The organism is Paenibacillus sp. CCS19, assembly GCF_033239625.1.
In the GTDB taxonomy this organism is placed as follows: Bacteria; Bacillota; Bacilli; order Paenibacillales; family Paenibacillaceae; genus Paenibacillus_T.
Genome location: NZ_BTCK01000001.1, coordinates 1 through 115343, shown reverse-complemented (window position 1 = coordinate 115343; position 115343 = coordinate 1). Strand labels below are relative to the sequence as shown.

The 115343-nt window shown below is 47.7% G+C and carries 124 protein-coding genes, 1 pseudogene and 1 riboswitch (1 of these 126 running past the window's edge); of the genes and pseudogenes, 24 read left to right on the top strand and 101 right to left on the bottom strand.

Annotated features, from left to right (window positions below; genetic code table 11):
• From SBI19_RS00625 to SBI19_RS00605, 5 genes are all read right to left on the bottom strand, one after another.
• On the bottom strand, positions 1–452 hold the 5' portion of the coding sequence (locus SBI19_RS00625) for an SDR family oxidoreductase (RefSeq protein WP_317964262.1). It extends 283 nt beyond the left edge of the window; 452 of the gene's 735 nt are visible here — the first part of the coding sequence; it begins with the start codon at positions 450–452; its stop codon lies beyond the left edge, outside the window.
• Positions 453–655: 203 nt separating this feature from the next.
• Positions 656–1435: an RNA ligase family protein gene (locus tag SBI19_RS00620; RefSeq protein WP_317964261.1), complete on the bottom strand. Its 780-nt coding sequence runs from the start codon at positions 1433–1435 to the stop codon at positions 656–658.
• A 55-nt stretch (positions 1436–1490) separates the two neighbouring features.
• Complete coding sequence (locus SBI19_RS00615) at positions 1491–2459, bottom strand: phosphoribosylaminoimidazolesuccinocarboxamide synthase (RefSeq protein ID WP_317964260.1); 969 nt, start codon at positions 2457–2459, stop codon at positions 1491–1493.
• A gap of 81 nt (positions 2460–2540) precedes the next feature.
• Positions 2541–2620, bottom strand: a riboswitch (ZMP/ZTP riboswitch).
• Between the two features lie 135 nt (positions 2621–2755).
• A complete protein-coding gene (locus tag SBI19_RS00610; RefSeq protein WP_317964259.1) occupies positions 2756–3022 on the bottom strand; it encodes a hypothetical protein in 267 nt (88 codons plus the stop codon).
• Positions 3023–3315: 293 nt separating this feature from the next.
• Entirely contained in the window at positions 3316–3654 is a 339-nt protein-coding gene (locus SBI19_RS00605; RefSeq protein WP_483312213.1) for a winged helix-turn-helix transcriptional regulator, read from the bottom strand.
• A gap of 66 nt (positions 3655–3720) precedes the next feature.
• Between SBI19_RS00605 and SBI19_RS00600 the strand changes: the two genes are divergently transcribed.
• On the top strand, positions 3721–4389 hold the full coding sequence (locus SBI19_RS00600; protein WP_317964580.1) for an SDR family NAD(P)-dependent oxidoreductase: 669 nt from the start codon (positions 3721–3723) through the stop codon (positions 4387–4389).
• A 112-nt stretch (positions 4390–4501) separates the two neighbouring features.
• Here SBI19_RS00600 and SBI19_RS00595 read toward each other — a convergent pair whose 3' ends face one another.
• The 6 genes from SBI19_RS00595 to SBI19_RS00570 all read right to left on the bottom strand — a co-directional run bounded on the left by SBI19_RS00595 (position 4502) and on the right by SBI19_RS00570 (position 9811).
• Positions 4502–5401 (bottom strand): response regulator, encoded by a 900-nt coding sequence (locus SBI19_RS00595; protein ID WP_317964257.1) that lies wholly within the window; start codon positions 5399–5401, stop codon positions 4502–4504.
• Positions 5402–5405: 4 nt separating this feature from the next.
• The gene (locus tag SBI19_RS00590; RefSeq protein ID WP_317964256.1) at positions 5406–6665 is read right to left on the bottom strand and encodes a sensor histidine kinase; all 1260 of its coding nucleotides are present in this window, start codon (positions 6663–6665) and stop codon (positions 5406–5408) included.
• 70 nt (positions 6666–6735) lie between these two features.
• Positions 6736–7386 carry an amino acid ABC transporter permease gene (locus SBI19_RS00585; protein ID WP_317964255.1) on the bottom strand — a complete coding sequence of 217 codons (651 nt, stop codon included), beginning with the start codon at positions 7384–7386 and terminating at the stop codon, positions 6736–6738.
• Between the two features lie 60 nt (positions 7387–7446).
• Positions 7447–8100, bottom strand: coding sequence for an amino acid ABC transporter permease (locus SBI19_RS00580; RefSeq protein ID WP_317964254.1), 654 nt, complete (start codon positions 8098–8100; stop codon positions 7447–7449).
• 74 nt (positions 8101–8174) lie between these two features.
• The gene (locus SBI19_RS00575) at positions 8175–9014 is read right to left on the bottom strand and encodes a glutamate ABC transporter substrate-binding protein (RefSeq protein WP_317964253.1); all 840 of its coding nucleotides are present in this window, start codon (positions 9012–9014) and stop codon (positions 8175–8177) included.
• A gap of 68 nt (positions 9015–9082) precedes the next feature.
• Complete coding sequence (locus SBI19_RS00570) at positions 9083–9811, bottom strand: amino acid ABC transporter ATP-binding protein (protein ID WP_317964252.1); 729 nt, start codon at positions 9809–9811, stop codon at positions 9083–9085.
• A gap of 256 nt (positions 9812–10067) precedes the next feature.
• Between SBI19_RS00570 and SBI19_RS00565 the strand changes: the two genes are divergently transcribed.
• Entirely contained in the window at positions 10068–10646 is a 579-nt protein-coding gene (locus SBI19_RS00565; protein WP_317964251.1) for a GNAT family N-acetyltransferase, read from the top strand.
• Between the two features lie 255 nt (positions 10647–10901).
• Here SBI19_RS00565 and SBI19_RS00560 read toward each other — a convergent pair whose 3' ends face one another.
• From SBI19_RS00560 to SBI19_RS00545, 4 genes are all read right to left on the bottom strand, one after another.
• Complete coding sequence (locus SBI19_RS00560) at positions 10902–11672, bottom strand: GNAT family N-acetyltransferase (protein ID WP_317964250.1); 771 nt, start codon at positions 11670–11672, stop codon at positions 10902–10904.
• Between the two features lie 47 nt (positions 11673–11719).
• Positions 11720–12202, bottom strand: a complete 483-nt coding sequence (locus SBI19_RS00555) for a hypothetical protein (protein WP_317964249.1) — start codon at positions 12200–12202, stop codon at positions 11720–11722.
• Positions 12203–12286: 84 nt separating this feature from the next.
• The gene (locus SBI19_RS00550; protein ID WP_317964248.1) at positions 12287–12733 is read right to left on the bottom strand and encodes a GNAT family N-acetyltransferase; all 447 of its coding nucleotides are present in this window, start codon (positions 12731–12733) and stop codon (positions 12287–12289) included.
• A gap of 291 nt (positions 12734–13024) precedes the next feature.
• Positions 13025–13441, bottom strand: a complete 417-nt coding sequence (locus SBI19_RS00545) for a VOC family protein (protein WP_317964247.1) — start codon at positions 13439–13441, stop codon at positions 13025–13027.
• 137 nt (positions 13442–13578) lie between these two features.
• On the opposite strand from SBI19_RS00545, the gene SBI19_RS00540 reads away from it, so the two are divergent.
• Positions 13579–14817 (top strand): RNA polymerase sigma factor, encoded by a 1239-nt coding sequence (locus SBI19_RS00540; RefSeq protein ID WP_317964246.1) that lies wholly within the window; start codon positions 13579–13581, stop codon positions 14815–14817.
• A 96-nt stretch (positions 14818–14913) separates the two neighbouring features.
• Here the strand turns inward: SBI19_RS00540 and SBI19_RS00535 are convergent, their stop codons facing one another.
• From SBI19_RS00535 to SBI19_RS00525, 3 genes are all read right to left on the bottom strand, one after another.
• On the bottom strand, positions 14914–15765 hold the full coding sequence (locus SBI19_RS00535; RefSeq protein WP_317964245.1) for a stalk domain-containing protein: 852 nt from the start codon (positions 15763–15765) through the stop codon (positions 14914–14916).
• Between the two features lie 292 nt (positions 15766–16057).
• Positions 16058–16522 (bottom strand): DinB family protein, encoded by a 465-nt coding sequence (locus SBI19_RS00530; protein ID WP_317964244.1) that lies wholly within the window; start codon positions 16520–16522, stop codon positions 16058–16060.
• Positions 16523–16929: 407 nt separating this feature from the next.
• Entirely contained in the window at positions 16930–17214 is a 285-nt protein-coding gene (locus tag SBI19_RS00525) for a hypothetical protein (protein ID WP_317964243.1), read from the bottom strand.
• A 242-nt stretch (positions 17215–17456) separates the two neighbouring features.
• On the opposite strand from SBI19_RS00525, the gene SBI19_RS00520 reads away from it, so the two are divergent.
• Positions 17457–18086 carry a polysaccharide deacetylase family protein gene (locus SBI19_RS00520; protein WP_317964242.1) on the top strand — a complete coding sequence of 210 codons (630 nt, stop codon included), beginning with the start codon at positions 17457–17459 and terminating at the stop codon, positions 18084–18086.
• A 951-nt stretch (positions 18087–19037) separates the two neighbouring features.
• Here SBI19_RS00520 and SBI19_RS00515 read toward each other — a convergent pair.
• Entirely contained in the window at positions 19038–19535 is a 498-nt protein-coding gene (locus tag SBI19_RS00515) for a hypothetical protein (RefSeq protein WP_317964241.1), read from the bottom strand.
• A 335-nt stretch (positions 19536–19870) separates the two neighbouring features.
• On the opposite strand from SBI19_RS00515, the gene SBI19_RS00510 reads away from it, so the two are divergent.
• Positions 19871–21565: a M3 family oligoendopeptidase gene (locus SBI19_RS00510; protein ID WP_317964240.1), complete on the top strand. Its 1695-nt coding sequence runs from the start codon at positions 19871–19873 to the stop codon at positions 21563–21565.
• A gap of 180 nt (positions 21566–21745) precedes the next feature.
• Here the strand turns inward: SBI19_RS00510 and SBI19_RS00505 are convergent, their stop codons facing one another.
• Both SBI19_RS00505 and SBI19_RS00500 read right to left on the bottom strand, forming a co-directional pair.
• Complete coding sequence (locus SBI19_RS00505; RefSeq protein ID WP_317964239.1) at positions 21746–22171, bottom strand: hypothetical protein; 426 nt, start codon at positions 22169–22171, stop codon at positions 21746–21748.
• 119 nt (positions 22172–22290) lie between these two features.
• Positions 22291–22653, bottom strand: a complete 363-nt coding sequence (locus SBI19_RS00500) for a hypothetical protein (RefSeq protein WP_317964238.1) — start codon at positions 22651–22653, stop codon at positions 22291–22293.
• Between the two features lie 131 nt (positions 22654–22784).
• On the opposite strand from SBI19_RS00500, the gene SBI19_RS00495 reads away from it, so the two are divergent.
• Entirely contained in the window at positions 22785–23078 is a 294-nt protein-coding gene (locus SBI19_RS00495; RefSeq protein ID WP_317964237.1) for a hypothetical protein, read from the top strand.
• A 157-nt stretch (positions 23079–23235) separates the two neighbouring features.
• Here the strand turns inward: SBI19_RS00495 and SBI19_RS00490 are convergent, their stop codons facing one another.
• The 6 genes from SBI19_RS00490 to SBI19_RS00465 all read right to left on the bottom strand — a co-directional run bounded on the left by SBI19_RS00490 (position 23236) and on the right by SBI19_RS00465 (position 26635).
• Positions 23236–23523: a MazG nucleotide pyrophosphohydrolase domain-containing protein gene (locus SBI19_RS00490; RefSeq protein WP_317964236.1), complete on the bottom strand. Its 288-nt coding sequence runs from the start codon at positions 23521–23523 to the stop codon at positions 23236–23238.
• Positions 23524–23688: 165 nt separating this feature from the next.
• Complete coding sequence (locus tag SBI19_RS00485; protein ID WP_317964235.1) at positions 23689–23949, bottom strand: hypothetical protein; 261 nt, start codon at positions 23947–23949, stop codon at positions 23689–23691.
• 106 nt (positions 23950–24055) lie between these two features.
• Positions 24056–24526 (bottom strand): hypothetical protein, encoded by a 471-nt coding sequence (locus tag SBI19_RS00480; protein ID WP_317964234.1) that lies wholly within the window; start codon positions 24524–24526, stop codon positions 24056–24058.
• Positions 24527–24634: 108 nt separating this feature from the next.
• Positions 24635–24964, bottom strand: a complete 330-nt coding sequence (locus SBI19_RS00475) for a cupin domain-containing protein (protein WP_317964233.1) — start codon at positions 24962–24964, stop codon at positions 24635–24637.
• 430 nt (positions 24965–25394) lie between these two features.
• Positions 25395–25574 carry a hypothetical protein gene (locus SBI19_RS29610; protein ID WP_483312212.1) on the bottom strand — a complete coding sequence of 60 codons (180 nt, stop codon included), beginning with the start codon at positions 25572–25574 and terminating at the stop codon, positions 25395–25397.
• A 203-nt stretch (positions 25575–25777) separates the two neighbouring features.
• A complete protein-coding gene (locus SBI19_RS00465; RefSeq protein ID WP_317964232.1) occupies positions 25778–26635 on the bottom strand; it encodes a LysR family transcriptional regulator in 858 nt (285 codons plus the stop codon).
• A gap of 345 nt (positions 26636–26980) precedes the next feature.
• On the opposite strand from SBI19_RS00465, the gene SBI19_RS00460 reads away from it, so the two are divergent.
• Both SBI19_RS00460 and SBI19_RS00455 read left to right on the top strand, forming a co-directional pair.
• Positions 26981–27829, top strand: coding sequence for a copper amine oxidase N-terminal domain-containing protein (locus tag SBI19_RS00460; RefSeq protein ID WP_317964231.1), 849 nt, complete (start codon positions 26981–26983; stop codon positions 27827–27829).
• 46 nt (positions 27830–27875) lie between these two features.
• The gene (locus SBI19_RS00455) at positions 27876–28532 is read left to right on the top strand and encodes a stalk domain-containing protein (RefSeq protein ID WP_317964230.1); all 657 of its coding nucleotides are present in this window, start codon (positions 27876–27878) and stop codon (positions 28530–28532) included.
• A gap of 210 nt (positions 28533–28742) precedes the next feature.
• Here SBI19_RS00455 and SBI19_RS00450 read toward each other — a convergent pair whose 3' ends face one another.
• Positions 28743–29855: an anti-sigma factor gene (locus tag SBI19_RS00450; RefSeq protein WP_317964229.1), complete on the bottom strand. Its 1113-nt coding sequence runs from the start codon at positions 29853–29855 to the stop codon at positions 28743–28745.
• On the bottom strand, positions 29848–30360 hold the full coding sequence (locus tag SBI19_RS00445) for a sigma-70 family RNA polymerase sigma factor (protein ID WP_317964228.1): 513 nt from the start codon (positions 30358–30360) through the stop codon (positions 29848–29850). Before SBI19_RS00445 ends, SBI19_RS00450 begins: the two co-directional genes overlap by 8 nt.
• A 469-nt stretch (positions 30361–30829) precedes the next feature.
• On the opposite strand from SBI19_RS00445, the gene SBI19_RS00440 reads away from it, so the two are divergent.
• Together SBI19_RS00440 and SBI19_RS00435 are read left to right on the top strand one after the other, a co-directional pair.
• Positions 30830–31759, top strand: coding sequence for an AraC family transcriptional regulator (locus SBI19_RS00440; protein ID WP_317964227.1), 930 nt, complete (start codon positions 30830–30832; stop codon positions 31757–31759).
• 247 nt (positions 31760–32006) lie between these two features.
• Positions 32007–32936: an SDR family oxidoreductase gene (locus SBI19_RS00435; RefSeq protein WP_317964226.1), complete on the top strand. Its 930-nt coding sequence runs from the start codon at positions 32007–32009 to the stop codon at positions 32934–32936.
• Positions 32937–33610: 674 nt separating this feature from the next.
• Here SBI19_RS00435 and SBI19_RS00430 read toward each other — a convergent pair.
• Positions 33611–34261, bottom strand: a complete 651-nt coding sequence (locus SBI19_RS00430; protein ID WP_317964225.1) for a nitroreductase family protein — start codon at positions 34259–34261, stop codon at positions 33611–33613.
• A gap of 159 nt (positions 34262–34420) precedes the next feature.
• Between SBI19_RS00430 and SBI19_RS00425 the strand changes: the two genes are divergently transcribed.
• On the top strand, positions 34421–34789 hold the full coding sequence (locus tag SBI19_RS00425; RefSeq protein ID WP_317964224.1) for a winged helix-turn-helix transcriptional regulator: 369 nt from the start codon (positions 34421–34423) through the stop codon (positions 34787–34789).
• A gap of 265 nt (positions 34790–35054) precedes the next feature.
• On the opposite strand, the gene SBI19_RS00420 is transcribed toward SBI19_RS00425, so the two are convergent.
• From SBI19_RS00420 to SBI19_RS00340, 17 genes are all read right to left on the bottom strand, one after another.
• Positions 35055–35801, bottom strand: coding sequence for an AAC(3) family N-acetyltransferase (locus SBI19_RS00420; RefSeq protein ID WP_317964223.1), 747 nt, complete (start codon positions 35799–35801; stop codon positions 35055–35057).
• Positions 35802–36234: 433 nt separating this feature from the next.
• Positions 36235–36501, bottom strand: a complete 267-nt coding sequence (locus SBI19_RS00415) for a hypothetical protein (protein ID WP_317964222.1) — start codon at positions 36499–36501, stop codon at positions 36235–36237.
• A gap of 176 nt (positions 36502–36677) precedes the next feature.
• Positions 36678–37127: a GNAT family N-acetyltransferase gene (locus SBI19_RS00410; protein WP_317964221.1), complete on the bottom strand. Its 450-nt coding sequence runs from the start codon at positions 37125–37127 to the stop codon at positions 36678–36680.
• A gap of 160 nt (positions 37128–37287) precedes the next feature.
• A complete protein-coding gene (locus SBI19_RS00405) occupies positions 37288–37683 on the bottom strand; it encodes a VOC family protein (RefSeq protein WP_317964220.1) in 396 nt (131 codons plus the stop codon).
• Positions 37684–38015: 332 nt separating this feature from the next.
• Positions 38016–41036, bottom strand: a complete 3021-nt coding sequence (locus SBI19_RS00400) for a glycoside hydrolase family 9 protein (RefSeq protein WP_317964219.1) — start codon at positions 41034–41036, stop codon at positions 38016–38018.
• 558 nt (positions 41037–41594) lie between these two features.
• Entirely contained in the window at positions 41595–42050 is a 456-nt protein-coding gene (locus SBI19_RS00395) for a hypothetical protein (RefSeq protein WP_317964218.1), read from the bottom strand.
• A 148-nt stretch (positions 42051–42198) separates the two neighbouring features.
• Complete coding sequence (locus tag SBI19_RS00390; protein WP_317964217.1) at positions 42199–42693, bottom strand: GNAT family N-acetyltransferase; 495 nt, start codon at positions 42691–42693, stop codon at positions 42199–42201.
• A 216-nt stretch (positions 42694–42909) separates the two neighbouring features.
• A complete protein-coding gene (locus SBI19_RS00385; RefSeq protein WP_317964216.1) occupies positions 42910–43431 on the bottom strand; it encodes a hypothetical protein in 522 nt (173 codons plus the stop codon).
• 1 nt (position 43432) lies between these two features.
• Positions 43433–43720, bottom strand: coding sequence for a hypothetical protein (locus SBI19_RS00380; RefSeq protein WP_317964215.1), 288 nt, complete (start codon positions 43718–43720; stop codon positions 43433–43435).
• 28 nt (positions 43721–43748) lie between these two features.
• Positions 43749–44915 (bottom strand): hypothetical protein, encoded by a 1167-nt coding sequence (locus SBI19_RS00375; protein WP_317964214.1) that lies wholly within the window; start codon positions 44913–44915, stop codon positions 43749–43751.
• A 163-nt stretch (positions 44916–45078) separates the two neighbouring features.
• On the bottom strand, positions 45079–45441 hold the full coding sequence (locus tag SBI19_RS00370) for a VOC family protein (RefSeq protein ID WP_317964213.1): 363 nt from the start codon (positions 45439–45441) through the stop codon (positions 45079–45081).
• 208 nt (positions 45442–45649) lie between these two features.
• Entirely contained in the window at positions 45650–46351 is a 702-nt protein-coding gene (locus tag SBI19_RS00365) for a hypothetical protein (protein ID WP_317964212.1), read from the bottom strand.
• 31 nt (positions 46352–46382) lie between these two features.
• On the bottom strand, positions 46383–46871 hold the full coding sequence (locus SBI19_RS00360) for a peptide ABC transporter substrate-binding protein (protein WP_317964211.1): 489 nt from the start codon (positions 46869–46871) through the stop codon (positions 46383–46385).
• Positions 46872–46955: 84 nt separating this feature from the next.
• Entirely contained in the window at positions 46956–47873 is a 918-nt protein-coding gene (locus tag SBI19_RS00355; protein WP_317964210.1) for a hypothetical protein, read from the bottom strand.
• A gap of 121 nt (positions 47874–47994) precedes the next feature.
• Entirely contained in the window at positions 47995–48792 is a 798-nt protein-coding gene (locus SBI19_RS00350) for an undecaprenyl-diphosphate phosphatase (protein ID WP_317964209.1), read from the bottom strand.
• A gap of 320 nt (positions 48793–49112) precedes the next feature.
• Positions 49113–50228, bottom strand: a complete 1116-nt coding sequence (locus tag SBI19_RS00345) for a nitric oxide synthase oxygenase (protein WP_317964208.1) — start codon at positions 50226–50228, stop codon at positions 49113–49115.
• A gap of 43 nt (positions 50229–50271) precedes the next feature.
• Complete coding sequence (locus SBI19_RS00340) at positions 50272–50889, bottom strand: NUDIX domain-containing protein (RefSeq protein WP_317964207.1); 618 nt, start codon at positions 50887–50889, stop codon at positions 50272–50274.
• Between the two features lie 297 nt (positions 50890–51186).
• On the opposite strand from SBI19_RS00340, the gene SBI19_RS00335 reads away from it, so the two are divergent.
• The 3 genes from SBI19_RS00335 to SBI19_RS00325 all read left to right on the top strand — a co-directional run bounded on the left by SBI19_RS00335 (position 51187) and on the right by SBI19_RS00325 (position 54414).
• Positions 51187–53325 (top strand): multicopper oxidase family protein, encoded by a 2139-nt coding sequence (locus SBI19_RS00335; protein WP_317964206.1) that lies wholly within the window; start codon positions 51187–51189, stop codon positions 53323–53325.
• Between the two features lie 95 nt (positions 53326–53420).
• Positions 53421–53795, top strand: coding sequence for a VOC family protein (locus SBI19_RS00330; protein ID WP_317964205.1), 375 nt, complete (start codon positions 53421–53423; stop codon positions 53793–53795).
• A gap of 133 nt (positions 53796–53928) precedes the next feature.
• A complete protein-coding gene (locus SBI19_RS00325; RefSeq protein WP_317964204.1) occupies positions 53929–54414 on the top strand; it encodes an NUDIX hydrolase in 486 nt (161 codons plus the stop codon).
• Positions 54415–54459: 45 nt separating this feature from the next.
• On the opposite strand, the gene SBI19_RS00320 is transcribed toward SBI19_RS00325, so the two are convergent.
• The 18 genes and pseudogenes from SBI19_RS00320 to SBI19_RS00230 all read right to left on the bottom strand — a co-directional run bounded on the left by SBI19_RS00320 (position 54460) and on the right by SBI19_RS00230 (position 73309).
• A complete protein-coding gene (locus SBI19_RS00320; RefSeq protein WP_317964203.1) occupies positions 54460–55236 on the bottom strand; it encodes a Cof-type HAD-IIB family hydrolase in 777 nt (258 codons plus the stop codon).
• Between the two features lie 76 nt (positions 55237–55312).
• Positions 55313–55796 (bottom strand): annotated as a pseudogene (locus SBI19_RS00315) (methyltransferase domain-containing protein).
• A 332-nt stretch (positions 55797–56128) separates the two neighbouring features.
• On the bottom strand, positions 56129–57523 hold the full coding sequence (locus tag SBI19_RS00310; protein ID WP_317964202.1) for an MATE family efflux transporter: 1395 nt from the start codon (positions 57521–57523) through the stop codon (positions 56129–56131).
• A gap of 190 nt (positions 57524–57713) precedes the next feature.
• The gene (locus SBI19_RS00305; RefSeq protein ID WP_317964201.1) at positions 57714–59006 is read right to left on the bottom strand and encodes a DegT/DnrJ/EryC1/StrS family aminotransferase; all 1293 of its coding nucleotides are present in this window, start codon (positions 59004–59006) and stop codon (positions 57714–57716) included.
• Complete coding sequence (locus SBI19_RS00300; protein WP_317964200.1) at positions 58990–60126, bottom strand: 2-deoxy-scyllo-inosose synthase; 1137 nt, start codon at positions 60124–60126, stop codon at positions 58990–58992. Before SBI19_RS00300 ends, SBI19_RS00305 begins: the two co-directional genes overlap by 17 nt.
• Positions 60127–60130: 4 nt before the next feature.
• The gene (locus SBI19_RS00295) at positions 60131–61087 is read right to left on the bottom strand and encodes a hypothetical protein (RefSeq protein ID WP_317964199.1); all 957 of its coding nucleotides are present in this window, start codon (positions 61085–61087) and stop codon (positions 60131–60133) included.
• On the bottom strand, positions 61078–62103 hold the full coding sequence (locus SBI19_RS00290; RefSeq protein ID WP_317964198.1) for a hypothetical protein: 1026 nt from the start codon (positions 62101–62103) through the stop codon (positions 61078–61080). Before SBI19_RS00290 ends, SBI19_RS00295 begins: the two co-directional genes overlap by 10 nt.
• A 60-nt stretch (positions 62104–62163) precedes the next feature.
• Positions 62164–63744, bottom strand: a complete 1581-nt coding sequence (locus SBI19_RS00285) for a DHA2 family efflux MFS transporter permease subunit (protein ID WP_317964197.1) — start codon at positions 63742–63744, stop codon at positions 62164–62166.
• Positions 63741–65192 (bottom strand): glycogen/starch synthase, encoded by a 1452-nt coding sequence (locus SBI19_RS00280; protein WP_317964196.1) that lies wholly within the window; start codon positions 65190–65192, stop codon positions 63741–63743. The genes SBI19_RS00285 and SBI19_RS00280 overlap by 4 nt, the downstream gene beginning before the upstream one ends.
• Complete coding sequence (gene fabZ / locus SBI19_RS00275) at positions 65189–65650, bottom strand: 3-hydroxyacyl-ACP dehydratase FabZ (protein WP_317964195.1); 462 nt, start codon at positions 65648–65650, stop codon at positions 65189–65191. The genes SBI19_RS00280 and fabZ overlap by 4 nt, the downstream gene beginning before the upstream one ends.
• 5 nt (positions 65651–65655) lie before the next feature.
• On the bottom strand, positions 65656–66501 hold the full coding sequence (locus tag SBI19_RS00270; protein ID WP_317964194.1) for a sugar phosphate isomerase/epimerase family protein: 846 nt from the start codon (positions 66499–66501) through the stop codon (positions 65656–65658).
• Positions 66498–66743: a phosphopantetheine-binding protein gene (locus SBI19_RS00265; protein WP_317964193.1), complete on the bottom strand. Its 246-nt coding sequence runs from the start codon at positions 66741–66743 to the stop codon at positions 66498–66500. Before SBI19_RS00265 ends, SBI19_RS00270 begins: the two co-directional genes overlap by 4 nt.
• The gene (locus SBI19_RS29505; protein WP_348538003.1) at positions 66721–68082 is read right to left on the bottom strand and encodes a class I adenylate-forming enzyme family protein; all 1362 of its coding nucleotides are present in this window, start codon (positions 68080–68082) and stop codon (positions 66721–66723) included. Before SBI19_RS29505 ends, SBI19_RS00265 begins: the two co-directional genes overlap by 23 nt.
• A 47-nt stretch (positions 68083–68129) precedes the next feature.
• Complete coding sequence (locus SBI19_RS00250; protein ID WP_317964192.1) at positions 68130–68855, bottom strand: beta-ketoacyl-[acyl-carrier-protein] synthase family protein; 726 nt, start codon at positions 68853–68855, stop codon at positions 68130–68132.
• The gene (locus SBI19_RS00245) at positions 68833–70080 is read right to left on the bottom strand and encodes a beta-ketoacyl-[acyl-carrier-protein] synthase family protein (protein WP_317964191.1); all 1248 of its coding nucleotides are present in this window, start codon (positions 70078–70080) and stop codon (positions 68833–68835) included. The genes SBI19_RS00250 and SBI19_RS00245 overlap by 23 nt, the downstream gene beginning before the upstream one ends.
• Complete coding sequence (locus SBI19_RS00240; RefSeq protein WP_317964190.1) at positions 70073–70333, bottom strand: acyl carrier protein; 261 nt, start codon at positions 70331–70333, stop codon at positions 70073–70075. Before SBI19_RS00240 ends, SBI19_RS00245 begins: the two co-directional genes overlap by 8 nt.
• A complete protein-coding gene (locus SBI19_RS00235; RefSeq protein ID WP_317964189.1) occupies positions 70326–71855 on the bottom strand; it encodes a glycosyltransferase family 2 protein in 1530 nt (509 codons plus the stop codon). Before SBI19_RS00235 ends, SBI19_RS00240 begins: the two co-directional genes overlap by 8 nt.
• 110 nt (positions 71856–71965) lie before the next feature.
• Entirely contained in the window at positions 71966–73309 is a 1344-nt protein-coding gene (locus tag SBI19_RS00230) for a response regulator transcription factor (protein WP_317964188.1), read from the bottom strand.
• Between the two features lie 418 nt (positions 73310–73727).
• On the opposite strand from SBI19_RS00230, the gene SBI19_RS00225 reads away from it, so the two are divergent.
• Entirely contained in the window at positions 73728–74249 is a 522-nt protein-coding gene (locus SBI19_RS00225; protein ID WP_317964187.1) for a VanZ family protein, read from the top strand.
• Between the two features lie 73 nt (positions 74250–74322).
• Here the strand turns inward: SBI19_RS00225 and SBI19_RS00220 are convergent, their stop codons facing one another.
• The 3 genes from SBI19_RS00220 to SBI19_RS00210 all read right to left on the bottom strand — a co-directional run bounded on the left by SBI19_RS00220 (position 74323) and on the right by SBI19_RS00210 (position 75779).
• Positions 74323–74622: a hypothetical protein gene (locus SBI19_RS00220; RefSeq protein ID WP_317964186.1), complete on the bottom strand. Its 300-nt coding sequence runs from the start codon at positions 74620–74622 to the stop codon at positions 74323–74325.
• A 289-nt stretch (positions 74623–74911) separates the two neighbouring features.
• Entirely contained in the window at positions 74912–75376 is a 465-nt protein-coding gene (locus SBI19_RS00215) for a phage tail protein (protein ID WP_317964578.1), read from the bottom strand.
• Positions 75377–75434: 58 nt separating this feature from the next.
• A complete protein-coding gene (locus tag SBI19_RS00210) occupies positions 75435–75779 on the bottom strand; it encodes a DoxX family protein (protein ID WP_317964185.1) in 345 nt (114 codons plus the stop codon).
• Positions 75780–76002: 223 nt separating this feature from the next.
• On the opposite strand from SBI19_RS00210, the gene SBI19_RS00205 reads away from it, so the two are divergent.
• The 3 genes from SBI19_RS00205 to SBI19_RS00195 are packed head-to-tail and all read left to right on the top strand — an operon-like array spanning position 76003 to position 78732.
• Positions 76003–76749 (top strand): ABC transporter ATP-binding protein, encoded by a 747-nt coding sequence (locus SBI19_RS00205; protein WP_317964184.1) that lies wholly within the window; start codon positions 76003–76005, stop codon positions 76747–76749.
• A complete protein-coding gene (locus SBI19_RS00200; protein ID WP_317964183.1) occupies positions 76746–78002 on the top strand; it encodes an ABC transporter permease in 1257 nt (418 codons plus the stop codon). Before SBI19_RS00205 ends, SBI19_RS00200 begins: the two co-directional genes overlap by 4 nt.
• On the top strand, positions 77989–78732 hold the full coding sequence (locus tag SBI19_RS00195; protein ID WP_317964182.1) for an ABC transporter permease: 744 nt from the start codon (positions 77989–77991) through the stop codon (positions 78730–78732). Before SBI19_RS00200 ends, SBI19_RS00195 begins: the two co-directional genes overlap by 14 nt.
• 54 nt (positions 78733–78786) lie before the next feature.
• Here the strand turns inward: SBI19_RS00195 and SBI19_RS00190 are convergent, their stop codons facing one another.
• The 3 genes from SBI19_RS00190 to SBI19_RS00180 are packed head-to-tail and all read right to left on the bottom strand — an operon-like array spanning position 78787 to position 81375.
• Complete coding sequence (locus tag SBI19_RS00190) at positions 78787–79788, bottom strand: sensor histidine kinase (protein WP_317964181.1); 1002 nt, start codon at positions 79786–79788, stop codon at positions 78787–78789.
• The gene (locus tag SBI19_RS00185; RefSeq protein ID WP_317964180.1) at positions 79785–80456 is read right to left on the bottom strand and encodes a response regulator transcription factor; all 672 of its coding nucleotides are present in this window, start codon (positions 80454–80456) and stop codon (positions 79785–79787) included. Before SBI19_RS00185 ends, SBI19_RS00190 begins: the two co-directional genes overlap by 4 nt.
• 19 nt (positions 80457–80475) lie before the next feature.
• Positions 80476–81375, bottom strand: coding sequence for a LysR family transcriptional regulator (locus SBI19_RS00180; RefSeq protein WP_317964577.1), 900 nt, complete (start codon positions 81373–81375; stop codon positions 80476–80478).
• A 114-nt stretch (positions 81376–81489) separates the two neighbouring features.
• Here SBI19_RS00180 and SBI19_RS00175 point away from each other — a divergent pair, with 114 nt between their 5' ends.
• Positions 81490–82230, top strand: a complete 741-nt coding sequence (locus SBI19_RS00175) for an SDR family NAD(P)-dependent oxidoreductase (protein ID WP_317964179.1) — start codon at positions 81490–81492, stop codon at positions 82228–82230.
• Positions 82231–82300: 70 nt separating this feature from the next.
• Here the strand turns inward: SBI19_RS00175 and SBI19_RS00170 are convergent, their stop codons facing one another.
• Entirely contained in the window at positions 82301–82657 is a 357-nt protein-coding gene (locus SBI19_RS00170; RefSeq protein ID WP_317964178.1) for a VOC family protein, read from the bottom strand.
• Between the two features lie 176 nt (positions 82658–82833).
• On the opposite strand from SBI19_RS00170, the gene spoIIP reads away from it, so the two are divergent.
• On the top strand, positions 82834–84312 hold the full coding sequence (spoIIP, locus tag SBI19_RS00165; protein ID WP_317964177.1) for a stage II sporulation protein P: 1479 nt from the start codon (positions 82834–82836) through the stop codon (positions 84310–84312).
• A 58-nt stretch (positions 84313–84370) separates the two neighbouring features.
• Here spoIIP and SBI19_RS00160 read toward each other — a convergent pair whose 3' ends face one another.
• The 6 genes from SBI19_RS00160 to SBI19_RS29530 all read right to left on the bottom strand — a co-directional run bounded on the left by SBI19_RS00160 (position 84371) and on the right by SBI19_RS29530 (position 88213).
• Positions 84371–85135, bottom strand: a complete 765-nt coding sequence (locus tag SBI19_RS00160) for a hypothetical protein (protein ID WP_317964176.1) — start codon at positions 85133–85135, stop codon at positions 84371–84373.
• Between the two features lie 160 nt (positions 85136–85295).
• Positions 85296–85613 (bottom strand): GNAT family N-acetyltransferase, encoded by a 318-nt coding sequence (locus tag SBI19_RS00155; RefSeq protein WP_317964576.1) that lies wholly within the window; start codon positions 85611–85613, stop codon positions 85296–85298.
• A gap of 201 nt (positions 85614–85814) precedes the next feature.
• The gene (locus SBI19_RS00150; RefSeq protein ID WP_317964175.1) at positions 85815–86453 is read right to left on the bottom strand and encodes a VOC family protein; all 639 of its coding nucleotides are present in this window, start codon (positions 86451–86453) and stop codon (positions 85815–85817) included.
• 11 nt (positions 86454–86464) lie between these two features.
• A complete protein-coding gene (locus tag SBI19_RS00145; protein ID WP_317964174.1) occupies positions 86465–87187 on the bottom strand; it encodes a VanW family protein in 723 nt (240 codons plus the stop codon).
• 240 nt (positions 87188–87427) lie between these two features.
• Positions 87428–87820 (bottom strand): VOC family protein, encoded by a 393-nt coding sequence (locus tag SBI19_RS00140; RefSeq protein ID WP_317964173.1) that lies wholly within the window; start codon positions 87818–87820, stop codon positions 87428–87430.
• Positions 87821–88063: 243 nt separating this feature from the next.
• Entirely contained in the window at positions 88064–88213 is a 150-nt protein-coding gene (locus SBI19_RS29530; protein ID WP_350340443.1) for a hypothetical protein, read from the bottom strand.
• Positions 88214–88278: 65 nt separating this feature from the next.
• Between SBI19_RS29530 and SBI19_RS29500 the strand changes: the two genes are divergently transcribed.
• Positions 88279–88398, top strand: a complete 120-nt coding sequence (locus SBI19_RS29500) for a TetR family transcriptional regulator (RefSeq protein ID WP_348538005.1) — start codon at positions 88279–88281, stop codon at positions 88396–88398.
• A 115-nt stretch (positions 88399–88513) separates the two neighbouring features.
• Here SBI19_RS29500 and SBI19_RS00130 read toward each other — a convergent pair whose 3' ends face one another.
• The 21 genes from SBI19_RS00130 to SBI19_RS00030 all read right to left on the bottom strand — a co-directional run bounded on the left by SBI19_RS00130 (position 88514) and on the right by SBI19_RS00030 (position 110934).
• Positions 88514–89407, bottom strand: a complete 894-nt coding sequence (locus tag SBI19_RS00130) for an RNA polymerase sigma-70 factor (protein WP_317964171.1) — start codon at positions 89405–89407, stop codon at positions 88514–88516.
• Positions 89397–90722, bottom strand: a complete 1326-nt coding sequence (locus SBI19_RS00125; protein ID WP_317964170.1) for a phytoene desaturase family protein — start codon at positions 90720–90722, stop codon at positions 89397–89399. Before SBI19_RS00125 ends, SBI19_RS00130 begins: the two co-directional genes overlap by 11 nt.
• 176 nt (positions 90723–90898) lie before the next feature.
• Positions 90899–91540, bottom strand: coding sequence for a hypothetical protein (locus tag SBI19_RS00120; protein WP_317964169.1), 642 nt, complete (start codon positions 91538–91540; stop codon positions 90899–90901).
• Between the two features lie 437 nt (positions 91541–91977).
• Positions 91978–92304: a YciI family protein gene (locus SBI19_RS00115; protein ID WP_317964168.1), complete on the bottom strand. Its 327-nt coding sequence runs from the start codon at positions 92302–92304 to the stop codon at positions 91978–91980.
• Between the two features lie 112 nt (positions 92305–92416).
• Positions 92417–92839, bottom strand: coding sequence for a DUF1801 domain-containing protein (locus tag SBI19_RS00110; RefSeq protein WP_317964167.1), 423 nt, complete (start codon positions 92837–92839; stop codon positions 92417–92419).
• Positions 92840–92933: 94 nt separating this feature from the next.
• Positions 92934–94604, bottom strand: coding sequence for a glycerol-3-phosphate dehydrogenase/oxidase (locus SBI19_RS00105; protein ID WP_317964166.1), 1671 nt, complete (start codon positions 94602–94604; stop codon positions 92934–92936).
• A gap of 162 nt (positions 94605–94766) precedes the next feature.
• Positions 94767–96245, bottom strand: a complete 1479-nt coding sequence (gene glpK / locus SBI19_RS00100; protein ID WP_317964575.1) for a glycerol kinase GlpK — start codon at positions 96243–96245, stop codon at positions 94767–94769.
• An 18-nt stretch (positions 96246–96263) separates the two neighbouring features.
• Positions 96264–96842, bottom strand: coding sequence for a glycerol-3-phosphate responsive antiterminator (locus SBI19_RS00095; protein WP_317964165.1), 579 nt, complete (start codon positions 96840–96842; stop codon positions 96264–96266).
• 198 nt (positions 96843–97040) lie between these two features.
• On the bottom strand, positions 97041–98873 hold the full coding sequence (locus SBI19_RS00090) for a WG repeat-containing protein (protein WP_317964164.1): 1833 nt from the start codon (positions 98871–98873) through the stop codon (positions 97041–97043).
• Positions 98874–98972: 99 nt separating this feature from the next.
• Positions 98973–99758, bottom strand: coding sequence for a hypothetical protein (locus SBI19_RS00085; protein WP_317964163.1), 786 nt, complete (start codon positions 99756–99758; stop codon positions 98973–98975).
• Positions 99759–99913: 155 nt separating this feature from the next.
• Entirely contained in the window at positions 99914–100300 is a 387-nt protein-coding gene (locus tag SBI19_RS00080; protein ID WP_317964162.1) for a YciI family protein, read from the bottom strand.
• Between the two features lie 192 nt (positions 100301–100492).
• The gene (locus tag SBI19_RS00075; RefSeq protein ID WP_317964161.1) at positions 100493–101722 is read right to left on the bottom strand and encodes an RNA polymerase sigma factor; all 1230 of its coding nucleotides are present in this window, start codon (positions 101720–101722) and stop codon (positions 100493–100495) included.
• Between the two features lie 5 nt (positions 101723–101727).
• Positions 101728–102075, bottom strand: a complete 348-nt coding sequence (locus tag SBI19_RS00070) for a YciI family protein (RefSeq protein WP_317964160.1) — start codon at positions 102073–102075, stop codon at positions 101728–101730.
• An 85-nt stretch (positions 102076–102160) separates the two neighbouring features.
• On the bottom strand, positions 102161–103057 hold the full coding sequence (locus SBI19_RS00065; RefSeq protein ID WP_317964159.1) for a phosphotransferase family protein: 897 nt from the start codon (positions 103055–103057) through the stop codon (positions 102161–102163).
• 288 nt (positions 103058–103345) lie between these two features.
• Positions 103346–103633, bottom strand: coding sequence for a hypothetical protein (locus tag SBI19_RS00060; protein ID WP_317964158.1), 288 nt, complete (start codon positions 103631–103633; stop codon positions 103346–103348).
• A gap of 169 nt (positions 103634–103802) precedes the next feature.
• Positions 103803–104249 carry a hypothetical protein gene (locus SBI19_RS00055; protein ID WP_317964157.1) on the bottom strand — a complete coding sequence of 149 codons (447 nt, stop codon included), beginning with the start codon at positions 104247–104249 and terminating at the stop codon, positions 103803–103805.
• A 173-nt stretch (positions 104250–104422) separates the two neighbouring features.
• Positions 104423–106513 (bottom strand): HelD family protein, encoded by a 2091-nt coding sequence (locus SBI19_RS00050; protein WP_317964156.1) that lies wholly within the window; start codon positions 106511–106513, stop codon positions 104423–104425.
• A gap of 190 nt (positions 106514–106703) precedes the next feature.
• Positions 106704–107657 (bottom strand): glycoside hydrolase family 43 protein, encoded by a 954-nt coding sequence (locus tag SBI19_RS00045; RefSeq protein ID WP_317964155.1) that lies wholly within the window; start codon positions 107655–107657, stop codon positions 106704–106706.
• A 59-nt stretch (positions 107658–107716) separates the two neighbouring features.
• Positions 107717–108520 (bottom strand): carbohydrate ABC transporter permease, encoded by an 804-nt coding sequence (locus tag SBI19_RS00040; RefSeq protein ID WP_483312220.1) that lies wholly within the window; start codon positions 108518–108520, stop codon positions 107717–107719.
• Positions 108521–108566: 46 nt separating this feature from the next.
• The gene (locus tag SBI19_RS00035; RefSeq protein WP_317964153.1) at positions 108567–109463 is read right to left on the bottom strand and encodes a carbohydrate ABC transporter permease; all 897 of its coding nucleotides are present in this window, start codon (positions 109461–109463) and stop codon (positions 108567–108569) included.
• Between the two features lie 136 nt (positions 109464–109599).
• The gene (locus SBI19_RS00030) at positions 109600–110934 is read right to left on the bottom strand and encodes an ABC transporter substrate-binding protein (RefSeq protein WP_317964152.1); all 1335 of its coding nucleotides are present in this window, start codon (positions 110932–110934) and stop codon (positions 109600–109602) included.
• 262 nt (positions 110935–111196) lie between these two features.
• Between SBI19_RS00030 and SBI19_RS00025 the strand changes: the two genes are divergently transcribed.
• Both SBI19_RS00025 and SBI19_RS00020 read left to right on the top strand, forming a co-directional pair.
• Positions 111197–112264 carry a GntR family transcriptional regulator gene (locus tag SBI19_RS00025; RefSeq protein WP_317964151.1) on the top strand — a complete coding sequence of 356 codons (1068 nt, stop codon included), beginning with the start codon at positions 111197–111199 and terminating at the stop codon, positions 112262–112264.
• Positions 112265–112361: 97 nt separating this feature from the next.
• Entirely contained in the window at positions 112362–112928 is a 567-nt protein-coding gene (locus SBI19_RS00020; RefSeq protein ID WP_317964150.1) for a Gmad2 immunoglobulin-like domain-containing protein, read from the top strand.
• 110 nt (positions 112929–113038) lie between these two features.
• On the opposite strand, the gene SBI19_RS00015 is transcribed toward SBI19_RS00020, so the two are convergent.
• A complete protein-coding gene (locus tag SBI19_RS00015; protein WP_317964149.1) occupies positions 113039–113305 on the bottom strand; it encodes a DUF1294 domain-containing protein in 267 nt (88 codons plus the stop codon).
• A 75-nt stretch (positions 113306–113380) separates the two neighbouring features.
• Here SBI19_RS00015 and SBI19_RS00010 point away from each other — a divergent pair, with 75 nt between their 5' ends.
• The gene (locus SBI19_RS00010; protein WP_483312219.1) at positions 113381–114103 is read left to right on the top strand and encodes a LysE family translocator; all 723 of its coding nucleotides are present in this window, start codon (positions 113381–113383) and stop codon (positions 114101–114103) included.
• Positions 114104–114130: 27 nt separating this feature from the next.
• Here the strand turns inward: SBI19_RS00010 and SBI19_RS00005 are convergent.
• A partial coding sequence (locus tag SBI19_RS00005; RefSeq protein WP_317964147.1) for an ATP-dependent helicase C-terminal domain-containing protein occupies positions 114131–115343 on the bottom strand: 1213 nt, incomplete at its 5' end.

Here is a 115343-nt window from a genome sequence, read left to right as displayed (position 1 = left end):
TTATACTCGGTCAAGGAAGCCAAGCCGCTTGAAAGGTTTACAATTCTGCCAGCAGGCGATTTTTTAATCAAAGGGAGCATTGTCTTAGTGACTGAAAAACTGCCGAAAACATTGGTCTCATAAGTGTCCCTCAGAACAGTTAAGTCATGTTGACTCGGAGGAAGACCACTTTCCAAGCACACGCCAGCGTTATTAATCAGAACATCAAGCGCCCCATACTGATCATCAATTTGTTTGACTGCGGATTGTATGGTGTCCAAATCTGTTATGTCCAGGGTAATTGCCTTTGCATTGATGTTCTCCGCCGTCAGGGTAGCCGTCGCTTCCTGTCCTCTTGCTTCATCCCTTGAACCGAGCAATATTGTGAATCCTAGTTTGCCCAGTTGCTTGGCAGTCTCAAGACCAATACCTTTGTTTCCGCCAGTGATCAGAACTACTTTTGATGCGCTCATGATTACGCCCCCAATAAGTGATATTGACTTGACAACGATCACTATACAAATTGGAGTACACTCCAAGTCAAGAGCAACATTCAACATTCGAATGTCTTGTTCTTGGACTATCGGGGGCGATATTGGGTATGAACGTTTAACTGATTAACCCCATTCTCATTTCAAGCTAATATGCCTAATACTAGCTTGTCTGACGCTTCCATTTATTTTCTGAAAGTCCTTTCATAATCCTCAAAACGAATCTTTCTAATTTGCTTCCTATCAGATGATCGAACAATTATACCTTCGGATCGACCATTCGTATCAATGCCAACCTTTGTCTGTTCGAAGTTTTTAAGGTATTTAAAGGTATCCTCAATAGTCATTGGAAAACTCGCTCCATCAATCTCTGCTAATAGCGGGGCGCATCGAAGATCGTTTGCCTGAATAAATTTAGCTTTCTCATGTTCGTTGTAAAAAGGTTGATTGCCATGCTCGCGCCAAGAGGCGATCTTCTCTTCAGGTAAAGCTAGAAGCTTTTCCAGTTCATTCTCCGTCAAAGAGAATACGTCAAACACCCTGTACGATTGAATTTTGCTATCCGTGTAATTCTTTGCAGATTTGGTCTTACCGCCATAAGACTCTTGATAAACGACTGTTAATGCCCAATCTCCCTGGGGGAAATGATCTTCAACATACTTGTCTGCTATTGGTTTAAGGAATTCTGCTATATTGCCATATGGATTACCAACACGATCTCCCTTGGCATAGAGCAATTCTTCTCTGGAGCCAATCAAATAATCAATCTCATTAAGATCATTTCTAAAGAAGATCATCCTTGAATTCTCGCCATCCACTTTCTCATAAATATAGATTGTATCAGCGTCAGTTAACAATCCTCTCTCCTCAACTACATCTTCGATTAGTTTGCCTCGCTCACCCAACTTGTGGTAGGTAAGAATACTAGGATACTTCGTAATCGAGTTGATTTTTTTAAGATCCATTCCTGATCCTCCTCTACATTAAACTACCGTTCTCCGTTAGTCTGATAAAAGCCTCTTAGTTAAGATGAGCATCTAAATTCTTTATAAGTCGATCTTTTATAGAATGCGTACCGTCGACCGAAAATTCCTTGCCGGTGATCATTTCGAAGAGACGGATATAGCGATGCGACAGTTCGATGATAAGGTCATCCGGTGCGGCAGGCAGGATCTCATCTTTATAAGGGTCGCAATGCTCCCTGAACCAAAGCCGCAGGAATTCTTTGTCGATATTCTCCGGTTCCTTGCCTTCGGCTAACCTCGATTCATAGGTCTCTTTGATCCAGTAGCGGGAAGAATCGGGTGTATGTATCTCGTCGATGAGAAGAATTTCGCCTTTGTCATCAATTCCGAATTCATATTTGGTATCTACCAGAATTAATCCGTTCCTTGCTGCAATCTCTGTGCCCCTGGCAAAAAGCGAGAATGCGATTTTCCGCAAATACTCCAAGGTCTCTTTGTCGATTAAGCCTTCGTCAACGATTTGGGCAGCCGAAACCGATTCGTCATGTGCTGCTGATTTCTTTGATGGCGTCAGGATCGGTTCTTCGAACTTTTGATTTCTCTTCATTCCATCGGGTAGAATATTGCCGCATATGTCACGGATACCTTGTGAGTATTGGACCCATGCCGAGGTGTCTGTCGAACCCGTAAGATAGGCGCGCACTACAAATTCAACCGGAAACACCTTGCATTTTTTTCCTATTGTAACATTCGGGTCCGGGATACTAATAACGTGGTTACTTACTATATCGGAGGTATTTTCAAACCAAAAAGCGCTAAGCTTATTTAATACTTGGCCTTTAAACGGAATGTTGGCAAGAATCCTGTCAAATGCGCTTTGGCGGTCTGTGGTGATAAGGATTAGAGAGTCACCTAGATCATAGGTGTCGCGAACTTTATCTCTCCTGAACCCGGGTACATTCAGAAATGAGGTGTCTTCGAGACAGCTCTTAAGGTTCTTTTGAATCGTTTCTTTGGTTATCATGGAAGCCTCCTTGATCAATAATGAATTTGAGTCTTTGAGCTTCGATAACTAAAATAAAAAAAGCATCTGATCTAAGATCAAATACTTTGCCCAGGCGTACGGCTTATGAAATATGTGCTCCCCCGTAGTTACCCTACGTTACGCCAGTCACACATATTTTTAATACAAATCCATAGTACCAGACAATTCCATTAAAACCAATACAGTTTTTGTATATATTTAACATCGTGCTTATGTTACCAGGCGGCTCGCCCGTATATGCTACTTCTGTCGTTAAATTATCGTTTACAGTTAGCTTAAGATTTCGCCTGAACTGTTTTTTCAAATAATTTTCGATAATGAACTAATCCGAAGTCTCTTTCGAGTTCATTTATATTGCTCCAAAAGCTTTCTTCATTAAACCCTACAAAGTCCTCCATCATTGACAACGCAAGATTGTGAAAAGCATGAGCAATTCGAAATACACGATTGCAGTTATACATGTTGAATTCACCACTATTTTTAATATCCAGAAATGCTTGATAATTAAGGGCTAAATAAGCTTTCGTTTTGCTTTCCTTCAAAATCCATCACTCATTTCAATATAGATTTTCCTGTATTTATTCGACCTTCTATTCGCTCTCTGAATATCGTAAGTTCATTAGCGCAATCTGTCCGTTAGTTGAGAAAACGGCAGCCGATCGTTGACAGGCTGCCGTAATGTCTGGATTGAGCTATAGTATCCGTTTAGCGCAATAACCTAACTCTTCTTTATTGACGAGAAAAGAACTGTTTGTGGCTGCATTGGGACAGTAGCCCCGGTCCCTTTGGCTGATAGTCAAGCGGGAGGGGGTTCCCTTTTGGCGGGAATGCGAGGTCAAACTTCCGAGGAATGAGGTCTTCGTTCATTGTAAAGCTCTCCCCATTCTTTCATCAACAATATAATCGGGTTCAAGGTTTTTCCGAATTCGGTAAGCGAGTATTCTACCTTTGGTGGTACCTGATTGTACGTTTTGCGGGCTATGATTCCTTCACGTTCGAGTTCCCGCAGTTGCAAGGTAAGAATATGATGAGTGACCTGAGGGTAAATTTTGCGAAGCTCGCCGAACCGCTTCGTTCCGCTCATTAAATGATAAAGAATCACTCCCTTCCACTTTCCACCAATAACGTCAAACGTCGTTTCGACTGGACACTTTTTTTCAGAAGCATTTACCATCCCGTTACCCCTCCACATAGTATCATTTTTATTACTTAGTATTATTAATTTGCGTACTTTAAGTGTATTACTTACCTGAATGAAAAAGAGCTTCAAGAAGTTTATGACGAAATTATCTCTAAGGGAGGCAAGGCCCTCGCTGTTCAGACTGACGTTGCCGATCCTCGGCAGGTTGAAGCGCTTGTAAACAAGACTTTGGATACATTTGGAAGTCTGAATATGGCTTGGAACAACGCGGGTATTCTTGGTGCTTTCTCACCTGTACACGAGCTATCCTTTGAAGATTTCGATACTCTGATGTCGATCAATCTGCGTGGCGTGTTCGCCTGTCTAAAGTACGAGATTGCAGCAATGCTCGACCTTGGAATCCAGGGCTCGATCGTTAACACTTCTTCGTGGACGGCGCATGGGGCAATGCCGAGTACTTCAGGCTACGCCGCCTCCAAGGGAGCACTCGATGCAATGACGAGAACTGTTGCGTTGGAGGTTGGTCCTAGCAGCATTCGAGTTAACAATGTCAGTCCTGGAATGATTGCAACTCCGATGTCGCAGGAGGTTCTAAGCGACGAGGCTACGGCACGTCCCTTCGTCAAGCAAACGCCGTTACAGCGGGTGGGCCAATCCGAAGACGTGGCCGATGCTGTGGTCTGGCTTCTCTCCGATGACGCTCGTTTTGTTACTGGTCAGAGCATACTCGTAGATGGCGGTTATACTATTGGCGGATTACGTCCGTGACAGAACGAAGCAGTATTAAAGCCAAACGGCAGCCGAATGATTAATTCCCGGCTGCCATTTTGTCGATTTATATAAAGTGTAGCTGTTGTACAAGTAGTCGGCGGCTTTCATTTTATTGATTTTTCATTTTATCCAGCGTTTCCAGGTATAGGACTTGAAGAAATTTCTTGATATTGACTTTGCGCTTTTCCTGCGGGCATTTCTCGTCGATTTCTCGCATCTTGAGACGCACGTCTTCGAAGTCGAAATAGAGCGGCGCGTAATGCTCGAACTTCGGGTGGCTGTAATCCGTGAGCCCGATGCTCGCCAAGTTGGATAAAGCGGCGATGACGGTCCGTCGAACGCGCTGCTCGAGCGCCTTCCCTTCCTTCTCAATATCGCCGCCTTTCGGCTTGCTCGCCCGGGCTCCGATTTCGTATAACGCTTTAAGTGATGGAAAGCCACCGTCCTGTTGCCGTCCAATCAGCCATGACATCATCTCGATAATGTCATGTGCTCCGCTTTCTCCGATGATGCCCATGTCCAATAAGATCATCCGCATGATTTCTTTGGCATCGTGCTTCTTCCGCGTGCCCGCGGACTCCGAGCTCAGGTCGTCTAGTTTCGCGATCGACTGTTTGATTTCCTTCAGATAACGGGCCATTCGCCATTGCTCGCTTACTTTACCAAGCACGGCTTTGACTTCCACCCGGTTAATCGGCTTCTGGATATAAAATTCAATTCCCGCTTGATACGCTTTGCTGATCATTTCTTTGTTCTCGATCTGCGAGATCATGACATACTTGCCCTCGTACCCTTCCTGTTTCAGCCGCGCGATCGTTTCAATTCCGTCCTGGTCCGGCATCAATAGATCAATGAGCACGACATCGGGTTTTTCGTCCAGTACAAGCAGCTTCCCTTCTACGCCGCCCGACGCCATTCCGAGCACCTCGCCGACGCCGCCTTTCTCGATAATCGTCTGCAGCATACGCCTGCTTACCGCATCGTCGTCGACAATACAGAACGATAGCATGCGCCTACACTCCCTTCTTCAACTTAACGGTCGGAAAAGCTGCGGCAAACGTGGTTTCAGATTCCCGCCCTGGTTCAGCCAGGAGGAGTCTGCCGGTGAAAGAGCCCACGATATCGCGAACATGCGAGAGGCCGATGCCGGTCGCAGCGACGCCTTCCTGATTGAATTTGGTCGTAAACCCGGGCTCGAACACCATATCCTTATCCTGTTCGGCGATCCCCGTCCCCGTATCGCTGACGATAAACAAGGTTTCTCCTTCGCGTTCGCATACGCGAATGCGTATCGTTCCATGCCGCTCGATCGCTTCGACCGAGTTGGCCGCCAAATTGTTAAGCACGGTGATAAGCGGTACGTAATGGGCAGTGAGGTAATCGATGCCGACGTCCTTCTCGATCAGTACCTCTTTCTTCAGCATCCGACTGTATTTGCCGTTCGACTTAACCACAAGCTCCACGATCTCCGCTAAGGTCATTTCCAGGGCGCTTTCCAGGTCGACAAGCTTCATCAGTCCAGCCAGAATTCGCTGCGAATCCTTCTTCACCTCGTGAATCTGCTGGGTAATCTCGAGAACGGACCGGCTGTAGTCGTTCAGCCCTTCTTTGCTCAAAAGACCGTACAGATCGTGGCTTTTCGCGGTAATCTGTTCGATTGCATCCATCGATTTGCGCAAATAGAAGACCTCGCCATAGAGCCCGCTGCCGACATTGATCATTTGTTCGATCCGTTTTTGCTGTTCGGCGTGAACGCTTCGCATTTGGTGCACGGCAATGCTGCTGTAGATGCCCGTCGTAAAATAGCTGCGCACCACGGCGATGACCGAAATCAGCATCCACTGATTGGTTTCAAAGTACGGCAGTCCGAAAGCGACGCTGCGCATCAACAGCTCCGCCTCATTGGAGACAACGTCGATCAGCGACACGCACGCGCCGAGGATAAGCGGATTCAATTGATGCAATCTGCGTTGAATGAGGGCCATTCCGGCCCCGAAGACGATGTAATAGAGCATGGCGGAGAAGTGCGTCTTCACGCTGTCGAGAAGATAGAACGTGCCGGCCGAGGCGGCTCCGTCTAAAGATACCCGAAACAGCAGCACCGTCGCGCCTGCGGCGATTCCCGTCCGCCAATAATCCAGATGGCTCATCAACAGAAGCAGGAACAGAAAGGCGCTGCTGCCAAGACCGATGCGAAAAACCTCGCCGATGAACGGGTTGATCTTGAATTCCCCGGCAACCGCTACGACGATGGCGACGACGGATATTTGCATGCTTTCGGTTTTGGACCAATTTAGTATGGCTATAGGAATGACTCCCATCGGGATCTAAAGTCGAGGATGCTTAGCCCCACTTATTTTCCAGGCGCCTAGCCGCAAGCGACAGCGCGTAATTGACCGCAAAATACAAGACGGCCACAAGCGCGAGAATCGGAAGGGTATAATCGAAATTTTGCGCGATGACGATCTTCGAATTGTGCATCAATTCAGGCAGGGATATGACGATGGCTAGCGACGTGTCCTTGAGCAGGGAGATGAACTGGCTCACGATCGGCGGCACCATGCGCCTCAGTCCCTGCGGGAGCACGATATGCCAAACCGTCTGCGTATAAGTGAGACCCGACGAACGGGCGGCTTCCACCTGAGCTCTCGGGATTGAGCTTAGCCCGCTGCGCACGATTTCCGAGATCATCGCGGCTTCGAATACCGCCAGACCGGCGATGGCCGAGCTCATGACCCCCAGCTTGAGACCGACGTCCGGCATCGCGAAATAGGTGAAAAACAAGATCAACAGCAGCGGCAAATTGCGGATAAACTCGACGATCACTCCGAGAATGCGGGATACGACCGGAATTCTCATATAACGCAGCGTTCCGGTGATGCTTCCCAGCACGAAACTGAGCACGATCGCGACGAAAGCAACCCAGAGCGTGATGCCGAAGCCTTTCATGATAAAGATGAGATTATGGTAAGAGAAAGCACCAACGATGTCCATCCGCCGATCCTCCTAATCGTTATTAGCGAATCTTGCGTTTCACGGTGCATAACGGCATTGCTATCCGTTCTTGCCCAACCTTCGTTCGAGCTGCAGCGCCGCAAAGCTTAAAGGAAGTGTCAGAACGAGATACAGCGCCGCGACGAAGATATAGGTGTCAAAGGTCGCGTACGTCTTGCTGGCCACCTGATCGCCATAATACATCAAGTCGAATCCGGCGAAGACGCCGAGAATCGACGAGTTTTTCACGAGGTTTATGAATTGGTTGCTGAGCGGCGGAATGACGATTGTAATCGCCTGCGGAAGCACGACATGCCGCATCGTCTGCATGTACGTCAATCCCGACGCTCTAGCCGCCTCCGTCTGTCCGGACGGAATACTCATAATGCCCGCCCGAATTGCTTCGGCAACGAAGGAGGCGGTATATACCATTAGTCCGGCCGTGCCGCAGAAGAATCCGCTTAACGTCACTCCGAGCGAAGGCAACCCGTAATAAAACACAAAAACGACCAGCAGCAGCGGTATATTCCGAACGAACTCGACGTATGCAGTTCCGATCCACCGCAACGGCTTGACGGACGAAATACGGAATACGGCGATGATCGTCCCAAGAGCGAAGCTGCCGAGTAAAGCAATGACGCTCGCCCAGATCGTGTTGCCAAACCCTTTCATATAGATTCCGAAATGGTCTATAAAAATCGATATGTCCGGCATGCTGACCCCTCCCCCTATTCCCGATATGAAGAAGATGGGTGGCGCTTGGCCACCCATCCATTGTTCGTAGATCACTATTCCCCTTTGTCGATCCATTTCTTGTAAATCTTGTCGTATTCGCCGCTGTCGTGCAGCTTCTTCAATCCTTCGTTGACGCTGTTCAGAAGATCGGTTGCACCTTTCTTAATCGCAATGCCGTACGGCTCGTCGGTGAACGGCTCTCCGACAACCTCGTAGTTCGGGTCCTGGACGGCCATGCCGTACAAAATCGCGTTGTCGGTCGTCAGCGTGTAGCCCTGACCGGCTTTAAGGGCGTTAAACGCGTCCTGGTAGTTGTCGAACTCCAGGATGGTCGCGTCCGGCGCCTTCGCCTTGATGTTGTCGACCGAGGTCGAGCCTTTCACGGCCAATACTTTCGTGCCTTTCTTGATGTCATCAATACTCTTGATCGGACTTCCTTTCTTCACCAGTAGGGATTGGCCCGCCTTGAAGTACACGTCGGAGAAATCGACTTCTTTCTTGCGCTCTTCCGTAATCGTCATCGTGGCGACGATCATATCGATATCGTTGTTGTTCAACATCGGAATGCGCGTTTTGGATGTGACTTCCTTAAGCTCGATCTTGGTGTCGTCGCCGAGAATCTCCTTGGCTAGCGCCTTGGCGATGTCGACGTCGAAGCCTTCGACGTTGCCGCTTGCCGGATCCTTCAGGCCGAACAACTTCGTGTCGTACTTGACGCCGACGACGAGTTTCCCTCGGCTCTTGATGGCGCTCAGCGCCGAAACGGCTTTGGACGGTGAATCTCCGTTCGCGCCGTTGTCTTCCCCTCCTTCTTTGCTGCCGCATCCGGTCAATAATGTCGTGGCAAGAAACCCAAGTACAATGCCAAGCGTCATCCAACTTCTTTTCTTCATAGCTTATAACCCCTCTCCGTTATGGAATTACATAATTTTGGAAACATGTACCAATCGTGTGCAAACCGTTAATGACGCAACACGCGATTAAGAAACAAACGCGCCCTTTCTTCCCGGGGCTGCTCGAAGAATTCTTCCGGCGGAGAGATTTCGACAATTTGCCCTTTGTCCATAAAGACGACGCGGTTCGCCACTTCCCGCGCGAAACCCATCTCGTGCGTTACGACGACCATCGTCATCCCTTCATGCGCCAAGGTCTTCATGACGTCCAGCACTTCACCTACCATTTCCGGATCAAGTGCGGAGGTCGGCTCATCGAAGAGCATGATCTTCGGTTTCATGGCCAGCGCCCTGGCGATTGCCACGCGCTGTTGTTGTCCGCCGGACAGCTGCGAAGGAAACGCGCCAGCCTTGTCCGCGATTCCTACTTTCTCTAAATACATCCTGGCCGTATCCACCGCTTGCGGCTTCTGCACACCGAGCGCCTTCATTGGTGCTAGCGTAATATTGTCGATCACTTTCATATGGGGATAGAGATTGAAGTGCTGGAACACCATGCCGATTTCCCGCCGCAGCTTGTTGATGTCGGCTTTCTTATCGGTGACGTCGACTTCGTTGACGGTCAGACGGCCGCTCGTAATAGCCTCCAATCGGTTGATGCAGCGGAGGAGGGTACTTTTCCCCGAGCCGGAAGGCCCGACCACAACGACGACTTCACCCTGCGCGATTCGAAGATCGATGCCTTTAAGCACATGAAAATCGCCATAATGCTTCTCCACTTGCTGAAATTCAATCAACGCAATCCCCCTTTCCGTTGCCTTAAACCTCTCTGATGGACAAATGTGTTAGGTTAGATCACATACTTTGTAGACAACTATATGGAAAACCTACACAATCCTAATGAATCCGACGTTAATCTAAATTTGAAACATTTTCATAGCGCTTCCACCGCTCGACTATGAGTGAATTTGAAGCGATACGAATCAGGTTATCCAACATATGGTACAATGTTGGATATATCAGAGTATTTATTTTCAAAGGAGGATAATGCTAGTGAGTTTTAATGATTCATTTCTTGATTTTCCAGTTATTGAAACAAAACGTTTCATACTACGGGAACTACGACCGGATGATGCGGAAGATTATTTTAATTATTTCTCTGACCCCGATGTAACAAAATATTGGGGATATGATAGTCCAAAGGATGCAAAGACAGTTAAGAGTGGCTTACTTCGACAAGGTAATGCATTTAAGAGAAAAGAAGTAATTGAATGGGGAATATCTGAAAAAGAATTTGATAAGATTATTGGGATCTGCAGATTTGGTAATTTCGTTAGAGGATCGATGGCGAATATTAGTTATAATTTATCAAAAAATCACTGGAGAAAAGGAATTATGACCGAGGCTTTTGGTGCGATACTTCCTTTTGGCTTTCAAAATTTAGGGTTGCATCGTATTCAAGCAATGGTAATGCCAGAAAATTCGCCCTCAATAGGTTTATTGGAAAAGCATGGTTTCCAAATAGAGGGGCTTTTAAGAGAATATTCATTTGGTAAATTATTTACGAATACATTAGTTTACTCACTCCTAGCAGATGAGTATTTAAAGTTGGATGAAAAGTCTGCATTTTGAGAGCGTCAAGGAACATTCTTGAAAACTGGTAACGACATACAACTTGACTATAAGAGAAGTTCCATTAAAGAAACCACTCCGTTCTCAAGAGTGGTTTTGTCTTTATATACTGATATATATCTTGTGGTCAAACCGTACTACGGTGAACCATATCATAAATAGGCGAAGGTTAGCGTAAAAGATTTTGGTTATGCCAATAGAGTGAGATTAATTGGGATCGAAAATAAAATAACAGTTAACGCAACACGGTTCCTCTCACTTCGGTTCCAGCACAAACGGACGCGTCCGCGTTACGAACTGGAAGCCTTGCTTCCGCAGGATTGGTGCGGAAGTCGGCAGCGCGTCAACGAAAGCATGCGTACGACCGCGGTCACGGGCCTCCAACAGCCTCGAGGCGACAAGTGCGGTAAAATAGCCTTTACGTCGGTGTGCGATCTTGGTGCGGCCCCCGGTCAGTTCGGCGTATGACCCACCGGTTCTGAAGTAGACTCGCCCACAAGCGACGGGCTCGCCGTCCACGTAGGCGATGTGGATACTCATCTCGTTTTGCCTCTCCTTCAATTCCAGAGCCAGCGAGCGCCTCTCTTCCTCCACGTTTCTCCTGCCAATCTCGCGAGACACCTCGGCGTAGTCGGCCAGGTCACGCTCGTCCCGGACGATTCTAATATCGAACCTGTCGAATTCATCGAGAGTGGCCAGCGAGGCCTCGTCCAGCGGTAGAACCAGCACCTCCTCCTCGTCGTCGGCCTCGAACCCAGCGGCGACGAGCCGCTCGGGCAGGTCTATGGGCATGTCGTGTCCGTAGTACTTCCACTCCAAACTATAGCCACCGGCTACAGCAGCATCCCGCTCCCGGCGAATCAGTTCATCGATCTCCTCCACTGGACAACTGGCGAACACGATCCTGCACTCTGATCCCTCCACGGTACGCTCCACGACTACGTCACCGCTGGGAGACGGCATGCCCATCGACCGGCGCTCCGCATCCAGGACCGCCAGGATATCGGATCTCACAGATTGGCTCATGTCACAGCACTCCTTTGCCGAGCCTTACCTCATAAAACTTTCGTTTCTTACAGCTTTTCCACGAAAGCTAATACATGATCTTTCACCTGTATTTTTTCTTCCTGAGTCATATTGGTTAATTTTAAATTGTTCTTTGCATTTTCAGGGGTTATAAGGATTGTGGAGGGTTCATAAATGGTGTCTTTCAGGGTATTTCCTTCATCGGTGAGCAACAGCTTAGATTTGTATGAATAGGAATGGATCATTTCTGTTCGCAAATATTTATCGTTCCTATCATAATAATCCTCAATAGATTTAATATCCGATTTAATATGGTTTTTTCCTTCCTCAATAGCGGTTATTGAATTCACTATTTTGTATCCCGTTCGTTCAAAGAATCCTTCATCATTTTGATGATCATCAAGTGTATCTATTGCAAAAACCTCAATAGTTTCATATTTCTCTATTTGACTACATGCGCTTATAAGGAGAAAAGTGAACATGAATAAACATATCATCACTAAACTCATTAGCTTTTTGTTGACTCTCATTCCTTCACTCCTATCAGGATTAGTTCAGCATAGTTACCCTCTCAACTTCATTTTACGTAACATAAGTGGTTTCGTGTTGTTGAGCTAAGACTGTGTCCATTCATACTTTATATCTTCAAGCTGCTCTTCATTGGCATTTCCTCTACCAACAATCGTAAATCCGTTTCTTTCATAAAATGCCTGTGCTTTCTTGTTGACTTCAAAGGTGTATAAAAAAAGGCAACCCTGCGATTGCTGTTTGGCGAGATCCAGAAGCTTTTTCCCTATTCCTCTCCCTTGATATTGGGTATGAACGTATAACTGATTAACCCAATTTTCATTACATGCTAATATGCCTAATACTTGCTTGCCTGACGGTTCTATTGCCAGGAACACCTTATTATCTCTAACCAGAATTTTATTCAAAAAAAACATATGATCTTCAAAAGAATGTTTCGCTTCTTGACCAATAGCATGCTCCTTGCTCTCTCTCCACATCTTAACGGTTTGTATCGCATAGGAAGGGTCATATTCGATTATTGTAAACTCCAAACGCCTTATCTCCTTTCTTATTTTCTTCTCATTTCGAACTGTATTTTGACATACTGAATAGTGATACGTAAGCAAGACTCAGGCAAGATGATAGCTAGATGCTTTCCCAAGAGTTGGGCATGTTTAACAAGGTAAGTACGCCGAAGAATTGGAACGTGTCAAACAGACAGATCGGTCTGACAAGCCGTTCTTATGGATTTGAAATAATGGAACTCAGACTAAGAAGACGCCAGGGAAGGTGCCCCGCGTCTTCCCTAGTTAATCCACGTATGAGTGCGCTCCCCGTTACCCTTAACCTTGCGCTTCATCCGTGTTCATGTAGTTGATTGCCCACATATGGCCGTCCAAGTCCTCGAAGGCCCAATGATACATAAATCCATAGTCTTCGGGTTCTTCGTACGATTTCCCGCCCAAGGAGACCGCAGTATTCACGATTTCATCCACCTTTTCTCGGCTCTCGAAGGCCAATGCGATCGTCAATTGCGCATACTTTTCCGTATCGACGGTTTCCTTCTGGGTGAGCGACTTCAAAAGTTCTTTGGTGAGCAGCATGACCTGCAGGTTGTCGCCGATCAGAATGGCTGCCGACTTTTCATTATCGGGGAATTGAGGGTTGAGTTCGAATCCGAGTCCGGTGAAGAACGCCTTCGATTGTTCTACGTTGTTCACAGGCAGATTGAAGCTCGTGAATGTGGACTTTAATGCCATATTAAACACCTCATCGTCAATTTGGTTTGTTGTCATCCAACAGTAAATGCCTTCGTGAAAATTAATTTTACAAGAATGTGGCTTTTTACCTCCCATCGGTGTCTAATGAATGGTAAGTACAGGAGGAGGTACTACAGGTGTCGCGAGCTCAAGACAAAACGAAAATCCCTGTTCTTCCGGAAGAGCAGGAGCATATCCAGCATTTCGAAGCCATCTATGTTCAATATCGAGAGAGAATTCGAAACTATATCGCAGTAAAGACAAATTCGGCAGCAGCCGATGACTTAACCCAACAAGCTTTTTTAAAGGCAATGGAAAGCTTCCGCTTATTTAACCATAACTCTAGTATATTTACTTGGTTATTCAAAATCGCGCAGAATATTGTAAAAAACGAGTATCGTACGAGATCGCGAAAAAAAGAAATCGTGCACGAAGTCAGCGACTTCCAATCTCAATCGATTTCCCTTGATATGGCGAGAGATGTCGATATCCGCATTGACATTAGTGCTGCGTTAGCCCAATTGAATGAATTAGACCAGCAAATCATATCATTGCGTTTTTTCGTCGACTGCACTTTATTGGAAATATCCAAAATCATTGGGATGCCCGAAAGCGCGGTTAAGAACAGACTCTACCGTGCCTTAAACAAACTAAAGAAAGAATTAAAAGAATGGGGTGACATTACAATCATGTCTATCAAAGAACTTATATCGATCGTGGATAAGAGCGATGCTCCCAGCAAGAATGATGGTATGAATAAGGTATATCATGACTTATTTGAAGAGCTGAACACCAATGTAGAGCGAATTATAACAACCTATCGTCATCGGCCTTCTCAGAAGATCGCGATCGAAATCTATCCCGATCTGTCCACTTTCCATCAAGCAATAGGCGAACCGGATGCACCTAATTGGTTCATGGGTACCTATGATCACAACAAAATTAAAATCGTATCCCCACTAAATCCAGGTCCGGAACATACGTATACATCGGTCCTACGTCATACGATAGGCTTGTTTACGATGTGGTTAGTGAACGATATCAATCCGTCGGCACCGAAATGGCTTACTCACGGACTCAGCGGACAGGAAGCCAAACAAATGTCGCAAGAATATATCCAGTATAGCACCTCAGAAGCGATTCAAAATGATGCCGTCCCTAGCTTTCAAGCTTTAACGAATGATACATGGGATTTCGAGAAGATAGGAGGATACGGATTCTCGCATTTGATCGTAGAATACCTCCTTCATTCTTACAGTTCAGATGCGCTCAATAAATTCATACGTGACTCCACTGATTTTCAAGGCGCATTTCAAGTATCGGAAGCTGAGCTGCACGCGAAATGGGTACAATATTTGAAATCTAGGCAATGTTAAATTCTTGTTGAGATTTGACCAAACCAAAACCACCTTCCAAAAGGTGGTTTATTCTATTGTTCTCCGGTAACGTAAGGTTCTTGCGTCCGACAACGTTTACCGCGCATTCACTTCAAGAACGTTGCCTGTTCCATCTTCGATCACACGTATATTTTCATCATCAATGAGTTGAATTTTTCCATCCGGCCGTATACGCTCAATCTGCTCTGTTAACCCGTGAGCGATAGATTTGCGAATCAAACCTTGATTCTTAAAAACTAACGTATACAAGTCATATGCGCCGGTCTTCCGATCGGAATAGACGATGGTGGCGATCAATAAATTTTTAGAAGTCGCCTCGAAATCGATTGTGAGATGATGTGTATTAACATTAATATCTTTTATCCCCAATGGAATCGTATCCCGTTTCCCCGTCCTCACGTTAGTAATCTCCAGGTTACCTTCTTCTGATTGAATCCTATAAGTGTAACCCCATAAACTCCTGTAGAAAGTATCGTTATAATTATGAAGTCCTGTTAGCGTTACCTTTCCCGATTTCGCGTCCCACCCGGACACTTCGCCGTCCAGAGCGGCAGCTAGGAATTTTATTGGAACGTAGAGATGACTGATATACCACACAGGTTCTCTTCCCATGTCTACCTCTTGGCCATCCACTTCGGCGATGCTGCTTCCCATATACACGACAATACGCTTCTTACTCCCGCTCAACACTGCCGTATCTTCATTTTCCATCGTCCAATGCAAACTTGCCTTTCCCCCAAATGAGAAAAGACTTCCGTAGGTCACCCCGTCCTTCAGAAGTGTCTGCACATGATCGATATGACCATCCTCCCATTGCGCTTCCAGAACGACATATTTGGAAGCAGCATAGGTCATATGCGAGCCCACCGGCAATAGGATGGACACACTCAAAAGAACAGCAATCGCTTTATTCCATTTTTTAATCATCAATAGTAGTCCACCCCAATTTTTGTTAAGTCTAACAATCCATTAGACGATCACGATTAATATAATGTTGCTCAAGATAACACTTGCTTGAAGGGTTAGCTTGGTACGATGATTGGTTCATATCATATCTTCAATTAAGGCTTAGCAGCTGGCCTTATTGATACGCAATGAAGCTGCCGGATTGTGCCGGCAGCTTCGTGTTAGTTGTCGATGGAACTAGAGCAACTGCTGCGGTTGCAATCTGCTCCTTGATCGTCAAACTAAATCTCCAGTTGATCGGAATTTCACGATCCTACATTTGCTGTTTAATGGCTTTAATCGTTGCAAAATGCATACCTTCGTGATACAAACAAAAACTAAGGCATTCCTTAACGGTCAATAGTTCAAGACCAACAGAAGTAACAAATGGTTTCTCTAGATTGTCTTCTAGTCTATGCTCCAAAATTTGCTCAATCCGGTCGACTTGCTTAGATAGTAAAAGAGCAATTTCATCCAAGCTAGGGACTTGCTTTCCCCAGTTCTCAGGCTTAGTGCCAGAAGCAAACAAGTCTGCTATATGCTTAGGCAAATCCATTCTCTCATTCGTTAACGCAAAAGAGAACTTCTCATGAACTAGAAGAATATGCCCCAGATTCCACAGAATATTGTTGTTAAAACCGCTTGGTACAATGCGTGTTGCTTCCTCGCTCATCCCGTCAACCAGTTTTATTGTATTATTTCGAACAAATCGTAATTGTTTAAAAAGGTAATTAACCATACCTCATTCTCCCCTTTAAATATTATGGTTGCTACACCGCATAAGCATGTCCATATTTTAACATACCCACCGTGGAAGATAATCGCCCGTTACTACGATAATGTTGAACGAGATTACTCATTTGTTATTCTTTTTTGGAATAGTTATTGCAATGTACAAAAGGATTCCAAACGTCGCTCCACCGAGCAAAACCAGTCCGAATTCGCCTAAAAATAATAATAGGTATGAAAAAGCCATTCCTAAAACAATAAACCCTATTAGTTTCATAATGCTCCCCTTAACAAGACATATTTATATCGGGAATAGTCTAACATGCTTTATCACAGTTTTAATATAGAATTGCGTAATAGGCTAATCCATATCGCAAAATTCGTGCATGACATGAAAAAATCGAGCGGAACTAGTGTTTACATGAACCGATTCCATTGCGGTGCGCCTGTCCTCCTGCGTGCAAGGATTACCGTCAGCGTCTGCTGAATCTGCGGTTCGGAAAAAAAGAAGTTGAGTCCAAGCCATGACGCGAACAAATAAAGCAAAACAGCTGTTGCCGAGTAGCTGCCCATCACGGGATTCGGAACGACGGAATAGATCCAGACAATTATAATCAGGTAGAAGGTTATAGGGGCGAAATACCGGTAAGAACTAAGAAACAATTGCAGCTGGTAAACCGTTAACCGAGTAATGGTCAGCATTATACGGACCCACCACTCTGGAATTTCTAACACAGCGAGTGTTTTTACGTCATCGTGTTCACTAAGCATCAAGTCGCCATGTTCGAGCCGATGCCCGGCCACGGCTAGATCGCGGTTCCGCCGATACACGAAAGCGAGTGGGAACAATTTTCTTACATTGCCTTGAAATATACGTGAAGAGCATCACCGCTTGGAGATATAATGAAGTCGTACATACATATAAATCATGAGGAGAGGTTCAGATGACAAAAGCAACGATGTATAACGAAGTGGCCACCAAAGAAAAACTTGTCGCGTTCACGTTCGACGACGGGCCGAATCCGGAATGGACCCCCCTTTTTCTAGACGTGTTTCGGAAGCACGGGGCCAAGGCGACCTTTTTCTTCATCGGATCGCACATTGATAAATATCCGGAACTAGCGAAAAAGACGTTCGAGGAAGGCCACGAACTAGGCAATCACACCTTTTCTCACCCCTTTATGTCGAAGCTCTCGAAAGAAGAGCAAGTCGAGGAATTATCCCGAGCCGATCGAATGATCTCCGGCGTAACGGGACGCAACCCAAGCACGTGCCGCCCTCCATACTTCGACGTTAACGACGACCTGCTCGAAGCGTGCGCGGAACGCGGATACTCCGTCATTGGTGCGGCGAACATGGAATCCCGCGACTGGGAAGATGCGACGAGCGCCGAGCATATTATCGCAACGTCGCGGGAGCAGATTCGCAACGGCAGCATTTTCATTTACCACGACGGGTTCGGGGACCGGTCCTCGACGCTCAAAGCGGTATCTATTCTCATTCCGGAGCTGATCGAAGCGGGCTATCGGCTCGTGACGATAAGCGAGCTACTAGCATCGAGGGACGACGCGTAACCATACAAGCTCCTGTCGCTATCGCGGCAGGAGCTTTGTTATCGGTTCGCGCGGGGGATCACGCCTAGTTTATGTCCGATTTTGCGTATCCGAGCCGCGGCGTCCGTCAGCTCCCGTTCCGTATGCGCGTCGCTTAGGGTGAACCGAATGCGCGCCGTACCTTCCGGTACGGTAGTGAAACCGCTCAGCTACTTTTACTACAAAATCCACAAACTCGAGTGTCCGTAACATTCCTGCCCGATCTAACCTTAGCTTTCAAACTCGGTTGAAGATTCAGGTTCTCGTTTCCGAAGAAGTAGCATCTGCATCAGAACCGTATGTCTGTCCATTATCATTTTCAGGATAGAAGTCTAAACTCTTAGTGCCGGCGATATGAACGGAACCAATTATGGCTTACCCCTCCACATCATATAAAGAGACATCATTCCCACCTTTTTTAGATAATCGTTTTTCAACACATATCCTGCAACACCATCCACAATTCCTTTATGGATTAAATCGGGTAGCATTTCATCGGGAGTGGTATCTCCCTTTACTTCAATAAATGCTGTAGTTGATCATCTGATCGACTGCAGCTTTATTGATTGAACTATTATTCGCCGTTAGGTGAAAAAACAACAGCTTACCTCTTTTTGAAGTAAGCAAAAATTAAAACCCATAGAATGCATCCGAGTAAAATTTGAACTCCACTTTCTTGAACATGTATACCATTCCCACTGAGCGCTATTCCTGTAAAGAATCCAAGCATAAGGCATGTAAGTATTTCAATCAATTTAGCTGTCATCACAATCCCCTTTATTAAAGAGCTTACCTCAATGATTTTAAAACAATGATAATTAACATGCACTTGGATTTTTATGGATCTACTGAGTTCTTCTTCCCGTTAGTTGAGAAAACGGCAGCCGATCGTTGGCCGGCTGCCGTAATGTCTGGATTGAGCTACAGTACCCGTTAGCATAATGTATTATTAGTCCTTTTCGGAGTTGGGAACTCCACTACTTGAATATTACACAAATCCAGAACCTCAATTATAGCCAGAGCGAAACCACTGTTCCATACATCGTCAGTCCAATTTTCTTCAAATTTCTCCGTGCATTCATTAAAACAATCTTGATTGATTATGATCAGAGATGTCTCGGACACTTTAGTGTAGAGAAAATCATTAACTCCAAATTTATCTATCATCCATCTAAGCCCAACTAGGACTCCTTTATCGTATTCGCCTGTCGCATTCTCATGTGAAGTTATCCATTCGAGCAATTGGTTTTTTCGTTCCTGATTAATCTCTAAAGTAACGTTGAACATATTAACAATTCTTTTATGGAGCTCTTTCTCAGAGATAGGATTTGACGGAAAGTTCCACTTATTCTTAATAGATGCTTTGTTTTCTTTGACCATAAGTACCTTTTCTCCACGTATGATCGCAACACTAATTCCATTTTGAGTCATGTTAGGTTCCCCCCCGTGATAAAGAACCACCATCACCAATGTTTGAACATACGTTCCCCTGTTTTCAAATGGATACATAAGAGTTTATGAAGAACTACAATAGTTCATTTATTCTAGCACCTGAAGATGTTATTATGTCGAATGCGAATCTGGCGAACATACCTGCCACGGAGTTTGTTCGTTAACCTGGCCTGCGGGGAATGCAGTATAATGGAACCATGGCTGCTGCGCATGTCGGCCCGGTGCCGGGCTTGCTGGATGCGGCAAGCGGGTCGAACAACATGGCCTAGGCGTAGGCGCTTCAGTCTTAATAACCGGAGGGCGGTGCATGGTACATGAGATTTAGCGATTATTCATACGAAAGGCCAGATGTGAAGGCGTTCGAGATGAAATTCAAGGAGCTGCTGGGCGCATTCTCCGCGGCTGGCAGCTATGAGGAGCAGGACGCGGCGATGGCGAGCATGAACAAGCTCCGCAGCGAGTTCGACACGATGCAGACGATCGCAAGCATTCGCCACTCTATCGATACGAACGACGAATTCTACAAAGCCGAACAGGACTTCTTCGACGAGAACAGCCCGGTTGTGCAAGAATTCGTGACAGACTATTACCGGGCGCTGGTCGGCTCGAAGTTCCGTCCTGAGTTGGAGGACAAGTGGGGACGGCAGCTGTTCCGACTCGCTGAACTCTCGCTGAATACGTTCAGCCCGGAGGTTATCGAGGATCTCCAGCAGGAGAACAAATTAACGACGGAATACACGAAGCTGACCGCTTCCGCGAAAATACTGTTCGAAGGCGAAGAGCGCACACTCGCGCAGCTCGGTCCGTTCCAGCAATCGACCGACCGCGAAATGCGCAGACGCGCCGCCGAAGCGTCCTCCGGCTTCATGGCGGAGAACGAAGCGACCCTCGACCGCATCTATGCAGATCTGGTCAAAGTCCGTACGCGCATCGCGAAGAAGCTTGGCTTCGACAACTTCGTCGAGCTCGGCTACGCCCGCATGAGCCGGACCGACTACGACGCGGGCATGATCGCGAACTTCCGCAAGCAGGTACAGGACCATATCGTGCGGGTCGCGACGAATCTCAAGGAACGTCAGCGGCGCCGCATTGAGGTCGACAAGCTGCTCTATTACGACGAAAACCTCGCCTTCCTGTCCGGCAATGCGACGCCAAAGGGCGACCCGGACTGGATCGTGGCCGGGGGCGCGAAGATGTACGCAGAGCTGTCGCCGGAGACGGACGCATTCTTCCGGTTCATGCAGGACAACGAACTGATGGACCTCGTCGCCAAGAAGGGCAAGCAAGGCGGCGGTTACTGCACGTATATTAGCGAGCACAAGGCGCCGTACATTTTCTCCAACTTCAACGGCACCTCCGGCGATATCGACGTGCTAACGCACGAGGCAGGGCATGCGTTCCAGGTGTACGAGAGTCGTGGCTACGCGGTGCCAGAGTATGCCTTCCCGACCTACGAAGCCTGCGAGATCCATTCCATGAGTATGGAGTTTCTAACTTGGCCGTGGATGGAGCTATTCTTCAAGGAGGACGCGGACAAATACCGGTTCGATCACCTCGCCAGCTCGCTCATCTTCATTCCGTACGGCGTGACCGTGGACGAATTTCAACATTACGTGTATGCGAACCCGGACGCGACGCCGACCGAGCGGAAGAAAGCGTGGCGCGAAATCGAGAAGAAATACCTCCCTCATCGCGATTACGCGGACAACTCGTACTTGGCGGCAGGCGGCTTCTGGCACAAGCAGGGGCATATCTTCAACTCTCCGTTCTACTACATCGACTACACGCTGGCACAGATCTGCGCGTTCCAATTCTGGAAGAAGTCCCGCGAAGACCGCGAAGCCGCATGGAACGATTACCTCGGCCTATGCCGTCTAGGCGGCAGCCTCTCCTTCACGGAGCTCGCAAGCGCGGCCGGCCTGATCTCGCCGTTCGAAGACGGCTGCGTCGCCTCCGTCATCGGTACCATCGAGGCGTGGCTGGACAGCGTGGACGACAAATCTCTGTAAGGCGGTTCGAGGGCAGTCTGTTTTCATCTCTCCTGAGAGTTTAGATCAACAAGTATTAGCCACACTCAAATAATAAAACCAGCGGCAGTCTTGAACGATAAGTTCTGGACTGAAGCTGGTTATTTGTACTGCTGTCTTAATTGAACTATCGTTTCCCGTTAGCTGAATGTTGCATCTGAATTATTGAAAAATGATTTCAAATTGTTCTTGTTTTAATAAACTTCCCCATGGACCATCTTTTTTTAAATTAGAACTAAAACCTCTTTTATTACCAGCGATAATGTATCCTACTGGCTTTTCATTAATCAAAAGAGCTACTGAATTTCCATCTTTTGACCATTTGAATTTAAATTCAATTCCTTCAACTGAAGTTACAAAAGCATTTTCCCCTGCATATTCAACCGTAACAGGAGGTGGAGAAGTTCTATATTTACTAATCTCAATTTCATTTGGTGGTTGAATTCTATTATAAATCCAGCAATCAAATTGAGGCTTTTGGTCATTCGCTTCAGTTAGATATAACCAGCCTGTTTGACCATCGTCCTCAAATATAACCCATCTTTTTGATATTGGATTGAAATCAGAAAGAAAAATATCTTCGTTCATTTAAATCCCCCTCGATAACATTCATACATGAAAAATTCGCTATTTAATTAAACTAACCTGCCCGTTAACTTAATGAAAACGGCAGCCGATTGTTTGCTCGGCTGCCGCGGTATCAATCCTCAACTAACGTTCCCGTTTGCGTAACGCACCACCAATGAATTGATTTCATCAGCCAGTTCAAGAATCTCCTTCCATCGGGAAGAATGCCTCACCGCATTGATATTCCATTCATCACCTTGCTGTAATGCTAGAAATTTATTTCTTAAGGTTGAGCTTTTAAACATTATCTCAATACTAATTAACTCATTTTCGACTAATTTTTTTAAGTTATCGGTGTGTAAAAATGATATAGCACCTATATCGAACTCTTCAAAGATGTTATATCCAATTACCAAGTCATCCGCTTTTATTAAATAAGTTCCGCATCTCTTAATCGTATCAACATACAGTTCATAAAGTTCCTCTATTGATATTTTCTTCATCACACCAATCTCCTTGCTTAAAAATCCTTCACAACCTCGTTGCTTAATGAAACTAAATGGATTCAAGCTGAAACTTTTTATCATTTATAAGCGTCGTATGTATTTATCTTGTACAGAAAGGAGGCGAGGAATTGAAGAAAGCATTAGTTCTGTGTGCTGTCGTTGCGACGCTGGCAGTAGGTGGTACTGCCGTTTATGCCCAAGTAAACAATGGACAAGAAACGTCGTCGCCGGTCCAGAGGATGTTTACTCAACAAGAATCAGATTATTATTCGCAAATTATTATTGATGTGGAGTCTGGGAAATTACCTCCATCTGAAATTAATAAAGCGCGGGATTATATTCTGAAGCACCCAGAAGTGAATCAATCCATTATCGACCGCTACCATATCAAATATCATGAAAAAAGCCCGTTGCTTGGTTAACCCAGGTAACGGGCTTTCTTCATTCTGTAAAGCAAAGAAACAAGCTAGACAGAACGAGACATGTTGTGAGTTGTTGAAAACCCCACCTGAAACGGCAGCCGATTCCTGCTCGACTGCCGTGGCTTATTCAGCTATAGTCTCCCGTTAGCTCAAGACCTTAGATGTATTTTTCTTTATTAATAGCATCTTTGAGTAGATGACAGTTCTCTAAATCGATATCATACACATTAGCTAAGCAAGTAACGTAGTAAAGCACATCATACAATTCTTCTTCAATGGTTCCTTTTATTGTATTCTGATCAATTAGTCGTTTATCTTTCCTTAAAACCTCGGCTAACTCGCCTATTTCCTCAATTAATTTAAGAAAGTATGCCTGTTTAAGTTCAGGTTTATAATCCTTTTCCTTAATAATTGACTGCAATTGCTTTAAAGTTAAATCAGACACCTATGCTCCTCCACCCTTACTCAAGCTAACATACCATAAAGTTCTTTGTTTACTATCTAATCTCCTTCCGAATTTTCCTGTCCTTTACTTCAACAAAAGCTGCAGCAGATTCTCGGATCTACTACAGCTTTATGGATTGAACTATAGTTCTCCGTTATTTCAAGTTCAGATGCTGATTTTTTCACCTGAAGCAATAGTTAGATTTTCAACAGCGACATTCATACAGTTTTCAACCGTTTCTGTTAGTGAGGTAGTTGAGTACAAAACTCCCCAAAAGCCATTCTCACCCATTATCTCGCTGATTTCCTCATCATGCTCAATCCATTTGAAGACCTTGGATGTAAATAATCCATCTGATGAGCGTTTAATGATATGAGCTTTATAGGATCCGCTTGGAGTAAAGATTTCCTTTAAGATATTATCCATTTACTCTCAGCCCTCCGCTCCGCTAGACTGCCCGGCAGCTTAATGAACCGGCAGCGATCTGCCGCGGTATCCGTATTCAACTTCGTATCCCTTTAGTTTAATCTTATCAGGATTGTGGTTCCTCATATTTGGTCCAAGTTTTGTAACCATCAATATTTTCTTCCGAAGTGTTAGAGGCATCAAATGTTTTGAAATAACTTGCAATATATTTTATAGCAGGCTTTTCTTCTGAATGATTATAAATAATAAGATTAATATCGTAAATCTCACTTTTCCATTTTACGGACTTTGCGATTTCGTTTATGTTTTCAATAGTAGAAAATTGCTTAACGTTTGCCAATATGGAATTTACCGATTCTTCGGTAGGAACATCTTTCATCTCAATATTTATTGTTAAATTAGGTCTAGTGAATGTGTATTTAATCTTTTTGATTGCTGGTATTTCTTTTTTTAACTCTTTAGATAAGGAAACCGTTGATGATGTGTTTACTGAATGTGCAACACTACAGCCTGAATTAAAGAGTATAATTAGAAAAATAATGATTCCAACTCGACAAAAATTCATTAAATTATTCAACTAGCACCACTTCTTCTCTCTAAATTCATTTCAAAGCAGCAGCTTCCGCGGTGATACGCTCTGTCGTTGAACTATCGTTACCCATTAGCTTAACTTATTATCTGTCGATTATCCATTTACATCGTTGCTGGTTTTTTCAAAACATAGATTAACCGTTCTTTCTTTAGACCAAGTTCGATGCATAACATTACGTGGTATTGTGAATATCTCCCCTGGTTTCAGAGATATCGTTTTATCTTCCAAATCAATGAAAAGCTCTCCTTCAAGAACCATGAACAACTCATCACAGTATTCATGTTTATGCCAATGAAATTCACCATTAATAACAGCTATACGGAGTGCATGGTCGTTCACTTCACTTACGACCCAGTTTTTATATTCCGATATCCCCTGTGAAATGTCGTATAGATTCAGTTTCTCTAATTGCCCGTTCTTCATTTCAAGATACCTCTATTCTTTATTCTCTAATGTAATACTGAATTTTTAATACATGATACAGCTAAAATCCAAACTCTGTTACTCTTTCAAGCCACTCACGCATAAGTGACTCAAATAATAGAGCTTGTTCAATCTGAAGATTATGTCCTGCTCGATCTAGTACAGCAAAAGTCATCAGCGATTGCACAGCCTGCCACTATCTCTTCAGAATACCTTTTCCTATTATATTCATTGAGCACGACTTGATTTGAGCTAAATAACTTACTCGCTCTTCATTTAAGGTGTCCATAAAATCGCGGTCACAATGAACAACAAAATGCTCGGGAAGTATTCTTTTTTTATGTTCAGGAATAATTAATGGACAAATCAGTGCAGCTCCACCAATACGATCTTTATGTCTATTAATTATTCCTCTTGTAATATATCCACCTTATGATTCGCCTGCTATGAGATAATCTTGGTTTGGGACAAGAGTTTCAATAAAATTTATAACTGCTTCCAGCATATCATCTGAATTACTTATTTGATCGTACTCCTTTGTTTGTCCCATTCCAGGTAGGTCAAGATAGATACGACGCAACCCAGGAATTTCTTCAAATATCGGTTCCATACACCCCTTCATTAACCGATGGTCTGGTGTAAAACCATGGATCAGTGTAAGGGAAGAAAGACTCAGGGATAATGAATTACGAGGACATGGGAAAACTATAGTTGAATGAAAATGCAACGGCAGCCGACCACTCGATCGGCTGCCGTTGCTCATTGAAGAAATGAGCAGATTACGCTACTACTATTCCAGCAAATCGCTTTCTTTTAATTTTGTGTAGAGTCGCCGAGCATATTTAAGATTAGCTTGACACTAGGATGCTCCTCGTTCTCCGTTAAATAGCTGACATAGGCCATAAAACGCGGGATAGGAAAGTCATTCTCAACAACAAATAGCTTCTTCTCATCAAGAAAGGGCTGGAGCATAGTTCTGGTCGAGAAAGCAAATATGCCTCCTCGCAAAAGCAAATTAATGATAAGACCCGCATGATCCAACTGAAGGGATGGCACATAGCTTGGTCCTACAAGGTCTGTAAACCACTTTGGATCCTTAAAGCCGACATGGCAATACTGGGTTGTGAATAGATCATCTTTACTTACTTTTAGGCCTTTTTCAGCTGATACGAGTAAGATCTCATCCTCGAATAATGGGATATTCGTAACCCTCGGATGCTCGGGCGGTTCATATCTTATGGCAATATGAATACTACCGTCCAGCAGCAGATTTCTCACCATATAATCATTTTCGAGGTAGGTGAAAAATTTAACCGCTACATCAGGATGTGTTTCCCTAAAGGCAATGATGTTGTCTAAATAACGATTCTGCCATAGTGGCCCAGGGCCACCTAAACTAATATAATTGCCATATTGCTCCGAGATTCCGTATTTACTCTCCTCAAATAACCGCAGCATCCTCTCGGCATAAGGAAGGAAAGCTATCCCCGCAGGCGTCAATCTGACATTCCGATTGTCTCTCGTAAACAACGTTTTTCCGATCGAGTATTCCAACGTTTTTATCCTAGCCGTAATGGCGGATTGCGAAATATGCAGATGCTCGGATGATTTTGTGAAATTGAGCGTATGACAAATCGATATAAAAGCTTCCAATTGCGATATATCCATCATGCACCTCGACAATTAAATTTTGAAATTATACGATATAAAATTTGAGTTATACTTTCCCAGATTACAAAGGTATGATTGCCATATGCTGCTGCAGATTATTATGAAACAGAAAAATAATCAGAAATTCGGCAGGTTAACCTCCAACCCAATCTAATAATAATCTGCCACAGTTATTACAGCAAACCTGACGAGGAGGAGTACAGCGATCTAGAAACGTTATGCACAGAACGCGCTCAAGGGAGAGAATGGTTAAACTATGTTTTGAAAAAGGGGACTGAGAGCTTCTTAAGTATTGTGAAACACATCATTCTCAGCCTACAACATACGACAAAGGAATGAGTACGAATGAAAAAAAAGATTGCTGGTGTTCTGCTTGCCACAACCCTTCTTGCATCGTCGACAGCCTATGCTTCGACCGCAGTTCCAATCAAAATTGATGGTGCAATTATCGCCTCCGATATAAAGCCCGAAGTGAAAAACAATCGTACGATGGTGCCTCTGCGCGTCATCAGCGAGAATTTAGGCGCGAAGGTTGAGTGGTCCAAAACGGAAGTGACGCTGACGAAGAGCGATATGAAAGTAACTTTGAACACGAACAGCGCGACTGCCTTAAGAAACGGTCAACAGGTTCAGCTGGATGCCAAGCCGTTTGTAATCAATAACCGTATCATTGTTCCCCTCCGCTTCATTGCCGAGACGTTCGGTTGCGAGGTGAATTACAGCAATGGCGAAGTAACGGTCGAGAGCGCGATGCTCGTCATCAAAGGCGTAACGGTGAATGCCATGCAAAACGAATATCACATGACCATGGGCGGAGTCGTTCAGCAGATCACTGCAAATGCCCTGAATAAAGCCATCTATAACATCTTTGAAACAACTAAAGGCGCCAAGGTCGACGCCCCTGCTAACTACTCGTGGAACGTATCCATCGACGTGCCCGGATCTTATTATAAGAACGCACAGTATGACTTCCTGGGCAGCAACGGAAAGAGCGTGCAGCGCTACGACATCTATTCGCTTATTCAAACGGCTGCGGATGATACTTCGACAGACACCTCTGACGTTCTGCTGCACGACGTCACGAACAATAAATGGTATTTGTTTAGCGCCGGTGCCAGAGACGCCGTTAATCAATTGGTGGATCAGGCGAACGCGAACGGTGCCTTGAAAGTGATCAGCAATACAGTTGTGTAATCCCGTAAGGTTTCACAGATAGCAATTTTCGAAAGGAAGAATCAACATGAAGAACAAAATTATTGCCGGATTCCTATCAACTGCTTTACTACTTAGCCCAATAGCTGCTCATGCAGATGAGGCAGTTCATCTCAATGGAAAATTGGTTGATGGTCGAGTATTTATGCCTTTGAGAGCCGCAGGTGCTCAGATCGGAGCAGTAACAACTTGGAATCAGAAAACTCAAACCGCAACTGTTAAAAAAGATGGCAAAGTGTTGGAAGTAAAGCTAGGGGAATTTGTTAAAATGTTTGACAATCGAGTTTACGTCCAGTTCCGAGAGTTCAACGAAACATTCTTTGAGCAAGACCATATCGTCTGGCATCCAACTGATTTGGTTTCTAGTTCAGAACACATCACTGTCGATCTTGGAACACTGGATAATGCCCAAGCCTTCAAATTGGTGGAACCTTTATTCAGCAAACACGAAGATTCTAAGGAATATTTCGAGGAAGATAAAGACAACTTATACTACGGTCTTTCAATCTCTTACTCTGGAACTGATAAAGCATTAGTTACTGTTAGCACTGGACAGAAAGACGAGTACGGAAGATACATTTTCACATGCTCATACAAGGTTAACGTAAGCAGGAACAGCTCTGGTTGGAAAATCGTTTCATACAATTACATCAAAACGGAAATTCCTGACTGGGTTAATTCTTAATAGAGCCAACGCGCTACAAGACTTCTGGAGTCCTTAAACAGGCTCCTTTTTTATTTATATGCATAATAACTTATAATTTGGGGACCACAGTTGTCGCCGGCAGCGAACTTTCCTGCCCGTTACTTCAATGGAAACGGCAGCCGATCAATTGACCGACTGCCGTATATAGTGATTGAACTAAAGTCTCCCGATAGTTTAATGTTAATAGCGCTAATAGCTGTATTCTATTCCGCTTGCATTTTGTTGATCCCAATTCCACCAGTCAATAGTCCCGACAAATGGCGAATTCATTTCTTTTTCCTCTTGTAACTTAAGTAACTCCTTTGTCGGTCCAGTAAGTACAGCCCCATATATCTTAATCCCATTCTTCTCTAGATAGGAATACCTCTGTTCAAGCGTCACTCCTCTTACTTGAGGTTCTACTTGAATGCTGGAGAGCAAAGTATTAGTCCACTTGGGATGTTCGATTAAGTATTGTAACTCGTTCATAAAGGTTTGCGCTCTGCGCTCTCCTTCTCCATTAACCTCGATCGTGAAACTTCCGCTTCCGTTTTCTCCGTAATTCAAGGCATCTGGCGCGTAGCCAAAAACCAAACCATTTCCTAAGACAGGATTGCGTGTTGCTAATTCTTTTTCAATACCGGTATCAATTGCTAACCAAACCGTTGTCACATCATATTTTTTAATTAACTTATAGTAATCGTCATGGGTCATAGGACGAGCTAGCGAAATCGCTAGTTGGGCGACTGTTCCTTCAGGCAATTTCTGAAGTATGTTCCAACCAATCGAATTTATATCTGAACCTTCAGGATATGTGCCCCCAGGATAATGAAAATTGAACGGCGTACGGTGTTGACCATCCTTCCAATTGAATTTCCCTGTAAGCTTGGAAAAGATGAAATTATCCTGGAAAGTGCCTACTCTTTGTTGTTCACGCCCTACAAGTTCATTCAACTCGAATGTATACGTCCACGAAATGAAACTATTTTTCCCTGAAAAGCTTGACGCTGTAACTCCTGGCTTAGTGAATTGAATAACATCTGAAGTTATACGCAGAGCTGCCTGAGTATTTGGTTGAAACCACCGAGTTACAAAGAGCGAGTTAGAATATATGTAACTAATTAGTAGAAGCACAACTAAAAACAAAGTTGATAAAGAAACTAGAACAATAAATACTCTGTTCTTACGTTTTCCTTTTTTTAAGATACGTGTTTGTACATCTTCTGGCAAAAGAGTAGGAGAACCCTGATTTCGTTTATCGGTCTCTTTCAACCGAGCGATAAGGTTACGGTCCCATTCCTCATCATCATGTTCATTACTCATGCTCTTCGCTCCTCCAGTTTGCGCGTAGTTTTTGCCTTCCTCGATAGATAGCGCTTCTCACATCCGAAAGTGAAATATCCAGCACTTCTGCTATTTCCTCATAACTCAATTGATGGGCGTAAAACATAAGCAACGCATTCTTTTGTTTCCAAGGAAAAATAGAAATTACTTGTTCAAATTTTTCCCAGAACTCCTTATCTAGCAAGTGATGTTCGGGCTCTTGCGTTGCAACCGAAGTATCTAAATGCTCATCACTAAGGGCAGTTAGCCCTTCTCTTTTTCGCTTACGGTACCAATCAATAAATGCGTTATAAGCGACTTTGAATAACCAAGGTCGCACCAAACTGTTCTTTTTCATATCTAAAAATCGAAATGCACGAATGAACGTGTCTTGCGTCAAATCCTCCGCAACCCCAGCATCACCGGTTAATCTGCGTAAATACCGATAGATATCATTCATATGCATACGGTAAACGTCTTCTAATTTGACGCTCACAACTGCCATCACCTCGCTCATCCCTGGTGCATACACTCTTACCACGATCTCGAAAAGAAAAATGTTACAGTCTTAAAAATAAAATCAAAGATCTTATTCGAAGTTAAACTCTAGTAGTAATGGATTTTTGAACAAAAACGAGTGCATTGAAACTGGACACGTGCTTGCGCGACGCATAGATCAGTCGTCAAATGATCGCGAATTTTCATAGCTTCCCGCAATTCGGCATATACGCCTTGGGGAAGGTTAGGTACGCTTGGCCTCTACGTCAATATCTTTTTATGGCATGGGGCAATCTTTTATTTGTCTTTAGAGATGGTTTGACGATTACATGTCTATTTGACATCATAGTGTTATTATCGGATGGCGACAAATACTGAACAGCCATTAAGGGCAGTGTCACAATGCCATTCTGGTTGTTAAGAACCATTTAAGTTAGTCAAAGATTCTAAATAAATGGAGTTGAATTGAAAGCAAAATGAAGAAGCCAGATGTAGATTCGCTTTCAAATGGATCGCTTGACGCAGAAACGACTCGTTTGGCCCGTCTGATCCACGCCTACACTCCATTTGACGGCACCTTTAGCCAGTGCATTCCCGGTTTGAACGTCAGCCGTTATTCAAAAGTAAATATTGACTACGTAAGAACCTTCAACTCACCCTCTCTGTTAATCGTTGCTCAAGGCGAAAAGGTCGCCACCGTGGGGCAGGAGATCTATCAATTTGGCCGATCACATATGCTCATGTTCCCTATCGCTCTACCGATCGCTGTGAAGACCACGCAAGCTAGCCCTTGTGAACCTTTTCTGAGCGTAAAGCTGGATCTTGACCCACAAAGGATTGCTGAGTTAGCACTGAAAGTGTATCCCCAGGGCCTGCCTGCCGTTGAGGAAAGGCGCGCTGCTTATGTCATTAGCGCCGACTTGGGTATGATCAAAGCTGTATCGAGGCTTCTAGAGTATCTTTCCAGTCCCGTCGAAGCTGAATTGCTTGTCCCGCTTGCGATCGATGAGATTTTGATACGAGTCCTGCTCAGCCCTGTTGGCGTTCATGTCGCTGAAATGTGTTCTGCGGACTCGAGGATGCAGCGAATTGTTAAGTCGATTATGTGGCTTCACGATAACTTCTCCCAGCAAATGAAGATTAGGGATTTGGCCAAGATGGTACATATGAGCGAGTCCTCCTTTCACGAGCATTTTAAGGCAGTTACTTCAATGAGCCCACTCCAATACCAAAAAGCGCTGCGCCTTCATGAAGCGAGACGTCTGATAGTCTCCAGCTCTATGGATGTAAACACCGCTTGTCAGCTGGTGGGATATGTAAGCACTTCTCAGTTTAGCCGAGATTACAGCCGCTTTTTCGGTGGCCCGCCAAAGAGAGATGCTGCTAAATTACGTCAACAAAAGTGATGTATATCGTTTTTACAATAAGAGCTCCAATTTCCGTATCGGTCGTTCCTGCATTAGATTAATCTCTAACAGCCAGAGATCAAGTTGTATTCCGGAGGATTATGCAAGAAGTGACGAGGAACTGGCAAAAACCTGAGCGGTACGCAGACTATAATGAGTTAGTCTTGAGGCCGGCGATGCCAATCTTTATTCGCAGTACCGGTGCTTCAAGCCACTCACTTTTCAGTTATTCAAGGAGGATTTCATTATGCGTATTTTTGTCACAGGAGCGACGGGCTTCATTGGATCCGCCGTCGTGAACGAACTCATCGAAGCAGGACACCAGGTAGTCGGCCTTGCCCGCTCAGACAAGGCTGCCGAGTCGTTGACGGCAGTCGGGGCCTCGGTGCATTTTGGTGCCCTCGACGACCTCGACAGCCTACATAAGGGCGCTGCCGCAGCCGACGGCGTTATTCACTTAGGCTTCAAGACCGACTTTGCGGATTTCTCCGACGCAGTTGCTACCGACCTGCGCGCCGTCGAAACTTTTGGGGCAGCGCTTGAGGGCTCCAATAAGCCATTTGTGTTCACCACGGGAACCTTAGTTGTCGCATGGTCGAACCCTGAGCCGATTCTCGGAACGGAGGAGATCGCGGTCGACTCCAATGTACCACGGGGCGCAGCGGAGAACGCGGCGATCGCACTAGCAGATCGGGGGGTACGGTCATCGGTCGTTCGTCTCGCACCAACCGTGCATGGCCCTGGCGATCATGGCTTCATCTCCATGCTGATCGGCATTGCTCGTGAAAAAGGCTTCTCTGCCTACGTCGGCGACGGGTACAACCGCTGGCCGGCTGTCCATCGGCTCGATGCGGCGCGCTTGTACCGTCTCGCAGCCGAATCAGCATCGGCCGGCTCACGGCTGCATGCTGTCGGCGAAGAAGGTATTCAATTTTGTAACATCGCCGGCGCCATCGGTCGTAACCTAAACTTGCCAGTAGTTAGCATTTCCCATGAAGAGGCACAAGCCCATTTCGGTTTTCTGGGCCCCTTCACATTTACCGATAACCCCATGTCGAATACTCTGACCCAGGAACGCTTGGGGTGGCGACCCGTGCATCCTGCATTGATTCCGGATATCGAACAGGGGCATTACTTCAACACACAGGGAGAGTATTGGAGGGCGTTAAAGAACTAACAGACTCTTGACTCAAAAGCCTGAATAACCAGAAAGAAGACATCTATCCTCAATATAGAGACAGATGTCTTCTTTTTCGGTATCCTATTGGGTCATTTATGCAGGTTATATCAATCCTTTTAATTACAATATCCGCTCGATATGGTTTTAGTTCAATTACTCTTATGGGTAACGTTACTCACTCTATGCGTCCTTCCCCCAATAAAAACAGCATCCGGTTACTTGCCGGCTGCTGTCATCCCGTTCGCTCAATGAGCCCCACCATAAAGAATAATTTTCCTTTATGTGCGAGAAGATAATTTAAAAGCAATCTTCTGGAGGTGTGAGCTTGAAAAAACAATCATATTGAGCTTTCTTGTATTAGCGTTCACTATGTCGTTTGCCCAGGCAAGTGAACTCGAAAAGTATCCTGGGAACTCAGATAAAACCTTCCCTTCTGCGAATGATTTTTATCAACAAATCAATCGAAACGAATATACAGAATATCCCGACTCTGTATTCAAACTCAGAAGGAAAGTTCTGTACAAGGAGATTGATGACGTTCTTGTCCTTGCACCTGAACAGTTCGGTAAAGCATCCGTAAACGGCATTGGTTATAATCCAGCCAGGCAATAAAAATGCGAAAAGGAGTTGCTAGTGCAACTCCTTCGGTTGGTAATTCCCTAAATGATTATTTAAAGCTTTCTATTCCAGAAGGTTAATTCATCTACCTCTAATCTTACAGTCGGGTATCCAGGTTCTTTTGCTTTTCCAACAGCTATCAGTAGAACATTAACGAGATTTTCTGGTATATTGAACTCTTTTCGAAACGCTTCAACATCGTATCCAATCATAGGTACAGTATCGTAACCTCTTGCTTTTGCAGCTAACATAAATTGCATAGCTGCTAGGCCGCTATCAAGCATTAGCCATTCTCTTTTGACTTGCTCGCTTACATTTCCACTAAAATCGTCGATGCTACTATCAATTTTTTCTTTAACTTCTTTTGTCATAAAACCCGCATCGACAGCTTTTTGGTTAATTCTATCTGAATTTTCTATAGAATAAGCATTCAAATCACCTAACACAGCAATTACAACAGGTGCTTCAAGTACTTGACGTTGACCTAAAGCAATTTTGTGTAATCTTTCTTTAAGAACAGATTCCGTAAAGACCATAAACCTCCAAGTGTTTAGATTATGAGCATTTGGAGCAAGGATAGCTTCTCCAATAAGTTCTTTGATTTCTTCATCAGGAACATAAACTGAAGTATCAAATTTGCGAACAGATCGGCGATCATGAATCACATCGTAAAAATTAGCACTTAGATTTTTCTTCTTTTCCATTTGCTTGCCTCCGTCATATATGAATAGATTAGTTTAAGATATAAGACCTAACTTGCTTACGGGTTTATTATGGTATAGTACAAATACATTGAATAGTACGCACTTTTTCGTGATATACACACGAAAAAGTAACAATTGCATTATTGTTAGGAGATCAAAATGAGAAAAATATATAATAATCAAGTTGAAGTCGTGTTAGATGTAATGGGGGGAAAGTGGAAGTCACACATTATCTTAAATTTAGGAAGTGGACCTGTTAGAACGGGTGAATTAAAACGATTGGTTACGGGGATTACACAAAAAATGCTTATAGAAAAATTAAAGGAACTTGAACAAGATGGATTAGTTTCCAGAATAGTGCACAATCAAGTGCCGCCGAAGGTTGAATATTCCCTTACAAACTTAGGGGCTTCATTGCATGAGGTTTTAAAAGGAGTTTGTGATTGGGGAGATCTTTATGTTAAGCAAAGATACTCTGACGATGAAGTTACAATAAGGGCGAATAAGCATGACACACACCAGAAATAAAGGCAGCCGCTCATTAAGCGACTGCCTTTTCTCCTTCCGGTACACATCACAGGCGTTGATACTAAACTGCCCGTTAGCTTAATGCCTTTGGCCTGTTTATTCCACATGCCGGGCGCCAAAGGGATCGGACGACGAGTACGGCAGCACATGCGAGTGAATGTGTCTCCTGCGACGGTGCCGGCTGCAGGCGGAGCTGTGTTGCTATTCATCACTGAGGCTGAACGATCGGCATTAACAAGTAAATTTAGATATATTGCAAAGAATATTAATAGTCGGTCAGATAGTTCGGGTCCTCCTTTAGATGTTTGGCAACCATAGCTCGGAGTTGCTTCGCGCACATTAATCTTGTCGTTGCGTTGCCGAATTTCCCGAGGGTCATGACGCCGGTACTAAGTGCTTCAGGTTCGAGTTTCGTGAATGTGTTGGATCCGACCCGTGCGCAGTGGCGAAACTGTGGCGTATAGTAGCGGTCACCTTTGGGCCCGATCGTGTATAAGTCAGTTTTCTCGGCAGAAATCGTTCCGACTGCCCCATCCCATTCCTCGACCCCATGAATGAAAGTATTACGACTAAAATTAACGCCGATCAGCAGGATCTGGGCACCCCGCTGCCAAAGTTTGTGATAGGTGCCGCCCGCTCCGCACGGGGTTTGCAGATGTTCCTCGCCCGCGATAAAGGACTCGGCATCTTTACCACAGGCTGCCACTGAGTGGGTAGGGTGCAGAGAACGCACGACTCCTGGACGCTTGCGAAAAAGCTCGGTCAGCGCCCCGATGCATGTTGGCGTATATAGGTTGTCGCAGACCGGATTGTCAGTTCCGACATTGCGCCACGTATGCGCTCCCAGCACGAGCAGCCCGTCCTTCATGTAGTCACTCAGCGCATCAAGCACAGTCTCCGCACCACCCTCGACCGCGCCGATTGCCTTGTACGAAATATGGATTTTCAACGTCCCGAGCGGGTCGACGCCGATATTTTGAAGATGCTCGATCAAATCAATCTTCCTAAACATAATGTACCTCCGTTTATTCTTATAGGAGGATTTTATCACAAATAACGCCATCTACAGCCAAAGTTTACGAATCTGCCGTAAACGAAAAGCCGGACGTTTATCAAACGGCAAGAGCTGTTCGCTATTTATGGATAATGGCTTTAGTCGATTTGCTCCACGAGCCGGGAGTCAACCGACGAGTACTGCAGCGCGAGAGAACCCGCAACTTGCGACTGTACTGGCCGCAGGCGCCGCAGCTTGCAACTCGAACTTAATCGGGAATGTTCTTGTCTCCCGACAAACCGAGAGCAATCCTTGATACATCCAATCTTAAAACCTCCTAATAGAGCAATTAGTTCTAGTTTGCTTCTAACAGGAGGTTTTAGACTTTTTGATTCAACTAGCGTTACGAGCGCTTCGGTAGAATAATAATCGGGATCGGGCTTTCCTCATGCTATTTGATGTGGTAGCGATCAATAATGGATTGATGCGCTTCTGGGTGCTTCAGAATAAAATCTCGCGCTTTATTCATTTCAGACGGTGGTAATTTCCCTGTCTCAACATCAATCATAATTTGCGAATAGTAATCTGCTTCTTGTGGAGTAAACATCCTCTGAACCGGCGTCGATGATTCTTGTCCGTTGTTTACTTGAGCATAAACGGCAGTACCGCCTACTGCGAGCATCGCCACGACAGCACATAGAATCAGTGCTTTCTTCAATTCTTCTCCTCCTTTCTTTACATTATAATGTTTCGGTACTTAAGAGAATCAAGCGGCTGCCGTTATGTCTGGAATGAGCTATAAGTTCTCCGTTAGTTCAATCCGCGATTATAGACGAGTAAGTTTGTACTGTAACAATATCTTACTAATACCGTAGAATTCGTCTGTCTTTTGGTTCACCAACCTGAACCCATTTGATTCATAAAACTTTTTCCCGATTTGATTTTCTTTTGCCACCCACGCGGTAAATATTTAATCTCGTTTACAGTATGCAACAGATAGTTCAACATCGCCTTACCAACACCACTGCCCTGCACTTCAGGCGCAGCATAAATCCTGTTAAGTTCATAAGAAGTACCGTCTTCATTCGGAAGCTTCACGATTTGGGCGAAGGCTTGCACTTTTCGTTCTGTGTCCGTTGCAACAACGAACTGACTATTCGTTTTCTGTATATCTTTTTCAATTGCAGTTGCTAATCGTTGCATCGAATAGGCTTCAGATACGAATTTTATAATGATTCCTTGCGGATAAATGTCCTTGTAAGTATGCATCCATGCTTTCATTGCAACCTCTGCGATAGCCTGTTCATCTTTATTCTGAACTCGGCGCACATCTAGCATACTCATCTAGAACATCACCTTTGCCAACTATTAATAGTTATGCATGTTTCCAAAAAACATCCAATAAAAAATTTGAGACTGTATGAAATTGAGTCTGCCCTTTAGTTTAATCATAGTAAGCAATAAGCTCTAGGAAATCGAGCTATCTTGCGTTGTGACAACCAAATTACAGCAACTGCGCAAACTCCCACAAATGCCCGTCCGGATCGGCAAAACAAGCAGTCCGCCGCCCCCATGGGCGTGTTATCGGTCCATTCAATAACTTAACGCCCCGCACTTCCAGTTCATCGCATACCCGATCAACATCTGGCACTTGGATCGTGAACTGAAACCGCGCACCATCTCCACCGCAGCCAACTTCCACCGGCTCAATCAACTCTCCTGCATTCGATTGATTTAACAGATTAATGCATGTATTGCCATAATCGAACACCGCACAGTTTTCATCTTCGTATCTGATCGCAAGTTTGAACGTCTCTAGGTAGAATACCTTCGACCGATGCAAATCTTCCACAAACAATGTGATTTCGGTAATATTGTTCGCCCAGTCAGCTGTCGCCATCTGCTCTCAACCCCATTTGAAATATTTTACAATTATATTTGAATCATATGAATTGCTTGTTTCATTGTCAATGCCTAATATGGGGGCTGTGCTTGTCGCTTACGATCCTGCGCCCATTGCGCATAACTGTCCAATAACTTAACGACAAAAGAGCTGCAGCGAGGCAACTCTTTTTGTCGTTAAACTAAATTCCTCCGTTAGCTTAACGCTCAGTGTCATCATATGCATCTCCGAGCGGTTGAAAATCCTCCATAACACAAACGCGAACGAGTTCGTCAAATGACGCACCCGTTCGCTCTTTTGAATTGCTCAAAGTCGGTTTGGAGATCAGGTCATTTGATCTTTGCTTGGGACAACAGGTATTGGGCATCCCGGATCAGACAATCAGCAGCTTCCACTGAAATATGCTTGCCTCTCTGCGCCTTCAATTCATTCACCAAGGCATCAAGCGCGTTCGCAGACAATTTGCTTTGCAAGCTGTCTGCGATACCAGCATTATCAATCCATCCCGACTTTTTAAAGCTGGTTACCAAGGCCTGCATGGATTGGATGCTGGTAGTCGTCTGGAATACGATCTTGTTGCTGCTTATATTTCCGGCCAAGTCACTTGCTTTGACGATCAACGTATGCGAACCGAGCATCAGCGTATAGAGCGGTATAGTCGCTCCTTGCTGCACACCTTTTCCATCCAGCGTGATCGTCGTCTTACCGGCGTCAACTCCGGATAAGCTATCATCCAGCGCGATGCCCGCCGTAATGGCAAGTGAATCGTTGTACGTACCATTTACCACATCCGTTAACGCAATTTCCGGCGCGGTCAAATCCAAGTTGAAGCTGATGGTTTTAACAGCTTCAACATTGCCGGCGTTGTCCGTCGAACGATAGCTCACTGTATGTTCGCCGTCTTGACTAACAGTGACAGGCGCCGTGTATGTTTGCCATGTAGTCCCGCCATTCAGACTATACTCCGTATTGGCTGCGCTTGTTACATTGTCAGTTGCAGTCAGGCTGACTGTCACATCCGATGTATACCAGCCGTTGCTTCCGTTTGGAGCCGATGGATCTATGATTGCTGTTGTAACAGGAGCATCCTGATCGCTGTCGGCAAAAGCGGTTACAAACACCAGATTGGCAGTCGAACCAACTGTATGTTCATTCGTCGTCCATTCGGTATAGCTATCCATAAAGTTTTTGGCAGGGAAGTTGGAAATGCCTAGATTATTATACTTATTTGGTCCTAACGGCATAATTCCCTTCGGCACCCCTGGTCTAGGGTCGTTGTTCATTATCCCGTATACGTGTTCAAGACTGTCGTCGCCATATCCCGTTACAAAGCTTTTCCTCAATGGATTAGCGCCAAGAATATAATTTAATGCAGATAGCGCCATATTGTTAATCGCTTCGTTATTCATTCCAAGAAGTTTGGAACCAATCAGGGCTTCTGTAGCCGTATTAAGGATGATGTTGTTGCTGCCCCAGTAATAATTACCCTGGTTAACAGTATTATTCCAAGCATTGCTTTGATATCTATCAATTTTGAAGTTTGACCAAATCGTAAATTCATCTTTATACCAGTTCACAACATCCGTGTCGCGGTTATCAGAACCCGTGTAGTAGAAAAATGCCCAATGCCAAGCGCCGAGCCAATCTCCGTTCGGATCCTCAAATCTGTCCTTGCTTTGCGCATAGTTATTCACGAAGTAGTCGTTATACTTTGCATCGCCAGTAGCCCGATACAAAGATGCGGCAGCCATCAGCCTCGATTCCTTATCGGTGTCAGATTCATAAGTTCCTGACGGACCTTTAATATTATCGGGATTCTGTTCGAGATACGTCCATCCGCGCACAGCAGCCGCTAAACATTTATCGGCAAACGCCGGATCATACTTAGCATACACGATTGAAGCATGTGCTAAGGCAGCTGCTGCCCATGCCGTATCATTGGTCGGCCTTACGTTTACGACATCGCCTCGTTTATCCCTTATTGCCCTATTGTTATTATCATTATTCATTGACTCGACTTTGGCGTAGAAACCGCCGCTTTCAGAGTCTTGCATATTTAGAATCCATTCAAGTTCCCATCTTGCTTCATCAAGAATATCAGGAACGCTGTTTCCGCTTTCCGGAATATTGGTCTGGTCCGCATAGGTCTCCGGGAACAACTCATCCGACCATAATAGAGTCATGACCGCCCCCGCTCCGGCAGTTACATACTTTCCTTTATCACCGGCATCAAACCAGCCTTTCGATACGTCTTTAGTAACCGCTGAATTGGATTCAAAGGTGGCGGCCGTATCCATAGGTGTTATGTCTGCCCTTGGGTAAGGAGTGTACTGCGGCTCAAGCGCAATTCCTGAACGTTGAAAATAATAATATTTGGCCGCATCGGTCAATAAAGGCTTATAGACATCATCTCCGATCTTAAATTTGGGAGATTTATCTATACCGGATGCACTAACCGTAATGTAATAATCACCCGGATCTTTTAGGTCCGAGAATACAGCCTTTAGAACCCTTTCGCCGGAATCAATGTCGTAATTGTTTACGAGGACCAGTTGCCCGCTATAAGCAACTGTGTCGTCAGCGACTCTCCTTACCTGGAACGGAGTTCCGACATCAGCGGTTAATTCATCTTCGAATCCGGAAACATATGCATATTTCTCGGAAGCGTTACGGAATCCCACCTGATTGACCTTAATAGCCGGAAACCCTGGTTCTTTATCGGGAGAAGTTAGTTTAATCTGGTTTAACCAAACCGTAACCGGCTCATCGTTTGCTCTATCCAGCAGGATAGCCTTGGCATTGTGCTCATCCAGATCAACCGATGGGTCATTGTAAATATCCTTTAGGGGGATCTTTACATGCTGCCAATCCGTTGTAACTGTAACGTAATCCGATATTGATTTAAATACAGTGTGTTCGACACCCGACGCACGTCTCTCCACATGGTCATCGCCGCCGATTTTAAATTGCTCTCCGCCATTCTTGCCCTTTACGTTAAATTCTAGGTACCCGTTCGGAACATAATTGTGCATATCATGATTTGCCCATCCAGCCATTACAAGCACGGCGGACATCCAATCTACCTTCGTTGTAATATTAAATCTCAATGAAGGTAAATTTTCATAGGTTGCTTGCGTATCAACAGGCAAGCCACCGTTTACCGTTTCCAATCCGCCGCTGCTCCCGGACCACCCGCTGTAACTATCTTTAAATACATAAAAGTCCGGAAGATTTCTCCACCCTTCTGGAGCGCCGTAACTATTTGCATGGGCCACTATAGTCGGCGAGATTACAGGAGTAAATCCGATTGCAATGCCTGCGATTAGAGCTAATAATTTTTTACCTTTCATAAACTGCCTCCTCATTCATCTGCTAATCGACTTTACGTATCCGGGAATACAAAATTAGACCTGAAATCACTGCTGTCTTCCCTCGAATTAAACCGCTTACAAAAATCCGAGTATCACCTCCTTGGATACCGCACATATCGGTGTATTTAACTTCATGTCGGAGTAATTGAATCTTGTTGGATAATGCCTAGCGGACCTATGAGAGTGGGAAAAAAGTGGGACATATTTCGATCATATCAGAAGGTTTGAATAGTATCCTTAGTATTTCGGCCAAAAATTAGCATAATAAAGACATCTCACATCTCGAAACATTTTCGAAGTGTTTCCGGATTAAAATAAAAAACAGCAGCTTTATGTTGGCTGCTGTCGCATTCGTTATTTTCAAATTTATACAAAATGATCGACCGCCGCGTCCTGACGATAGAGGTGAAAGCTAGGATCAAGTAGGATAGTGGCCTTTATACGATTGTTCAGCTTTCTCACTTCGAGGACGCGACACCGCCCAGCGAATGCCGGACTGCTGCAACGTTCTCCAGATCGAATAAGCCTTTCGGTAGTTCAAATTTTATCTTTCGTCTTTAAGCGGATAATCTGAACTTTCCCATCAACCGTCCAAAATTCTTGTATTAACTTGTTTTTCGAATCTTGATAGGTGTAAACTTTTGCTCCTTGTTCGATACGGGTGGAGTATTTCTTTCCTAATTTTTTTATGACCTTATCCACCGAGTCCCCCTGCTTGATTCCATCTCTGCTTTCGAGGGGCTTCATTTCAGAGCGTGTTTCGATGCTCAAGATGATATTTTCAGGGCTCACAATAAAACGAATGCCATCTTCATATCTCAAAGAAAGGTTCGTTCCTATAATTTTTTCTTCAACGATTGGATATGCCCGCTCCTTTTCAAACAGTGTATTTGGCTGATATCCATATAATTCTTGACCAGACAAATCAATATCGCTAACGCTCAAGCATCCAGCAATAATCAAAAAACTTAGAACAATCAAGAGTTTGTTCATTTAACCTTCTTGTCACCCCGCCCTTTGATCCAGTATAACGTAATATAATGGTTATTCCTTGTTACATTGGAACTAAACTAATCTACCCTGAACAGCCTGCTGGATCACTCCGGCAGGCTGCATTATTGATATATCATTTTCCTTTACTTTAGGACGGAGTCCTGTTATTGAACGCATGCACAAATTTGTTTATATCCTCTCGAAATACTTCATTATATTGACCAGAAGTATATCCGTTCACTACATTCCTCCAAAAATGTATGGCTGGTTCATTTGCCTTCACCTGAACAACTTTCCAATTAGCTTGGTATAGATCAAACGCTTGAGCAGCAGCAATCTTTCCTAATCCTCTTCTCCGGTACTTTCGTAGGATCAAAAAATCATAAATGACGTGAGTTGGATCGGGGTCTGTGTCATAATTCTCAAAGAGAATAATCAAAAATCCAATGATTTTATCCTGACTACATATCAAATACGGATTCCATCTTCGATCTTCCCAAATATAATCCAAATCTATTTCAAACCGTCCATCTAAGCCTATATCTGCATCTGTATATTCGGAAAACTCATAATAGTAATACTGGTATAGGTTGTATAGGATTTCTTTATCCTCTATCTTTACAGGCATTAGTCTAATTTCCATAATTAATCCTTCACCTCTACTACATACTCTACCATATAGCTTATGAGACGCCTGGGAAAAATCGATTAATAAACAAACTATCCTTTCGTTAGCTGAACGAAAAGCTGCCATATAATGCAATCTTGATTGATGTAACATTGAACATATTATCAACTCTTTTATGATCTATGAAGTATTTGTTGTAACTATCGTTCTCCGACAGTTCAACAACACTGGCTATTTTAGTCGCTTAAATCCGAAGAGATCAAGTAATGTATAGAAGAATCTGAGCGTGTCTTCCTGAGAAGATATTTTATCTTCATACGCTTCAAATAAGATGTTAGCCTGTGCATGAGTCTTATCTAGGTTGCCTCCATAAAAACCATAAACAGCCCGCGCAAGCGTCCAAGCAAGAGAAGAGCAATTGAGGCGTCGCTTTTTAGAGGGCTTCCCTTCCATTATTGTCCAAGCCCAGACTTCTACCAAAGCAATTAAAGCCATTTCAGGAGTTTCGGCATTGAATTGTGGACGAAACCCTTCAGCTAGCCCAATCAGTTTCACTTCTTCTAAACCGACCGTTTTATTCTGGGATAAAATTAAGTCCTTTCGCATGATGTCCCGGATCGTTGGAAAATGGACACTGGATAGATTGAGCAAATCATTCTTCCAGAACCAAGAATCATCCGAGTCCTCAATATTCGAGAAATCAATTATTAATACCTCATCTAACTGTCTTTTTGTTAATTCCCGTAGATTCATATTACTTTGTTCCATTGTTAACGATGGAGTTTCCGTACAGTAACAAACCCAACCGCACACCTTTCCAATAAGTGTATCTGCCCGTGTAGAAACCCGCGCACAGCATGCTCAAGATAATAAGCACCAGTCCGAACCAATAGTTGTCGCCATCGATATACGCTGCCGCCCATTCCGTCCCCACCATTTGACGGGCCACTATTGCGATCAGAGAGTATTCATTGCCCGCTAAAATTGACACGAATATACCTATCAGCAATGCCAATATACTGATTCGCTTTGTCTCCCCCATATTTATCGTACTCCTTAAGATTTATGGTTTAGCGTTCATGTAGCACCTGGTCGTCACCTCGCGCAGTATTACCCATCACTAGTTCCCAGGATTCTTCTGCTAACTCCAGCAGTGTCTGTGCAACTAACAAAAGATGTCTTGATTTTTCTTTATTAATTCCTTTGTCTTCTGTTAAGCTACCTACAAGCTTATCCATTACCAAGATAAACCTGAGCGATGCGCTCGCAATAAACCCGAAGCGGACAAGCTTATAATCCCCGAGCCATCCCCGGTCTCTAAGACCTTGTAAATAACATTGAAACAGCTCTTCTTTATACATCTCTATCTTGCTCATTGGAATCTTGTTCTTCATTAAAGCATAGCCAAACATTCGGCCTAGCTCTTCGCCCACGCCCGAGATGCTTGCGAACTGCCAATCGATTGCTATTAATGAAGCAGTACCATCCTGTTGCGCAAGAAAAATGTTCTCCCAATGCACGTCCTGATGGGCAAATACACGGGGCAACTTTTCTATTGTATCAAGCAGGCTATTTACCCTGTTCCTATTTCGAAGGTAAAGCTCCCATATTAGGCTAGTACCATTACAATCATTCAAACATGAATCCCAGATAACTTGGTGTTTCTCAATTGGTTTAGCATAAGCAGTACAAACCTCTACCCAGGAACGCAGCCAATTGCGGCATAAGAATGACTCGGCTGGGAGAGGGGTTCCTGTTAAGTAAGCGCCATTGTATGTACCGAGCAAATATGAGATTTTACACATCTGTTCAAATGACCATTCATCGCTTTGAATATCTTCAATTGCTATATCCTCGAGCCATATCCACACGGTATCATCGGGATGCTCTTCTACTGCATGACATATAGGCGCCCTTATACCAAATGGTAATTGCCTCAATATCGCTGATTCATAAATCAACGCTTCACGTTTCCAGTAATGATAATGATCAACCTGATCCCTTAAAGAATCGGATTTTAACAGTTTGAGTATCAACGTATGCTTTTGTTCTATTTGATTGTCTAGAGTTGTACAAGCTACCCGATAGACCGAACTCTCTCCCTTGATTTTTCCAAGCGGGCTGCAATCCCATGATAATAGCAGTAAACATTCAGAAAGTACGACTCGCCGTAATAGTGTTTGTAAATAAGCAGGATCAATAATAACTTCATCTACCGTTTCTAGGGACATCTCCATTAGTTGACCTCTGTTTTCTCTATAAATTTACCAATGTATAATACTTGACGAGTATACTTTATTCCTTTATTAGAATAGACTCAAATCCCCGTTACTTTAATTAAATCGAAGAGGCAGCCGATCGACTAAGATCTGCTGCCTTGTAATTCTGAACTGAAGTTTTCTAAATCGAACAAGCCATCAATACGTTCCCATCAAGGTCTTTGAAGTGAATCACTTCCTGATCCATATGTACGATTTCTACTCCAAATTGGGTTAGGAATTGAAATGCAGCTGCATGATCGGGTGCGGTTATGCTAAAAATCGGTTCGGGAGAAGGGGTCACTTCAACTCTTCTTTTCAAAAATAGATTAGAACAATGATTAACGTTTAAATCGAAGATATGCATATCATCGCTAGTTATCTCGGGAATAGGCAGACCCAATAAATTGCAGTACCATTCAACAGAATTCCTAATATCTGTTACGTAAATGAACAATGCCGGAACAATTGCTTTAATTGGCGTAATGACCATTTGGTCTTCCATAGTAAATAACCTCCTATTAATTTACAACGTTTCACAATCATTAGCTACTACATTCGTTGTATAAACGGAACTTCCTTGTTAATAATTGGAGATCTACAGTCATTTTGGTAACGCTCTCTTTTACCTTTATATTAATCTACATCCTTATTCCTAGATCTTTATTTTCCTCTCCCAACAAAAAAAAGAACGAACAGCAAGCCGTTCGCTCCTACTTCCTATCGCCGCCAATCCTAAACCCGACAACCGCGGACAATATCGCAACGATTGCGAAGGCGAGGAAGATGTACCCCTGCGGCAGCGAACGATCGCGTTCATTCTCCTCATGGACAACCGCAACACCGCCGACTTCATGAACGACATCGACCGGACGAAGCGATTGATGCGTACCAACCTGATCGACCTGCCGCCCATGATCGAAGATCCTTCCATTCGTACCCTGACGATCATCCTGTGGATCGTAAGGCCGCACAAGATCATCCAGCTGCTGCACGACGGCATCGTTTAATGGCTGCGTACCCGTACATAGACCGGTTCGAACCACGCCCTCTTCCTTATCCGCGAAGACGAGATACGAGCTTCCAAGCGAGAATGTATAACCGCAGCTAGCTTCGTCACGAACAGTGCGAACGACCGTTTCTTTCTCGACGGTACCTTTCCACACCTTGTTCACTTCGAATGTAACCATTACAGGATCGGCCGAACTTACGAGACCATCTCCTCGACTAACCGTATCGATGGTCGACACTTCCCCTGCAAACACAGCCGATCTCGAGTCGAGCTCATACCCAATATCCGGATAACTCGCACAAGAGCACGCATACACGCGTTCCGCACCGACTAACGGGAATACGATCGTAACAATGAGCATCGCGGCGAGCATAAGTACAATCGATCGTGATTTCTTCTTCATAACGCAGCTTCCTCTCTGTATGTTCATCGGCTCAGCTAATCCAAGTTCCTTCAGCACGAGAAACTTTCCATTCCCCTTGTTTGTGCGTCGCAACCACTTTCATCCCGATCGCCCCATCGCCAGCCCGATATTTCGAACCTTCAATTGCAAAGGAGTTCGCTTTCATCTCGGTCTTCTCCACGCGCAGCAGCACGCCGTCCAGCACCTGCGTCTCCTTATTGAGAAGGCCTTTCTCGATTAATTGCTCATAAGTCGCATCCATCGCTTCAAGCTTATATTTGTCGGCAAAAAAATCGAGGATCTGCTGCTTATCTCCCTCATCCAATCCTTCGAAATTACGCATATCGATGGCGATATATGTCATGCCGCTATTCAGACCTTCGTCTTCCGGCATCATGGCATCCAGAGTTAGACTGTACAGTTCCCCTCGATCCGGTTGTGCAGCGCTTCCATTCGAGCACGCCGCAGCGGCGAATAACATACAAGCGATGACCATGCCGATAAAAAGCCTTCTCATCATTCTTGCTCCTCTCTGCTCTCCAGTTACTCAACCAAACGACGAGAGGTGTGAAAATGTTGCAGGCAGGTGCCCGCACAACTGTTTCTATGTACCATCTACTCGTGTTAACCGCTGTGAACTGAACATGTAACTCGCCTGAACAACCTGTCTGCCCTCTTCGCCAACCTCCATCGTAACTCGAACATAGCCATTTTCAACCGTATCAGCACTCCAATATGGGCTAGGAAGCCCTAACAAGTTCTTCACAGTCGCGCTTATCTCAAGCATTGAACCAACCCAACGTCCGAATGACACATCAGGCGTATTGTTATGCAGTCCTTGGAATTGCATAAGCAGCTCCTCGGAACCATCTTCATCGAGATCATTCACGCTTGGCAGCCCCCAATAATTGAACCCGTACCAGCGGTCAAGCGCAGCATCATAGACATAGTATGTCATTAGACCAGGCCCATTCACGCCGCTGTCCACCGCTCCATGAACGATCATTGCAGCAGGTTCATCGGATGACTTATAGTCAAGCAGTACTAATGAACCTTCTTCATCAGGTTGATCAGATTCGAGACTCGTATTGCCGCAGCCCATATACTTGAAGTGTTCTCCCTTATAATCAAGCAGCACAACCCTCAAATAACTCGCGTAGCACAAGGCACTCTCATCCTGCTCCTGAAAGACGGACAACGATACCGATTCACCATTCATTTGTCCAAAATCCACCGTCTTCGTCAGCTTCCAACTATCCTCGATCTGCACTTGCTCCAACCCAACCCATTCCACAGGCTGATAGGTCAACACGACCTCATCCATCAACAGATCGCTTATATCCGAAGTGGGAACCTCACTCTCTTGTACCGCGGTTGCTTCCTCATCTTTAACTGCTGATTCCGTCTCTATGGTAGACACCACGTCCTCATGCAACGATGGTGTATTCGAATTCGAGTCGCTGCAAGCGCTCATCGCGATAGCCATGAGCAGCCCCGTTAACGCAACATGCCACAGACGCATATCCAATCCTCCCCAGCTCTTCCTTCTCCCATAGACGAAACGATTGGTGAAAGGTTGCTACCATACGAAAAAAGCCGCATCCGGCATAAGCCGAACGCAGCTCTCAGGTAACTTAACAGATCTACACAACAAGCAAGAAAACAAGAACAGCAAGCACGAAGCGGTAGTAAGCGAACCAAGACAGGCTCAGACGCTTCACCAGGTTCAAGAACGTTACGATCGCGATCATTGCAACCACGAAAGAAGTGAACAGTCCCGCTAAGAACAATCCAGCGTCGCTCGCTACAAGCGCATCATGGTTCTTCAACAGATCGACGCCGCTTGCGCCGAGCATAATGGGAACAGACATGAGGAAGGTGAATTCCGCTGCCGCAGCCTTGCTGACACCGAAGAAGATACCGCCAGCCATCGTCGAGCCCGAACGCGAGAAGCCGGACCAGAGCGATAGAATCTGGAAGCAGCCGATTCCGAACGCCTGCCGATAGGTAATATCGTCGAGCGTTTCAGCAGATGGTTTGCGACGAACCTTCTCTGCGCCGATCAGTAGTAGACCACCGACGATTAAGCTGACTACGACTGTCTTCGGACCGAATAAATATTCCTTAATGAAATCATGCAGCAGCAATCCGAGAATACTCGCTGGAAACATACCAATTATGATATGTAAAATATTAAGCCCTGGCGCTTTCAAATTAAACGTAAGCAGCTTCATAAACCGTTTCCAGTACAGCACCAGTACCGCGAGCACGGCGCCCAGCTGGACAACAACCTCGAATGTCGTAGCCCGATTGCCCTCTGGATCACCTAAGAAATTAAGAATGTTGCCTGTTACGATCATATGACCCGTAGAGGACACCGGCAGAAACTCCGTTAGTCCTTCGACGATACCCATAATGACCGCTTTGACGATATCAGTCATGAATAAACCTCCTACAACTTGTTGTACATGTGATCACTACGCCAGCAAACCCAAGCCACCTATAAGGCCTCAGCGCTTACTGATGCAACTCGTTTATATTCAATCGCTATACAAGCATTGTACGTCCACATTTTGGGTTTGTGAAGTCTACACCTGATAAACGATACGTAAACGCCAGTCGAGTTTCACGGTCGGAATAACTGTCCGGACCCTCCTCAGCATTCCATACTGCATTTCGGTTCGTAAGTACCTCTATCGTTTACCCAATTCCTAGTCCAGTGAATCCAAGCATGGATTAGATGCTGAACTTTATTATACGCTTAGTCCGAATACGGCTTCGGCTGATAGCTGAATCTGGGCTCCCGCTCCGTATTGTCGAAGCCGCGATGCCAGATTGGCGTTGCAGATGGCGACATCGGGGGGATGAGCCACGACCACCTGCCTGTAATCGTCCGTCCTGCCGCATGCTCCTGCTGTTCGAACCGGCCGAATTGCTCCGCTGCCGTGTGATGATCAACGATGCTGACTCCCGCGCGCTTGTACGAATGAAGCACTGCCGCGTTCAGTTCGACGAGCGCTCTGTCTTTCCACAGCGACGTATTCGTCGTCATATCGTATCCGAACAACTCCGCAATTGGACGCAGCATATTATAACGGCTCGCATCCGATAGATTACGCGCACCGATCTCCGTTCCCATATACCAGCCATTGAACGGCGCTGCCGGATAGCGGATTCCGCCAATTTCGAGTGCCATGTCTGAGATAAAAGGCACCGCGTACCATTGCAGCCCCAGCGATGCGAACCGCTCCTCCGTCGGATGTGTGAGCGGCACTTGCAGCGCCAGCTCATCCGGGATCTCATAGAACGACGGCGTTTCATCACCAGCGCCTATCACAAGGGGCAGCACATCGAACGGCGTCCCTTTCCCTCTCCAACCAAGCGACTCACATACCCGAGTGAATGGTACGGAATGTGGATCTCCTACGACTGAACCATCTGGCTGCTCATATCCAGCATACCGAACAAGCTGATGATTCCAGATCCGCAGGTTGCGTCCGTGCGATTGCTTGTTTTCCTGCGCGAATATCGTAATAGCCGGTCGTACCCGGCCATCGTTCGTCGCATAAGCCATATGCTCGAAGATCGCCTCGACAGCCGTCTCGGCTGTTTCCGCATCTCGTGCATCCAATACGGCAAGCGATTGCCAGAATAGCCTACCGATGCAGCGATTGCTGTTCCGCCAAGCAAGTCGAGCGCCATGCGTCAGTTCTTCGGTCGTATGCTCATATGCACCTGTTCGAATGATCTGCTGCATCACTTCGGCAATCCGACGCTCTATTTCGACTTCATCCCTTGCAAGCTCTTGATAGCATTGACGGATGAAGGCATCCGCTCGGTCCATGAGCTGCTGTTGTTCCAGTGTAAGTTCAATCATCGCTCTGTCGCGCCTCCAGCCATGCACCATTCAATCATGCTGTTTAATTTAATACATTCGTAACGATCTGCGACCAGGATTCCAGCTTCGAATAGATGTTCTCTTCACGAAGCTGTTCGACTGTGATCCACTGCCCTTCCAGCTGATCCGTTTCACGAACGTTCACTTCACCCTCAGCATCAATATCGAGAATAACGAGCAGCCCGATATGGACTTTGCCAACCTCGTTCTCATCATCATTAATGAAGCCAATCGTCGTGAATGTTCGATTAGAAGCAATAATCTCGAGCTCCTCTTCCAGCTCGCGGGACAGATTCTCCTGCAGCACCGCTTCGAACGATTGAAGCTCCGGATTGTCGTTCATATGACCGCCAGCCCCAATCGAGAGCTTATCGAATAGACGCGTCTCTCCACCGCCTCCGAGCCTCCGGTACATATAGATATCGCTGCCTCTGCGTATGACGCAATATGGAATCGGCTGCTTGTGTGCTGCATTCTCCTCTGCGTCTCCGCGGCGCATCGTCGAATAATGATCTGCGATGTTAGCGGCGAGGACAGCTACTTTCTGCTTATCCTGCTCAACACCGTGAAAATAAAGTGTCTCGCTTGCGAACAGCTTCTCTCTAGGCACTACAAGGATGATCTCGTCCATTTTCCCCACAATATATGTCCACCTTTTGTTCAATTATGTATGTTGTTTCGATTCCTACGACTTCAAGCATTTTACCACTCGGCACGTTCATGTAACAAGTCTAGATGTATGCTTAACCATTAAGTAGACGAACGAAATGCTAGAAAGCAGACCTATCACACGCCTTTGAACGCTTTCATCCTGGACAATAGTCCAGCCTCTATTCATCCCCCGGTCGGTTCATCCATTCGGCATCTATCTTTACAATAAGTATCGGTAGCGATGAAACGTATCGATCAAATGTTGTTGTCGAACAGGGGATGCTTAATGACGGAGGATATGTTCGGATTTGCGGGATTTACAGCTTTATTCACCATGATTATCGCGTGGATCGCAGCTTATCGCGGCGGTAGACTGGCATACAGCCGATCGCCACGCCAACTCAAGGGCCGCTCACTTCGGCTGATGGTCATGCTAGGGGCTGCCGGATTGCTAGTCGCAATCAAAACAATTGGCATGATAACGAATTGGCCGACTGGCTATCACGCTTTCGAGACAAAGTTGGTTCTGGATCTTGCGCTCCTTCTCGTGCCCGGCGCAGCCGTTCTGACGCTATCCGTGCCGCGCCTGATGCAGCTGCGCGCTGCAGCGAAGGGAGAACATCATTGGAATACCCGAAGCGCTGCTAGTGGACTTGGCAACAGCCTTCGGGGCCAGGCCGCCGACCCGCTGTTTGTTGTTCCGATTCAGGCAGCAGGCTGGAGCTCTGGAGCTGTCTTTTACTTAACCTATTGTACTTCTATTCCATTGTCGCCTTCCGAGCTCGTATTGACTCCGGTTCTAGTGTCAGCCTTGATCTGCCTCTTCTGGGTTCGTCAAAGCTGGCGGCACCGCAGCATGCAGACTGCGGGATGGCATCGTCCTAGCGGAAGCCGCCGGCTGCTGTGGGCATCCACGACGGCGATTGCTGCCGCTGTCTTAATTACAAGCACGCTTGTTACCTCGTTAAATGCCAGTCAATTGCCCGATCGGATCGATAGGATGAGCGGCCCGATGGACTATGGCGGCGGCGCAGCACCTGTCAACGATATGCATGCGCATGGTGCGCATGCAGGAACAGGAACGGTCAGCGTGGCGGATCTGACCGGCCCGCGCACAGGCGAGGCTGACAAATCATTCACACTCAAGGCTTCCAAGCAGACGATTAAACTCGATTCAGGCGCATCGGTCGAAGCCTGGACGTTCAATGGCGGAGTGCCCGGTCCAGAGATTCGAGTCAAGCAAGGCGATCTTGTTGAGATCAAGCTCGTGAATCAAGACATCGAGGAAGGCGTCACGATCCATATGCATGGCGTCGATTTGCCGAATGCGGAGGATGGCGTCGCAGGTGTCACGCAGGATGCCGTACTGGTCGGACAGTCGTTCACCTATCGTTTCGTAGCGGAGGATGCTGGGACGTATTGGTACCATTCCCATCAAGAAACGCTGCAAGGTGAAGGCAAAGGTTTATTCGGTGCGTTCATCGTTGAGCCGCGTGAACAGCAGCCGACAGAAACAGCCGATATTGCAATTCTCGCCCATAGCTGGGAGTCAACTAACAGCTTGCAGCCTATCATCGCCTTCGGAACGGCAGATCAATCATCGGCACGAACGATAGCAGCCGGAACTGAAGTTCGACTGCGTCTCATCAACACCGATATTAATGAGAAGAGATTCCGTCTCAGCGGTACCTCCTTCCGAGTCGCAGCCATTGACGGAACAGATCTGAAAGAACCGGGTGAGCTGAAAGATCAAGATCTGCTGCTCGCAGCAGGAGGTCGATATGACATCGCATTCGTTATGCCGAACTCTCCTGTGACACTTACTACACACAGCGATAACGCTTCGGATGGCGGCGGCCAGACGGCTTCGTTGACGATGAGTCCTAATGGAGCGATCGGCCAGGCACTAGATTTGAAGCAGTCGCAGCCATTGTTCGATCCGCTAAGCTACGGAGAGGCAGATGAAGTACCTTTTGACGCGAACAGTACCTTCGATCGTGACTTCACCCTCGTATTAGGCCAGAAGCTAGGCTTCTACGATGGTAGGTTTGCTTATTTACTTACGATCAACGGCAAGGTATTCCCGGATACACCGATGCTCATGGTGCGCGAGGGAGATCTTGTACGGACGACGTTCGTCAATCACAGCTCAAGCCATCACCCGATGCATCTGCACGGTCACCATATGCTTGTGCTGAGCCGCAACGGCGTCCCTTCTACCGGCAGTCCTTGGTGGACAGATACGTTGGATGTGGCGCCTGGTGACACTTACACGGTAGCCTTCCGAGCTGATAATCCAGGTGTCTGGATGGATCACTGTCACAACCTGTTTCATGCATCGGTGGGCATGATGATGCATCTGTCCTATGAAGGCGTCTCGTCGCCATTCGCAATGGGGCGTGCAACCGTGAATCACCCGGAATAAACAATAAGCGCATAGCAGAATGTGGAATTATCGCATATAATAGAATCATCGAATATAAAACTACGTTTCGCAGAATGAAACCACGAGGTGATTCTATGACATTCACGTTCGCTGGCATTGACCATGTTCAATTGGCTGCACCAGAAGGCTGCGAGGTTGAAGCGAGAGACTTCTTCGGGAGCTTGTTAGGCTGGCAGGAGCTGCCGAAGCCTGAACCGCTTCGAGCGCGTGGCGGCGTTTGGTTCCAATGCGGAACACATCAAGTGCACATTGGCGTTGAGAAGAACTTCACGCCTGCCGCCAAGGCCCACCCTGCTTTTCTCGTTCACGACCTTCAGGCATTGCGCGAACATCTCATTCAACTGGGTGCACATGTTATCGATGACAACGCACGCTCGGAGGAGAATATTCGTAGGTTCTATATGAACGACCCGTTCGGCAACCGACTTGAGTTTATGGAGTGGCTGTAAACGAGCATTGCTAAAGTTATGCGCACAGCGTGAAAGGAAGAACGCTAGAATCGGCGGTCTTCCTTGTTATTTGGTAACAATTCTATCATATCGTAGAATCAATATTAGCAATCTCACAACTTGGAGGTTTGAAATGACCGAACTAAACCATCCATTCCACCGTCATACAGGCGTATACGGCATTTGTACGCAAGATAACCGTCTTCTCGTCATTCGCAAAATTCTAGGCCCTTATACCGGCAGGTACGATCTGCCAGGTGGACGCCTAGAGAAGGAAGAGTCATTGCAGGAAGGTATCATCCGTGAATTTCGTGAGGAAACTGGCTGTACCGTTCGGGAGATGAATTCAATCGGAGTATGCGACTTCGCTCTGAAATGGTATTACCAAGGTGAGCTAGAGATCGTACATCATATTGCGATGCTGTATGAAGTAAGTGTCGATGCTAATGAAATTCGCGATGAAGTCGAAGCTTTCATCGATCAAGACTCTAATGGCGCAATCTGGCTTCCACTGGACGAAGTGACCGAGCATAATGCCTCCCCACTCGTGCTTCAAGCGATTGAATGGATAAGGAGCGGCGCACTGCACGTTAATCGGCAAACGTTTGATTTTACGTAACAGATTAAACGGTTTTCTCTCAAGGCGTATAAATTAATAGCTGGGTTATATGATTCCGAACTGAGTCAGAGCATAGTGTATGCCGTCTTCGCTTGCTTTTCTGGTAACGAAATCTGCTTGTTGCTTGAGCACTTCATCACCGTTTCCCATAGCAATCCCCAAACCAACTAACTCCAGCATATCTATATCGTTTCTGCCATCTCCAAAGGCAACCGATTGGCTCACGTCAATTTTGTAATAATCCAGCACTCTTTGGATTGCTTGCGATTTAGATACAACTTGAGATTCAAGGACATTCATAACATAATCGTGGAAACGTACAAAATGAAGTTGCGGAAAATGATCGATAAATTTCTCAGCTTCACGCTCATCCGCATACAAACATATACAATAAATCTCTTCTGGAAGCGTCTCTATGGTGACAGGGTAATCGACTAGGCCAAGCGTCTCTGCCAGAGCATTTCTAACACGTTGCACTTCTACTCCAATGCCGTTCATTGCTATTGAATCTGTAAAATACGATATACCGTGCCCATGCAACTCTGCAAAACGCGACAGTTCATGAACAGTCTTTTGAGATATTACAGACCTATAAATAATTTCGTTTTGGTTCTTCACAAGTGCGCCATTAGATGAGATTAATGTATCAATGCCTAGCGATACTAGTTCTCCACACAAATTATGCGGTCTCCCCGTTGCAACTACTATCTTGATACCTTTCTCATGAAGTCTCTTGATCGCCGCTTTTGTACTTTCAGGAATTACTCTGTCTACTTCGCTGTATAAGGTACCGTCCACATCAAAAAACACGATTTCGTACATTGTGCACGAATCCCCCCTCGATTTGATGCTTAAATCGCACAAGTCTTATTCAAAGTTGGGCGTACGGACAAGCCCCTTATATTTTGACCGCAAACCACACCGTCCAAGCGTCTTTTTCAATTATCGGCATCTGTGAGCCATTCAATTTACTTTCGATATACAAGATTAGTTCATGAAGTTCATCATCCGTTAGCTCGTGTAGAATGGAACGACCTGTTCTTTCTTGTAGGTCTTGGTGTAGAGACTCCACATCTTTGTATTGACGTCTCGTCTCCCATAACTGATGTTCGCTAAGCAATCGAAATCCATTCGTTTCGAGTGCATTCCGAACGTGAATAGTCAACTAGATGGTGAATTAATGCTCTCTCTAGAATAATATCGTACTCGCCATCAGGAAGCTTCGTATCGTAAGCATCCCCATGTATAAACTTAATGTTATTGCAGTCCTTACAGTTCTGTGAAGCGCCACGTAACATTTCTTCGGAGAAGTCAACGCCCTTAACTTGTGATGCACCCATACTTGCCAAAGATTTGGAGTATATGCCTCCGCCGCAGCCGATATCAACGACTTAACGACCAGTAACATCAACATTGTTCTCAATCAATGAAATCCAGGATGCATCTGCTTGTCTTGTCGCATAGGTCATCCTGTTTCTATCTTCGTGGAAATTAATAGGCATATAAATCCCTCCTGATAGTTTCACCTGGTAAAATCAAGTTTCATAATTCCGGCATATTCATTATACCCTATCGTTCCAATTGCAAAAACAACAATTTCTATACACAGTTAGCTGACCTACTTACCGTTCATATCCATCCGGCATCCATGGTTCAGCTCGAACAAAAAAACCTCCACCCTAAAGATGGAGGTAACAAATCAAACATATACAACTTACATCGTCTGCGTCGTAACCGCCGCTTCGTTAGCAGAAACCGGCTTCACCAGCGCCTTGCTCTCCCACTTCCGGCTTCTCCAGCGAAGCAGCATGAGGACGCCGCGCAGCCATTCGTCGATGGCGAACGCAATCCAGATGCCAAGCAATCCGATGCCGAAATGGACGCCGAGCAAATAAGACAACGGTACGGAAACGCCCCACATCGAGAGCACGCCCATCATGACAGGGAACCGCGCATCACCTGCTGCACGAAGCGAGTTGATGATGACAATGTTGAACGTCCGTCCTGGCTCCAGCACGATCGACAGCAGGAAGATCGTTGCACCGACCGTAATGATATCGGGATCATCGGTGAACATTCCGATAATGTCACGCCGGAACAATGCGGCAATGCCAACGATGACGAACGTGATGAAGAAGCTGATCTTCACGCTCTTCATAAGCCGCTTATACGCAGCTTTCATCTCGCCGGCGCCAACCATTTGACCAACGATAATTTCCGTACCGGCACCAATAGCCAGCGCAAGCGCCATGAAGTAGTTCGATACGTTCATGACGTACACATGCGTATTCAATGCTGTGATGCCGATCATATTCACGAAGCTGACCACCATTAGGTATTGCGACTGCCACGACAGATGCTCACCAGCTGCAGGCAGGCCGACGCTCATAATCTGCTTCACATACGAGCCGTTCCAAGTAACGTAATCCCTCTTCTTAATTGGCGAAGGCAGGTAACGATACAAAATGACGAACAATACGATAATGCCAAGCAATCGGCTGACGATTGTTGAGATCGCCGCCCCCGTTACGCCCCACTCCGGGAAGCCGAAGTTGCCGAAGATGAGCAAGTAGTTGCCTGTGATGTGCACGAGATTAACGCCCAACGTAACGTACATAACACTCTTCGTATGGCCATTCGAACGTATGACGGAAGACACCGCGTATGAGAGCGCTTCGATCCAAATAAAGCCGCCGATGATTTTCAAATACTTGCTTGCGATATCAATCTGTTCCGGACTGAGATGCATAAGCCGCATGAGCGGTTCGCCAAACGCGACGAGCGCGATACTGACCAGAATGCCGAAGATCAGATTGATCGTAATGGCAAGCGCCGATATCTTGCTCGCTTCCTTCTCGCGTCCAGCCCCAATATATTGGGATACGACGACGCTTGTGCCGATGCCGACAAAGCCGAACATCAGAATACAGAAGAAAATAATTTCGTTGGCCATCCCAACCGCACCGGTCGTTTTATCCGAAATGCGGCTTAACATGAACACATCGACCGTACCTAACAGCATGCGGAGAACCGAATCGATAAAGATCGGCCATGTAACCGCGAAGAGACTTAGTTTCTTCCAAGATGGAATGCGATCTAAAGTTGTCACAGTATGCTTACTCCTATTATGTCTAGTCTATACACTTTACCTAGTGTAGAGGCTGCTCGCCATGCCGTCTATAGCATAAACTAAGGAAGTTTCAGCATTCTCGCCTGAATTGCCAACAGACCATAACGATTCGCCAAACGGACATAACGCGAAAGAGACCATTCCGCATCAGAATGGCTCTATCCCAATCCTATTGTTGTTCAAAATAGATCGTTCGCACCGCCTCCACCACACGTGCTATTTGCTCCATCGATGCAAGCAGTACCGAGTGATGGAATACGACCGCCTGCTCGTAGACTAACTCGCAGCCCGGCAGCATAATCTCCGCTGTATCCAGCGCACGCGTATACGCCTCGCCGAGCGCTCCATGGCGCCGGGGATGCGGCGCGTACAGCGGGTTCCGATACAACGGCTTATACACCGGGTGAAGCATGAAGTCACCCATTCCAAGCACCAGTTGAAGCTTAAGGATAAGCTGCGCAGCGGTACAGCCGAACCGCTGCGCATCAATCCGAATCACGTATCCGTAATAAGTTCGGCTGTCGATCTGCGAAGGATGTTCCATGGTTATTACACCAGGAATCTCGGACAGCTCTCGCTCTAGATAGCGCGCATTGTGCTCTCGAACCGTATTTTGCCCATCGAGACGGGGCAGTTGATCAAGCAGCAGCGCCGCCTGAAATTCGGACAAGCAGCGGTTCGTACCGAATCGCCGAAGCCCTTCGGTTAGCCCCATCGAGAACGGCAGCGCAGGTGCCTCCGAGATTCGACAGCGCGCATTCCAAGCAGAAGCCTCTAGCCGCTCCTTCAGCACCGGGTCGTCTGTAATCGCAGCGCCGCCTTCACCGCAGGTCAGCACTTTGCCATGCTGCATCGAGAACACGCCGATATCGCCTAGCGTTCCTGCTTTCTTCCCGCGCCACACCGCACCATGGCTGTGAGCAGCGTCCTCGACAATAACGAGTCCATGCTTGTCTGCCAAAGCCCGAAGCGCATCCATATCTGCCATGCAGCCATACATATGAATGGCAATAATCGCACGGGTTCTACGCGTAATCCGCTCCGCTACCGAATCCACGCTGATGCACAACGTAGCTGGATCGATATCTGCCATGACAGGAACGCCATTCACCGATAGAACGGCGATCGCCGGCGCAATCCATGTCAGCCCGGGAACGATGACCTCATCGCCGAAGCCAATGTCGAGCGCCTCCAGTGCCGCAATTAAAGCGGAAGTGCCGTGGTCCATCGTAACGCAGAAACGAGCGCCGCAATATTCAGCGAATTGTTCAGCGAACTGCTGCTCCTTCGCCTTGCCGTATTTGGCCGGATCATTCAGAGGGCCGCTAATTGCCCAACGGCCGCTGTCGAGTACGTCCTGCAGCGCCGCGAGCGTTCGTTCGTCTGCAATCGGCCATTGCGGCCATGCTGGACTTGGTGACAAAGAGATTGTCGAAGACTCTCCTCTACGATCGGCCTCCATACACGATAGCCCTCCTCTCCTGTACGGAACGAATTGCCTCGCTAATGAGCGAGTTGTCCACCATTGTAATCCATGCCCCATCCTCTCGATGAATATGGCCCAACCCGTCCAGCAGTACCATGCCTGTACTGCCTGTTCGACGGTCCCGATAGCCCCGTTTGTTGTCCTTCTGCACGTATTGCTCAATGAGTGGAATCCAGTTCGGTTCGAGCTCCATGTGAAGCCCAATTCGATCGAGCAGCTCATAATGAATGGCCGTCTCCTCTGCCGTTAGCAGCCCCATCTGTTCGGAGATATATGCCGCGCACAGCATCCCGAACGAGATACACTCCCCATGCGTATACTTGCCCTTGCAAGTCAGCTCAAGCGCATGTCCGATCGTATGGCCGTATTCAAGCACAAGACCGTCCTTCTTCTCATACGGATCATCGGCCATTACCTTCGTCTTCGCCTCGATACAGAATTCAATAAACAGCTGCAGCTCGCTCAGCTCGTACCGATTGCTGGGGCGAAGCTTAGAACGGAACTCTTGAATTCGCTCCGGGCAAATCGCAAGTAAATTCTTGACGAGCTCACACATGCCCGATCGAACATCTCGTTCCGCAAGCGTTTGAAGGAAAGGAAGTTCTACGCATATCAGCTTCGGCGTGTAGAACATGCCGACGAGATTTTTCCCCTGTGGCAGATTAACCGCTTGTTTCAGGGACAGCACGGAATCAGAGGCAGACATGAGGGTCGTCGGAACATGAATGAGCGGCAGTCCGCGGAACAGCAGCCCGGCCACCATCCCCGCCACATTGCCAGAGACACCGCCGCCAAGCGCAACAATTGCCGTCCTGCGATCAGCACCAAGATCGATGACCTGCTTGCAGAGCTCGTGGACGGTGCTGAGATTTTTCCACTCCTCGCCAGGCTGGAACGTCAGCACACGAACCGGCGCCAAAGCTTCGAAAGCAGCTTCCGTCTCTTGTACGATGCGCGCCGGCGTCTGTTCGTCTGTAATGATGATGTATTGGTTAATGTGCAGCTCCTGCACATAATGGCCCGCTTCAGCCAGCGCGCCAACGCCCGATATGAACGGATAAAGATGCTCGCCGAATTGAATGATCGTATGGAACATTGCATTACCTCCAACTCATTATTCCTTGCTCCGACAACCGTTCCTTGATCTGGTTCATTCCATCTCGTTCCCTGCCGATCAGCTCCTCGTAAGCCGTCCACATGTCGGCATAGGCATCTCCGCTACGGCGAAACACGTTCATCGGCACCGCATGTACGAATGTGTGCCAACCCTCATCGAATGCATCGTCCCCAACACCATGCAGCCCTAATGCCGCAGCCGCCTGAATAAACTGCGTTCTGCTCTTGAGAATTAGCATCAGGTGACCCATGAGCCGATAGACCTCCGCATACATTCGATCAGGCTCTACCGTGGCGAAGTGCTCCTGCATACGCGCCAGCCACAGCTGCCCCGCCGCCAGATTCGCACCTGCGTCATAGTCACGAACGACCGACATCATCAACGCTTGCTCATCCATACATTGCAGCACATTCCACGCGTGCTCATGGTCCTGCACAACAACCTCCATGAATGGCGTGAATGCACCTGCATGCCGATAATTGAAAGCCGTATCGATCATGTTCCGCAGCCGAGATTCATCGACTTCATAAGACTCCGCGTGGTACATATCGAACATAAGGAAATTCCCTTCGTCCGTTACGGCTGTAAGCAGTTGAAAATTCCAGAAGTCATTATCGAAAGGCGCAGGGTCAAAATGCGAGTATCGCAAGTTGATCGAAGCCGGAATAACCTCTCCTTGTCGCAGACGTTCTCGCGCCGATCGGACCGCTCCATCCAGCCCGCCTGTTATCGGGAAATGCAGCTCCGCACCGATTCGCTCAAGGAACGGATCAGCAATGTCCAGCGGAGGAGGCGACGACAGCCAATGATTCCAGTTGTACAGTCTAAGCAGTTGAGGGGCGATAACCATCGACTGAATCGGAAACAGCAACTTGCTATTGATCTGAAGTGAGTTGTAAATGCTTGCTAGAACGCAGTTGTATGCACCTGTCAGCTCCATGCCGACGCCCCTCCCTGAACTTCAATTTGCTTCGCCGCAAGCTCTTCCACGATCGCTGTCAACGCACGCTGCTCTAATTCGATCAGCCCTTCATAGTTGTCTATCAATCTACTGATCTCATCCGCTGTTCGACGATTGAGCGTAATCCCCAGCACGGTTCGATATTGTGTCCAGCCGTCTCGCCATTGCCGCAGCGGCTCGAATGTACCAAGTCCTTCTCTTACAAGATAATGCCAGACTACCTCGCGGCAGCGCATAATGATCTGTGCGAAGTTCATGTAACGGTAGACATCACCTTGATCCGGTTTGTCCGTCACGTATCGACGAAGTCCGTTCAAGCACGCGTGCCAGATCCCTTGATTCAGCTCGAATGGATACTTTGCCACTGCTGATGCAAGCCTGCTTCGCATATCCGTGTCAGCCTCCATCCTCGCCATGGTATAAGCTGGGTCAGTCAAATGAATTTCCATGAACGGTGTAAACCTTCCATTCATTCGATAATTGAAAGGTGTATCGATGGCTTGACGGAGACGTTCCTCGTCCATTCGGTAGTACTCATTCTCATATTGATCGAACATGAGATAACGGCCGGTCCCACGAATCGCATCCGGTACCGATGTGCTGCGAACAAGATCAGGTCCGTCAGGCGTATTCGGGCTTGCGGCCATCCAATGAAAGTGCCATAGATCATTGTCGAAGGGCAGCGGCTCTAGCACGTCATATCGCAGATTAATACTGAATGAAAGGCCGCCTTTCAACGCCAGATGGGTATCCGCATAGGCCAGCGCCTCGTCCACCCCATCGAACGATGGGAATACGATCTCCGCCCCTATCCGTGCCAAATACTGTTCTGCGATATGAAGCGGATGCGCGATCGCAGCGATGCCGTCGATGCTGTGCAGCGCAAATAGCGACGGTTCGTAGCAGATCGCCTCGAGCGACGGCGTCAGCTTATGAATCCCTTGCAAGTAGTTATAAACAGACGCCAACACACAGTTGTAGGTGCTGAACAGCACGCAGTTTCCCCCTTCTCTCATCGATTTCCAAGCTTATCAGCCTTTTTATCACTTATACGATCACGCTTCTCTCTGATGCAGCAGCTTCATTAACTCCTCAGGCGGCAAGCCTTCCAGCTCCGGCGGAACTTCAGGATGCGTCATCAGCTTCGTTCGGCCGATCCACAATCCTGCGATGAGCGGCAGTAGTGCAATTACGAATGACCAATCAAACACATGCCTGATCGAAGTCATCAGCGCCTCCGCTGCGGTGCGCCACACCTCGGCTGTTGCAGCTTTTCCTTGCTCCCCAATATGCCGCAGCAAGCTGCCTGCATCCGCTATATCGACCGACAGGTCAATCGACGATGGCAGTTGAGCCAGACCGCGCATGAATTCGCGATATTGAATACTGCTAAGCAGGCTGACGCCCATGATGCCTCCGACGGAACGGAAGAACGGAATAAGCGCGTTGACCGTCCCCCATTGGGAAGGATGAATTCTCGACAGCGAGACGTTATAGATGACCGGGAACGACAGTCCGATCCCGAGACCGAGCAATACCATATCGAGCCCGATTCCCCAGTCCGGCGTTGATGCATCCATCGTTCGAAACAGCAGCAACGAGACGACGATCAGCCCATTGGAGAGCAGCAGCGCACTGCGGAAGCTGATTCTGGATACGAGCTTGCCTCCAATGAAAGAGCTGATCACAATGCTGATGCTCAGCGGCATAATCATGCCGCCCGTTTCGGAAGCCGATCCGCCGTTAACGGTCTGGATGAACAGCGGAATGAACGTGAAAGCTGCCATCATGACCATTCCTTGGAAAAATCCGACCGTTTGACATATCGCAAACATTCGGCCTCGGAACAGCTCGATAGGAATGAACGGATTGCTTCGCCTTAGCTCAACCGCAACGAAAGCTACAATTGAAACGGCAGCCACCATTCCAAGCGAAATGATCGGCCACGAGAGCCAGCTGAAAGATTTGCCTCCTAGCTCGAACAAGAGCAGCAGGCCAACTATGGATGAAAACAGCAGCACAAGACCTGGCCAATCGATCGACGGTTTCTCCTCCTGCACCCTCGTTTCTCGATAGAACTTGAGCAGCAGCAGCATCGAGACGAGCCCTAGCGGCAGATTCACGTAGAAAATCCAGCGCCAATTCAAATAATCCGTCAGCACCGCGCCGATGATCGGCCCCATGACACTTGATATCGCATAGACAGCTGACATAACCGATTGCATCCGATTGCGCAGCTGCTGCGGATAGATCTCGAATACGATCGCAAACGCAATCGGCATGATGGCGCCTGCACCTAATCCTTGCAGGACGCGGAAGATGATCAATGCAGGCATCGACTGCGCGATGCCGCACAAGATGGAACCAGCGATGAACAGGATGACCGCTGCTGTAATAAACGGCTTGCGCCCGTACATGTCGCTCAGCTTGCCGAAGATCGGCATGCCGAGCAGCTCGGCAATCATATACGCGGAGAACACCCAAGCATAATGCTTCATATCTCCAAGATCCGCAGCGATCTGCGGAATCGAGGTGGCGATGATGACCTGATCGAGCGACGCCAGCAACATCGCCAGCAGCAGGGCAGCCGTCGTCAACGTTCGGAATCGCGTGCTTCCTGTTGTGACCTGCGTCATAATGGGAAGCTCCTTGTTAAGCGAGCGCGTTCTCCAACGCCATCTACAAAATGCTCCATCGCCGCTATCGATTCGGTCCATGACCATTCCAGCGCAGCGAGCTTATCCACCGGAACCTCAGGCATTTCCACCGCAAGCAGGCTGCGCACATGCGCCAGCGCCTCCTCGTCGCTATGGAACGAATAAGCGGTTCCGATCTGCCGCTCAATCCGAGCGGCGATCTCGATCAATCCGCCTGTATGCCTCACAATCGGCATCGTGCCGAATCTTGCCGCATACATAGCGACGAGTCCACAAGGCTCATACTGCGATGGGACGAGCATGTAATCTCCCGCTGCCATCACGAGATGGCATAGCGATTCGCTGTAAGGTTGGAGATGCACAAGCCTCGCCAGTAAGGGCGCTTCCCGGTCGATGAAACGGTCAAGCGGCTCGCCATCGCCGAGAAGGAGCAGCTGCACATCAGGGCATTCGGCAGCGATTGCGCCGATGGTGTCGAGCCCTTTTTGCTCACAAATACGTCCTACGAATATAAACAACGGCTGCTCAGCATCAAGCCCCGTCTGTTCACATAACTCTTCCTTGCAACGGCGCTTCATCTCGCGAATATCAGAAGGAGGATTCGTCCGATAAGCATCAAGCAGCGGACTATCTTGAATCGACCAGAATCGGTTGTCGATGCCGTTGAGGAAGCCCCGGAATTCACCTTGCGCATACCGCTGTGCAAGCCTCTCATGGAGCGGACTCGTGCCATGGACCAATTCACGTGCATACGTATCGCTTACCGTCATGACATAGTCAATCTGCGGCAGCAGCAGTTCCGTCCAGTTCGCAGCATTCCGATGCGCATCGCGGAAGCGCGCCTTCAGTTCCTCATCCACATTGAAGTAATCGTATACTTCCTTCTTCGCGATATAGCCCTCGCCGAGATTGTGAATACAGAACACGGTTGTAATCGCCCGCTTCTGCTCGATGCTGCGCTCCTCCAAGTAGGCTGCGAATAATGAAGCATAGATGTCGTTGCCTTGAATGACGACAGGCCGAGCGCTTGTACCCAGCTCGCGCTTGGCGATGTCTTGCAGCATCGTTTTGCCTAGGAAGGAGAAGTGATTCAGGTTACGGTCGTAACGGCCTCCGCGATCATAGATTTCATCTCTACCGAAACACTCGGGCTGGCGGACAAAATGGTATCGGAGTCCCTCATAACTCGTCCGATGAATCGTAAATGCGACTTTCTCGCGTCGGAATGTTATCGCATCCGCAGCCACTTCAAAACGCTGCCGCTCGAACGGCTCGCGCATCAGCTTCTCATAGTAAGGCGTATAGATCTCGACCTCATAGCCGCTATCGCGCAGCGCGCTTCCAAGCGAATAAACATAGTCGCTGATGCCGCCAGCTTTACTGAACGGGAAGGCGTCTGGCGTAATTAAGATCCATGTAGGCTTCAACGGTTCGCCGTCTCCTTCCTTGCCGGCTCAGGCGAATAGATAAGCATCTCATGAACCTTGCATACGATTGTGCCTTCGACCGAAGCTTGACCATTGCCCTTCAGATAAGGCCCGCGCAGCATGACTGCTTCAAACTGCAGATCCAACCGGTCACCAGGCACGACGGGCTTTATGAATTTGATCTCTTTCATCGAGACGAGCATCCCTTTCTGCGGTTTGCCATCCCCGACTTTATGCTCATCGCTGCCTATGTTGACGAAAGCGGCCAGCTGCGCAATCGCCTCCATAATGATGACTCCAGGCACGATCGGCTCATCGGGGAAATGACCTTCGAGAAACCACTCGTTATGCGTGATATTCTTATAGCCTCTAACCAGCTGTCCGTTCACCTGATCTACAATCCGATCGACGAACAGAAACGGATAACGGTGCGGCAATTGCTGTGCGATTGCGATCATGGACTTCATTCCTTTGCGACAAGTATCATTTGTTTCAGCCTGTCCAGTTCATGACGGAAGAACGTTTCGCTGACTTCTCCGAACCATTCGAGCGTTGCATAACCTGCATACCCTCTGTCCTGCAGCTGCTGCAGCAGAGGCGCAAGGTCTACGACACCGCTGCTAATGGAGATGGAGTCGCTGAACCTTCCCATTGGATGGTATACGTTGCGCATGTCGAAGTCGGATGTGGGACGAGACGCATTTTTGAGATGAATATGTTTGACGATGTCATACCAATCCGCCAGCCGCTCCGCGACAAGGCCACCTCCGAATTCCCACACATGGAAGACATCGAAATTAAGGCCAACGTTCGACCAGCCTTCTCTCCGAACCATCTCAGCAAACCGATTAACAGATGACGGGGAATCCAACAGCGTATTCGGATGCGTTTCTAATACAACCGACGTGCCCATCTGTTCTGCAAGCTCATTCACCCGTTTCATCCGCTCGGAGAACCGCATCCAATCCAGCTGCGTTGCATCTGCACTTGCCTTCGTGCCCGTGAACAAACGAAGCGTCGGAATGCCCATTGCACGGCAGCTGTCGAGCTTGGCATGCAGCGCTGCCTGCCACTCCTCTTCCGATGTGCGGAAGTCCGTTGTATCGAGATAGCCGCTCAAGACGCCAATTGGCAGCTGTCCTTGCGTCACGCCCCCGTTAATGCGCCTGTGCAGCTCCGACTTATGCCGTATATAGTGCGGCTCCCACAACTCAATCCCTTGAAATCCGCATGACTGTGCCATTCGCTCAATGCGATCCATGGAGTAGAGATGGTAGCGGAACGATACCGTCGCCATGGCCCACTTCATCGGACGCCCTCTTGCATATGCGATGCAACCAGCTGCTCAATTGAGCGGATCGATTGGAAGCTGTTCAGATCCACCGTGCGGTAATCGATTGTAATGCCGAATTTGTCCTCGAAAGACGTGATAAGCAGGATCGTTGACATGGAATCCAGCAGCAGAGACGCATCATCATCGTCCACTTCCCCGTCGTGCGGGAACAACCGCGCTTGCCTGACAAGCTCTTTAATTTGCTGCAGCAGGTTCATGGCAATACTCCTTTAGCAGGGCGCCTCGCATGATCTTGCCAGCCGGTGATACTGGAATTTCATCGATATAACGAATGCGCCTTGGGATTTTGTAACGAGCGAGCCGACTGGCGAGCCACTCCTTTATTTCCGTCTCCGTCAGATCCGCTTCCCCGCTTCGTACAACGAAAGCTTCGAGCACTGTTCCGATCAAGGGCTGCTCATAGCTGACAACACAGCAATCTTGAATGGAAGGATGAGCGCTCAGCTCCTGCTCGATCTCAGATAAACTAAGCTTCAACCCGCCAATACTCAATTGATCGTTCATGCGTTTCCCGATGTACAAGCGCCCCAGCTCGTCGATCGTGACCGCATCCTGCGTGAACAGTCTTCCTCCTGCTTCAACCGCTGCATCCGGCTCCCACTGCGCTTGTTCACATCGATACGGCGATTGCTCCAATACAAGCACAAGCTCTCCTTCATCTGTCACTTCTGCTTGCAAGCGACTTGCAACAGAGCCAACAGATCCTGTCGGCAGTCCTGCCCACTGCACCGCGATATATCCAACCTCGCTCATCCCATATTGCTGCCCAACGGGGAGACCGCGGCCCAGCATCGAATGGAGCAGAGGTTCAGGGAAAGGTCCGCCTGAGGAGAGCAGACGCAAGTCCGATCGCCACGAGGATGTATCTATGTCCGTATATTTGTCCCATTCGCCAGCCAGCAGCTGATAATGGAACGCAACGCCGTACAAGTGGCTGACCTGTTGCGCGATAATCGTCTGCATCATCAGGCTTGGTTTCAGCATCTCAGGGAACACTAATGTCCCCCCTTGTCCAAGCGTGTGGGCGGCAGCAGACAACAACCCGAAGGAATGACAGAGCGGCACTAAGCATAGAACAACGCTGTCACTGGCAGGTGCATGCTGCTCTGTGGCATAATCCGCGAGTTCTGCTAGAAGGGAGCGCTTGGAGCGGACGATCATCTTGGGAATGCCCGTTGAACCGGAGCTGAATTGCGTGAGCGCATCCTGTCTATCGGCGGGTGCATCAACGATCTTTTCATCTAATGAAACATTCATTAACGCTGACTCTACGACTGGGATGAATGTACCGAATGCTAGGGAAACATCACCTCGCATCACTCTTACCGCCGCCTCTGGACGAAACATCCGCTCTCGCTCCGCTTTCTCCGCTGCCGTTAGCCGTGGATCGAGGAGCAGCAAGTGATTGTCCTTCTGCCATAAGGCGTACACCCATTCCAACAACGTGAAGGAATCCGGTAAATCAACCACGACTCGCCTGCCCACGCAGCCCACAAGGTCCAGCTCATCCGCTTTCGAGTCGATGGCAGAGATCAACTGACGGTACGTTCGATATTCTTAGAGCGATTCGGTCAAGCCGACCTTCATGGATGCGCATAGATGGCCTCCGACTCGAAACCGCCTGCCATACCGTGAAAGCTCGATTGCGATGAAGGATTCATCACATCATAGAACGATTGAATCGACATACCTGGTTGATTTCTTCGTATCGCTGTCTCTTGCTTCTCCATGATGACGCATACGCTCCCGCCGCCGAAGGCGATGTTCCTACCGTGCGTATCCATATGGTCAAGGATCCATTGCTCCGCCTTGCGGGACGGCACGTCGCACAGGACGACAACAACGAATGCTGCCGACTGCTCCTCCAGCCAATCCGCCGCTTGAAGCAGCACGCTGTACGTCCCGAGCCTCGTCGCCCCGATACAGGACATCGGTCCATGGATCTCAAGCTCCTTGGCAACGTAACCAATGATCGCGCTTGGCACCGATTGCGGGAACATGATCGGACTCACTCGTTGCTTGAGCAGAAGTTCGGTGCTCGTCACTTCATCCGTCACGGCATCAACGAACTGACTGCCGAGTACAATGCCGCGTTGTGTCGTCGGAACATCACAACCAAGCACATCCGATGCCTTCACCGCGTTCATCACACTGTAATGAATAAGCGGGTTGAATGGGGAGCGTACGAAGCCTCGTATGGCTGGCACTTCGGTATCAGCCGATACGAAGGAACAGCCTGTCAGCACAAACTCGCGGTCCATCCACGCCAGATCACCCTGCTGCCGCTCATTGAGTCCGAATGCTGTCATCCCAATCTCCCCTTTGCAAAATAAGACTGCAATTGTTGCCGCCGAATGCGCTGGAATTGGACATCACCGTTCGCAGCGGCAAGCTGCGAGCGCCTTCGGTCACATAATCCAGATCCATCCCTTCATCCTGGTCCTCGTAGTTGGCTGTTGGGGGAATACGCTGATCCAGCAGGCTGATCATGCTAATGACCGCTTCTACGGCTCCTGTCGCCTCAAGCATATGACCGGTCGTCGACTTCGTTGAGCTTATCGGCACTTGCGCGGCAAGGTCGCCGAATACACGCTTATACGCTTTCGTCTCGCACCGATCGTTAAGCGGTGTACCTGTTCCGTGCGCGTTCACATAATCGATATCGCGTGATGTAAGACCAGCCTTACGGAGCGCAGTCTCCATTGCACATGCTAGTCCGCGTCCTTCCGGCTCCGGCTGTGTGACATGGAAGCCGTCCGAGCTTACGCCCCAGCCAACGATTTCGACCAGCGGCTTGGCTCCCCGCTTCAATGCGGATTCCAGATTCTCCAGCACGATAATGGCTGCGCCGTCTCCGATGAGGAGCCCCGTCCGCCCTCTCGAGAATGGACGAACCGTATGATCCGCCATCGCGCGGCTCGAATCGAATTGGTAGAAGTTCTTCGGATGCAGCACATGAAGGCCTCCAACGAACGCACAATTCGATCTGCCATACCGAATCTGGTCATAACCGTAGCCAATCGCATTCGCGGAAGCTACACACGCGTTAGTAAAAGCGACGCAGCTGCCGCTCGAGCCGATCCGAGCGGCAATCTCATCGGCATGAACCGAAGGAATCGAATCATGAATCGACACCGGCTCACTTGCGTGTATGGTCTGGAATTCATGTTCGATTCGTGAGGCCGAGCTGCCATCTCCCGTCGGTTGGAACTGCGCATAATACGGCATCAGCACATTGCCTTCACCCAGATTGCCGACTGCAACGACTGCATCCGCCAGCAGCGCCTGATCAACCGTCGGATCAAGTCCAGACATGTTCAGCGCCTGCTCCAAGCAGTATCGATTGAACGCGCGGTACGATCGCTCTGCTATCGGTGCCTCTGCTCCCCACTTCGCGCATGTTCCTGTCGTATCGAAGCTCCGAACCGGCGAGAAAGCATGCCTGCCTTCGAATACATGCGATCGGATGAACGAATCGCCATACCCGAACGGAGTTATGATCCCGTAACCTGTTACAACAACGCGATTACGCATGCACGCTTCGGCCTTCCAGATAGTCGAGCAGTTCCGGCAGGCTCTTCAGTCCCAGCTCCGCTAGGTCCTCATCCGGCACTTTGCAGCCATAACGCTCCTCTAAGTTGACGATCAGCTCCATCATGGAGATGGAATCGAGCTGGAACATTTTCTCCACGTTATCCTCGAGATTGATCTCCTGCGGCGCTTCCATATTCATCTTCGTTACGCATACCTCCGTAATGTACGACTGCAGCTCTTCTAGCTTACTCATGATTAACAACTCCTTCGGTTTCATAGTCATATGCGTTCGAATGGGACATCGCCCATAGACTGACACGCGGGTACGCAGCAATTCGCTCCTTCAGCTCCGATTCCGTTGTCTGATACACCCGCTCCATGAACAGCTTCCGCTGGACTGGATTCGGTATAACGACATGCTCTTCGCCTATTCCACTGTTCAGCACCTGATTAAACCGCTCATGGAAACGGTCGGACACGAGCAGAACGACCTTCTTGCCGATCCTCGACAGCTCCAGCAGCCAATGCTCCTGAAAGTCAGCCGAGAACAACCGAAATAAATCCGATACGATTACCACATCAAAATATTGACCCTCGTAAGCTGTACGACATCCAAGCAAATACTCGACTGTTCTATCTGCTAATTGCTGCTGGTACAGCTCCGTCAGCGGGCGGCTATGCGCGAATAGATGTGTTGTCGGCAGCAGCTCTGCTGTGCCAGCGCAATCCGGCCCAATCAGCAGCGATCTGCTCATGCCATCCAGATGAACGCATCGCAGCTCTTCGAGCGAATGCTCCGAGTAAGGAGCCGGAAGCACATCCGACATGCGTAGAACTCTCAATTTCTCCATGACAAAGGTGTACATGGGCCCTTCATAGATCAAGTACAGCTCCGTCTCCAGTTCATTGAACTTGGCATGCATATACGCCTTGTTGCGGCTTTCATTGCTTCGCTTCTCCTCCGAGCGATGAATCGGATGCGGGTAATGAAAGGCGACCAGTCCCTTCGGATGATGGAAGGCGGCGCCTTGCTGGAATAGTCGGTAGCTGAAATCGATATCTTCTACTCCCCATCCAAGATACGCCTCGTCGAAGCCGCCGATCCTCTTCGCGAGAGCTGCTGGCACCGTAATCGCGCAAGAGAAGCCGTAATACCATGGCGAAGCTACTGCGCTCACATCTCTGCGAAAAACGTCATGACGGAAGTCCTGCCATTCCTCTCCTGCAAGCAAGGGAACGTAACTATTAGCGCTTTCGAAGCTCATGCCGTTAAGGATAGAAATGTCGGTAAGCGCTGGATCTACCCTCAACCCGTACGTGTAAAGCATGCATACATGACTGCTGCTCTCGGGGCGGTTGCGATAATAATCTGCTATTCGGGCAAGTCCATCCAGCGGGATGAGGATGCCGCTGTCGAAGAAACACAAGATATCCCCTGTACTCGCCTGAATGCCGAGATTGCGCGCTCTCGATCTGCACGAATCGCTGTCCCTTGGACGGTGTACGTAGTGCAGTTGATCGAACTGGCCTTGCAGCTGTTCAACATGGAATCTTGTCATGTCGTCCGAGCCATCGTCCACGACGATGATTTCATAACAATCATCATCTTTCACTAGCTGCTTCATAAGCAGCTCCAATCCCATGAGCAGCAGTCGGTCGGAATTGTAGCTGGGTATGATGACCGATAGCTTCATAGCATCACGCTCCTCCGTTTCCGAATCATACGTGCTGTTGTATTGCCATTCCAGACCTAATTCCGCTAGGACCCCGCCCATCTGGGGTTGTCCTAGTCCAGCTAGGACTGCTTATAGAGCTGAAAGAAGCTGCCCGAATGTCGGACAGCTTCGTGTATTTGATCTTCAGCACAACAGGAACAAGTTGATGCTCAAATCCAGCTATTTCGCTTCGCAACTGCGACTGCTTCGTACATGCGGGAGCATGTTGTTTTGCGCAGAATGCTCGTAATATGATTCGCCAATGTCTTCTCTGCGATCGGATGCTCCCGATCATGGTTCATCAATTCAACGATTGCTCTTCGCGACGCACCTGGATTGCTGCTGTAATAACGAAGCACCTCGACCTCCACCTTGGACAAAATCGATTTCGATCGCAGCTCCAGCCTGCGCAGACGCAGCCGCGCTTCGATACGCGCTATCAGCTCCTGACCTATGAACGGCTTGGGCAAATAATCGTTAGCCCCGGACTTGAAGCATTGAATGATTTCCTCAGGAACGCACATCGACATCATCATAATGATCGGCAGCTCCTCTGGCGAATAGGACTGGCGAAGCTGCACGCACATCTCGTTGCCCGACACGAAGGAGCCGGGCAGCGATGAGTCTAGCAGAACGAGATCGAATCGATTCTGCTCGATAAGACGGAGGGCATCGGCGCCTGAGAGCGCCGTTGTGATAGTCCAACCTAGAGGCTGAAGATAGCTCGATATCGCATGCAGCTGATGAACTTCGCCGTCAACTGCAAGGATCTGCACATCGCAGCCCCATTCCCGGTTGTTCAGATTCGCGTAACGACCATACTCGTATGCATCCCGACCGTTAGATTGCGCTGCTCGCTGCAGACCCGACTCTAATGGATGCTCTTGATCAACTTCAAAGGTGGCTGGAGCTGTGGCGACGGCAACGGAAATTTCCTCCGGCACGCAAGCTGTTTGCTGCTCCATCGCCGCTGCGACGAACGTTCGATTAGACATCGTGGTAGTGGAAATCGGATCATTCATACGAGGGACATCGTCGTTGTAATTGGCAAGCTGCTTCTCTTGTTTATCTAGGCAGTTCTTGCAATGGGCCGAGTCCGTTAGGTGTGCGAGCTGCGATAGTTCAGCCGTGCGCATCTCGATTTGTTTGCCAGCAAGCGTAAGCTGTTCTGAGCATAACTGCAGTCGCTCGCTTGCTTGCACGAGATGATGGGTATGCTCCTGGATGCTTTTATGAACCCGAATAATTGAAGCCGTTTCCGTCTGCACACCTTGTTGAACGTCAGCGATTCCTCCGTTCTTCAGCCGATTTCGCTTAATGGGAAGTAGAAAGTAGATCATGATCGCAGGAAAAATGAGGAAAGTCAAATCAAGCAGCAGCAGGCTGTTTACGAACAGAGCCATCAGCGCTGCGTCCGATTCAAGCATATCGACCGCCAGTACGACAGTGATCGCAAAGGCGGTTCCGAGCATAAGCAGCATGACAGCCGCTATCATCAAGGCGGTTCGCATCATGGCGCTCCTTCTGCGCAATAGACACTCGATCAACTTGTTGGAAGACGCTTGAACAGTGGAGAATGACGAGGATGACCTAGTAATCTATTACAGCCGAAATAAGTATATTTTCTCGCTACTTCCCCCTCACGAATTAATCATACCGAATATTTATACCTACTATTAGCGACTATTTAACTACTTCATCTGCGTGAAAAATAGCGAATTTTGCGATTTTGCAATAGGAATACATGTTTACATCAATTACGCTTCATGAGAGGAATAAAACAATAGCGACCACCTCCTGCTGCGTACAGGAAGCGGCCGCTATTGGGTTAGCTCATTCGATATAACTGTTTTATGAAAATTTAAGGATTACCATCACATTAATTTAAACCCCCTTCCCTATACTTGTTCCATGAAAGGCGGGATGCAAGTGATGAGAAATAAGTGGGCGATGAGATCCATTCCGGTGACGGTGCTGTTCGTCGTATACCTGTATATTTTGACAAAGATTATATTGTTCAAGTTCGGTCACGTGGATCTGATGTTCTTGTTGCGGCAGGCCAATTGGGCGATTCACGATATGAGCCGCCTCCATTATCGGCTGGACATGGCTAACCTCACGCCGTTCCGTACGATTGCAGAGAATCTGCGCAGCCACTCCGTGTACGAATATATTCAGCTATACGGCAATATCGGCTTATTCATCCCATTCGGGATTTTCGTTCCCTATCTAACTCGCGGCACGAAGCTTGACACCTGGACGTACGGCTTAGTGTTCATTCTATCCTTTGCATTATGTCTGCTGCTGGAATGTACGCAGCTTGTGTGCAGCATCGGTATGTTCGACGTGGACGATTTAATTCTGAATACGGCCGGCGGCATGGTCGGTTGTGTGCTGTTCCATCTGATCGTGCGCGTTACAAGTCCCGGTAAAACTGCTGCTGCAGCGAGATGAACCTCTGTGGATAATAAAACAAAGAAATGGCGGTGTCAGCGAGTCTTCCCTGCACCGCCATTTCTTTGGTAGGTTAATTCCCTGTGCCAACACTTGCAACAGTCCAGAACATCCAGTGTTTTCGCAGATAGAATACACCCAAGTCATCCCTGGTAACGGGATCCGTATATCCAATTACCTCATAAAGATGCCCATGCTGCAGATCGTGTCTTTCCTTGTCCGTTATATCTGCTGTTAAACTCTGTATGGGTCTTAAGTGCAAGAAGATATGCCTTCTTATTGCTAACTCAGGTGAGAAAAAACTCACGATCCATACCATAATGATAGCACTGATAACGACAATAGCTCCCCTTTTAAGTCGTTTGTTAGCCATACGTTCATTCTCCTTGTTCGACATGTACTAACATTGGAAGCGCTGTTTAGTTGAAGTGGTTAGTTTCGCACTAAGGAACTATAGGTACACTATTCGATCGAATGAGGCTGCTCTATTGTGCAAGGAACTGTACGGATGTTATTCCGTACTTAGTCGGCCTCAATCAGCGATTTGCAGCGTAATAGCGTCATCTGAGTTCCTTGGCCTTCGATCGGCACCATTTGGTCCCAATAGCGTTATCTGAGTTCCTTACCAGCTGGTCTTATACGAAACGACTGCGTTGCTTGCTTTAATACTCTCCTTTAATAACGAAGAACGAGCCCCGAATTGTTCCAGCCAGCTTCGATTTCTGCCTTGCAAACTTAAACTTCTCTTCCAGCTCCTTCGGTACCTCCATCCCCTCCGACAGTTTGAAACCAACTGCTCGCTTCTTCGGGTCATCCACCGTGTACATTACGTTAAGGGCAAGCCCATCCTCGTAAAAGACGTAAGTAAATTTGATATTCTCGACTTGGAAACTCGACGTCTCGAGCGGCTTCGCCGAGAACGCCAGGTTACGCTCTTCCTTCAAGATTCGATTCACATAATCCAGGTTCTCCTGGCTCTCGCTTGCGGGAACAACCGTAAATTCATGCTTATATTTGGTCATAAAATATCGCGCTTCATTCGCACGCAATCCAGCAAGCGCTTCTACTACAGGTGAGGACTCTAAACCAACGGTGGACACATTCTTAAAATCAACGATGCAGGACATCATCATCTCTCCTTATTTATTATTAGTCGCGAACAATTGCAAACAATGTCCTCTGTTGTTAGGCTTGCACAACAATCAAAGCCGCACCGACTAGTGTAAGGATCAGTGCCGGTACCGCCTGCCCGACGGAGTGCTTGACTCTGAAGTGGGATAGGAATCCGACGAACATCGTGAACGCAAGGAGAAGTCCTGCCCATACCGCCACTTCCTTATTCCAATAACCGATCACAAGTCCAGCAGCCCCAGCTAATTGAACGACTCCCGTAACGACCCGAAACCATTGCGGAAGTTTGAGCGAATCAAAGATGTCCACCCAATTCTTGGAGCCCGCTATCTTGCCAGCCCCGCCAAATCCCATTGCAACGAGCAGAAAACTTTGCAGAATAACAAACACGATTGCCATAATCCTTATTCCTCCTATAGTCGGTTGGTCCGGTTCAATCGGCCACCGTTTGGTGTCTTATTGAAGTATAGGACACCATTCAGTGTCCTGTCAACTGGATTTTTAACATGCTGTTGTTACCGAACGATAAAGTGACAACTCCGTCACTTTGAACACGCGTAGTTCGATGGATACAATATTCGCAGCCATTTATATTAAGGGATATAGAAGGAGGGAACCTACTGTGCAGACCGTTATTCAAACGACCAATCTATCCAAAAGCTACGGAACGACGTCGGTGTTGAGGAATATCGACCTTACGATCCATGAAGGGGAACTAACCGCCATAATGGGGCCATCGGGCTCCGGCAAATCGACGCTAATGAATGTGTTATCGACGATCGACCGTCTGTCCGGCGGGGATGTCATACTCGAGGGCAAGTCACTGCTTGATATGAAGAAACAAGCGGCGAGACAATTCCGGCAGGAGCGGATCGGGTTTATTTTTCAAGACTACAACCTGCTCGATACGCTGACCGCCAAAGAAAACATCCTGCTTCCCCTCTCCCTTCGTCGGTTCAAGTCCGAAGAGATGGAACGCCGACTGGCTCCCATCGTTCAAGCCCTGAACATCGAAGGAACTCTAGAGAAATATCCGAATGAATTGTCCGGCGGACAGAAGCAGCGCGTCGCCTCCGCTAGAGCCATAATAACGAATCCGGCGATCGTATTCGCGGACGAACCGACGGGCGCACTCGATTCCCGCTCCGCGACGCAGTTGCTCGAGCAGCTCGTCTCCTTGAATGAGACGTTTCGCACGACCATTCTGATGGTTACGCATGACGGCTACGCGGCAAGCTACTGCAAACGGGTTATTTTCCTGCGGGATGGAAGCATCGTGAACGAGATCTATGCAGGCGAACAAACCCGGCAGCAATTCTATGATCGAATTCTCGACAATCAAAGCTTGTTGGGAGGCAAGCGAAGATGAGTTTGCTCGAGCTTACACTGCGCAACGTCAAACGGAATTTCCGTCTTTATTCGATTTATTTCTTCGCGATGATAGCTGGCGTTATCGTTCAATTCACCTTCTCATCGCTTATGTTCAACAGTGACGTTCTGAACGCGCTGCAAAATCGTGAAATATTCGAGCTCGGTGCGACGATCGCGTCTATCACCGTATTCTTGTTCATTATTTTCTTCATTCTGTATGCCAATTCGTTCTTCATGCGCCAGCGCAAAAAAGAGTTCGGCATGTACCTGTTGTATGGCTTAACCGAACGGCAAGTCGTCCGAATGATCTTCTATGAAACGCTTGTCATCAGCGGCATTTCGCTCGTTGCCGGCGTATTGACGGGGGGCTTGCTCTCCAAGCTGTTCGGCATGCTGCTCATGAATATGATGCAATACGATCAAGCGATCTCGCTGGCATTCCCGATTGAGGCCATCGCGTCGACCGCGGCGATGTTCTTCGTTCTGACGGTCATCATCAGCGCGCAAAGCTATTTCATGATGAACCGGTTGCAGTTGACCGAGCTGTTCCATGCCAGAGCGAAAGCTGAGAAACCGGTGCGTGCATCCTCCATCTGGGCTATCGTTGCGGTGCTCTTGATCGGCCTTGCTTTCACGCTTATCTACAGCGGCAAGGGCTCGGTTGTCTGGCAGCAATACTCGACGCCAAGCTTGATCGCGACTAGTGTCGGCATTATCCTTGGAACCTACTTGTTCTTCCGCCAATTCGCCGGCTGGCTGCTGCATGCCATCAGCAAACGGGCTAAGTATTTCGAAGGCAATACGGTGCTGTGGACAGCATCGCTGCGTTTTCAAATACGAGGCAATACGCTCAATCTGGCCTTCATCACGTTGTTCGGATCGGCGATTATGATGTTGATGTGCTTCATGACGATCAACTACAAAGTGCAGTTCGAAGCGGTCGGAAGAAATTTGCCGAATGACATTGCCTTTCAGACGTTGGATGCGGACACGACGAATCGAATGGATACGATGATTCGCGACTCCGAGCATAGCGTGAAATACCATTTGACACACGAGACGCTCGTCGCAACGCCTGTCACGGATATGAATGTCGCATTCGATGAACCTGCCTATTTTGACCAGGAAGTGCAGCTCGTATCTGAAACGGCGTATAACGAAGTGGTTGGTAAACGCGGGGACGATCAACGTGTGGCGTTAGAGGGCAACGAGGCCGTCGTATTATCGCAGGGGTCTGATGCAGGGGTCTGATTTTCCTCGGACGTTCAAGGATGACGAAGCTCCAAGCTTCGCCGTTAAGGTCGGTCCAAGTGAACAACCAACGACGTTCGCGCTCGTTGAGAAGAAAGACTACGCCTTTCTGGGCTGGTCTTCCGATCCGAACGAATCGATGGGCAAGAAGCCGGCTGTATTCGTCGTATCAGATGAAGTGTACGCAAGTTTGCGTGATGCAGCTAGCAGGAAATCGTATGAGCTGTACGCAATCGAAGGTGCCAAAACCGCCGAAGCATTGTCCATGCAGGTTTACGCGATTGTATCGCAAACATCCGGCGCCTACTACTCGTCGTTCGCGGATGTATATTCGAAGCAAATTGAAGGTTCTGCCCTCATGTTATTCTCCAGCGGCTTCTTCGCTCTCGTTGCGACTTTCGCGCTTGCCAGCGTGATCTACTTCAAGCAGCTTCGCGAAGCAACGGAAGAACGGCAGCAGTACGCAATTCTTCGCAAGCTCGGCGTTGACAATCGGCAGATTAAACGTGTCATCCGCAAGCAGCTGCTGTTCGTCTTCCTTCCACCGCTTGCATTGAGCGTGCTCTACAGCTGGTCGATCATCAAAGCGTACATCTTAGAATCGATCAGTAATTTCCCCGAACTGCCGGGCATCACATGGGGCATTATCGGGGTGTACTTCCTCGTTTATTTGCTGCTTTACGTTTCATCCACGAACCTGTACTACAAGATCATAAGCCGAAGACTTTAGGTGGTTGTCGGCACAATCAAGAGGTTGGACATCATCTGTCCAACCTCTGTTCATCTATGCGTCCGTGTGTAACGAGCGCACCGTATTCAGATAGGGATCATGATTCCGCGGAAAATGGATTGTGAACGCCGAATATTGACCGACGACGGACTCACATGTAATATAGTGCCCCAGCTTGCGCGACAACTCCTGCGCCAAATACAGCCCCATCCCCGTCGACTTTGCATGAACGCTGCCGTTCACACCTGTGAACCCCCGATTAAATACACGCGGCATATCTTTGGCATCAATGCCGATCCCATTATCGCGGACGACAAGCCGTCTCTCATCTTGCGTCATATGGGAAGAGATCGAGATCTCTCCGCCCTCTTCTGTATATTTCAACCCATTCGACAGCAGCTGGCTTACTATGAACGATAGCCATTTGGGATCACTTTGCACGATGGCAGGAGGAAGATCGAGACGAATTTTTATTTTGCGCGAAATAAAGGTCTTGGCATGTGCCTTCACAGCTTCCTTCGCCAGCTGTTCCAGATCGATATTCATAATCTCGTAGTCCTGATTGAATGTATCGAGCTTCGCGTAGTACAATGCTTGATCGACGTAATGCTCGATGCGCGACACCTCGTCTTCGATCACTTTGAGCTCAACATTGGTCTGCTGCATAAGCCGCAGCACCGCGATCGGCGTCTTAATTTCATGAAACCACGATACGATGAAATCATAATATTCCTTCTGTCTTGCTTGGACCTCATTAAGGGCATGAATATGTGCAATCCTCGCTTCATCCATCGCATCCTTGTAGGATTCCGCCTCAAGCGACAACGGCTCGGTATCCTCGTCGTTCTGGTTGCGCACCGCATGCTGCACGGTCATGTATCGCGCAATGAGAAAAACTGCAAGCAGCAGCGCAACAAGGATGAAGGCGTAGAGCAGCGTCTGCCATTGGATGAACATCCCCGGGTCAGCCCAGAACACGCCGATCGTAAGGAGGAACATCGCCGCATACAGGAGAAGATACGACCGTTCATATCGGAGGAAGCGTGCGATCTTCATTCGACGATGTACCCCAATCCTTTGCGCGTCGAGATGAACTCTTCCAGCCCAAGCGAGGCGATCTTGCGTCGTAGACGGTTCACGTTAACCGTCAGCGTATTGTCGTCGACGAATTGGTCGTCGTTCCACAGCACCTGCATCAGCTCGTCACGCGTCACGATACGCCCGGCATTACGCATCATTGTCTGCATAATTAGCGACTCATTGCGAGACAGCTCCGCTGTCTGATCTTGATATCGAACGGTTGAATTGGACAAATGCAGGACGAGCTGATGACGTGTAAGCTGCATATTATCATCCTGGTACGTGTAATTACGACGCAGCAGCGCATTTACTTTGGCCACGAGAATACCAAGGTCGAACGGCTTCTGGATGTAATCATCCCCGCCCATATTAATGGCCATAATTACGTCCATATTCTGACTTCGCGAGGACAAGAAAATAATCGGAACCTTGGATACCGTACGTATTTGCTGACACCAGTAAAATCCATCGTATACGGGCAAGTTCACATCCAAGAGGATCAGGTGAGGCTGCTGAGCTTTATACACATTCATAAGGTCATGGAAAGAAGTTGTCTCCACCACCTCGAACTGCCACTTGCGCAAGGCATCGGTTACGATTGCCCGTATTTTCTCGTCGTCTTCAACGATCATGATTCGAAACACTGCAAACCCTCCGTTGCACTTAAGTTAATAGATAGGACTCTTCGCTTAGCTGCTGCTTAATATATTGATAGAGCTTCCGGCTCGCCAATTGCAGCGGGTAAGACGACTCTCTGCATGCAAGCCCAGACGTCATGTGGATGAGGTCTCCACTGACTTCCCTCGCCTTCATCCCATTCAACGATGAACCTGCCATGATTCGGGGTATGAGCGCGATCCCTAGCCCAGATTCCACATACGACTTCAACGCCGTCATGCTCCCAACTTCCATCGTATCGAGCGTCACATTCCCCTTGTCCCGAAGCACCATCTCCAGCTTCTTGCGGTAAGGACAAATCGCCGAAGTAATGAGCACCCGATAACCTTGAAGGTCCTCCGGCGCGACGGTCTGCTGCTGTGCAAGCGGATGCTGCTCGGGCATGAACGCGACAAATTCTTCTTGGAACAAGGGTTCAAAATAGAGATTCGCACCTCTATCAGGCGTCGTTGTAAGCGAGAAGTCAATCTCCCCCGCCAACATCCGTTCGGTTAAAACCGGTGTATTCGCAATTTCAATCGAAATGCGAATATTGGGATATTCGGCCATGAACGCTTTCAAGATGCCAGGCAAGCGGAAGCTCGCGGTCGGCTCCGTTGCTCCGATGCGGACATGTCCCGCTACCCCCTCTTTCAAGTCGTGCAAATGGTTCTGAAGCTGCTCCATGCGCTGCACGATCGACAAACTCTGCTCATAGAACAGCCGCCCGGCCTCCGTAAGGGTCAATTCTTTGCCGCGTTCCAATAACGTTACGCCCAACTCCGACTCCAGCTTCTGAATTTGCATCGTTACGGTGGATTGCGCATAGTTAAGCTCTTGCGCAGCGCGATTGAAGCTGCCGTTTCTCACGATCGCTTGAAACGTTTTTAATGTTTTGAGATCCAGAGCAATCTCCCCTGCCTAGTTCAATAATTTTGAACCATCTATTCAATTAGTTCAATTATACAAAACCACCTATCGCCATTACAATAAAGTCAATCAAATCGGAGGTGTACTGCAATGGACATGTTGGACAAAGTGGCACTTGTAACGGGCGGAGGAACGGTGATAGGAAGAGCAACCAGCTATGCACTCGCCAAGAAAGGCGCGATTGTCGTCATCAATTATTCCAAATCGCAATCGGATGCAGAACATACTGCAATGCAAATTCGCAATGAAGGCGGGCGGTCCATCACGATTCAAGCAGACGTCTCGCAAGAACGGGAAGTACGCAGCATGGTCGATACAATAGTCGAGCAGTTCGGAACCATCGATATACTCGTCAACAACGCGAGCATTACGAAGCATATTCCATTGGGCGATATGGATTCGATTACGACTGAAGTGTGGAACGACTTGTTCGGCGTGAACGTCCAAGGCATGTTCAACTGCGCTCGTGCAGCAGCTCCTTATATGAAGAACAATCAAGCTGGCGCAATCGTTAATCTCGGCAGTATCGCAGGGTTGACAGGCCTTGGCTCCTCGCTCCCCTACGCCGTCTCCAAAGCAGCCGTACATGGACTTACGAAATCGCTAGCGCGTGCGCTTGCCCCCGCGATCAGAGTGAACTGTATCGTGCCTGGAGCTGTTGCAACAAGATGGTGGGAAGGACGAGAAGAACAAATGCATCGACTTGCCCCCAATCTTCCCTTACAACGGATATCCACGCCTGACGATATAGCAGCCATGATCATTGCCGCCTTGGAGCAGGAAGCGATGACGGGGCAGATCATCGCCGTGGATAGCGGACAAACCATGTAACCTGCAACGCATGCTATACGAAGTAAAAATGATGGAGGCCATCCCTTATGAGATGGCCTCTTCGTCGTATTCACCCTTCGAGATCGAAGGCTGTAGGATGAAGCGGTTGATAGATCGGCAAGTCGGCACCGCTTGGCAGCTTGATGGCGGCAAGCTTGCCCCATCCTTGATTGCTGATTGTCCGTGAGATCTTCACGCCTTTAGCGGTTAAATCCGCAAGCGTCCTCTCAATATCCTCGCACATAAAATAAAACTCATGCGTGCTGACTCCTTCTGTTGGGTGTACAGCAATTTCCGCAGGAGGCAGCTTGAATATTAACCATCCGCCGCCAGCATCAACACTTCCTAATCCGAGCACATCCCGGAGGAAAATCCGGTCCGCGTCCGCATTTGTACTATATAAAATGATGTGTGCTGCATGAAGCATGAACTTCTCATCCCTTTCGATTTGTATCATGAACATTATTCCAAATCTGGTTCCTGATTAGACATTACCAGAAATATAGGGTTGATATAATGGCGATAATTTCTTATTTTTAAGAGGCTTTCGTTTTCTCGCTGCGACAACATGTCTGCTAGACCCGACAACTAGACTAGAGGTGGATGATGAAAAGATCGATTATTGCTTTGTTATCGCTATTGCTTGTACTCTCTATTAATCTACCGACTTCCTATGCTTCAACCCCAACGATCAAATTGTATCTGAATGGCCAGAAGCTAAGCTCGCCGGTTGCCCCTCAATTAATGAATCAAACCACGATGGTGCCGATTCGCGTTATCGCGGAAAACTTAGGCGCTGACGTCGTATGGGATAAGAAAAGCCAGATCGCTACCCTTTCCAACGACACGACAACGATCGTACTGCCGATTAACGGAGCCTATGCGATTCTCAATGGAACAACGAAGCCGCTGGAGCAATCCCCAATCGTCATTGATGGGGTCACGCTGCTTCCCATTCGATTCGTCGCCGAGAACTTTGGTCTTGTCGTGAAATGGGATGCGGCAACTTACGCAGTTAGTTTGTGGAGAACAACCAGCGATGTGTCCGGCAGCGATCCGGCAGTCGACCCGAATGTGCCCGTATTGCCGCCTGATCAATATCCGTCGCTTCAGTCCATTCAATTGGTCAATAATCTATTAACGATCGCAACCGATGGGAGCTTCTCTCCGAGCGTCTCCATCCTCACCGATCCAGATCGGTTAGTCATTGATCTGCCAGGCGTAACGTTTAATGGCGCTATCAGCGAACCGGTCGACAGTACGATGGGTGAAGTATCGAACATTGCTGCCGACAATCCTAATATTGTGAATATCCGATACATAATGAACGATTCGGAATCCTCGACGATTCGCATCGTGGCAGAGCTCAAACAGAAACTGAGCTATCAGATCCAGAACACCGGCGACCCATCGAAGCTTGTCATTCGTTTGGATAAGGCGGCGACCTCGGATTCAAAGCCGGCGGTCTATATTTACCAATCGCACAGTCAGGAATCGTGGATCCCGGAATTGCCGGGCGTTAAGAACCCAGATTACGCGTTTAATAAAACGACCAATGTCTCCATGTTAGGAGCTCGGTTGGCCGGCGTCCTGCAAGCGATGGGTGCGGAGGTCTATCATACCTCCTACGACTATGAATCGATATATGGAAGCCAATTTATTTATTCGAAATCATACGTTTATTCGGAGAAATCGATCATCAACCAACTTGCGCTGCATCCGCAAATCAAGTACTTATTCGATATTCACCGCGATACGAGCCCAAGAAGCGCGACGACAGTCAACATCAAGGGCACGAACTATGCGAAGTTATACTTCGTGATCGGTCTCGAGAATCCGAATTGGAGACAAAACGATGCCTTCGCCAAAAAGATTCAAGCGCTAGTCACGGCCAAATACCCGGGCCTGTCCAGGGGTATCTACTATAAAGATAAAAGCGTCGGCAACGGTTGGTATAACCAGAACTACTCGCCTAACAGCGCGCTAATCGAAGTCGGAGGCACGGCAAATACGCTCGCGGAATCCAATCGCACGATGGATATTCTGGCGCAAGCGATTAATCAGATCCGTTTGGGCGGTTAGTGATTTAAGTGAGGAAAATGAATGAAAGCCGCTCAATTTCTGAGCGGCCATTTTTTTGTCATTTTATAAGCTCCTGCAAACGAGGGAGAACTACCTTCTCAAAATGATCGGTCGATCTGCGGGATATTTGAAGGACCATCCCGTCATGATCATCCCCGTGTTCTTCGGTAAAATGAAGAAAGTAATCATACCCTTCGACTGGGGCTTCTTCATTCAATATCACGCAATTGAACCACCAATCCGTTAGTTCGAACGATTGCTTGATCTCCTCTTTCGTGTTGGCCCGATACCAGAGCGTGCTTTTCAAATTATCGGGGCGATCATAAGGCAGCAGCCACGAACAATTATTGTATACCAATCGGTCATTTACAAACGCCTGGGTAATCTCATTTAGATCCTCTAACGAATAAACGGAGTTCATTTCATGTACGATAGCTCCTATTTTCAATAAGAGCTCTTTATCCAACTCTTTATACGCAGTTCCGATAAATTGCGAGAACAGTTCATCCATAATGTCCGAATTAACCTGATGTTTGAGATTAGGTGCCGAATGATGCGACAGCACTTCCATCACCCTTTGTCTAATAGCTTGGTTAGGATCATAGATAATACCCGCGTGGAAACTACTCGCTGAGATTTCAATCATTTCGTCCCTATGCGGATCCAGTTCTCTATTCCAATTCGTATATAAGAAGAGAATATCTTGTCCCGGCTCTCGAAATGTAAGAATGAGTTCTGTTATAAAATCAAAAACGCTCGGACCAAATCCCAATTCGTAACCTAATTCCAAACGATATGGATAAGTATTCGTATGTAGTTTCAAAACGCTACCCCCCTCTCTTAAATAGTGATCGGACACATAGTCCGCACCATCTATCCTAAGATTAATGCGCCGCTATGGATGTATATGCTTATCAGACCTTCAATAGAAAATGACCGGAGCAGCCGAGGCTATTCCGGTCATCTCCTTGTAACAAGAGCTGCTACAAAACTAATCGACGAGCGATTGCTTCTTCCGAGTTGATGATTTCAAAGTCAAGTGACTCATAAAGGTTCGAAGCGATTTCGTTCTCTTTGCGATGACTAAGTCTTACCTCTTGGCAACGAAACTGATCTCTAAGAAGCTTGATCAGTTCAACCATTGCACTTCTTCCATATCCCTTTCCTTGATGATGCTGGTCAATCATAATCGCTTCTATTTCTCCGATTCCAGTTTCATTGACGCAATATATGGCGAAGCCAACCATCTCATCTTCATGATAGATAGCGAGTGGGTTGAAGTGTGTTTCATACGTTGTCAGCTAACCAATATACAACGGGTGCCGTGAATATTAGGCGTTGCTCATCCGTTACGTTAAGCTGCGTGCATTGAAACCAATTATCTCTTGTGACTTCCCTTAAGTTTACCATTGGACTGGACTTCCTCCTTAGATTGCCACAGAAGAAATCCAACAGAAGGACTCTATCTGTGGATTAGACTACAATCACCTTGTTCAGCAGCATTACACATCACTCCTCTCATGATCACTAGCAGTATTGCGGAATTGCCTATCTTCAATCTCGTGATACAGCCTGAATCCCGCAACAACAGCGTCTAGAAACTTCTGTTGTTCCACGCTTATCCGCTCGGCAATCCCCTGAATCATCTTATTCTCATTCTCAGTCAATTCCCTTTTAAGTGCGGAACCAATACTATGTTTAAGGTCGAAGGCTTCCCCTCTTTCTTCAACGACTCGGATAAAATGACCGTCAGGATCAAAGAAGGTGAAAAATCCATACTCGTTCGTAAACTCTGGCTCATGATCTATATGAACGCTGGCCTGTTTCACTCGTTCATGCAAAGCCAGCAAATCATTCGTTAACAGTTCAACCATCGTCACTTGTCCCGTGCTGTTTGTGATCCAGAACGAACGAGGAAACACAAACTTCAACTGTGTAACATCTTCTGATTTCGTCTCCATCAAGAAGATACTCGGACCGTTCCCGTTCTTCAACGCAATATGCGCCTCGCCAAACGAATAATCTGCAGAAACCTGATCGTAGCCTAACACTTCGCAATAAAAATCGACTGACTTCCTCAAATCCAATACGGGGATTCTCAAGCAGCAGTAACCGATTATATCTCCTTTATTGCTTGGCATATTACACCCTCCTATTCATTCGTCTCTCTCAACCGAAACGGCTGATAAACTTCGTTCTTGGAATAGGTCAATGTTTCCCGATCGTTAGTCATGCGTAGGTATCGGCGCGTCGATACGATGCAGCCATTGCGGTACTTATGACCTTCTTGTTCAGGTGGCACAATCTCTTGCAGCAGCCGAATGTCGATTCGAACCGTCCCTGGGAGTGGGGTTAAAGCGTAAATACGGCAGCTGAGCATCATATTGTTGTGATCAAATGCTGCCTTCACGATAATGTCGCTATTATGCGAATTACGGAACTTCAGATCCTTCCGGCCATAGACATAGGCAGCGTCGCCGCCTAGATGAATGAATCGCGATTCTCCCCACATGTCCGTGCTATGATTATGCTTCTCGAGAATTGCGAGATTCGCCTTCAATGCAGCATCGAATACTAATGTGGCAACAGCACACACGCTGCCGCCAGTCGCGAATACAACCTCGCCGTTTATAATGACAGGTCCTTCCTGGAAACCAAGTTTACCTGATGAATCCTTCAAGAACCTTCGGAGGGAGAACACTTCGTTCGGCTTAAGAGCGACTCCGTCTACGAGGGTGCATGCGGTATGCATGTTATGGAAACGACGAGCATTAATCTCCTCTTGTCCTTTCCAGCGTGACATCTGGAGCGTAGTTTCGGCAAGGATAGCATATTGGGCTAACTCAGAATCAGCATTCATTTTACGTGTGGTCATACGAGGTAACCAACCTCGCAGCAGGCTTCTCATGTTGTCAAGCAACAGCCTCGCAAACAGCCACCTGACTTGCGTTCGATTCCGACGTCGAAGCATTACCTAAACCTCCTAATGGGGGTCACTGCACTAGCGAATTTGAGGAATTTTCAAACCAGACACGCCCGAACATCAAGGGCAAACATAGGGCCATCCCATGGGGATGACCCTTTCTTGCATAACGTTCATTTGCAATTGCACATTTTATTCAAAAGTAGACTTGGCATGCGCCACTAGCATGTTTCCGCTTGGGTCATAAAAGTCAAAATCCATGCCAAGCGTCTCTTTGACATCTTCGTATTCGACGACTCCTCTGTCTTGTCTGATCTCACCAATCCTTACCCCATTACTCTTCAGGTGAGATAACAGATGCATAATGTCCTCTGCTTCAAAGCCGATAACGACCGACATTGCTCCTTGATGCAATTCCGTTTCACAGAGAAATAGTTCCGGGCCCGAAGGGAGTTCAACAATAACCATTTTGTTGTCTGGTCGTTTCCATTGCACCTTGCAGCCCAGATTAGTAACGTACCACGCAGTAGATTGTTCAAGATTGCTAACTGGGATTTGCAAGAAAGAAACTCCGCTAACTGTCATCTCTATAACCAGCCTCTATAATTGGATTTATATTCCTTTATTTAGACTAGTTTTTTATATCATCCCGGTCAACTAAATTTTTGCAAAAGTTGTTAGTGATAGATCAGCCATCTCTCCACGCCTTCAGGATAGGTAGTGTACACTCAACAATGGCCCCGTGTTCGAACGGCTGGTGGAGGGCGTCCCCCAGCTCACACAGAAAAGCCGTCAATTCCAATGACGGCTTTTCTAGTAACTGTACATTCAGTTCGGGAAGTCCTCTAGATGGGAGCCACACAAGACAGCGAGTACGATGGCGAGAGCTGCCAGCACCAGCGCAGGCGCGATCGCGCCGAACTTGTCGCTGACGCGTACGTGAAAGGCGACGGCGCCAATCATAATGAAGCCGATCAGGACGGCGCCCCAGAAGACCCAACTGTCGCGCCAAAAGCCAACAATCAGCCCAGCGGCGGCAAACGATAGGCGACATCACGAAGCATGCGAAGATCAACCGCGCGACCTTCTACGCTCACTACGCTGATAAATACGATCTGATGGAAGATGCGCTCTCGATGACATTCGGCAGTTCGGGAGATTGACGGGGTCGGTCTTCCCGTATGACGGCTTGGTCAACATCCCGGTAACCAGAAACAACACAACAAAGAAGGCCATTTCGTTAAAAACGGCCTTCTTTCACTTCAACTTATATCCGCTTTATGCCCCGCTCAATTGCAAATGCTGCATCTTATCCGGATTCCGTAAGATATACATTCGCTGAACGCGATCATCTTGCATCTCGATGCTGACAATCGTCGGATAGGGTTCATAGCTGCTGTAGAGCACAACGCCAAGCTGCCCGTTGATTCGAACAAGGCGCATGGAACCTTGACCATTCTCCTTAGCCATAATCCCTTGAATGAATGCCAATACACGCTGGCTCGATGTGATCGGTCTGATCGCTGCCAATACCTTACCGCCACCATCGTTGTACAGCACGATGTCATCGGCAAGCATCGCGAAGAGTCCCTTCATATCTCCTGTAGCCGTCGCGTGAATAAATTGCATGACAAGCTTCTCCGACTGGTCGCTGGCCGCAAGATCGACCTGCGGCCTGTCTTCTTGAATTTTGCGTTTGAGGCGGCTGTAGATCTGGCGGCATCCGGTCTCGGATTTTTGTACGAAATCCGCGATATCGCTGTAATCGAATTCGAAAGCCTCACGCAGGATGAATACAGCCCGTTCGATCGGTGTCAGCCTCTCGAGTAAGAAGAGGAAAGCATATGAGATCGTATCCTCCAACACAATTCGTTGGAGCGGATCCTGTGTTGCATAATCTTGTACGAGCGGCTCCGGCAGCCAAGGGCCGACATAAACCTCTCTCTTGGTTCGAGCCGACTTCAAGAAGTCCAGACAGCGGTTCGTAACCATTTTGCACAAATAGGATTTAAGGTTGCGGACGGGTCCGCCTTCATGATGGATGTCCTGCTGTTGAATGGTTACGAACGTATCTTGCACCAAATCCTCTGCATGCGTAACCGATCCTAGCATCCGATACGCGAGGGATAGCAGCAGTGGTCGATACGTCAAATAGGCAGAATCAAGCTCCACGATATATCCCTTCCTCACCCTTGTCTTGTTTATTCCCTGCAAGTATATGACTTGCAGCTTCCTTGGCACTTATCAGTGATGCGTTGAGCAGCATCCCTTCAGAACCAACCCAATCTCCAATCACATACAAACCCGGCCGGCTTTCGACTGCAGCCCCTGGTCTGTTCGGGAGTCCCCCGGTCGCGGCAGTCACGAGCCCGTGAGAGACTGTCATATGCGGCAGAAATCTCTTCTCAATGACATACTTGCGCCATCCTGGTTGTATCTCGTCGAGGAAGTTGTTTAGCTCTTGTTCATCTTTTCTAGCATCTGTGCGCTCGCCAGGCGTCAGATACTTCATGACATGGATAACCGAATGGGACGGATTATCCGTTAAGGTTGCCCCAGCCGAATGATTCGAGTAATACAACGGATAATCTGCACCTAACACAAACTTCACCTTCGGCCGAGGCATTCCGGATACAACGAGATCCAGGCATGCTGCTTGAATCGGAATCAGCTGCTGATAGACAGCCTCTTCCTCTCGACTAGGCGCGGGATTGAGGTAAGACATCGTATTCGCCGGTCCAGCGGTAGATATAACATGACGGGCGTTCGCAATGGTTCCATCTTTGAAAGTGACGGCCATATTCGGGCGGCTGCCTGCGATTTCTTGTACCGATGTGCTTGTTCGAATGGATACCCCTGCTTGCCGCGCTTGCTCTGCGAGATCGTTCACGATGGACTGCCAGCCACCATTCACATACATGACTTGGGCTTGCTTAAGCTGTTCGATAACGGCTCCAGCGCTAATCCGATCAGGCGCCTCACTGTAAGTCGATACACGAACAAGCGCTCCCACGATGCTGCGCACGCGCGGACTCGCAATACGCGAATCCAAATAGGAGGACAGAGAAACGTTATGAAGGGTTGAAGTATCTTCCTTGCGGATACGGCTGTAGAAGCGGATGAGCTCAACTTTCTCCTGAAAAGCAAGGAACGATCCAAGCAATAACTGAACGAGCGGCACCGTTTTGTTCTTGCCGTTCGCATCGCGGAACAGGAACATGCCTGGCGGTTTGGCCGATGCCCCCTGCGGTTTGACTCCAACCTCATGGAGAATGGGCAGCGCGCTTCTATAGAGTGCATGCGGACCTAGATTGACTCGGGCAGCTGCCATCTCCGTTGTAGCCGCACGCCCTCCGATCTGCGAAGCTCTGTCGACCAGAAGAACGGACTTTCCTGCTTTTGCTAGATAAATCGAAGCCGTCAACCCAGCAGCACCCGCTCCGATTACGACGACGTCCCACATAGCCTCACTGCTATTTTGTACCATATCCATCATTCCTTTCAAGTCATATATTTGCAAGCCTTATATGTACATGACGATTAACTGAAATGATCTGTGACAACGCAGCGGGTAATATAGCATTAAATTAGTTATGCAAAAAAAGGGCTATCCTTTACGGACGACCCTTCTACGGATTCTTATTTCATTAGTTCATGCGTGCATCACAATCCGAAATGGTCGCGAACGAGTCTAAATTGCTCTTCCACACTTAAACTCGCTGTTCTTTCAATAGTTGAGATGCCGTGACGTATACATGCCTCTCGAATATCACGGGAGAACGTCTTCATATTGTTATTACCGTTCTTAATGGTATCTGCCGGATTCGTTGTAAGATTAATGACGTCCAGAATCATTCGATGATCCTCTCGGAAAAAATAAAGCCGCTCGATTTCCTCATCCGACGTATAAAGACAGATCATTCTTTCCTTCGGGATAAAGGGTAAAATTCGCTCTGGCATAATACCCAAGTCGATAATAATCGGACGATCCGCAGGCATTCTCAGCAGATCGATGACGAAGAACTCCATCATTTCCTCGACAATCTGTACGAGCCATCTGCAATGTTCATCGTTAGGCTTGTTAAACCACTTCTCCCAATCCAGTCCGGGATGAGGATATTGAAGAGCCGGATACTCCCAAGCACTGGTGAATGGACGATATTTCATGACATCATCCTCAAGCGTCTGGAAACCTAATTCCTCAACGAACTTCTTCGTCATCGTGGTCTTGCCCGCGCAGCAACCACCGTTCAACCAATGCACATGTTTTAATTGTTCTTTCAAATACTCGTTATTAACTTTCATATTTCTCCTCCTCAAAATTTAATTTTGAGGAAGCTGACGGATTCTAATCGGCTTTCGGTAGAAATGAAAATACATTTTGGATCCTCCTTATCGGGAAGTAGCTAAAGGATACTATTTTTTACATGTAAATTCTAACCTTTTATAAACGATTACACATCCCTCGTTCTGATGATACTCTTATTCCGAGCGCCAGGCGTTTTTAATCATTGCAAAGATACTAATAAGAACAACGGTTAGGTGAAATACTCTATATGGATAATATAGGAGGTGACCTTAATCATGAGCGATAAAACGAAGCCTAATAAACACAGTCCAAAGACTAGCCCCTCACGTTCTAACGATCCAAGCAACCAAGGAAAACCTAATGCGCAGAAGTAATGACAAAACCCGGTCTACTAGACCGGGTTGGGTTTTGTTAAATAAGAAACAACCATTGTTTATTTCGGCAAGACCGCCATCATCGGATAAAATTCCGTCGTCATCAATCCCGCGATGACAGCTGGATCCTCTGCGATGAGTTTCGCAACTTGATCTGCATGCTCAACTTCAATGATCGCGAGACCATGGGGATCGTCCGGTTTGCGAACAGGACCGAATACCAGTGCAATCCCCTGCCTCTGTTTGTCCGTCCAATAGCCGATGTGCTCGTGCATAATGCTCCGCTCTTCTGCCGTCATATCTTGATGAAACGTTATTCTTGGCGGCGTTGACCATAACATAAAGTGCAGTTTTGCCTCAGTATTGTTTGTGCTATTATCCGACATACCTTCAGCCTCCATCTCTCTAATTTGTATGTAAACTCGACTCGATGTGATAAATATCATTATACCCTAAACAACCATTCGCTTTGTTCGTCTATTGACGATGTCGCTATGGTTAATTTTCTGGGTACAGCTTCTGTAAGTACATCACCGATTGCTGAATCAACGCTCGAAGCACATCCACGTTGATGTCCTCCAGCTTATTCACATAGACGCATGCTTTAGCAGCCGTATATTTGCCGAAATGTTCGAGCAGCGCTTCACGATCCGGATCGCCCGGAGCAAAGTAAAGACTGGTCTTCGCTTTACGCGGGGAGAAACCGACTAGCGGGGCGTCGCCTTCATGACCGGATGCGTATTTGTAATGATAAGACCCGAAGCCAATTATGCTCGGCCCCCACATTCGAGCCGGATAACCCGTCGTCTCTGTGAAGATGTCCAGCAAGCGAAAGGCATCCTCGCGCTTCTTAACGTTATCTACTAGCTCGATGAACTCGATCACGCTGTTGTCGTTTTGCTTTGTTTTCAACTCGTACATGCCGGCACCTCACTGCTCTATTAGTACTCTGATTATAAAATAAATAAGAAGCCCAGACCATGCCTCATGATCTGAGCTTCTTATCCTTTATTCCTTATATCCCTTGCGATTCGCTTCCCTTCGATGCGCCAGCCAGTTCAAGCTCAACCTCTTGCGCATACTCGCGCTTCTGCTCCTCGGAATAAGTCAACCACTCGGCCATGAACGCTATTACTGCATCCTTCCAGCGTCGTGCCCAGTCGATGTCGAACAGAATAGCGCCCGTTCTCCGCATAAGGAAGTCTACAGGTTTCACTGCCATTTCCTCTTCGATTGCGTACAGCAGCTCCGCCCGCAGGTCAATCGGAAGATCCACTGAGCTGCCGCTGCCCTTCCCGCTCTGAATCAGATTGTGAATAACGGTCACATTCGAGCCGTAACGGCGGGCTAACTTCTCCGACATCTTCTTCGACAAGCCGAGCTTCTCTCCAGCCGCTGTCATCTTGTTGACGTAGGAGAGGAATTGGCGGGACCCGCCTACATCGCCGCCGGATATCGGCAGCGTCTTCGTGCTGCACGGTTTGAACGTCCTGCCAGCCAGTTTATGAAGTTTAGTCGCCAGATGATCGGTTACCGTTTCTGCCATTTTGCGATAACCTGTCAGCTTGCCGCCTGCGATTGTAATCAGACCGGAAGGAGAAACGAATATCTCGTCACGCCGTGACACTTCCGATGGCGATTTGCCTTCTTCATAAATCAGAGGACGCAATCCCGCCCAGCTGGACTCGACGTCCTCTGCACTCAATTGAAGATCCGGGAACATGCCATTAGCAGCAGCCAATATATAATCCCGATCCTCTTCACTCATGCGTGGATGAACGGTATCGCCTTTATAATCCGTATCCGTCGTGCCGACGTACGTTTTGCCGTCGCGAGGAATAGCAAACACCATTCGTCCGTCCGGTGTATCGAAATATATAGCCTGGCGGAGCGGGAATCGGCGTCCGTCGAACACGAGGTGAACGCCTTTCGTAAGCCGCAGCGTCTTGCCCTGCTTCGAGCGATCCAACTCGCGAAGCGTATCGACCCAAGGGCCGGTTGCATTGACGATCTGGCGCGCCTTGATTCGATACGTTTCACCAGTAATCAAGTCACGAGCGAGAACCCCGATAAGCTTGCCCTCGTCATATAGAAGCTCTTCAGCTTTCACATAGTTTGCGGCTTGCGCTCCCGCTTCTACTGCTTTCTTCATGACCTCGATCGTCAAGCGAGCATCATCCGTCCGATACTCCACATAGTAACCGCCGCCCTTTAGGCCATCACGACGAAGCAGCGGTTCCTTAGCCAGCGTCGCTTCTTTGCTAAGCATTTTGCGTCGTTCCTCGCGTTTGACTCCTGCCAGAAAATCGTATACGCGCAGCCCGATCGACGTGGAGAACGCACCGAACGTTCCGCCTTGATAGAACGGCAGCAGCATCCATTCGGGCGTCGTTACATGCGGACCGTTCTCGTATACGACCGCACGCTCTTTCCCGACTTCTGCAACCATCTTCACTTCGAACTGTTTCAAATACCGCAGTCCACCATGGACGAGCTTCGTCGAACGGCTCGAAGTCCCGGCTGCGAAATCCTGCATCTCGATCAATGCCGTGGACATTCCCCGCTTCCGAGCATCAAGAGCGATGCCTGCACCTGTAATCCCGCCGCCAACGATGAGTACGTCGAATTGTTCCTGTTCCAATCTGGAGAGCCGATTATAGCGTTCTGTTGCAAGGTTTCTATTCATAAGTTATCCCTCATTTGTCATATTGTTTGCAGTAAAAAAGAACCACATTCATCCCGCCGCGCAAGCGCAGCGGGAACAAACGTGGTTCTCCCGATCTCCTACCGTATATTAACTTGTAAGTGTCATAATTGCATTGCATTTATATATTATACAGCTGGACGCTCATGGCTTGAACGCCATAGCGGCATTGACAGCTTTCTTCCAACCTGCATATAGAGCATCCCGCTCGTTCTCCGGCATCGTCGGCGCGAACGTCCGCTCCAGCTTCCAGCCTTCGGCTATCTCCTGCTTATCCGCCCAATAGCCAACGGCAAGCCCAGCCAGATACGCCGCTCCCAGCGCGGTCGTCTCGTTAACGACGGGACGCTGGACCGCAGCTCCAAGCAGATCGCTCTGGAACTGCATAAGGAAATCATTGCGCACCGCGCCGCCGTCCACGCGCAAGCCCTTGACGGGCAGACCCGAATCACGAGACATGACGTCCAGCACATCCTTGCTCTGATAAGCGAGCGATTCCAGCGTTGCCCGTATGAAGTGCTCCTTCGAAGTTCCCCGCGTGAGTCCGAATACGGCTCCTCGTACATCGCTGTCCCAATAAGGTGTGCCCATGCCGACGAAAGCGGGCACGACATAGACGCCGTCCGAAGATGTTACACGTTCCGCATAACTTTCGCTGTCTGAAGTCTGCTTCAGCATTCGAAGACCGTCCCGCAGCCATTGGATCGCGGATCCCGCTACGAATACGCTGCCTTCCAGCGCATATTGTACCTTGCCGTCGATCCCCCAGGCGATCGTCGTGAGCAGTCCATGCTCAGAGCGAACCGCCTCTTCGCCCGTGTTCATAAGCATGAAACAGCCAGTACCGTACGTGTTCTTGGCCATGCCTTTCTCGTAGCAGGCCTGACCGAACAATGCAGCCTGCTGATCGCCTGCAATACCGGCAATCGGCACTTCGAACCCGAAGAAGTGGTGCTTGATCGTGTGGCCGTAAACCTCCGATGAAGGACGAACCTCAGGGAGCATGGACGCTGGAACGTCCAGAATGCGGAGCAATTCCTCATCCCAAGTCAGCTCGTGAATATTGTAGAGGAGCGTTCTTGATGCATTGGAATAATCGGTGACGTGAACTTTGCCTCCGGTCAGCTTCCATACGAGCCAAGAATCGATCGTACCGAATAGCAAATCGCCATTCTCCGCTTTCTCTCTGGCTCCCTCAACGTGATCAAGCAGCCATTTGATCTTCGTTCCGGAGAAATAAGGATCGATCAGCAAGCCTGTTTTCTCATGGAATAACTGCTCATGCCCTTGTCGCTTCAGCTCTTCGCAACTATCATGCGTTTGTCTAGACTGCCACACGATCGCATGATGAATCGGTCGGCTCGTATGGCGGTCCCATACGACTGCCGTCTCCCGCTGATTCGTAATGCCGATCGCTTCGATCTGCTCAGGAAGAACATCAGCCTTGGACAGCGAAGCCGCAATTACGCCAAGCACCGAAACCCAAATTTCGTTGGCGTCATGCTCTACCCAGCCCGGCTGCGGAAAATACTGCTTGATCTCCTGCTGCGCCGTACTGAAAATGTGTCCCTGTCGATCGAAAATAATGGCCCGAGAGCTTGTCGTCCCCTGATCGATCGCCATAATGTATTTGTGCGACACTTAGCGTTCCCCTTTCCGTCCCGTGTGCTCAAAATGTTTCCACAGCTCATAATTCGATGTTGTTACTGCAGATGCTCCTGCTTGCAGCGCCAGTTCCACGTCCTGTACGGTACGGATCAGGCCGCCTGCGAAGATCGGGATGCCCGTCCGCTGCGCCACCTCGGTGATGATATGTGGAATAACGCCTGGAAGAACTTCAATGAAATCCGGTTTCGTCCTCTCAAACATGGCATAGCTCTTTTCCAAAGCGTTCGTATCGAGTAGAAACAGTCTCTGAATCGCCAGCAGTCCGTTCTGCTTCGTCTTCGCAATAACGCCTGCCCGCGTGGAGACAATGCCTGCCGGTTTGACAACCTGGCATAAGTACTCTGCCGCGTATTCGTCATTCTTCAGCCCTTCGATCAGATCCGCATGCAAAATCGGCTTCTTGCCATGCGATTTGGCCAGATCGACAACCGGCCGGATTTGGCTGATGTGGGTGTCCAGAATGACGATATATTCGTACGACAGCTTGATAAGCTTCTCCAGATCCTTCACTTTCCGGGCAGCAGGCAATATGCTCTGGTTATGAAAGCTCATGTTGTCCTCTCCCTCCGCTTGTCGGATTGGTCCATTGGCTTGCTTATATGACAAAAAAGGAGAACGACGAACTGACCCACCGGGGTCTAATTCGCGTGTTCTCCTTGTCTCCGCCACATCTATTAACTTGGGTTCATTATAAACGATACGGAAAGGAGTGTCTACATCAGTACGAATATTTGTGCTTCTTAACAGTGCCTAATAACTTTTTACAGATAACCATACATTAGTCGGTCCGTAAACGAAATTACCGTCGCGATCGATATAGCCGCTTTGGTCTTGACCAGGCCGATTGTGCGGATCATAGATTTCAACATAAGCCAGCCCGTTTTTAAATGGCAATGCATAATCGAAAGCGGCAGGAATTACCCATTTTCCTTTCTCATCGATAAAACCGTATTTCCCGTCTTTTCTCATTGGCAGCAAGCCCTCGCTGAATCCGATTAACGGACCATACATGCTGCCTTGCTGAAGCTTACTTATTATTGTTCCTTTCGAGTCCAGTATTTGGTACTCGCCTTGCACAGTACGGACAATCGTCTTTCCTTCGGAGTAAGGAAGAGCCTCACTATTTATCGGAGGAATAATGAGCTTGCCCGAGGTGTTGACGAAACCATACCGCACGATAGAATAATCGCCTTTGATGGGATATTTGACCACTCGAATCAAGCCGTCACGGATGTAACCATCTTCAAATCCGTAAGAGGATCTTCCCACTATTTTGCCTGTTGAATCGATAATTAGATATTTGGAGTCTGTCGTATGCACGGCAGCGAGGCCGCCTTCAAAATCATACGCCCTAGAGAATGGACCGGGAATGGCGACTTTACCTTGCTTGTCGATATACATGTATTCCCCGTTCTTATTAACAGCTGCAAATCCATCGCTGAATCGCCAAGCATATTCGAATTGAAATGGGATTTGCATTTTCCCTCGGATATCCATAAAGCCATACTTTTGATTACCCTCGGTAAACGTATTCTCTCCTACACCGACTAGCCCCTCTTCGAATAGATAAGCGGAATGATTTAAGGCATCTGTAATGACATCGCCTTTTTTATTAATAACCTTCCATTCTCCATCGTATACAGAGGCAACACCCTCCGAGAAGTCATATGCTTGAGCGTATATCTGAGGGATTACAACATCTCCATCACGGTTCATATACCCGCATTTATTATCGTACCCTGCATATTTGCAGACTTTAAACAATGGAGCTTTATCTTTCACTGTGTAATTGAGAAGCTGCTGTTTGCCATCTTCCCGGTAATGAATCGAGAACCAGCCCATGAGCTTAGAGAGCTGCACATAACTATGCCCGTTATGCATAACAACGCCTGATTGCGCTTTGTTCGGATCCGCTACAATCGGTTTTCCTTCTCTGATTAAAGTTAGTTTCCCTTTGGCGTAGGAGAGCTGAATTTGAAGCAGCTCAGCGATTTCTTTCAAATCGTAGTAGACGATATTGTTCCTTGTTATCGGCATATTCACAAGCTGAACTTTGTCCCCATTAACAACAACGACCTCGCTCGTATTAGTCAACTTGACCGCTGAATAAGAAACGGGAATGGAGCGATTTTTCCAAGTCACAATTTGTTTCGTCGCAACGGAATTTAGAGGATTATCGTTAAGAATGACGGAGGCTATATTCCGATTGAAGCTAAGCGGCTCAATGCTTACAACTTGATTATCCTCTAGATCCACGTGGCTTAATTGCTTTAGTGACGATAATGGCGTGAGATCCACGATCCGGTTGTGAGAAAGATAGAGGGTCTTTAAATTCGTCAGCAGCTCCAAGCCCTGTAAACTCTCGATGCCGTAGTCTCTTACGTCCAAGCTTTCAATTAATGACAAGTTCAGAGACGTAAGATCATTCGTATGAAGCTGTTGCGAAATCGCTTGTCTTAATCCTGGGTCTCGAATGGCATCTTGTGCCTTATTTGCTGCGTGACCTACCTCTCCCATTAGAGAAGCAATCAGAGCCGCAACTAAGAGAATTCGACCGTAAAGCTTAAATGTACCGTGTTCCAAAATTGCTTCACCCTCGATCGTAAATGTTCTTCTACTCCTTCCAGATTCCACATATCTGTTAATTACCCTTTTTTTATTTGATATTCGTTCATCGTCTTCTTATGTCCTAATGGAGCGGTGATGTTCAGCTAACCGCCTGATTTCCGCGCTCATTCTGTCGTTAACCGGATACACTTCTTCCAGGTAACGAAGAATATGCAGCGCCGATTCCGGGGTTCGTTCGTAACCGAGCATCATATCGCCAACTCGTTGTGCGAAGGAAGGGAACCTCTTCTCCATTCTCCGTTCCGCTCCGAACACATCTGGGAAATACGCTTCCTCCTTCTCTAACAGATGGAGTACTGATAAAATGCTGTCCACGGCATAACTCTGAACGAATCGCGACGCAGATAATTTCTCTCCTCGGGCGTATCGGCATAATCCTACGTACAAGTTGGTCAACGCTTCATTGAGCGAAAAATCCAATCCCTCTCTTCTATGCGCCTCCGTTCCGCTTCCGCCTTTAGCGATTTCGGGCTTCTCGTATTTGGAATCCATCCAGATGATTCTACCCTCTGCGTACGCGATATGGTTCATCTCGTCTTCCTCGAAGATGGCATATTCGCCATAGATCCCGTCCTCGAACAAGACCTTGTATCCATCCGCCGTATTCCGGAAACTGTACGCAAGCGGATGTACTTCCTCCAGCCAATCCAAATGCTCGATATACGCCTGCTTATACCCCGGTTTCACGATTACGAAGAAGTCCAAGTCCGAATATTCATCTATGCGCTCCGTTTCGACCCCAACCGATCCGAGTCCTAATAGGAGCAGCGCCTCACCTCTCCGCTCAAGTACGCCCCCAATTTCATCGAGCCTAGTTAACAGCTGTTCCTTCGTCGCCATCTCTAATATCCTCCCTTAAGCTAAAGCAAAAAAGGCCCAACCTCAACAGCAGCGAGGTTGAACCTTTCGGTTGCATAGCCTTTAAATTACTTTTACAGTATGGGATAAACGAATTACTGTCAAGACTTTCCTGCTAATTGAGCGCTGAAGCCGAACTAACCTTTCGGGTAATCTCTCGATTCAAAATAGTGGATCGGTCGAATCTCAATCCCCCATCCAAATTGTTCGCCTGTACCCACTTGTACGGTCGGATGTAAAGAAGCTATCCGGATCGCTTCCTCCATATCCCGTGCTTCTATAAGAAAAGCGCTGCCGATCAGCTCCTTCGTTTCGATGAATGGGCCGTCCATAACCCTTATCTTCCCATTCTCTCGCCGCAAACATTTCGATTCAGCTCCGAGACCTGCATCAACAATGACTTGGCCGCTCTCATAGAAATTGTTGAGGTGAGGCGGACATTCCTGCATGATCATTTCAATCTCATCCTTTGGGCGCGCATCCATTTTGCCATGATCCAAGTAACCCAAACACAGAAATTTCATCTTCTCGACTCCTTTAATGATAGATTGAACAACTAGGGGATCTATTCAATCGACGAACGATAGGCAGCAGAATCGACATACCTTTTAAGTTAATTTTAAAAATAACGAAGGTCGATTCCTATCTACAAGTAAAATAGCTATCCCTGATACGGATAGCCATTTCGTCGGTATCATTTTATTCAAAAGTTGATACTAAGCATCTAACGCGGAAGCTTGACGATCTAGAAACTGTCGAACAGCAGCATCGGTGCATAATCCAATCGCACGGCTATAAGCAGAGCGGGCAGCTTCCACTCGGTTCAATGACTTGTACAAATGACCTGCGAGCGCCCAATAAGGCTGATAGTTCACCACTTCTTCCAACGGTATGGCTTCCAGTAAGCGAATGCCTTGTTCCACGCCATAAGCCTCAGCTACAGCTGCAACCCGCCCGACGAATGCACCTAGTGTCGGATGAATGCGAACAAGCCCCTCATATAACTGAGCAATCGCCACCCACTCCGTACGACCCGTCAACAGACGTTGTGCATGCACCGATTGAATAGCTGCCATAAGTTGAAAACGACCCATTCTACCCGCCTGCGAAGCGGTATGTAGATGATTCTCTGCCTCCATGATCAACCGTTGATCCCATAGCTTGCAATCTTGGTCATAGAGGGGAATATAATTCCCCTCGTCATCATAACGCGCACCGCGTCGCGCCTCGCAGTGAAGCATGAGCGCTAACAGACCGTAAATCTCCGGTTCGCGGAGACCGTAACGGAGAAGCATTTTCCCTAAATAAATCGCTTCCCCAGCCAATTGATGACGAGACGAATCAACACTGGCTGCCTCGTCCCACCCGCTCCCGTAAGCGGCATAGATGGCTTCCAATACGGAATCGAGACGATACGGGATTTCATCTGCATCGGGCATTTCAAAGGTAAGACGTTCGGCACGGATTTTGGCTTTGGCCCGCGTAAGCCGCTGTCCCATAGTGGAGGGCTTGACGATGAAGGCGGACGCGATACGAACTGCATCAATGCCAAGCACCGTCTGGAGCATAAGCGGCGTTCGCATCATAGGATCAATAGCCGGATGCGTGCACAGAAACATCATCTTCAGTCGTTCATCCGGGAAAGCTGCGTTTGAAGTAGTCTGAAGCTGTATATCCTCAGACATGGCGTGTAGCGTCTGCAGCGCATTGTCGGAAATACGGGTACGACGTGCCCGGTCGATCAGTCGCCTACGTGCAGCAGTAATCAGCCAAGCTTCGGGTTTATCCGGAATGCCGCCATTCGGCCACGTTTCGAGCGCGGAGAGAAAAGCGTCTCCAATCGCATCTTCAACCGCCTGCAGGTCTCTCCAATTGACAGCCAGATAGGAGAGCAATCGGCCATAAGCATCCCGAGCCGTTTCTTCAATGACCTGATTGATCTCCATAGCCATTATTTCAACGGAGGAATGTTTTGTCTGACTTCAACCGTATCGACAGGTGCGCGGGCAGCCCACTCTAATGCGGTGTCGATGTCCGGAACATCAATTACCATGATCCCGCCCAGCTGCTCTTTCGTCTCGGCAAACGGTCCGTCTTGCACCATCAGCTCGCCGCCCCGTCGCTTCATCGTGGCCGCTGTCTCCGGAGCGTAGAGTCCCGCACCGTACACGACAATTCCAGCCTCCTTCAAAGCACGCGTATAGTGGGTCCAGCCTGCCAAATAATGCTGCTGCCGCGCCGGATCCGTTCTTGCCGCAAAATCCTCTTCACTCTCGAACAACATCAACGCATACGTCATACCTAAATGCCTCCCAAGTACTGATTGATTTTAGTTTCGTTAATATGTCGTTCCGATTGATCGGATTTCTACAAGTGCGACAAATTTATTTTTCCAAACTCGGGCAACCTACGATCTTCTTTAAGGTAAGAATGTTTTCTTCAAGAAACGTTTGCTGCTTTTCAATGCCTCTGTTTTTACACCAAACAACTGCGCTGAATGAATCATAGAAATCATAAAAAGGCAGCACGTCATCAAGAGGCAGCATAGGACGAATCGACTGATAACCTTCCATATACGGCAGCTTAGTACTCGGATTAACTTCCCATATGTATCGATTCACTTTGGTAAAATCAATTTCAGTGGACCCGCCCCGAGCACTCTCGAAGTCAATGATGCCAGTAACCTTGTTATCGTTCACCAAGATATTACCGGGCCTAAAATCCATATGAACGATACACGGTCCATCAGGATCGGGCAAAGCATCGTAAATGCCGTCAAAATGATGAATACATCTTTCATACAGCTCCGGGGCGAGGATCTCTTGGCAAGGCGCTTTCCACTTGTCAAAATTATGCTTGATATGCAGTCTCCAATTATTGGGCTCAAGAACCTTGAATCCCTCGGTTGCATGGACACCATATCCCGGAGTTGTTACCTCATGGAGCATCGCATGATACGATCCGATTCGATAAGCAAGCTTCTCATCTATATTTGCTGTGCAATGCTTCCCCGGAATCGCCGAGAGAAGCAAAGCGCCAGTCGCACGTTCATCCCCATGCCAAATGTCCAGAACCTGCGGAACAGGAATGACTCCTTTCAATGTTTCGAGCATCTCAAATTCACGAACTAATTTATCTCGGTTAAACGGAATTTTTACATAAACGGTTTCACCGCTTGCCAGAGTAAGCTTGTATACCTCTGAACTATAAGACTCTGGAACATCTTCCACATGCAAGACGTTCAACTTCAGCTTCTCTATAACGTTTTGAACGGAACTCATAAGGCACCTCCTTTACACAAAACATCTCGTATATATACTGCTTTTGTCCGCAAAAAGATCGTCGAGTTGCTGCCAGCTCGCCATAAGTCCACTTCTAATATGTTTGGCAGATCTTATATCAACCGAACAATGTTTATAGGTTACATTCTACGGCCAAACAAAAAAAACCTTCCAAAATATAACTCTATACCTCAAGCAGCATAATTACGCATAGCAAAATGAGGGAGCAGCAAGCACTCCCTCGATTACAATCTTTTTATGTAACGAATTATTTCACACCATTGCTCGTCAAGGCTTCATGAAGTTTTTTGCCAGATGTTCTGCCTCAGGATTACGACTGCTCTTCTCATCGTTCTCGATCACATCGATTTTATAAACTTCCCCATCCTTTACAGCTTCATAAATAAAATTATAAGGATCGATCAAACCGGTGATCTCATGTCCGTATCCCTTCAAAAGGCGAGCGTAGTCCTCTGCATTCGGTTCCTCATTGTCCTCCAGGTATAGCAGTCCCCGAAGTTCCTTGACTTCCTTACCGTGAATCACTTTGAAGTGTACGATATGTTCCTTTTTCATCCCATTCACGCCTCCTTAAGGATAATGACGCTAATTCGTGATCGTGCCTTAACTCAACTGACTCTCTCTAATTATGGATGTTCACTGAGGTGAAAATCAAATCTCATAATTGCTCGGTACTTTCATGCAGCCACAAGAAAAAGCCATCCCTCGTGGGATAGCCTTCCGATTAGAAAGAGAAATAAGATTGCGTATGTTCGAACAAGGCTTTGCGATCCAGATTCGTTTTTTGGTCGCTGCCGCTCTGCTTCGACTCCAGATCCAACAAAGCAGCCTTGGCAATGTTCGCTCGATCTGCTCCCCAGATTTCAATCATGGATTCAATATGCGCAAGAGCAGCCGGCATCGGGTGCCTCTTTAATTTCATCCATACACTCGCCCATTTCACTAGGTCGAATTTGTGGATCGAATGGGGCAAAATAAACTCCGCTGCTCCCTTCTTATTCTCACCATAAATCATCAATAGTCCGCAGCCGCTGCTGTCTCCGGTTCCTTGTCTGTTTTCTTTCGCCCACTGCGGGTCAAACAGATACACTTCAATCAGATCAATCTTCGTGTTTCTTGAAACAATCGCTGGTTTTATCACATCCAGTGAAACATCGTATACTTGCTGCAATTTCCCGTCCACTCCCTGTCCGATGTTGTCTCGATGAAATGAATCTTACGATGTCTAAACTATGTTGTAAAGTTTAAACTTCTGGAATATTTCTCCCTTAAGGAAGCTTCCACTGATGAAAACGGAAAAGCGCACTAAGCAGCCTTAGTGCGCCTCTCCTTTCCCCCATTCAATTACACCGCTGCATCCGCCTTCACAAGCGGCGTCAATCCGCCGCGATGGAGCAGCTGCAGCTTGTGAAGCGCACGCGTGCAGCCGACATAGAGCAGCTTCGCATCGCCTTCGCGATACGCTTCTTCGCCAGCGTCCGCAATCAGCACCGCGTCGAACTCCAGCCCTTTGGACAAATAGACAGGGACGACAGTCAAACCACCCTTGTAAGCAGGTTGTTTACTCTGAACGATTGATGGCGTCAGACCAGCATTCTTCAGCACGCCATAGATCGTTTCACACTCCAGCGCAGTCCGGCCGATAACGGCAACGGTCTGGTAAACGCCCTCATCCAGCATCGCTTTCACCGAAGCAAGCAGCTGCGACTCCCATGAAGCTTCCTCGCATGGGATTACATCGACCGGCTCCCCGCTCCGGAATACCGGCGTTGCCGGCTTTACGCCACCGTCCATGCCCGCCAGAACGTGATTGGCGAACTCGATAATTTCCATCGTCGAGCGATAGCTGCGGTCAAGCTCGTAATAGCCAACAATCGCCGGGTCGAATAGATCCATCTGTTCACTCCAGCGTCGAACACCTGCATAATCGTGAATCCCCTGCTGCAAGTCGCCAAGCACCGTCATCGATGGTACGCGCTGACACAGCGCAAGCGCTTCAAGCTGCATTGGCGAATAGTCCTGTGCTTCGTCGATGACAATATGGTCGAACATCGGCGTGCCAAGACCATACATCCGAATGTGCAAATAGACAAGCGGCGCCAGGTCTTCCGGATCGACGACGCCAGCTTTCAACTGCTGAACCGTTCGCTTGGCAATCGCTTTCGGCACCTCGGCATGTGCATCCTTGCCGTCGAACAGCGTGCGATACAGCTGGGGCGCCGTGTAGGAAGGCATTTTCTTCACGTACGCATTGAGCTTCGTATTCGCCTTCGACTTCGCCGTCTTGTCGGTCAATCTGCGATCCTTCCACTCCGACTCCAGCCAACGCTTCATCCGGCTTGCAAGACGTTCCCGCCGCTTCATTAATGGCTCATCATCGCCATAATCGGTCTCGAACCATTCTCGAATGCGATCAGGCGACAGCGTAAGGCCCGGATGCGGCTCGAATGGAACTTCCGGCACCATCTTCCGTTCCACATCCTTCAGCTTCTCATCAAGCATCTGGCGGAACGCCGCGCGTCCCTTCCATCGGCCGGGCGCCTCATCGCGCTCCGCTTGCGTGCGTTTCTCTTCGAACCAATGCTCAAGCGTATCCGCTGCGCTCACAAGCTTCACTTCATGCTCCAGAAGCTCGATCGACCAATCTGCAAACGTCGTCTGAGCAATATCGCCAACGCCAAGCTCTGGCAGTACGCCGGATATATAATCGAGGAACATCGTATTCGGAGCAAAAATAATCATGCGATTCGCCGAGATCCGGCCTGCATAGCGATACAGCAGGTATGCGAGACGATGGAGCGCCACCGTGGTTTTACCGGAACCCGCTACCCCTTGAATGAACAACGCCTTGCTGCGCTCGGCACGAATAATGTTGTCCTGCTCCTCTTGAATCGTTGACACGATGTCGCGAAGCTTATTGTCCTTCGACTCGCCGAGGCGGTACAACAGAAACTCGTCTGCCGCCCCAACGTTGTCCGCACCGCGCACATAACTGTCGACGACACGCACGAGCTCTCGCTGACGAACGAGTATATTGCGCTTCAGCATAATTTCGCCCGTCTCCTCGCCCTCTGGCGATTCGTACGTTACGGGACTTTCACCGCCGCTGAACGAATAGAATAAGCTGGCAATCGGCGCACGCCAATCGATAACGAGCGGATTGACGCCCTCATCATCGCCGACTCCCGCTTTGCCAATATAAAGCGGCTTCACGCTGTTATCGTTCTCATGCTTGTAATCGATGCGGCCAAAATACGGCTCCTTCGCCGATACTTCCAGCCGCTGCCGCCGCTCCTCGCGCTGCGCGTCGAGTACTTGCTCCGTATAATCATTGCCGAGATACCGCGGACCGATCCCGCTTAACTGCCGATCAATTTCTTGAAGAGTGTGGGTTAGCCGCTGCTCTTCCTCCGGATGAATGCTTTGAACGGACATAACTACCTCCATCAAATGTGTGTCTTTTACTAACCGTTACGATATAAAAAGGATAAATAGAGTAACACTTTCCGGCCTACTATGCAACAAACAATACCATAAATTACGTTCCGCGGACAAAACAAGCGGCCTCGATATGATCGAGGCCGCAGGGCATACTAGTATTCAGATATCCCAATGGTACAAACGTTTACTGTGCAGAAAGCGCATAGGCTGCAACGGAGCTGCGGAAATCGGGTCTGCCGTCTTCCGTCCACAGAAGCTCCGCTACAAAGGTATGGCGATTCGGATCGTACAGCGGATCCCCTACAATGTCCTTATACGTTCTCGCATGGAACACAAACAACGTCTTCTCGCCGTCCGCCGACACCGTAAAGCTATTATGACCGGGACCGTACAGCGAGATGCTTTCATCTGTCCTGAGAACCGGCTCTTGCGACTTGCGCCAGGAGGCGGCATCGAGCAAATCCGCATCCGCATCGGCTTCGAGCAGGCCCATGCAATAATTGAAATCAGTAGCGGAAGCCGAGTAAGTGAGGAATACCCGATTGCCCTTGCGAACAAATGCCGCGCCTTCGTTCACTTTGTAGCCGATAATCTCCCATTCATATTCCGGCGTAGAAATCATCGTCTGAGGCCCCGTCAACGTCCACGGATTGCTCATTCTCGAAATGTACAGATTAGAGTTTCCTTCGATATTCGGATCCTTCTGTGCCCATACGTAATAGCGGCTGCCATTATGCTCGAAGGTAGTTGCATCGAGGGCGAAGCTTTCCCATGCGGTACGAACTTGACCTCTTTCCGTCCAGCTGCCTTCCAGCGGGTTGGCATTGTCATTCTCCAACACGTACATCCGATGGTCGAACAACCCATCCTTCGTTTCCGTCGTATGTGCGGCAGCGAAATAAACGTACCATTTGCCATCGATATAATGCAGTTCAGGCGCCCAAATATTAGCACTAAGGATACCCGTCTCACGCTTTCTCCAGACAACAACAGGAGTTGCCGTGACAAGCTCCTCCAGGTTATGTGCCCTACGGATTTCGATGCGATCATACTCTGGTACGGATGCGACGAAATAGTAATAACCGTCCGAATGTCGGTAAATGAATGGATCAGCTCTCTGCACGATCAAAGGTTTCATGGTGTATAACTCCTTTAGTTGGACTCTCCAGTCCATCGACTGCTTCATAAGTTTGAATACTAACCTTTAACAGCACCTGCAGTCATACCGTCGATGAAATATCTCTGGAATGCGATAAACAGGATGAATATCGGAATGATGGAGAAGAAGGAACCTACGATCAACAGGTCATAGTTATTGCCATAAGGCGTTAACAAGGTTTTCAAACCGATTGGAAGCGTAAATTTGCTTTGATCTCCGAGCACCATGAACGGCCACAACAGATTGTTCCAGCTATTCATACCGTTCAGAATGGCCATTGCCGCAAAGGAAGGCTTCATAATCGGCATAATCAGTCTGAAATAAATCGCATATTCGTTCGCGCCATCAACTCGCCCGGATTGAATAATCTCTTTGGGTATGCTTCTTAGATATTGCCTGAAGAAGAAGATCGTCCCGGCATTCGCTATACCCGGCAAAATGATTGCTGAATAGCTATTCACCAAATGCAAATCGTTAATTAGGCTGTACAAAGGTACGAGCAAGATCTCGAAAGGCACCATCATAATGAGCAAAACACATATAAACAGGAAATTTTTTCCTTTAAAATCATAAGCCGCAAAACCATATGCAACAAAAGCGCTTACAAATAGCGTAAGAACCACTTGTGCAATCGTTAAAAACATACTGTTCCAGAACCAGGTGAAATAATCATGTTGTCCGGTAAACAGATAGATGAAATTATCAAAACTCATAATGTTAAAATCCAAACTTAAGTTCAGACCATATCTTATTAAGGATTCACCTGGTTTAAAGGAAGATAAGGCCACAGCATAGAATGGAATCATAATGATAACGAATAGTACGACAAAGAAACAAATCATGACTATTCGTGCAATTAAGTTGTTCTTCGACTGACTTCCGCCCATTCTAATCCTCCTCCTTCTTGAACATTCCGCTGAATTTCAACTGCGTTAGATTGATAACCATAGCAATAACTAAGAGGACGATTCCAACTGCGGCTGCGTAACCCAGCTTATTCTTCTCGATCCCTTGTCTATACAGATATCCGACAATGGTTAAGCCAATATTTTTCGGTGAATTGTTACCGTTAAACATCATCAGGCTCTCGGTAAACATGGCTAGACCTGCATAAACGCTAATGGTCGTCACATATATCGTGGTCGGCTTCAATAATGGCATTGTAATGTTTTTGAACTTTTGCCAAGCAGATGCCCCGTCCATTGAAGCAGCCTCATAATATTCATTGTCAATGCTTTTCAAACCGGATAGATAGTACAGCATATTGACGCCTGTCCATCTCCAACATGCGAGTATTAACAGCGCTGCCATACTCCATTCTCCGTCTTTCAAATACTTGATAGGCTCTACGCCAAATAGACCTAGGAAGCTGTTCATTAATGAACCTTCCATTTCGCCGAACGTAAGGCGGAAGATGGTGCCCGCAACTGCGACAGAGGTCAACGCAGGGAGAAAGAACGAAGATTTGAAGAACTCTCTTCCCATCATGAGCTTACTGTTAATCATAACGGCAAATAACATTGGGAAAGGGATTAACAGCACTAAAGTTCCCAGCATGTATATTACGCTGTTCTTAATAGCTGTCAGAAACACTTTATCGGTCAATAATTTCGAATAATTCGCTTCACCGATCCACTTCGGATCCTGTCCCAACATCCGATCTTGAAAACTCATTAAGAATGAATTTGCAAGCGGGTAAGACCAGAATATCAAGAATATGAATATGAATGGCAGGACAAACACATATGGCGCAACTTTTTGAGAGTATACAAATTTCTTTATCATATTCTCAATCTCCCTTGATTGCGATTAAACCTGCCGACCACTATACCTGCCGACAGGTTTAATCAAAATCATTTACTTATAGTTCGTGTTCAAGAAGCCTTGATTGACAGCCGACTTTTTGAACTCCCTCTTATGGTTATTTCAATTCTTGTTCAATTGCCTCTTGCGCTTCGTCGAGTGCTTCCTTCACGTCTTTGCCATCCTCGAAGATCGCATTCAAAGTAACCGTATTGAAGACGTTGCCGATCGTCGGTGAAGCTTTAACGGATTTGATCGCTTTAATTTCGTCTTTGATTTCATTCAGCGTATCGAATGCGTTTGTTTTGAAGTATTGGACGTACTCGTTATCAGGGTTTTTCGTTACAGCCTCGTCTTTCCATACATCCATGTTGATTGGGTCGAATCCGAGCGTATTCCAGATTTCAGTCGTAGCTTCTTTCGAAAGCTTAGCGAAAGCTACAAATTCTTTAGCCAATTGAACGTTTTTACCGGTCTTAGTTACAACTGTGCCCGTACCGCCCAAACCAACGGAACGTGGGTTGCCAACTTCAAATACAGGCAGCGGAGCAATTGCATACTTGCCTTTAAGATCCTTCATTTCGTTAATGAAACGGGACATATACCATTCAGGCATCAATGCGCTTGCATAGTTGCCTTTGTTGTATTCGCCTTTCGCTTCTTCTGTATCCGGTTGTCCGCCTGGGATCGTATGAATGACATTGTTCTTCTGCAGGTCGACTAACATCTCAAGCGCTTTAATCATTTCTGGCGAGTTAACCTTCGGATTGCCATTCTCGTCTGTGAAATCAGAGTTTTGCTGAGCGAGCAGCAGCGACTCTTGCCACATTGCCGAAGTATCGGCAGTTCCTAAGTACTTGCCAGTCTTCTCGAATACTTTGATGCCTGCTTGCTTGTAATCTTCCCAAGTGATGATTTTCTTGTAGTCAACGCCTGCTGCTTCAAGAATTTCAGTGTTGTAGAAAGCAAGCGTAGCGCCTACGTGATAATCGAAGCCATACACTTGGTCAGCTTTGCTGTAGATCGCAACACGCGAAGGTACGACAACATCTTTGTATGGTGCGAATACATCATTCAAAGGCTCCAGCGGAACGTTGTCGCCTTCCAAGAATTTAGGGAATTGACCAAGCTCGATATCCGCGATATCAGGAGCGCCTTTGCCGCTTGTAACAGCCAATAAGAGCTTGTTATGCATATCATCGTAAGGCATAACCGATACATTCAATTTAATTTGTTTGTCTGGGTTCTCTTGGTTCCATAACCCCAGCATTTTATCCAAGTGCTTGCCGTGCAAATCTACGAATGTCCAGAATGACAATTCCGTTGCGTTCTCACCGGCATTAGCGCCTAGCTGCGTTGTTGTTTTTGAATCATCAGACTTACCACATGCAGACAATACCAGTGTCAAAATAAGGATTGTAACGATGGAAACTAAAGAACTGCGTTTTTTCATTTGTTCGTCATCCTCTCTTTTGTTGTTAAACGTTTAAAAATGGATTGACTAGTTAGCCATGTTAATTTAAGCGGTTACAATTTCGTCATTGGCTCCACTATCCTTAACATGCTTCTAACCGTTTAATGAAAAGACCCCTTCGTACTCCCTCTCAGATTAAGTGTTGTAAGCGCTTTACATTTTGTATTATAGTATATATGGAATATGGTTTATATAACCAATTGATTATAAAATCATAAAATTCATGAGGAGATGCGGCAAGTTGAAAAAGCTGGCGCTCTACAAGCAGATTCAAGAAGATATTGTGAGGAAGATTAAATCAGGGCTGCTTCGGCCAACGGACCGCATCCCTTCTGAGCAAGAACTAATGGACGAGTTCAAAGTAAGTAAAATTACAGTCAAGAACGCCTTGACCCTCCTAGCTGACGAAGGGTTAATCGTTCGCGTACAAGGCAAGGGAACCTTTGTGTCCGCCAACCTTAATGTTTATAACAACGACGCGCCACCCGTACGCAGCGTATCGTCCTTACCGCTCGTCGGCTACATCATTCCGACGATGAGAACTCGTGTTATTCAGAAGCTGGTCGACTACATGGAACAATTCCTGCAAGAAGCTGGACTCAGCATGGTGCTGAGCATCACGCGGGAGTCCTCCACGATCGAATCGAACGCCATTCGCACGCTGACGGATCTCGGTGTACAGGGGTTAGTCGTTTTTCCGACAGAAGATGAGAAGTATAATGAGTCGCTGCTGCGTCTATCGCTCGACAAATTCCCATGCGTGTTCATCGACCGGTATCTGCGCAATATTGAGACGTACACCATTACATCTGATAATTACGGCGGCGCGTACAAGGCTGTCTCCTATTTGCTGTCCAAGGGTCATCAGCGGATTGCGCTCATTTCGCCTGAGAATGCGAATTCCGCCATTGAAGACCGAACGTTGGGCTTCGAGAAAGCGTACACCGATCAAGGCATCTCGATCGACAAGAGCTTGTGGTGTCACATTCCTCTCGACATTCTGCGCGGCGAGCAAGCATTGGATTATGTAAGCAGCTTCTTACAGGAACGCAGCGGAATCACTGCAGCCTTCACCTTGACCGAGGAAACCGCACGGCTTGCATCGGCAGCCATCAGTCGTTTGAACAATGACACTACCATTGAATTGCTATCTTTCGATAATCCTCATCTAACAAACGTGGCGTATGTGCAGCAGGATGAACAGGAAATGGCACGAACAGCCGTAAAGCTGTTGAGTGAACAAATGGACAATATATACTCGCCCAAGAATGCCGTCATTCCTGTGCAGCTCATCTTCCCTAGCAGCTAGAGATAGGTGTCTTATTTATAACTCACCCGAATAGAATATAGCAATATGAGATAAAGGTGGGAGCAGTCTGAAATTTCGGAAAAGAATCAGAGGCTTTGTGGCAGGCTTGTTGGCGGGTTGTCTTCTCATGCTCGCCGTACCGACGTTTGCCGTCACGGTAAAGCAATATCTATTAGTCGAAGCGGGTTATCCCGTGTACGTCAACGGACAAGAGTACACGAGCGGAGAACAGCCGATTCTGAATTATCAAGGCAACACCTATGTTCCGATGCGATCGGTTGGCGATATTCTTGGTGCCGATGTACAATGGAACAGCGAGTTAAATCGGTCCGAAATCACCTACGGCGACGGCATCCCCCATGCGAACAATGCGTTCCGCCATCTTCAAACAACCGGTTCTAACGGACGTTACACCGTAACCGGAGAAGCGAGGGTTTTCGAAGCGGTCATGAACTACGTTGTTTTCGCTGGGAGTGATGTTGTGACCGAGGGTAACTACATGTTGAACGAAGGGGCGCCTGCTTGGTCCACGTTCAGCTTGGACATCGTCATTCCCGTTGATCAATTGCCTGCAGACGGAACGCTCCAGATCGAACTGTTCGAATACAGCGCCAAGGACGGCAGCCGAATTAACGTTATTCCGGTGGTGCTCGAGACCTTCTAAGCGTTTAGAAAGCGTTATAGAGTTCAACTAGAGCTTGGAGAAGTAAAAAAACGGTCCCTAGGGCCGTTTTTTGTTTGCAACCATATGTAGTCAATAGGCAGTGAGCTGTATTACGATAGTAGTACTTTCGACAGCAGGTACAAATGGACAAGCGCCATTGCAGGATAACCAAGCTTGAACGCTGCATGCTTCGTTTTGTGTCGGTACATCCGCATACCGGCTATGCCGCCGATAGCGCCGCCGATCATGCCGAGCGTCAATAACTGCTTCTCGGGGATGCGCCGGCCGTGTCTGCGAGCCTGCTGCTTGTCATGTTTCATCATTCCCCATAGAATGAAATTCACTGCTACATAATAAGCGATTAGGATAGGAATCATGGATCTTAAACCTCAATTCTTTGAAATTCTTACTACGACATCATCGCTGACTACCATGGAGGAACCTACATTATGATCGATTTACAAACTGCCGTCTCATTCGTCGCCGTCGCCATTGCGCTTACGCTTATGCCCGGGCCTGACATTCTCTTCGTCATCGCGCAGAGCATGAGCCGTTCTGCCCGAAGCGGCATTATGGTCGCGCTTGGTTTATGCACCGGGCTGCTCGTCCATACTTCATTGGCTGCGCTTGGCGTATCCGCCATCGTGCTCTCCTCTGAAGCTGCCTTCACCGCTATCAAATGGCTTGGAGCCGCTTATCTGCTCTACCTGGCTTGGAAGACGTGGCCGCGTAAGAAGTCGAATGATTTGTTAGATCAACAAACCTCATCGGATACAAATTCAGTAGAGAATGCCCTTGCTGAAACTACAGCAGCTGCTACTGCTATCAATAACCGTAATGATGCCATTCAGAAACAGGATGAGGTTACGCTCGGTGCACTCTATCGGCGCGGTATCTGGATGAACGTGCTCAATCCGAAGGTGTCGTTGTTCTTCTTGGCGCTCTTGCCCCAATTCGTATCCATCAATAACGGCAATGTTCCGTTCCAAATGATTCAGCTCGGCCTGCTGTTCATTGTACAAGCTCTAGTCGTGTTCAGCGCCGCTTCAATCGTTGCAGGTTGGCTCGGCGGATCGATCCAGCGCCGCTCGAACAAATGGAATAAGCGCCTCCCGATTATCGAGGCGCTTATCTATATAGCGCTTGCCGCTAACTTGGTGCTGCTGCATTTCTAAGCGTTGAATCCATGCGCTATCGGAGTTCTATGGCCGAGGTCGCACTCGATTCGTCGGCACCGCCGCGAACGGGTCATCCGGCCAATAATGTTTCGGATAACGAACCTTCAATTCCTTCTTCACTTCGAAATACGTATTCCGCCAGAAGTTCGCTAGATCCTGCGTTACTTGCACAGGCCGTTGTGCAGGTGACAGCAGGTGAAGCGTCAGCGGAAGCTTCCCCTTCGCAATCCTCGGCGTCTCCTGCAATCCGAACAATTCCTGCAGTTTGACCGCGAGCACGGGCTGCTCCGGATCCGTATAATCTATCGCAATTCGAGAGCCGCTCGGCACCGTCATGTGCGTCGGCATCAGCTCGTCCAATCGCTGTTTGTCGTTCCAGGACAACATCGCTTCCAGTACATGCATCATATTCAGCTTCTGCAGACCGTCACGGCTTCGAATTCCCGATACATGCGGCCCCAGCCAATCCTCCAATGATGCAAGCAGCGCTTCCTCTGACAAATCCGGCAGCTCTGTATCGTACTTGCGCATGACGCGAATGCGATCCCGCAGCTGCGAGGACTGTTTGTTCCATGGAAGGATCGAGGTTCCCTCTATTCGAACACCTTCTAATAACGCTTCGGAAACCTTTGTCTGGTCAGGCCTCGCCATCTGCTCTTCCTTCAACACGAGCGCACCGAACATAAGCTTGCGTCTTGCCCGCACCGCTTGCGCGCTGCGATCCCAGACGACAGATGCCTCTTCGGAGATGCGATCGCTGTGAAAGGCGTGCAGTTCGCTTTCTTCAAGATCTGCTGCGAGTACAATTCGACTCTCGCCGTCGGCATCCTCCATCTCGGATGCCGCGATATAAGCGGCGAATGACAGCGGCTGCGCCGGTGTCAGCACAGCGCCGCGGCCGCCTGCGAGCAGGAAGCGCCCGTCGCCGCGGCCTTGGCCGACGCGATCGGGATAAGCGAAGGCAAGCAGAGCGCCGAGCGACGGCTCGCGCGACGACGCGCGGGCTGGGAGCGAAGCGTCGGCGCTTCGCGATCGCGAAGATGCGTCTGCTCCGCGAGCAGAGCGCGGTGAGCCGTCGTCATTTGGTGACGACGGCGAAGCATTGGAGCCGCGCGATATTGGCGCGGCTGACGAGCCGCCGCCATGCGGCGCGTCGGCGCTGGGCGAAGCGCCAGCGCCATCCTGCGCGAGCGCGCGCTGCCATTGGCGCGCTTCCGCGAGCGCCTGGCGGGCGGCG

What these genes read in the sequence shown, in the direction of transcription:
- SBI19_RS00620 (WP_317964261.1), bottom strand. Translation starts at nt 1,435, where the DNA reads ATGGATCTTAAAAAAATCAACTCGATTACGAAGTATCCTAGTATTCTT.
- SBI19_RS00615 (WP_317964260.1), bottom strand. Translation starts at nt 2,459, where the DNA reads ATGATAACCAAAGAAACGATTCAAAAGAACCTTAAGAGCTGTCTCGAA.
- SBI19_RS00605 (WP_483312213.1), bottom strand. Translation starts at nt 3,654, where the DNA reads ATGGTAAATGCTTCTGAAAAAAAGTGTCCAGTCGAAACGACGTTTGAC.
- SBI19_RS00595 (WP_317964257.1), bottom strand. Translation starts at nt 5,401, where the DNA reads ATGCTATCGTTCTGTATTGTCGACGACGATGCGGTAAGCAGGCGTATG.
- SBI19_RS00590 (WP_317964256.1), bottom strand. Translation starts at nt 6,665, where the DNA reads ATGCAAATATCCGTCGTCGCCATCGTCGTAGCGGTTGCCGGGGAATTC.
- SBI19_RS00585 (WP_317964255.1), bottom strand. Translation starts at nt 7,386, where the DNA reads ATGGACATCGTTGGTGCTTTCTCTTACCATAATCTCATCTTTATCATG.
- SBI19_RS00580 (WP_317964254.1), bottom strand. Translation starts at nt 8,100, where the DNA reads ATGCCGGACATATCGATTTTTATAGACCATTTCGGAATCTATATGAAA.
- SBI19_RS00575 (WP_317964253.1), bottom strand. Translation starts at nt 9,014, where the DNA reads ATGAAGAAAAGAAGTTGGATGACGCTTGGCATTGTACTTGGGTTTCTT.
- SBI19_RS00560 (WP_317964250.1), bottom strand. Translation starts at nt 11,672, where the DNA reads ATGAGCCAATCTGTGAGATCCGATATCCTGGCGGTCCTGGATGCGGAG.
- SBI19_RS00555 (WP_317964249.1), bottom strand. Translation starts at nt 12,202, where the DNA reads ATGAGAGTCAACAAAAAGCTAATGAGTTTAGTGATGATATGTTTATTC.
- SBI19_RS00545 (WP_317964247.1), bottom strand. Translation starts at nt 13,441, where the DNA reads ATGGCATTAAAGTCCACATTCACGAGCTTCAATCTGCCTGTGAACAAC.
- SBI19_RS00535 (WP_317964245.1), bottom strand. Translation starts at nt 15,765, where the DNA reads ATGATTAAAAAATGGAATAAAGCGATTGCTGTTCTTTTGAGTGTGTCC.
- SBI19_RS00530 (WP_317964244.1), bottom strand. Translation starts at nt 16,522, where the DNA reads ATGGTTAATTACCTTTTTAAACAATTACGATTTGTTCGAAATAATACA.
- SBI19_RS00525 (WP_317964243.1), bottom strand. Translation starts at nt 17,214, where the DNA reads ATGCTGACCATTACTCGGTTAACGGTTTACCAGCTGCAATTGTTTCTT.
- SBI19_RS00520 (WP_317964242.1), top strand. Translation starts at nt 17,457, where the DNA reads ATGACAAAAGCAACGATGTATAACGAAGTGGCCACCAAAGAAAAACTT.
- SBI19_RS00515 (WP_317964241.1), bottom strand. Translation starts at nt 19,535, where the DNA reads ATGACTCAAAATGGAATTAGTGTTGCGATCATACGTGGAGAAAAGGTA.
- SBI19_RS00510 (WP_317964240.1), top strand. Translation starts at nt 19,871, where the DNA reads ATGAGATTTAGCGATTATTCATACGAAAGGCCAGATGTGAAGGCGTTC.
- SBI19_RS00505 (WP_317964239.1), bottom strand. Translation starts at nt 22,171, where the DNA reads ATGAACGAAGATATTTTTCTTTCTGATTTCAATCCAATATCAAAAAGA.
- SBI19_RS00500 (WP_317964238.1), bottom strand. Translation starts at nt 22,653, where the DNA reads ATGAAGAAAATATCAATAGAGGAACTTTATGAACTGTATGTTGATACG.
- SBI19_RS00485 (WP_317964235.1), bottom strand. Translation starts at nt 23,949, where the DNA reads ATGGATAATATCTTAAAGGAAATCTTTACTCCAAGCGGATCCTATAAA.
- SBI19_RS00475 (WP_317964233.1), bottom strand. Translation starts at nt 24,964, where the DNA reads ATGAAGAACGGGCAATTAGAGAAACTGAATCTATACGACATTTCACAG.
- SBI19_RS29610 (WP_483312212.1), bottom strand. Translation starts at nt 25,574, where the DNA reads ATGGAACCGATATTTGAAGAAATTCCTGGGTTGCGTCGTATCTATCTT.
- SBI19_RS00465 (WP_317964232.1), bottom strand. Translation starts at nt 26,635, where the DNA reads ATGATGGATATATCGCAATTGGAAGCTTTTATATCGATTTGTCATACG.
- SBI19_RS00460 (WP_317964231.1), top strand. Translation starts at nt 26,981, where the DNA reads ATGAAAAAAAAGATTGCTGGTGTTCTGCTTGCCACAACCCTTCTTGCA.
- SBI19_RS00455 (WP_317964230.1), top strand. Translation starts at nt 27,876, where the DNA reads ATGAAGAACAAAATTATTGCCGGATTCCTATCAACTGCTTTACTACTT.
- SBI19_RS00450 (WP_317964229.1), bottom strand. Translation starts at nt 29,855, where the DNA reads ATGAGTAATGAACATGATGATGAGGAATGGGACCGTAACCTTATCGCT.
- SBI19_RS00445 (WP_317964228.1), bottom strand. Translation starts at nt 30,360, where the DNA reads ATGGCAGTTGTGAGCGTCAAATTAGAAGACGTTTACCGTATGCATATG.
- SBI19_RS00440 (WP_317964227.1), top strand. Translation starts at nt 30,830, where the DNA reads ATGAAGAAGCCAGATGTAGATTCGCTTTCAAATGGATCGCTTGACGCA.
- SBI19_RS00435 (WP_317964226.1), top strand. Translation starts at nt 32,007, where the DNA reads ATGCGTATTTTTGTCACAGGAGCGACGGGCTTCATTGGATCCGCCGTC.
- SBI19_RS00430 (WP_317964225.1), bottom strand. Translation starts at nt 34,261, where the DNA reads ATGGAAAAGAAGAAAAATCTAAGTGCTAATTTTTACGATGTGATTCAT.
- SBI19_RS00425 (WP_317964224.1), top strand. Translation starts at nt 34,421, where the DNA reads ATGAGAAAAATATATAATAATCAAGTTGAAGTCGTGTTAGATGTAATG.
- SBI19_RS00420 (WP_317964223.1), bottom strand. Translation starts at nt 35,801, where the DNA reads ATGTTTAGGAAGATTGATTTGATCGAGCATCTTCAAAATATCGGCGTC.
- SBI19_RS00410 (WP_317964221.1), bottom strand. Translation starts at nt 37,127, where the DNA reads ATGAGTATGCTAGATGTGCGCCGAGTTCAGAATAAAGATGAACAGGCT.
- SBI19_RS00405 (WP_317964220.1), bottom strand. Translation starts at nt 37,683, where the DNA reads ATGGCGACAGCTGACTGGGCGAACAATATTACCGAAATCACATTGTTT.
- SBI19_RS00400 (WP_317964219.1), bottom strand. Translation starts at nt 41,036, where the DNA reads ATGAAAGGTAAAAAATTATTAGCTCTAATCGCAGGCATTGCAATCGGA.
- SBI19_RS00395 (WP_317964218.1), bottom strand. Translation starts at nt 42,050, where the DNA reads ATGAACAAACTCTTGATTGTTCTAAGTTTTTTGATTATTGCTGGATGC.
- SBI19_RS00390 (WP_317964217.1), bottom strand. Translation starts at nt 42,693, where the DNA reads ATGGAAATTAGACTAATGCCTGTAAAGATAGAGGATAAAGAAATCCTA.
- SBI19_RS00385 (WP_317964216.1), bottom strand. Translation starts at nt 43,431, where the DNA reads ATGAATCTACGGGAATTAACAAAAAGACAGTTAGATGAGGTATTAATA.
- SBI19_RS00380 (WP_317964215.1), bottom strand. Translation starts at nt 43,720, where the DNA reads ATGGGGGAGACAAAGCGAATCAGTATATTGGCATTGCTGATAGGTATA.
- SBI19_RS00375 (WP_317964214.1), bottom strand. Translation starts at nt 44,915, where the DNA reads ATGGAGATGTCCCTAGAAACGGTAGATGAAGTTATTATTGATCCTGCT.
- SBI19_RS00370 (WP_317964213.1), bottom strand. Translation starts at nt 45,441, where the DNA reads ATGGAAGACCAAATGGTCATTACGCCAATTAAAGCAATTGTTCCGGCA.
- SBI19_RS00365 (WP_317964212.1), bottom strand. Translation starts at nt 46,351, where the DNA reads ATGAAGAAGAAATCACGATCGATTGTACTTATGCTCGCCGCGATGCTC.
- SBI19_RS00360 (WP_317964211.1), bottom strand. Translation starts at nt 46,871, where the DNA reads ATGATGAGAAGGCTTTTTATCGGCATGGTCATCGCTTGTATGTTATTC.
- SBI19_RS00355 (WP_317964210.1), bottom strand. Translation starts at nt 47,873, where the DNA reads ATGCGTCTGTGGCATGTTGCGTTAACGGGGCTGCTCATGGCTATCGCG.
- SBI19_RS00350 (WP_317964209.1), bottom strand. Translation starts at nt 48,792, where the DNA reads ATGACTGATATCGTCAAAGCGGTCATTATGGGTATCGTCGAAGGACTA.
- SBI19_RS00345 (WP_317964208.1), bottom strand. Translation starts at nt 50,228, where the DNA reads ATGATTGAACTTACACTGGAACAACAGCAGCTCATGGACCGAGCGGAT.
- SBI19_RS00335 (WP_317964206.1), top strand. Translation starts at nt 51,187, where the DNA reads ATGACGGAGGATATGTTCGGATTTGCGGGATTTACAGCTTTATTCACC.
- SBI19_RS00330 (WP_317964205.1), top strand. Translation starts at nt 53,421, where the DNA reads ATGACATTCACGTTCGCTGGCATTGACCATGTTCAATTGGCTGCACCA.
- SBI19_RS00325 (WP_317964204.1), top strand. Translation starts at nt 53,929, where the DNA reads ATGACCGAACTAAACCATCCATTCCACCGTCATACAGGCGTATACGGC.
- SBI19_RS00320 (WP_317964203.1), bottom strand. Translation starts at nt 55,236, where the DNA reads ATGTACGAAATCGTGTTTTTTGATGTGGACGGTACCTTATACAGCGAA.
- SBI19_RS00305 (WP_317964201.1), bottom strand. Translation starts at nt 59,006, where the DNA reads ATGGAGGCCGATCGTAGAGGAGAGTCTTCGACAATCTCTTTGTCACCA.
- SBI19_RS00300 (WP_317964200.1), bottom strand. Translation starts at nt 60,126, where the DNA reads ATGTTCCATACGATCATTCAATTCGGCGAGCATCTTTATCCGTTCATA.
- SBI19_RS00295 (WP_317964199.1), bottom strand. Translation starts at nt 61,087, where the DNA reads ATGGAGCTGACAGGTGCATACAACTGCGTTCTAGCAAGCATTTACAAC.
- SBI19_RS00285 (WP_317964197.1), bottom strand. Translation starts at nt 63,744, where the DNA reads ATGACGCAGGTCACAACAGGAAGCACGCGATTCCGAACGTTGACGACG.
- fabZ (WP_317964195.1), bottom strand. Translation starts at nt 65,650, where the DNA reads ATGATCGCAATCGCACAGCAATTGCCGCACCGTTATCCGTTTCTGTTC.
- SBI19_RS00270 (WP_317964194.1), bottom strand. Translation starts at nt 66,501, where the DNA reads ATGAAGTGGGCCATGGCGACGGTATCGTTCCGCTACCATCTCTACTCC.
- SBI19_RS00265 (WP_317964193.1), bottom strand. Translation starts at nt 66,743, where the DNA reads ATGAACCTGCTGCAGCAAATTAAAGAGCTTGTCAGGCAAGCGCGGTTG.
- SBI19_RS00250 (WP_317964192.1), bottom strand. Translation starts at nt 68,855, where the DNA reads ATGACAGCATTCGGACTCAATGAGCGGCAGCAGGGTGATCTGGCGTGG.
- SBI19_RS00245 (WP_317964191.1), bottom strand. Translation starts at nt 70,080, where the DNA reads ATGCGTAATCGCGTTGTTGTAACAGGTTACGGGATCATAACTCCGTTC.
- SBI19_RS00240 (WP_317964190.1), bottom strand. Translation starts at nt 70,333, where the DNA reads ATGAGTAAGCTAGAAGAGCTGCAGTCGTACATTACGGAGGTATGCGTA.
- SBI19_RS00235 (WP_317964189.1), bottom strand. Translation starts at nt 71,855, where the DNA reads ATGGGCGGGGTCCTAGCGGAATTAGGTCTGGAATGGCAATACAACAGC.
- SBI19_RS00230 (WP_317964188.1), bottom strand. Translation starts at nt 73,309, where the DNA reads ATGATGCGAACCGCCTTGATGATAGCGGCTGTCATGCTGCTTATGCTC.
- SBI19_RS00225 (WP_317964187.1), top strand. Translation starts at nt 73,728, where the DNA reads ATGAGAAATAAGTGGGCGATGAGATCCATTCCGGTGACGGTGCTGTTC.
- SBI19_RS00220 (WP_317964186.1), bottom strand. Translation starts at nt 74,622, where the DNA reads ATGGCTAACAAACGACTTAAAAGGGGAGCTATTGTCGTTATCAGTGCT.
- SBI19_RS00215 (WP_317964578.1), bottom strand. Translation starts at nt 75,376, where the DNA reads ATGTCCTGCATCGTTGATTTTAAGAATGTGTCCACCGTTGGTTTAGAG.
- SBI19_RS00210 (WP_317964185.1), bottom strand. Translation starts at nt 75,779, where the DNA reads ATGGCAATCGTGTTTGTTATTCTGCAAAGTTTTCTGCTCGTTGCAATG.
- SBI19_RS00200 (WP_317964183.1), top strand. Translation starts at nt 76,746, where the DNA reads ATGAGTTTGCTCGAGCTTACACTGCGCAACGTCAAACGGAATTTCCGT.
- SBI19_RS00195 (WP_317964182.1), top strand. Translation starts at nt 77,989, where the DNA reads ATGCAGGGGTCTGATTTTCCTCGGACGTTCAAGGATGACGAAGCTCCA.
- SBI19_RS00190 (WP_317964181.1), bottom strand. Translation starts at nt 79,788, where the DNA reads ATGAAGATCGCACGCTTCCTCCGATATGAACGGTCGTATCTTCTCCTG.
- SBI19_RS00175 (WP_317964179.1), top strand. Translation starts at nt 81,490, where the DNA reads ATGGACATGTTGGACAAAGTGGCACTTGTAACGGGCGGAGGAACGGTG.
- SBI19_RS00170 (WP_317964178.1), bottom strand. Translation starts at nt 82,657, where the DNA reads ATGCTTCATGCAGCACACATCATTTTATATAGTACAAATGCGGACGCG.
- spoIIP (WP_317964177.1), top strand. Translation starts at nt 82,834, where the DNA reads ATGATGAAAAGATCGATTATTGCTTTGTTATCGCTATTGCTTGTACTC.
- SBI19_RS00150 (WP_317964175.1), bottom strand. Translation starts at nt 86,453, where the DNA reads ATGCCAAGCAATAAAGGAGATATAATCGGTTACTGCTGCTTGAGAATC.
- SBI19_RS00145 (WP_317964174.1), bottom strand. Translation starts at nt 87,187, where the DNA reads ATGACCACACGTAAAATGAATGCTGATTCTGAGTTAGCCCAATATGCT.
- SBI19_RS00140 (WP_317964173.1), bottom strand. Translation starts at nt 87,820, where the DNA reads ATGACAGTTAGCGGAGTTTCTTTCTTGCAAATCCCAGTTAGCAATCTT.
- SBI19_RS00125 (WP_317964170.1), bottom strand. Translation starts at nt 90,722, where the DNA reads ATGGTACAAAATAGCAGTGAGGCTATGTGGGACGTCGTCGTAATCGGA.
- SBI19_RS00120 (WP_317964169.1), bottom strand. Translation starts at nt 91,540, where the DNA reads ATGAAAGTTAATAACGAGTATTTGAAAGAACAATTAAAACATGTGCAT.
- SBI19_RS00115 (WP_317964168.1), bottom strand. Translation starts at nt 92,304, where the DNA reads ATGTCGGATAATAGCACAAACAATACTGAGGCAAAACTGCACTTTATG.
- SBI19_RS00110 (WP_317964167.1), bottom strand. Translation starts at nt 92,839, where the DNA reads ATGTACGAGTTGAAAACAAAGCAAAACGACAACAGCGTGATCGAGTTC.
- SBI19_RS00105 (WP_317964166.1), bottom strand. Translation starts at nt 94,604, where the DNA reads ATGAATAGAAACCTTGCAACAGAACGCTATAATCGGCTCTCCAGATTG.
- glpK (WP_317964575.1), bottom strand. Translation starts at nt 96,245, where the DNA reads ATGGCGATCGATCAGGGGACGACAAGCTCTCGGGCCATTATTTTCGAT.
- SBI19_RS00095 (WP_317964165.1), bottom strand. Translation starts at nt 96,842, where the DNA reads ATGAGCTTTCATAACCAGAGCATATTGCCTGCTGCCCGGAAAGTGAAG.
- SBI19_RS00085 (WP_317964163.1), bottom strand. Translation starts at nt 99,758, where the DNA reads ATGGCGACGAAGGAACAGCTGTTAACTAGGCTCGATGAAATTGGGGGC.
- SBI19_RS00080 (WP_317964162.1), bottom strand. Translation starts at nt 100,300, where the DNA reads ATGAAATTTCTGTGTTTGGGTTACTTGGATCATGGCAAAATGGATGCG.
- SBI19_RS00075 (WP_317964161.1), bottom strand. Translation starts at nt 101,722, where the DNA reads ATGGAGATCAATCAGGTCATTGAAGAAACGGCTCGGGATGCTTATGGC.
- SBI19_RS00070 (WP_317964160.1), bottom strand. Translation starts at nt 102,075, where the DNA reads ATGACGTATGCGTTGATGTTGTTCGAGAGTGAAGAGGATTTTGCGGCA.
- SBI19_RS00065 (WP_317964159.1), bottom strand. Translation starts at nt 103,057, where the DNA reads ATGAGTTCCGTTCAAAACGTTATAGAGAAGCTGAAGTTGAACGTCTTG.
- SBI19_RS00060 (WP_317964158.1), bottom strand. Translation starts at nt 103,633, where the DNA reads ATGAAAAAGGAACATATCGTACACTTCAAAGTGATTCACGGTAAGGAA.
- SBI19_RS00050 (WP_317964156.1), bottom strand. Translation starts at nt 106,513, where the DNA reads ATGTCCGTTCAAAGCATTCATCCGGAGGAAGAGCAGCGGCTAACCCAC.
- SBI19_RS00045 (WP_317964155.1), bottom strand. Translation starts at nt 107,657, where the DNA reads ATGAAACCTTTGATCGTGCAGAGAGCTGATCCATTCATTTACCGACAT.
- SBI19_RS00040 (WP_483312220.1), bottom strand. Translation starts at nt 108,520, where the DNA reads ATGATTTGTTTCTTTGTCGTACTATTCGTTATCATTATGATTCCATTC.
- SBI19_RS00035 (WP_317964153.1), bottom strand. Translation starts at nt 109,463, where the DNA reads ATGATAAAGAAATTTGTATACTCTCAAAAAGTTGCGCCATATGTGTTT.
- SBI19_RS00030 (WP_317964152.1), bottom strand. Translation starts at nt 110,934, where the DNA reads ATGAAAAAACGCAGTTCTTTAGTTTCCATCGTTACAATCCTTATTTTG.
- SBI19_RS00015 (WP_317964149.1), bottom strand. Translation starts at nt 113,305, where the DNA reads ATGATTCCTATCCTAATCGCTTATTATGTAGCAGTGAATTTCATTCTA.